A 115,343-nucleotide genomic window follows, 5' to 3' on the forward strand; every position below is an offset into this window, starting at 1 on the left:
TTGGGGGAGTTGGGGGAGTTGGGGGAGTTGGGGGAGTTGGGGGAGTTGGGGGAGTTGGGGGAGTTGGGGGAGTTGGGAAGGGAATCAATTTTCTCTCAAACCCATTTCCTCAATCATCGGCGGGGATAAGTAATGGGACAGAATTAATTACACAATTGATTTTTCTGTTCCCTGTTCCCTGTTCCCTGTTCCCTCTCTCAACGAGTGAATTTAATTTTGTCCGACTACTTATGTGCCTATCTTCTTATAAGATTAGATTTAACAAAAGTAAAAAATCTTGGTTTTAGAGAAAGATCATGACAACTTCTATCGCCTTTGACTTAGCATCACTAAATCAGCAATTTGAAACTGCAACCCCTACAGAAATCCTAGCCTGGTCTGTAAAGAACATCCCCACAGGATTAGTCCAAACTAGTGCCTTCAACGTTGATGACATCATCTTGACACACATTTTTTATAGCGAACTTCAGCATCCCGTACCCGTTATTTTCCTAGATACCCTTTATCATTTCCCCCAAACCCTAGAATTGGTAGCTAAAGCCAAAGAAATCTACAACCTAGATTTAAAAACCTATAAAACCCCAGACGTAGATAGCCGTGAAGCCTTTGCTGCTAAATTTGGGGAAGCTCTTTGGGATACAGATATTACTAAATTCCACGACATTACCAAAATTGAGCCACTTCAACGCGGTTTAGATGAGCTTAATACTGTAGGTTGGATTACTGGTCGTCGTCGGGATCAAGCCGTTACTCGTGCTACCATGCCCGTATTTGAACTAGATGGTAAGGGAAGATTAAAAATTAACCCTCTAGCTACCTGGACTCGTAAGCAAAGCTGGGCGTATGTAGCTGAACATAAAGTAATTTACAACCCCCTTCATGATCAAGGTTATCCCAGTATTGGTGACGAACCTATTACCACTAAAGTCGGCGAAGGTGAAGACGAACGGGCTGGACGTTGGCGCGGAAGTGAAAAAACTGAGTGTGGAATTCACATTTAATCACACCACTAGATCCCCGACTTCTTGAAGAAGTCGGGGATCTTAACCCTTACAACCAATAAACTATGAAAATTCTCCATCTTTCAGATATCCATATTGGTAGCGGTTTTTGCCACGGGCGCGTTAATCCAGCCACAGGTTTAAACACCCGACTAGAGGATTTTGTGAAAACATTATCTTTGTGTATTGACCGAGCGATCGCTGATCATGTAGATTTAGTCCTGTTTGGTGGTGATGCCTTCCCTAATGCCACACCTGCACCCTATGTTCAAGAAGCCTTTGCTAATCAATTTCGCCGTTTAGTTGATGCAGATATCCCCACAGTCTTATTAGTAGGAAATCATGACCAACATTCCCAAGGTTTGGGAGGTGCAAGTTTAAATATTTATCGGACTTTGGGAGTACCAGGGTTTGTAGTTGGTGATACTTTAACTACTCATCGCCTTTCTACACAAAAAGGAGATGTGCAAATCATTACTCTCCCTTGGTTAACTCGTTCCACTTTAATGACTCGTCAAGAAACTCAGGGTTCTTCTCTAGCAGAAGTTAATCAACTCCTCACAGACCGTTTAGAGGTAGTTATCGAAGGAGAAATTCGCCGTCTTGACCCGAATTTACCCACTGTGCTTTTAGCCCATTTAATGGCTGATAATGCCACTTTAGGTGCAGAACGTTTATTAGCAGTCGGAAAAGGTTTTACTTTACCCTTATCTTTATTAACTCGACCATGTTTTGATTATGTGGCTTTAGGTCATGTTCACAAACACCAGAATTTAAATAAATCTAATGACCCACCAGTAATTTATCCTGGAAGTATTGAACGGGTAGATTTTAGTGAAGAAAAGGAAGACAAAGGTTATGTAATGATAGATTTGGAAAAAGGGAAAGTAAATTGGGAATTTTGTCCCTTACCCGTGCGAACATTTCGGACTATTGAGATAGATTTATCTAAACAAGATGATCCACAAAAAGCATTATTAAAAGGAATTACTAAATATGATATTCAGGATAATGTAGTGCGACTCATTTATAAATTGCGGTCAGAACAATTAGATTTAATTGATAACTCTTCTATACATCAAGCTTTAAGCATAGCACACACTTACACTATTCAAGCCGAATTAGTGAGTCAGTTAGCAAAACCTCGTATTCCTGAATTAAGCGCGAGTAGCAGTATTGACCCAATGTCAGCTTTAAAAACTTACTTAAATAATCGGGAAGATTTGAAAGAAATAATGCCCTCTATGTTAGAAGCAGCACAGAATTTATTAACAGATGATGAGGGAATTTATTTAGTACCCCAAGGAGGTAAGTAGGGGCAAACCCCCTGTGGTTGCCCCAAATACCGGGGTAGGCACGGGGCGCTACCCCTACATTAAATGCCTATCTTCTTATAAAATTAATTTTGCCTGCGTACTTATCAGCAATTCTCTAACCAATTTTGACTATTTGCCTATTTCTGTTTAAAATGTCTTTCTTAGGTGAGTTTATCTAGGGTTTGCTGATAGCGAAGCGTGGTGTTAGCCATACTCCTGAATGGGCGCAGGCCCTGCGCCCCTACCTCCTGATAGCGCAGCGTGGCGTTAGCCATACTTCTAGCCCTCACAGACAACTTTTTCAGCAAGCCCTATCTATATTTTCTAGCATATATTTCTTAAAGTTCATCTTCTTCAATCACAGCATTCCGATCTAATATTAATAAGTTACGAAGTTGGTCTGTATCCATTTCTGTTAACCAATCTTCTCCTGCACTTACAACCTGTTCTGCTAGTTGTTTTTTACTCTCAATCATATCATTTATTTTCTCTTCTAATGTTCCAGTACAGACGAATTTATGGACTTGAACATTGCGGGTTTGACCAATTCTAAATACTCTATCTGTGGCTTGATTTTCAACTGCGGGATTCCACCATCTATCAAAGTGAAAAACATGATTTGCCCTAGTTAAATTCAATCCCACACCACCAGCTTTTAACGATAAAATCATAATTGGTGGTCCTTGGGGGTCATGTTGGAATCTATCAATCATTTCCTCTCTTTGCTTTTTACTGGTACTACCATATAAAAAGAATATCTCTCGTTCTAATTTCTTTTCTAAATACGATTTTAATAACTTACCCCATTCAGCAAATTGTGTGAAAATTAAAGCCCTGTCTCCTTCTGCTAAAACCTCATCTAACATTTCCTCTAGTCGTTGTAATTTAGCAGAATGATGTTTCTCTAAAGTTGCTAATTTCAAATATTGGGAAGGATGATTACAAATTTGTTTTAGCTTCACTAATAATCCTAAAATCATGCCGCGACGTTGTAAACCTTCCGCAGATTCAATTTCTACTAAAGATTCATCTACTAATTGTTGATATAGTGTAGCTTGTTCAGAAGTTAATCCACAAAAAACTGTCATTTCTTGCTTTTCTGGCAAGTCTTGAATTATGTCTTTATCACTTTTTAATCGGCGTAAAATAAAAGGCTGAACCAATGAACGTAATTGATTTAAAGAAGCAGTATCACCATACTTTTCAATCGGCATAGCAAACCGTCTTTGAAAAAATTGTTTATTCCCTAAATAACCGGGATTCAAGAAATCTAAAATAGACCATAATTCTTGCAATCTATTTTCTACAGGTGTACCTGTTAAAGCAATGCGAAATGTCGTTTCTAATTGTCGCACTGCCTGTGATTGTTTCGCATCTGAATTTTTGACATTTTGGGCTTCGTCTAAAACAATTATCTGCCATTCAACTGCTTTTAATAATTTAATATCGCGGTGAATCAGTGAATAGCTAGTAATTACTATATCGTGTTTATTAACGGCTTCTGTAAACGCTTTACCTTTAGGACGTTTATCACCGTGATATTCTAAAACTTTGATTGTCGGGGCAAATTTTTTAACTTCTTTTTGCCAATTGCCCATAACTGAAGTAGGACAAACTAATAAAGTTGGTTTTTCTAGGACATTTTCTTCTTTGAGGTGAAGTAAAAAAGCGATAAATTGGATGGTTTTTCCTAATCCCATATCGTCTGCAAGACAAGCACCTAAACCCCAACGTTCTAAAAATGCTAACCAACCCGCACCTCTTTCTTGATAAGGACGTAATTCTCCCCGAAAACTTTGAGGTGTAGTTAAAGGTTGAATTTCCTGATTATTAGTTAATGCCCCAATTAATTCTGCCAAGGCACCGGAAGCTTCAAAACTTACAACAGGTAATTTCTCAATTACTTGGGTGTCTCCTTTACTAATGCGTAAAGCATCTTCTAAAGAAAGAGACATTTGTTCTTTGCGAGAACTAAAAAAGGTTTGGGCAGTTTTAATATCTTGGGGACGGAGTTCTACCCATTCACCATTAATTTCGACTAAAGGACTATTTAATTTTACCAGTTTATCAAACTGAACTTTAGAAATTGTTTGTCCACCAATTGCCAAATGCCATTGGAAATTTAATAAACTTTGTAAACCCAAACGTCCGGATTTTTCTTGAGGAGTTTCGGCATTAATTTTTAAGCCTAAACGATTTGCCCACCCTTCCCGATTTGCTAAACTAGGCGGTAAAATTACTCCTAACCCGCTATCTTCAAATCTCCAAGTTACCGCTTTGATAAATTCATAAGCTTGCATGGGGGTGAGGTGACAAAATTCGGGAGATGCAGTTTCTAAACTGGGGGTAATTATGGGATACAATCGAGAAGCTAAACCCAAACCTCGCAAAAATGTTTCTTGAGGTTGTGCAATTGGGCGATTTTGATAAACTAATGTATCTACAGGTTGATGCCAAATTGTCGCTGCGGCTATTAAAAATTCTGGGTTATCTGCTGCTTGCAGAAAATACTTCAAAATCCAATCTGGTTCTTCATTTTCTGGAGGAAGCAATTGAAAACAAGTTCTAAATAAAGCTTTGCCTGTAAGTTGATATTGTAATGGTAAAGTCCAAGCTTTTAAAGTAGTTTGTAAACGGTCTCCTCCTGCTGCATCAATTGTATTATTTGCATTAATTAATCCTTGTAACCATTGCTGTAATGTAGCAGGTAAAGACATCATCATTCTCGGTTCTAGGGGAGATTGAGAACCAAGCATTAACCGCAATTGATTATCTGTAATGTGATTGAGGAATGATAATATTAATTCTTGAGGTAATAATGGTAAATTAATGGCTATATTTTCGGTAGTCTGTTGATATGTTCGACAAGCTAAAGGCATTTGTGAAGAGAATTTCTCTAACCTTGTGACATCTATGGCACTATCTAAAAGTATCTGCCATTTGGCAATTAAATTACTATCTTGTTTCTCAACAGTTGGTAAAAATTTACAACGAGAAATTAAATCTAAATGCCATCTGTAAATATGTACCCAAAAATGAATATCTGCTCCTAATAAAGCCGCTTTATTATCGGTTGTACTCAGGGGTAATGATGAGAGAAATTGAATTGCTAATGCTGGAGTGAGACAAAAACCCTCAATTTTCCAAGGATGTAAATATTGTGAAGATGGAGAATCTATATCCACGCTGACAGAATGAACGGGAGAAATTGTCGTTAATTCTGATTTATTACTTTCTGAAAAATAAGTTGGTAAAGAAACTATTTGTGAATGAATAGGTAATTTTATTTCTGTTGGTGGTTTACTTTTAATTCTTTGTTTAGTAGTGGAAGATGGCTGAATTAAATTAGTAATTGATAAATTAGATAATTCTAACCATTCGTTTAATTCCACCGAGTCCATAGCCAAGGGATGTAAAGGAATCTCAGCAGATACTTCAGTATGCACCTGTGAAGAACGCCAAGTTTCTCCCCAAATAAAGAAATAACTATTTTGATGATTTATTACCCAAGTTCCGTGTAAAATTGCCATGTTTTAATATACTAAATAGGGTTTGCTGAATAAGTTGTCTGTGAAGGTAGGGAACAGTTTTAGCTATCAATAGTAACAAACACTAGTAGTTCGTCAAATTTATTTTGACAGGTAATGATCGGAAAAAACTTCTGTTCTTCCCTCCCCTGCCCCCCCTGCCTCTCTTCTCCCCCTACCCCCCCCTACCTCTTTTCTCTCCTTATTATGATACAAGGGGTTTAGCAAAAGCTTAATGGTGTCAACTTAAGCTACAGATAGCTTATTTCTTTGGCTGACAGACCCACTCTGAAATGAATTTCAGGGCTAATACACTACCTTATGCCTTGGTCACGCTTACGCGAACAGGTGAGTCTGGGCTTCTCAACGACTCCTCTATGAGGACAGTAAAATTTGGCTTTATGCTTTTTATTATTTCCATAAATATGCAATAATTAATGTATCTCTAATTTAGTCCTTAGTGAATTGAAATATGAGAATAGAAAATATGGCTACGCCACGCCAGCTATCACAATTTCAAACTTTGCGTCTTTGCTCCTTTGTATCTTTGCGCGAAACATAATTTATACCGTCATTATACAATCCCCTAAATTGAAAGAGAATTTCCCTCAAAGCTCAAAATAATCTATTAATCATAACTGTAAAAAATGCAAGTAGAATCACAAGTATCTGATATTGATAATAATATTTTTACTGATTTCGGTGGGGTCATGATTCCCCAAGCACCGGCTGGATTTAAATCAGGTTTTATTGGCATTATCGGCAGAACTAATGTGGGTAAATCCACTTTGATGAATGAATTAGTTGGGCAAAAAATAGCTATTACTTCCCCCGTGTCCCAAACTACTCGAAATCGCCTAAAGGGGATTTTAACTACGGAAACAGCCCAGTTGATTTTTGTGGATACGCCCGGTATTCATAAACCTCATCATCAATTAGGGGAAGTGTTGGTAAAAAATGCGAAAATTGCCATTGACTCGGTAGATGTGATATTATTTGTGGTTGATGGTACAGTTGCTTGTGGTCCAGGCGATCGCTATGTGGCAGAACTACTAATTAATACTCAAACACCTGTAATTCTGGGGATTAATAAAATTGATCAACAACCAGAAGATGCCCAAAAAATAGATGATAGTTATATTCAATTAGCCGATACCTATCAATGGCAAAGTGTGAAATTTTCTGCTAAAACCGGCGCGGGATTATTGCAACTCCAAGATTTATTAATTAGTCATCTCGAACCAGGTCCATTTTATTATCCACCCGATTTAGTAACAGACCAGCCAGAACGGTTTATCATGGGTGAATTAATTCGAGAACAAATATTATTATTAACCCGTCAAGAAGTTCCCCATTCCGTAGCCATAGGCATTGATTTAGTTGAAGAAGCTCCAAAAATTACCCGTGTTCTCGCCACGATCCATGTTGAGAGAGATTCTCAAAAAGGCATTCTCATTGGTAAAGGTGGAACAATGCTCAAAGCTATTGGTAGTGAAGCTAGACAACAAATTCAAAAACTAATTGCTGGGAAAGTTTATCTAGAATTATTCGTTAAAGTCCAACCCAAATGGCGACATTCACGGGTGCGTCTAGCAGAACTAGGTTATCGCGTCGAAGAATAATATGAGGAATCAGGAAGTAGGGGCGCAGGGCCTGCGCCCAGTTTAGTGGTAGAGAATGCGCCCATTCTAGTGTTATCCATATTTTTGATTTCAACTTTTTATATCATTTACCCATAGTTTACGGTATCGTAAATTCTTACAATTACCTTCTCTGAAAAAACCAGAATATTATCAATTTATGCCGTTAATTAGTCTCATTGCTGCCATTTCTGAAAATCGAATTTTAGCAAACTCAGCCAGAAAACATATTCGTGCTGGTAATCCCTGGAATATTCCCAGTGATGAAATTTATTACCGGCAAATGATCAGAAGACATCCTGTAATTATTGGACGCAAAAGTTATTCTACCATGAGTAAACCATTTCCCGATTGTACAACTATTGTTCTCACCAGAGACACCAATTTTCAAGCCTTTGGTTGTGTCGTGTTGCATTCATTAACAGAAGCAATTGCATGGGCGGAAATGAGTGAAACAGAAGAAATATTTATCGCTGGTGGTGGACAGATTTATACTGAAGCAATCAAATTTGCCGATAAACTTTATTTAACTATTGTTGAAGGTAATTTTGTGGGAGACATATACTTTCCTGAATTTGCCGATTTTGGGAAAGTCACCAAAGAAAAGAAAATGCAGGAAAATGGCTATAAGTTTAATTTTGTGGAAATTGAAAAGTGCGTTAATTAGGTAACGCCACCTTCAATAATTGGCTAAGTAATGGGACACAATTAATACACAACTGATTTTTATGTTCCCCGTTCCCCGTTCCCCGTTCCCCGTTCCCCGTTCCCCGTTCCCCGTTCCCCGTTCAATTTATTGTAATTTCAAAAATCTATCCAAAGCTGCTACCATACTTGGTGGCCAGCGACGGATATTCGTTACCCAATTCATATCCTTATAACGGGTATCCAGTCCATAAGCAGCTACCCAATTACTTTCTGCCTCTCCCTTATTTCCCCTCACCCAATAAGCGGCTGTTAAAGCGGCACGCATATCAGCAAATCGAGGATATTTACGGACTATATTCCGCATCTCGCGGATAGCTTTATCTGATTGATTAGTTTCATATAAAGCTAGGGCATAATTAGCTCTAGCAAAGGCAAAATTTGGGTTAATTTCTGTGGCTTTTTGGAAATCTAAAATCGCTTCTTGCCATTTCCCTAAACCTGTTTTAGCATTACCACGATTATTATAAGCCATAGCATCTTGAGGATCTAATTCTAATACACGATTATAGTCAGCGATCGCCTCCTCCCATCTTCCCAAACCTTCCAACGCCGTCCCCCGATTCAAATAAGGATCTGTTACAGTAGGCGCAAGTTCTACAGCTTTGTTATAATCCATCAATGCGGATTGTAACTTATTCTGACTGACACGAGAATTACCGCGATTACTCCATGCTCCCGCATTAGTAGGAAATTTTTCAATAATTTCTGTCCAATAAGCCTCCGCCGTCACAAAATCGCCTTGATTCGTAGCAACAAAAGCCTTAGTCGCCAATTCATCCCCTACTTGCAACTCCTGAGCGGTAATAGGTTGAGATTCTGCCATAACTGGTGTATTCCAGCCAAAAACCAGCAACAGACTCAGAAAAATACCAATTAGTTTAATCATCTAACTCTGGACGTGATATGCAACAAAATTAATCATATAGCAGAATACAGAAAAACCCGTAGGGGCGCAGGGTCTGCGCCCTCCATTATATTTCACGAGAACGAAAATTGCTGTAAAAAGCAGGGCCTGCGCCCTCCATTATATTTCACGAGAACGAAAATTGCTGTAAAAAGCAGGGTCTGCGCCCTCCATTATATTTCACGAGAACGAAAATTGCTGTAAAAAGCAGGGTCTGCGCCCCCATTATATTTCACGAGAACGAAAATTGCTGTAAAACTAATTGCCACCACAAATGGTCAATTATTCAAAGATTGAGTTAAAATAAGGGGTCGCAAACTTAGTAAGTAAAACCCGGATATTCCCCGGAGGTGTAATTGACCAAGTTCATTTTGAAAATTCTCTGGTTAGACGAAAACGTCGCCCTAGCAGTAGATCAGGTTGTCGGTAAAGGTTCTAGTCCCTTAACCAAATACTTTTTTTGGCCCAGAAATGATGCCTGGGAAGAGCTAAAAAAAGAGTTAGAATCCAAACACTGGATCACAGATGTTGACCGGGTAGAGTTGCTTAACAAAGCCACAGAAGTGATTAACTACTGGCAAGAAGAAGGCAGAAAACGCCCAATGGCAGAAGCACAGTTGAAATTTCCAGAGGTTGCCTTCACAGGTAGCGCCTGATTGTTTTAAATTGGTAATTGGTAGTGGGTAATTGGTGATTGGTCATGGGTAATTAAGTAAAATTATCACCTATCACCAGTCCCCAGTCACCAGTCCCCCATCATCTTCGCCACAATTTGATTGTCTTGTCCTTACTACCACTGATAATCAATCCCCCATCATCCCTCATAACAACGCTAGATACCGAGTCTGTATGACCGACAAGACTAGCAATTTCTGATTTTGTGCTGATTTGCCAAATTTTCACCGTTTTATCCCAACTGCCACTAATCAGCGTTTCTCCATCAGCACTAAAAACTACAGCCACCACTGACCAAGAATGACCTGAAAGTGTGCTAATTAATTCACCAGTGCTAACATCCCATAATTTAATTGTATTATCACCGCTACCAGTCGCCAACAAATTAGGATGAGTGGGACTAAAAGCCACTGTCAAAACTGCCCAAGTATGACCAAAAAGAGTTGTTAATAAGTTAAATTTTCCGTCTTCTAATTTCCAGACCCGAACTGTGCGATCATAACTAGCACTAGCGAAAAGCTGTCCTTGGGGACTAAAAGCTACGGCATTTACTTGTAATTTATGCCCCGTTAAAGTATTCAGTGCTAAACCTGTATTTACATCCCAGATTTTAATAGTTTTATCCCAACTGCCACTAGCTAAAATTTGCCCACAAGGATGAAATGCTAGGGATTTAACAGCATGAGAATGTCCAGTCAAACTATGAATTTTTGCTAATGTCTTCACATCCCACAAATTGATAATTTGATCATTACTAGCCGTAGCTAAAACTGTATCATTATCATTAAAAATGACTGCTGTTATAGATTGAGTATGTCCGGGAAAGTTCCCCATTAATTGCTGATTGCTTAAATTCCATAATTTAATACTTTTATTATCTTCACCACTAGCTAATATTTTGCCATCATGACTTAATGCCACAGTATTAATAGAACTATGAATTTGATTTTCCAGAGTATCAGCAAGTTGCCATAAATGACTTTTATTTAGAGATAATAAAGGCAAATAATTATCTTTAATACCTAAATTATAGACAAGTTGATCTGCTGATTGCCAACGTTCTTGTAAATTATATTTTACGAATTTATCTAGGGTTTGTCCTAAATGTTCACTAATTTGATCAGTGAGATAATCCCGCCATACCCAGCTATTATTAGTCATATCAAATAGTTCAAAAGGAGAAATTTGAGTAAGTAAATAAATACAAGTTACACCTAAACTATAAAGATCACTTGCGAAAACTGCTTTACCTTGTGCTTGTTCTGGGGAAATATATTCTGGACTACCAACTAAATTATCTTTATCTTTATTAATATTGGCAAACTTCATATTCGCAAAATCTCCTAAAACCAAATCATCTAATAAATCTCGACTTTGATTTTTAGTCCGCAAAATAATATTTTCTGGTTGAATATTTCCATGAATAACTTGATGATCATGAATAAACCTGATCACTGGTAATAAGCTTTTTAAAATTTGCCAAATCTGAGTTTCATGAAAACCACCTTGCTTTGCTAATAAACTAGCTAAATTATCACCATCAATAAATTCTTGAATTAAATAGTAATATTCATTTTCTATAAAATGTGTGATTAAAGTAGGAATTTGTGGATGTTTACCTAATTCCATTAATGTCTGTACCTGAAATTGAAAAATTTCCAGCGATTGATATTGAGATGAAACTTGATAAACAACACAAGGAATTGGCGGAAATTGACTTTCATCTACAGCCAAAAAAGTCTGATAAAATCCCCCCTTACTAATGGGTCTAATTAAACGATAACCTTCATTAATCAACACAATTTAGCTCCTAAATTCCTCTCTGCGCCTCTGCGCCTCTGCGTGAAAATAAATTCTCTACCATTAATTACCTATTTTGTCAATTCGTAATTTCTATTATTTACAAAAATTAAGATTTTCATTACATTATTTTCCATAAGACATAAGTTCATCATAAACATTTTTAGCTGATGTCTTCATAGCGACTAATTAACACATAATCTTGGAGATTCCGATTGTGGCTTTAACTATCCAGTCCGCTCAAACTATTTTTTCTAATACTCAACTTCCTAGTCCTATTCCCGCAACAATAGCGTTATTTGATCAACTTAACGTTGATGATCAATTAGCTTATCTTTGGTATGCTTATACTGAAATGGGTAAAACTATTACTCCCGCCGCACCTGGAGTAGCCCGCTTGCAACTAGCAGAAAGTTTGCTTACCCAAATTAAGCAAATGTCTCGTGAAGATCAAACAAAAGTCATGCGGGATTTAGCCAGCCGTGCTGATACTCCTATTAGCCGTTCCTATGGTTTCTTTAGCGTCAACACCAAACTCGCTTTCTGGTTCGAGTTAGGAGAATTGATGAAACAGGGAATCATCACTCCTGTCCCCGTTGGTTATCAAATGTCTCCCGGTGTAAAATTTGTATTAGAAGCCACACAAAAACTTGATCAAGGTCAGCAAATCACCGTATTGCGGAATACCGTAGTAGATATGGGATTTGATACTTCTGATCTTGGTCCTAGCAGTTATCCTAAAGCAGCTACAGAACCTGCTTTCCAACGGACAAGTCCAGTTATTTCCTCCGTTAAAATTGACGGTATTACAGAACCTGCGGTCTTAGGCTACATTGAAGCCATGAATGCAGATAAATTTGATGATGCGATCGCACTATTCACTACCGACGGTGCGCTACAACCACCATTCCAAAAGCCAATTATTGGCCGGGAAGCGATCGCTAAATATATGCGCGAAGAAGCACAAGGACTAAACATGATGCCACAACAAGGTATCTGCGAAGTTCAACCAGACGGTTCTAAACAACTGAAAGTCACAGGAGTAGTACAAACTCCTTGGTTTGGTGTCACAGTTGGAATGAACATTTCCTGGCGGTTTTTAATCAATCCCGATGGAAAAATCTTCTTCGTAGCCATTGATATGCTTGCATCTCCTCAAGAACTCATGAACCTACGTCGAGTGTAATCAAATCATGAGGCTGTCGAAAATCAAATTCACTTGTAATTTCCACAGCCTCGCAATAATAGAGTCAAAGCTATTGACACCGACCAAAAAATTTGTTATCATGAAACCGATGAGGAAGAACTATCTCAATCGTATAAGCGCAACCAATCAAGCTTTAAGCTAAGTTAGCAAATAATGAAAACAGCTATTGAGATCAACAAACTATATGAGTCTAATTACTCACAATGGCTAGAGGAGACAATTAAAAACCTCAAATCTCGTCAATTGGGAGATATTGACTATGATCACTTAATAGAAGAGTTAGAAGAATTGGCGAAAACCGAAAAAAGACGAGTGAGAAATTTATTAGAACAGATTATTAGACACTTATTACTTTATCAAAATTGGCATATAGAAAAGCCTAGAAATGCTAACCATTGGGCAGCGGAAATTATTAGTTTTCGTAATCAAATTAACGAAGAATTAACCACTAACTTACGCAATCATTTAGCAGAAAATATCAATATCATTTATAGTAATGCCTTAGATTATGTTAAAGCCAAAACCAAACTAACCAACTTACCAGAAATCTGTCCTTACACCTTAGATCAGATTTTAGATAAAAACTGGTTGCCTTCATCTTAAAATCTTACCTTTGCGCCTCTGCGTCTTTGCGTGAGATAAACTCAATTCTGTCCCAAACTTGTAGATTGTTCATAAACCCGTTTTAAAGTATTTACATCTCTAATCGAAATAAACGGCGGTTTGCGAACTTGAGAAAAATACATCGTATCAGTATTTAGAAGACTATGACCCCAGATACCTAAAGCATGACCAAGTTCATGACGTGCTGCTGATAGTACATATTCACCAGTTTGACTAGGACTCAGCAGAATCGTAAACCGGTGAGATAAAATATTCTTTTCAGTATATAAATCAAAAGTCGTTAAAGCCGAACGCGATCGCAGTATCTTACCATTAGGTTCACGTTGTAAGGGTGGTGCTTTGCGAGAGATTGTAATATCAGCAATAGCCGATTTTTCCACTATCTGCAAAGGTAAATAAATACTCCATTCTTGAACTGCTTGAGAAACACTATTAACCCATATTTGCGATTGTTTTTCATTAATATCAGTTGGTGTTTCTATCTTCACTTTCACCGGAAACCGTGACCAAATTAAATAACCAACTTTCGTAGATTTAATTTGATCAAAATAATCTCCACTATTCGTTTTATCTTGCCATTGTGCCAGAGTCGGTGGTAAAGGATAGTTTTTTTGGATAAATTGGGAGTTTCTTTCCTGTTCCCTCACACCAGCATTTACTTGAAAGTTAGTCAAAACAACCAGCAGTCCTGTACTTAATGCTAAAGTCAGAACTGCTGCTTGTAGTGAGCGAAGCGATGCACTGAGCTTGTCGAAGTGTCGAACTATTAATCTTCGCCAAAAGTTTTGATTTTGGGTGATTTTTCCCATTTTCAGTTTCGATTATTTGGGCAACCAATTAGCACTTAGAACCACAGTTAAACCCATAAAAACTACAACTAATGCCCAAGTAACTCGATTTAAAGTATTTTCAGCACTTTTGGTACTGCTAAATAATTGTGCTTGTCCACCAATAGCCCCAATGCCATCACCTTTAGGACTATGTAACAAAACGAGAATAATCAAACTGAGAGCAGAAAATGCCCAAATGCCTTGAATAATGTTAGTAATTGCCATATTAGAAATGTTGGTTATCAAAAGTTATCAATTTTGGAGGGATTTAGCAATGCTCATTGGTGTCAACTTAGGCTACAAATAGCTTATTTGTTTAGCTTCCAAACCCGCCTGGAACTTAAGTTCCGGTCTCATAGCCAAAGTAAACTGAAGTTTACTAAAGAATTTTTGGTTTCCTTAGTCATCTTTAGATGACTTTTGCTATGAGACTGGGAATTCATTCCCAGGCGGATTAAAGGTTTTACTTAAGTTCCGGTCTCATAGCCAAAGTAAACTGAAGTTTACTAAAGAATTTAAAAATTTTCCGGTTATTCAGTCATCAAAAGATGACTTTTGCTATTAGACTGGGAATATGGCTAACGCCACGCTACGCTATCATTCCCAGTCGGGCTGTGGGTTTTACGTTAAGTTGACACCAATGAAGCTCTTGCTTTACCCCTACCATTTTACGATTTTACAACCCTATTTGCACAGGAGTACGAGTTAGTTGTAAATCATATTCTGCGGCTTTAAGTAATGATCGCCCTGTCATTTCTTGTGGTTGGGATATTTGTAAAATATCCAGAATAGTCGGGGCAATATCGGCTAATTTGCCATCATTTCTTAATTCCACATTTGTTCCATATCCGGGTATTTTGGCTTTTTCGCCTTCTACCAAAATTAAAGGAACTGGGTTAGTAGTATGGGCTGTCCAAGGATGACCGCCTTCATCTAGCATATACTCAGCATTGCCATGATCAGCAGTAATAATTGCTGTACCACCTGCTTTACCAATAGCATCAATTAGACGACCTAAACATTTATCTACTGCTTCAATAGCTGTGACTGTCGCTGGAATTTGTCCTGTATGCCCTACCATGTCTGGGTTAGCATAGTTCATTACAACTAGGGAATAGATACCCTTTCTGATGGCAGCGATCGCCACATCTGTCACAGCTTGTGCTGACATCGCCGGGGTTTGATCATAAGTATTCACCATTGGACTACTGACTAATTCCCGATCTTCCCCCTCACAGGGATCTTCTAGTCCCCCATTAAAGAAATAAGTAACATGAGCGTATTTTTCAGTTTCAGCCGTTCTAAACTGTTTTAACCCGCGATTAGCGATAACTTCACCCAGAATATTACTCAGATTTTGCGGTGCGAAAGCCACAGAAACTGGCAATTCTGGATCATACTGGGTAAAAGTTACAAAAGAAAGTGGTTGAATTGGCTGTCTTTCAAAACCGTTAAAAGTTTGACTAACAAAGGCTTGAGTTAGTTCTCTAGCGCGGTCGGGGCGGAAATTGAAAAATATTACCCCATCACCAGATTCTACCGCGCCCGGTTGCAACCGGACTGGGAGAACAAACTCATCGGTTACACCTTTCGCGTAAGCTGCTTGCAATACCTCTACAGCCGTGAGTCCATTGCCCGCATTATCTGTTGTTATTACATCGTAGGCGTGTTGAACTCGATCCCAACGGTTATCACGATCCATTGCATAAAAACGACCACTAATAGTAGTGATTTCACCGATGCCAACATGATCTATATAGTCTTCCAACTGCTGGATGACTTTGATAGCATCTGTCGGTTTGGTGTCACGACCGTCAGTAATGGCGTGAATACAAACTTGTGAAAGTTGCTGTTCCTTAGCTAAGTCAAGTAATCCAAATAGATGGGTAATATGGGAATGCACCCCCCCATCAGAACAAAGCCCCACTAGATGTAACTTGCCATTAGCAGAACGGACTTCCTGGCAAATTTTGACAAGGGCTGGGTTTGCGGCTAAAGAACCGTCTTCTACAGCATCTGAGATCCGTACCAATTCTTGGGGTACGACTCGACCAGCGCCAATGTTCAAATGACCAACTTCCGAGTTGCCCATTTGACCTTCTGGCAACCCTACGGCTTTTCCTGATGTGCGAATGAGGGTGTGGGGATAGACTGCCCATAAACTGTCCATAATCGGAGTTTTGGCAGCGGCAATCGCGTTTCCTCGCGTTTCCTCACAGTAGCCCCATCCATCTAGAATGACTAGCACCACAGGAGCAACAGGTGCTTTGGTCATAGTAAAATCGCCCTTTACTTTTTGTAATACTCGAATGATACCATTGCTAACCAATTATGGAAGTTAAATTCAGTAGGAAAAAATCTTAAATTCCAAATTTTGTTAACCTACTGATACCAAATATTTGAGACGACTGTGGCGAAATGCCATTTAATTTTTATAGTTTTAGATCAATCCGTTATAAGGTACAGTTTTTTATCCCCAAGCCAGTAGGGGCGGGGAAACCCTCACAAGGGTAGGTTTTTAATATTGTCTGTGAAGGCAAGACTGGGAAGACTTGGAGGGAACGTAGACAAGGAAGATTTTATACGCACAATAGTCTTTTAACGGTGTGTTAAGTAGTGAGACAGAATTAATTACACAATGTTATTGCGTTAGCGCAGCGTGGCGTTAGCCATATGGAATGAAGTGAAATGAAGCAATTCCAAGGGTTGTGATTGCTTCCCTTCGCTCGCAATGACTCCCTTGTCACCTTGTCCACCTTGTCGGCCAAGTCTTGCCCTCACCAGAATGTAAAAAACCTACACCTGTCAGCGGGGTTTCCCCGCCCTTCATTGCCTATTTTAGATTAAGGGCAGAGCGATCTGCTTGCAGCAGCGCTTCCCGATCGCCTTGCTCTGTAAGATTATCATGCAAATGCCTAAGATCACGAATTTGCATGAGTCATTAAGAAAATATAAAATACCCTAAATACACACAAAAAGTTTGTACTTTTATAAAGTATAATTAAGAAAAAGATAAATAAATCTAGCTAGATAGGCTTATTTCTTCACCTATTGCGCCTAGATCCGGTTAAAGTTTCTTTCTAAACTAAAAAGTACCATTTTCTTGTGCCAACAACTAAGTTAGCATTCAGGATCAAAGCGACGATGTAAAATTCCCAGTTGAAGAGGCAAATAAAGGCGTGGGTCAGTATCAATCTGATGAATTAAAGCAGTATAATCCAGAGGCACTGCCCTGGGCGAGCGGAGCGATCGCTCGTTACTTTCGTTACCGTCCTTGGTTAGCCTGGGGACGACTACTGAGAATAATCTGGTCTTTTGCCGGATTTATATTCAGTCTCAAATGGGACGAATGGCTTGACCAGGTAGAGGAAAATCAGGGGAAACGCGCTACCCAGTTGCGAACTCTACTCACCAATCTGGGTCCGACATTTATTAAAGTCGGTCAAGCCCTCTCGACTCGTCCCGACTTAATCCGCAAAGACTTCTTAGCAGAACTAATCAAGTTACAAGACCAGTTACCACCTTTTGATAATGATCTGGCATATCAGATTATTGAAACAGAATTAAATCGCTCAATTGGCGAAATCTTTCGGGAACTTTCCCCTCAACCCGTAGCAGCAGCTAGTTTGGGTCAAGTCTACCGGGGTCGGTTACTCAGTGGCGAGGAAGTGGCAGTCAAAGTACAACGCCCTAACCTCCGCCCGTTACTGATAAAAGACCTGTATCTCATGCGTTGGGTTGCCAGTTGGCTTGCCCCCTGGCTACCCCTGAATCTCGGTCACGATTTAACTTTAATTGTGGACGAGTTTGGCACAAAGCTATTTGAGGAAATTGATTACATCAATGAAGGTCGCAATGCGGAAAAATTTGCCCATAACTTCCGTGATGACCCCCAGGTAAAAATTCCCTGTATTTACTGGAATTATACCAGCACTCATGTTTTAACCCTAGAATGGATCAACGGTTTTAAACTCACAGATACTGAGAATATTCAATCTGTCGGTTTAGATCCAGAAGCCATCATTCAAATAGGTGTAACTACTGGTTTACAACAACTATTAGAGCATGGTTTTTTTCATGCCGATCCTCATCCGGGAAATTTGTTCGCTATGCCCGATGGTCGCATGGCTTACATTGACTTTGGCATGATGGATCAATTAGAGGAAACCACTAAGGAAAGTTTAGTTGATGCTTTAGTACATTTGGTAAATAAGGATTACGCTGATTTAGCGGCAGATTTTGTCAAATTGGGCTTTTTGGCAGCGAACACTAATATTGCCCCTATTGTGCCGGCATTAGAAGCGGTATTAGGAAATGCTATTGGTAAAAATGTCCAAGATTTCAACTTCAAAACCATTACCGATGAGTTCTCGGAATTGATGTATGAATATCCTTTCCGTGTGCCAGCAAAGTTTGCTTTGATTATTCGTTCTTTGGTGACACAAGAAGGGATTGCCCTCAGTCTTAACCCTAATTTCAAAATTGTGGAAGTGGGTTATCCCTATATCGCTCGGCGGTTATTAACTGGGGAATCTCCAGCATTACGGCGACGGCTATTGAATGTGTTGTTCAAAGATGGTAAATTTCAGTGGCAAAGGTTAGAAAATCTGATTACGATTGCTCGCACTGATAGCAATTTCGATGTTTTACCAACGGCGAAAATGGGGTTGGAATTCATCCTTTCCGAAGAGGGTAAATTTCTCCGTCGTCAGTTGGTTTTAGCTATCACTGAAGATGACCGTTTGCACACAGAAGAAGTCCAACGCCTGTGGGATTTGGTCAAGGATGATTTACCACCAAATCGTTTACTTAATGTCGCCATTAGCCTCTTGACCGAGTTCTCCAAAGAAGGTGTAGCAGCTATTTTAGCTAAATAATCTGTCACCAAATAAAAACGAATTTTAATAACAACCAGGAGTTTGAATGTACTATTACCCTCTGCAACCGCCTTACTTTTTACTATTAGTTGGTTTTTTCACGGCTTTAACTTCTGGGTTAGCTTTATCTGGGACATTAAAGGTAATTGTCCAGCAATGGCCACAAGATAAATCTTCTAAGGAAAAGACTAATACCCGTTCTTTTTATAAACAATTGTTAGTGCCATTTATTGGTATTACTGGTGGTTCTTGCTTATTTCTTTGTTCTGGTTTCGAGATATTTGGTTTTCCTACGGGAATGGCTTTAAGTATAGGTTTACCACTGAGTCTGTTAACTTGCTTCTTTGTTTGGCGGCAGTTGGGAGGGTTACTCGATTATGTTAAGAGGGAAGGAATGCAATCTTTAGATTTAGATTCTTGGTCTTAGATATAAGACAATAGAGGGCGCAGGCCCTGCGCCCCTACATTAATTAAACATATTGTCTGAATCAGGATGTCCAGGATTTAATGATTAACAAGATGAAAAAATACATTGTCTGAATCAGGATGTCCAGGATTTAATGATTAACAGGATGAAAAAATATATTGTCTGAATCAGGATGTCCAGGATTTAATGATTAACAGGATGAAAAAATATATTGTCTGAATCAGGATGTCCAGGATTTAATGATTAACAGGATGAAAAAATATATTGTCTGAATCAGGATGTCCAGGATTTAATGATTAACAGGATGAAAAAATACATTGTCTGAATCAGGATATCCAGGATTTAATGATTAACAGGATGAAAAAATACATTGTCTGAATCAGGATATCCAGGATTTAATGATTAACAGGATGAAAAAATATATTGTCTGAATCAGGATATCCAGGATTTAATGATTAACAGGATGAAAATAGATATCTTATTACCAATTACCAATTACCAATTACCAATTACCAATTACCAATTACCAATTACCAATGGGAAAAGCTAATGCAAATCATTCGTTTACCAGTACTGGCTGACAATTATATATTTTTACTGCATGATCCAGTACAAAATATTGCGGCTGTTGTTGATCCGGCGGAAGCACAACCAGTTTTAGATGAATTGAGAAAAATTAATGCTCAGTTAGTGGCAATTTTTAATACCCATCATCATGGTGATCATGTGGGTGGGAATACACAATTAATGAAAGCATTTCCTGATGTGAAAGTTTATGGAGGTGCGGAAGACAGGGGGAGGATTCCGGGACAACAGGTGTTTTTACAGGAAGGCGATCGCATCCAATTTAGCGATCGCACTGCTAATATATTCTTTGTACCTGGACATACTCGCGCTCATATTGCTTACTATTTCCCCCCAGCAAGTCCAGGAGAGCCTGGAGAATTGTTCTGTGGTGATACATTGTTTGCGGGAGGTTGCGGGCGTTTATTTGAAGGTACACCAGGGCAAATGGTAGATTCTTTAAGTAAACTCCGGGCTTTACCTGATCATACTCGCGTTTGGTGCGCCCACGAATACACTTTAAGCAATTTGCGGTTTGCTGTAACTGTAGATGCTGAAAATGCAGATTTACAAAAACGCTACCAAGATGTTAAAGCTCAACGGGATAAATTAGAACCGACAGTTCCATCAATTTTAGGAGTCGAAAAACTCACCAATCCTTTTTTACGTTGGGAAGAACCATCTCTACAAGTAACAGCAAAGAGTGATGATGGTATCCAAACCTTTGCCCGAATTCGGGGAATGAAGGATAATTTTTAATTATTTTGATAATTTGTCTAAGTAGTGAGAAAGAATTAATTACATAATGTCATTGCGTAAGCGTTGCGTGGCGTTAGCCATATGGAACGAAGTGAAATGAAGCAATTCCAAGGGTTGTGATTGCTTCCCTTCCCTCGCAATGACTGTAAATATTTTTGTCCAATTACTTAGGGTTGGGGAACCCCCCCCCGATTGTATTACATCCGAACGATAACTATAGGACTCCTATTTGATTTTTGAACGGAACTCGGTACACCTTTATATTCTCGAATCCTCTTGCCTTCCTACGTAAGAAAATATGGCTAACGCCACGCTTTGCTATCAGGAATCAAGCCGGATTCCTATATATTAAAAATTAGCGATAGAATGAAGATAATTCTTATCAATATGTTAAGAGAGTCAAGCCAGCAGTAAATAAACTTTATGAATAAAACATCGGTAAAAAATCTCTACGATCAAGATTTTTATCTTTGGGTTGAAGATACCGTTAGTAAGTTAAAAGCACGAGATAATGAGCATTTAGATTGGGATAATTTAATTGAAGAGGTAGAATCTTTGGGTAAAAGTCAGCGCAAAACAGTGCGGAGTTTTCTGGTGCGTTTATTAGAACATTTATTAAAGCGGTGTTATGTACCAATGTCGGACTGTTATCGGGGTTGGGAAATTGAAATCAGGAATTTTCGGCAACGGTTACAAATTGAATTAGAAGATTCACCGAGTTTGAAAGGTTTTGTTTTAGAAGTTCTGGACAAAAGCTATCAAATGGCTTTAGAAAATGTGAGAGATGGTTATCCTGATGTTTATTTTTCTGATGTTTGTCCATTTCCTAGTAATATAGATGCTTTGTTAAATGAGCGATTTTGGAAGTGACGGAGAGATTTTTTTTGAATATTTCCTTTTTCACTCAATTAGAACAGTTTTTGGGAATTACTCTGAGTAAATGGGTTAAATAATTCGATTATAGTGTAAATAGACAGTCTATGCCTGTGTCATGCTGCACGAATGGTAAGCTATATCTATGGAAAACAGACTCAGATAACAGTATAATGTAAATAGCTTTACCCATGATTTCTATGACATTAACAGAAATTTTACCCTCACTACAAAAATTATCTCACCAAGAAAAAATCAAAGCCATTCAATTTTTAGCTACAGAATTAGCTCAAGAAGCACAAAATTTAGCAACAGAATCACTTGAGTATGGTGAGATAGATACAGAATTAAATTTTCAGCCTCTTAATAAAAAAGACATGATTGAAGAAAGCAAATCTGCTTTAGAAACCTACCGTCGTACAGGTTCAGGAGTCAAACATGAACAAGTCCAAAAATGGGCAAATAGTTTAACAATTCATAATAATAATGTCTGAGATAAGTAGGTGAACATAAAAATTTAAAGGTATATAACGATATGTAAAGTTGTCTCAATGCGTTATTCTGATTTAGTTTCAGCCATTTCATAAAACGCAATACCCCTCATTTTTATTTTGTTCACCTACTTAGTTTGGACAGAAACTGCTACGAATGACTTAAATCGTTATTATGATTTTATAGCACTTAGTAATGCTGATGCAGCAGTCCGCGCAGTACAAGCAATTGTTTCTTCAGGGGGAAGTCTACAACAAAATCCTCGTCGCGGTGCGATTGTAGATGAAATAGTAGGGTTACCAAAGCTTATAGTTGCTTTTGGTAAGTATGGATTTATAATTCACTACGTTATTCTTGAGGATGATGTGATTATTTTACGTATATATCATGGACGAGAGAATAGACCTATTTAGTTAATTGCAAGATTGCAAGCGTTAGCTTACGCTTTCCTGTATCTATGAAAATATTGCTTTTTTTAAATTTCTAGCATTTAGAGTTGCGATCGCTCCCCAAATTTCGCTACAATGTCGAGGCTGTGGGTACGTTAAAAGTCGCTGAGGATCAAGCTACACTTTTATGAGCCACCCTGCGACACCCCAATAACTAAGATTTTACCAAGAAAAGCGAAAAACAATGGCGAAACGTGTGCAATTAGTTTTAACAAAAGATGTTACCAAGCTGGGAAAACTCGGCGATTTGGTAGAAGTAGCTCCCGGTTATGCTCGTAACTACCTCATCCCTCAGAGTTTAGCCGCTCGTGCTACACCCGGATTACTTAAACAAGTAGAACGCAGACGTGAGAAAGAATATCAAAGACAATTAGAACTCAAACAACAAGCAACTGAGCAAAAAACAGCTTTAGAAAATATTGCTGGTTTAAAAATTGCCAAGCAAGTTGGGGAAAATGAAGCTATTTTCGGTACTGTTACCACCCAAGACGTTGCAGATGCAATTCAAGCAGCAGCTAACCTAGAAATAGATCGTCGTGGTATCACCATTCCCGATATTAGCCAATTGGGTACTTACAAAGCTGAAATCAAACTCCATGCTGAAGTAACAGCAGTAATTAACATTGAAGTCGTCTCTAACTAATACAATTTTGGATTTTAGATTTTAGATTTTAGATTGACTTGAGCAACTCAGCCAACAGCCTGTCAGTTTTGGATTTTAGATTTTAGATTAGCAACTAAGCCAAGACCTTGTAAATTTTGGATTTTAGACGTATCCTCAAATAAACTTGGCGGATGCGAACATTTTTGGATTTTCAATCTTTAATCCAAAATCCAAAATTTAAAATCTAAAATTCGGATGCGGACATTTTTGAATCTTTAATCCAAAATCCAAAATTTAAAATCTAAAATTCGGATATTGATTTTGGATAATTAAATAAAAATCCAAAATCGCCAACATTTAAAATTTTATGGCTGAAGAACTAAGTTTTCAAGGTGATGGTAGTAATCGTTTACCACCTCAAAACATCGAGGCAGAAGAAGCGATTTTAGGGGGTATTCTCCTAGATCCAGAGGCAATTGGTCGAGTGAGCGATCGCCTAGTTCCCGAAGCATTTTATATTAGCGCCCATACAACCATCTATCAAGCCGCCCTCCGTCTCCATACCCAGCAAAAACCCACAGACCTACTTTCCATCACCAGTTGGTTAACAGACAACGATCAATTAACCCAAATTGGCGGCAGAAACAAACTAGCAACATTAGTAGACCGGACAGTTTCCGCAGTCAATATTGATGCCTTAGCAGGGTTAGTCATGGAAAAATACCTGCGTCGGCAATTAATCAAAGCTGGGAATGAAATTGTCCATCTTGGTTTTGAAACAGAAACAGAATTACCAATTGTTCTGGACAATGCCGAACAAAAAGTTTTTAACGTCACCCAACAAAAAACCCAATCAGGATTAGTTCATATTGGTGACACTTTAATTAATACTTTTCAAGATATTGAAACTCGTCATCAAGGGATTGCATTACCGGGAATACCTTGTGGTTTTTATGATTTAGATGCCATGACCAGCGGTTTTCAGCGTTCTGATTTAATTATCGTCGCTGGGAGGCCGTCAATGGGAAAATGTCTCAGTTATGATTCAGAAATCGTTTTAGCAGATGGACAAATTGCCACAATTGAAGAATTATATCAGCAACGGCAAGGTTCATTATTAACATTAAATGATGATTGGAAATTTACCTTTACCCAACCATCTGCATTTGTAGATGATGGAATTAAACCAGTTTTCCGCATCACAACTCGCTTAGGTCGGGCAATTGAAACCACAATTACTCACCCATTTTTAACTATTAAAGGTTGGCAAAGATTAGAAAATTTACAAGTGGGAAATAAGATTGCCATCCCTCGGAAAATAGATGTGTTTGGAACAGAAACTATCCGCGAGTGTGAAGTCAAATTATTAGCTGATTCTCTTGAAAAGAGTGATACTAAAACCGTCCCAAATATTGTCTTTAAATTAGAAAAATCACAATTATCATTGTTTCTAAATCGTCTCTTTGCCACTGATGGTTGGGCTACTGTACTTAATAGTGGTCAATCACAATTAGGTTATTGTACAGTCAGCGAAAAACTAGCAAGACAAATTCAACATCTGTTATTAAGATTTGGGATTATTGCTGCTTTGAAAAAGCGGTCTGTGAAATATAATGATACCCGTAGACCAGCATGGCAATTAGATATTACTGATGCTTTATCTATCAAAAACTTCATTGCAGAAATTGGCATTTTTGGCAAAGAAGCAGCATTAGCAAAAGTTACAGCAGCAATATCTCAAAAAAGATATCAAACCAATCGTGACTTAATACCTATAGAAATTTGGGAACAGATAGCAGCCGCTAAAGGTAGCGAAACTTGGAGTAGTTTAGCAAAACGGGCTGGGATTAAAAGCTATACCAATATTCATGTCGGCAAGCGGGCATTAAAACGGGAAAGATTATGGATTTTAGCCACTACTTTAGATAATTTACCACTTCAGCAATTAGCAAATAGTGATGTATATTGGGATGAAATTATTTCTATTGAATCAGTTGGTAACAAACAAGTTTATGATTTGACAATTCCTGAAACACACAACTTTATTGCTAATGATATCTGTGTTCACAATACCGCCTTTTGTCTTAACCTAGCTCATAACATTGCAGCCGGTTATCAATTAGCAGTTGCAGTTTTTAGTTTAGAAATGTCCAAAGAACAACTAGTCCAAAGACTATTAGCTAGTGAAGCCGGAATTGAAAGTAGTTATTTAAGAAGTGGCCGCATTAGTCAAACCCAATGGGAACCTTTAAGCCGTGCCATTGATAAACTCTCAGACACGCCAATTTTTATTGATGATACGGCAAATATTACAGTCACACAAATGCGAAGTCAAGCGCGACGACTGCAAGCCGAACAAACTAAAGAATTGGGATTAATAGTTATTGATTACTTGCAATTAATGGAAGGTAGTAGTGATAATCGTGTTCAAGAATTATCGAGAATTACCCGTTCTTTAAAAGGTTTAGCGAGAGAATTATCTGTACCAATCATTGCTTTATCACAGTTAAGTCGTGGTGTGGAAGCAAGAACTAATAAACGCCCCATGTTGTCTGATTTGAGAGAATCGGGATGTTTATCTGGGGATAGTCTTGTTACATTGGCAGACACCGGGTTACAAGTACCAATTAAAGAATTAGTAGGTAAATCAGATTTTGCGGTTTGGGGACTGAACGAAAACACAATGAAACTAGAAAGGGCAATTGTTAGTAACGCTTTTTCTACAGGTATCAAACCAGTATTTACATTAACAACTCGATTAGGTCGAGAAATTCGTGCTACTGGTAATCATAAATTTTTAACTATTAATGGGTGGAAAAGATTAGATGAATTAAATTTGCAACAACAATTAATTGCTCTTGCTAACAGTGATATTTATTGGGATGAACTTATCTCAATAGAATTAGATGGAGAAGAAGAAGTATTTGATTTAACAGTTGATAAATTACATAACTTTATCGCTAATAATATTATTGTTCATAACTCAATTGAACAAGATGCGGATATAGTAATGATGTTATACCGTGATGAATATTATTCACCAGATACCCCAGACAGGGGAATTGCCGAAGTAATCATAGCCAAACATCGGAATGGACCTACAGGAACAATTAAACTATTATTTGATCCACAATTTACAAAGTTTAAAAATCTAGCTAAACCAAGTTGGTAATATGTCAAAAAAGAATTATTTCAGCTTGATATTACTATTTGTTTCTATTAATATTGGTAGTATTCAAAAAATAGCTAAGGCACAAACACCAGTTCCAGAAGTTACGAATACAAAATCAATTTGTCCTGCTCAATTATCATCTGCTATTAATACTATTATCAATCATCCTCAATTTAGTCGAGTCCGTTGGGGGATTTTAATTAAACCATTATCATCAGAAAAGATTCTTTATAGTCAAGATAGCCAAAAATATTTTATTCCTGCTTCTAATATGAAGCTATTTACTACCGCAGTAGCATTACAACAATTAGGAGCAGATTTTCGGATTCATACTTCTATTTATGATGATGGTAATGGTGTTTTGCGTGTAGTGGGAAGGGGAGATCCGAGTTTTAAAAATGCTCAATTAACAATATTATCAAAACAACTATATACGCAGGGAATTCGGCAAATTAATCAATTAATTGCTGATGATAGTTATTTTCAAGGTGAAGTAGTTAATCCTAGTTGGGAATGGGAAGACATTCAAGCTGATTATGGCGCACCAATTAATAGTTTTATTCTCAATGAAAATGCTACTGTATTAACTTTTTTACCACAAACTATTGGAGAACCATTAAAATTAAAATGGACAGAACCAACAGAAGCATATCGGTGGAAAATCGAAAATAATTCCGTCACTACTGAAGCCGATAAACCCAGTTTTGTAGAAGTAAATCGTGACTTAAAAGGACAAATTCTGCGAATCAAAGGACAATTGGCTATAAATTCCCAGCCAGAGATTACAGGTTTAGCCGTATTTGATCCAGTTGCTAATTTTATCAGACAATTTCGCCAAAATTTATCTAGACAGGGAATCACTGTTAAAGAAACTGTAATTAAAAATCTTAGTCAAAATAAACAAGAAAAAGAAATAGCCGCAGTAGAATCTCCACCTTTATCGGAATTATTACTAGAGACAAATGTGAATAGTAATAATTTATATGCTGAGGCTTTACTCAGAAGTTTAGCTATTAAGAAACCAGAAGAAAAAAATCAAAATACGGCTGATGTCGGATTACAAGTTGTCAGAGAAACTTTAACTCAATTAGGAGTTGCACCAGCAGGTTATGTCATTGTAGATGGTTCTGGTTTATCTCGGAAAAATTTAACGACTCCAGCAGCGTTGGTACAACTTTTACAAGGAATTGATAAATCACCTCAAGCAGCAGTTTTTCGGGCTTCTTTACCTATTTCTGGTGTCAAAGGTAGTCTAAAAAATCGGTTTCTTAATACTGCGGCTGCGGGAATAGTGCAAGCAAAAACAGGTTCAATGACAGGAATTTCTACTCTATCTGGATATATGAACGCACCCAATTATGAACCCTTGGTTTTTAGTATTATGGTAAATCAATCTGAACAACCGGGGAAAGTCATGAGAACAGCAATAGATGAAATTGTAGTTTTATTATCTGAATTAAAGCGGTGTTAAAATAATTGAGTTGAGTAAATGACAGGACTTACGCAAAATATCTCTCAAACCCCCATTTCTCTGTGTTCTCTGTGCCTCTGTGGTTCGTTATTCCATGACTTACTTATATCTATACTTTCGCACAAAATGACCAAAAAGATAAACTCCATGTACAACCTGAGTTTAGGCAATACTACCCCGTTTTCTTGCTTCTTTGTTGGAAATCCCGACATTTTTGATCCCAGCTTTAATCATTTGTCGTTCTAAAAGGGCAAAGAACCGGGTTCTATCACCACCCCTGACTACAGCCTGATTATGCGCTTCGGCGATCGCCACAGGATAACCATACCCCTTATGTACCTGTGCCAACATTAATCCTAGTGCTTGATCAAACATGATGGAATTTTCTGCAACCCAAGCGGGAACTTCAATCCGGGCAATTTCTGTCCCGACATGGACGTAACAAAAATAAATAATTTGCTCGTCATACAATTCTAAAATTCGGGCATTACTCCGCCATAATGGTCCTCTTTGTCCAGGTTGAAGTTGGGTGGTCATGATGGTTGTATCGCGCAAAGTATCAAATTTTTTGCAAGGTACGTATTCTAGTTGATTGGGACAATGGGTAATACAATCAGGGACAGGGTGAGGACAAGCTAAAAAGCGTAAAAAGTTGGTGGCTTCCGTGCTACGAGAGGCGCTAAGATAGCCCATGAGGGGGATTTGGGCTTGTTGGAGTTTTTGCCAAGCTTCCAAAACGGGAGGTAAAATCATATCCCGCGCCTCCATCGGTAATTGATCTAAAAACCAGTATATTAACGAACCATCTGTCATCGCTAAGACTGGGGCTGCTGTTTTCGCACTACAAGCTAGTTCTGCTAAGACTGTAGCCTCGGAAGCGGTACGCCGATAACCCATCCATTCATCCGTTCTAATGCCCCACTGACGCGATATATATAAATCTTCAGGGCGATAAAATACCTCCGGTAAACTATCGAGAATCGGGTGAAGATTTTGACCATAGTGCAAAACCACTCTCCCAATATTTAGTAAGTAACAATACGCAATTTCGTGATGATTTGGGGAAATTTGCGAACCATCTGTAGAAATAACAGTATGAACTTTGGGGGGAACAGGAATAGTAATGCAGGTTTCGAGAGGTTCAATGGGTGTAGCATTCGCAAAAATAATCCGATTTCGCCATTCTTCTTGACGTTTAACTAACTGTTCTTGACACTCAAAAGCTTTTTTTAAATATTGTTGTGCTAACTCCAACCGCTGATGACTTGCAGCCACTTCTGAAGTTAAATGTTGACTGAAACCTTGCATTTGTCTCGATATTTTTGTTAAATCAAGCATATTCGTTGGGTGTATTTGTGTTGATGTAAATCAATGCTATATAATTACAGCACTTCCCGATCTTATGAGGTACAAGAACCCCACCCCCAACCCCCTCCAGTATCAAAAGCTTATCCTTTTCTTCCCCCCGCTGCGGGGGGATTTAGGGGGGTGCGATGAGGGGGCTAAGATATTACTCATATAATTGGAAACTGCTGTAACAACTGTATGCTAATAATTGGGAAAAGAGCGTCATGAAAAAATGGAAATTAACAATTACAACTCTCATATTAGGAACTATATTATATAGTCCGTCAGTGTGTGCTAAAAATTTGGCAAATATTTCCGATTTTAGAATAAAATCAGCACTGTTAGCACAATCTGATCTGAAAGAGGCTATAGTATATTTTCATCAGGGAATTAACCGTCATACATTTGGAGACATAAAAGGGGCTATTGAAGAATATAATAAGGCTTTACGGTTACATCCTAATTTTCCTGAAGTTTACTATAAACGAGGAATATCTCGCTATAAGTTGGGAGATCTAAAAGGGGCAATTGCAGATTATAACAAAGCAATCAGTCTTAATGCTAACTATCCTGGTATCTACAATCATCGCGGATTTACTCGCCATAATTTGGGAGATTTAAAAGGTGCGATCGCAGATTTTAACAAAGCATTAAGTCTTAATCCTAATTTTCCTGAAGCTTACCAAAATCGAGGGGTTTCTCGCAATAAGTTAGGTGATAAGCAGGGGGCAATTACTGATTTGAAAACAGCAGCTAATTTATTTCAACAACAAAAAAGAATTTCTAATTACCAAGAAGTAATTGATCTGATTAAGAAAATAGAAAATAGATCCCCGACTTCTCTAAGAAGTCGGGGATATAGGTACTACATAAATTATAACCAAGTGGAAAAATCGTGAGTAAAATGAGAAGGTGATATTAAATGAATACGTGGATCATTTTTCCCTGCTTCCCGTTCCGATTGAGTGTTATAACCCCAATCTGCGAGAAAAAGTTGGACATGATTTAAGTCTGATTGCTGTTGGACTAATTGTAATGTTTTTAGTCTATCTTCTACAAACCATAAACTCGCAGGTTGGGTATTTGCTTTCTTGATTAATTCGCGCAAGGTTTCATATTTTGGGCGTTTTATTTCTTTACCAAAAATATTTTCTGGTGGTAAATTAACTCCTTCTTGTTGTAATAATTCCTTGACAAATCGCCCTTCTTTGGTAGTGACAATATATAACTGTATTTCACTTTTAAGAGTTATTTTGAGTCTTTCTATCACACCTGGATAGAATCTATGCAGACTTAACCAACCATTTAAATCTGTCTGAATCCATTCATCTCGTAGATGATCCAATTTTGTCGAAACTGCCTTTGCTTCTAGATTATCTGCTGCTAAGATTTTGGGAGTGATGTTTGTCCATGATTGGAGAATTTGATCATCAGAAAAACCCTCAATTAAGGCTTTAATTAAAACGGGCATTTCCCAACCTGTTTCAATTACAGGACGTAAACGATAAAATCTCAAAGCTAAATCATCTGGTGGTGTGTCGTTAGCCGGCGACCAAATTTGACAGTAGGTACGCCACGCTACCTCAAAATATTCAATTAGTCCATCGCAAACCACTCCATCAAAGTCTAAAGCCAAAATCATGGGACTATTTGCTGTCATTGTTTTGAGGGTAAAAACTGCTTTTGTTAGCTTACCGCATCTTCATCTCTGGATATGTAGCGATTAATCTATGAAATAGGGAATAAAAAATAAAGTTTTTTTAAGGTTTTTTCGGTATTTTTATGGAAATAGGGGAAAATATTGATGTATTAATATTATCAACTGACTCAAACCGAGTCAGACCATCAGATATTAAGGTGTAAATAGGAGCATCAAAACCATGCAAATCAAGCTGATTTCCGAAAATAAACTGACACAGGAGCCGGAAGAACAGGTTTTTAACCTGCCAGTAGCTATCGGACGAAAAATGACCCAACTTCCTGCGGTTATCAATGGTGAAACCGTGTCTCCTATAGAATTATTAGACTCTAATAAACAAATTTCTCAGTTTCATGCTCAAATTACCTTAGAAAACAATCAGGTTTACTTAGAAGACAAAAGTACCAATGGTACTAGAATCAACGATCAAAAACTACTTAAAGAACGTCGGAAGTTAAACAGTGGGGATATACTGGGAATAAGTAATTACACTATTACTGTTATTCTCATTGAAGCCGGCGATGATGACGCTACCATTGTATTTGAAAATAATTCCACAATTTTTAACCCCCAATCTGAGATTATTCCCGCATCTAGGGTACGGAAGTCATTAGATTCTGAATCAACCATCATTTTTAACCCTTATACGGATGCCTTAGAACAGCAAAATCCTAACACTGTACCTAGTCAACCTGCGGGTTTTCCTTATAATCTCAACTTTTGGAATGCAGAAAAGGTTTCCCTAGAAGCTATTCGTCGCAGTGGTATTTTAGTCAGAGAAACAGAATACCTGGCCTGTGGGGGAGGAATGGGCAGTTTTGTTTGGGTGGATATGTTGAGAATTGCGGGAGTTAAACCGGAAAATATTAGAGTTTTGAGTGTTCAAGACAAACCTTATAAACGCTATGAAAGCCTACTGAAAAATTGTCAAATTCCCCGACATAAACGAATTCGTTCCGGTTCAGATTCCTGTCCTGATAATATTTGGGGCTGGCCAGGATATGCTTTAAGAGATGCTTGGAGATCCTTCTTTTCTGGACAAGTTGGTGCAGCTTTAGGATTTTTGTGGCAAGTTTTTGCTGAACCTGTTTATGCAGATACTTACACCCCCCGTGGACGAGATGTATTTGAGTCCATGGACCGGGAGAGCGATCGCATTGGTTGGGGTAAAATGTTAGAGTATGGCAGTATTCGCAGTCTACGACAAACGGAAGATGGGCGTTATTGTATTGCCTATTCCACTTCCAATCAAGAAGACGGAAATCACCAATTTTTATTAGCTAAATATGTGCATCTCTGCACAGGTTATCCCGCCATTAAACTACTACCAGACCTGGAACAATATCGTCGGCAATATCCCGAAGAAACAGGAAATAAGAGAACTGTAGTTCAAGGTTATGAACCCCATGATCATATTTACCAACAATTAGAAAAAAGAGGCGGTACTATTGTTCTTCGGGGGTCAGGAATTGTCGCCTCACAAATATTAGAAAGGCTGTATGAAGCCAGAAAAATCGAAGATATTAAGGTAATTCATTTAAACCGAGCCCCCCGCAAAGGTAATCAATTTGAGCAAGCTAAACGCTACGTAGAAAATGATTGGGAATTTCAACCTTTTAACTGGCCAAAAGGAACTTGGGGCGGTGATATGCGGACAATGTTAGAAGCCGCTGACCCGTTAAGACGACGGGAATTATTAGAGGATTGGGGGGGAACAACCACAGCTAGTCGCAAAAAATGGCGTGACATTGTTCGTCAAGGAATAGCCAACAAATGGTATGAAATTCGTCATGCTGAAGTCAGCAAACTAGAACGTAATTCCCAAAATCAAGTTGTTACTCATATAAACACTACCAGAGGTCCAAAAACCCTGACTGCTGATTTTGTTATTGACTGTACAGGATTAACTTCCGATCCTTTAGAAAGTCCATTTTTGAAAGACCTAATACTGCATTACGATTTAGAACTAAACCCACAAGGACGTTTTCATGTAGAAAACAACTTTGAAATCAAACAACTGCGAAATAATCGTTCTCGCATATATGGGGCAGGAATTATCACATTAGGCGGTCCCTACGCCCCCGTAGACACATTTTTAGGACTACAATATGCTGCCCATCGTTCTATGGAAGCATTGGCGGCTGCAAAGGCTCCAGGAGTCCGCTATATTCAGGGAATTTATTCTCTTTGGCAATGGCTAAAATGGGCATTGAATCAAAAGCCTTAATTTAGAGGATGTTTTAAAAGTATTAGATGAAACCGATAATCTCCAAAAACCTAACCCCCCTGCCCCCTTCCCTACGAGGGAAGGGGGTTTTCAAAGCCTCTCCCCGCTTCGGGGAGAGGTTTGGAGAGGGGTTTGTTTATACATTAAAAACTTCTCAAACACCCTCTTACACATATTATAGGATAATAAAATCATCATGACTCCAACTTTATTCGGACGCTGGCAAACACGAATTTTTTTGTTAGCAACGGTGGGAATGTTAGTTTCTCTGCTTTTTTATGGGGGATATTTAGGCATTGCCTCCAACTTAGTTTACTTTTGGGTTGTGTTTTATGTAGGTTTATTTGGCATTGCTTGGGATGTTTTGTATGATTTTCTGCAAAAATATCTCTGGGACCATGACTGGCCTGGAGTATTTCAACTTTATGCAGGAGTTATAGAAGGGGTATTTCTGGCTTTAATAATTGCCAATATCGGTTTACCGCATATTCCTAAAAGTGAATTTGACTTAATCAGATTTATTCAACATTATGGTTTAGTTTGGTTAGCAGTTTATTTATCTGCTTGGGTAGTCATGCGGTTATTATTTCCCCGGTGGCGTTTTCGCGGTGGAGAATGGATTGGTAAATGGCCGAGAATTTCTTAGGGATTTATTCTTGCCACTTTTCCATAATTCCATTTAACATCTGTTCAAAAAATTCCCTCTTGAGGAAACTGGAATTTACCCCCCTTAGTCCCCCCTTGCAAAGGCTACGGTGTACACACAAGTCTTCTAGAGTTGCCCCACAACGTTTAGATCCCCCCAACCCCCCTTAAAAAGGGGGGCTAAATTCTTCAAAGTCCCCCTTTTTAAGGGGGATTTAGGGGGATCGGATAACGTTTAGCATCCTGTCTAGAGATGTGTGTACACCGTAGCTTGTAAAGAAACTGGAATTTACCCCCCTTAGTCCCCCCTTGTAAAGGGGGGAAACCGGAAAAATTAGTTCCCTCCCCTTTGCAAGGGGAGGGTTAGGGTGGGGTAAGAACCTGATATTGTCCTAAAACAAATAAACATTTTTATGAATCACCAGAACTTTCTCGCTTTCGTCACTTCCTCAATATTCATGGTGGGATTAAGTTTAGGTTGTCGTTCTCATGCAACTACTACAACCGTTATTCCCAGCCTTCAACCCGCTGCCAATGGTAACTTTGATCCAAATGCTATTCAAGGGCAAAATCCCCCGGTTAATCCCCCTTTAAAGCTGGCTGGTAATGTGTTTAATGTCCAAGACTCTTTTGTTTTAAAAGGTTTTGATGCTGTAGCCTATTTTCAACAAGGAAAACCGATTCCAGGTAATGATAATTTCACCTATAAATGGCAGGATGTAAATTGGCGATTTTCTACAGCCGAAAACCGCAACTTATTTATTAAAAATCCTGAAAAATACGCTCCTCAATATGGAGGATTTTGTGCTTGGGCTGTCAGTAGAGGATATACTGCACCTATTGACCCTAATGCCTGGAAAATTGTCAACGGTAAGTTGTACTTAAATGTTAATTTGGACACTCAAAAACGCTGGGAAAAAGACATTCCTGGAAATATTCAAAAAGCTGATCAAAATTGGCCTGGTATAGCTGGGAAAATTCGCCGTTAATGAGTACAAGTAGGTCGGGTTAAGCGACAGCGCAACCCGACGTTCATGTTGGGTTTCATGCTTCAACCCAACCTACAAACTAGAGAAGAGAAAAGAGTATCCCCCGCCCTCCCTCGCTCCCTACACCTAAAAGTGCCGGCAGGTGTCCCGGTAGTGCATTTGTACTAAAGGTGTAACTATCGTAACTGAGCCAATCATTGTTTTCTCTCCAACCAACGCGATCGCTTAACTTTACATAAGTATCAATGTCGGGTTCTCCATCTAATTTGCCTCCCCAGTCAAGCCAAATTTGCTTTTGTACAGAAAAGCCAAACTTACCATTGCTATATTTTACCCATAATTGATCCATTTTTCGCAATTCCTGTCTGGGAAAATTTTTCACATCTTCAAATCTTAACCATCCTTCCCATTCTCGTTTAGTTAACTTTTTCATCAATTCCCAAGTTTCTAAATCTGCATCTCGCCATTTTTTTGCTTTTAACAATGCTTCTAATTTCTGAAATATGACAGGTGTAGATTCCGTTGTAGGACTAATATTATTACCAGTGGTATTAGCTTGGGTATTAGCTTGGGTATTATCTGGAATATTACTAATTAAATTGGTGAATTTTTCCGTCGGTATTCCCTGAACTCCTACAATTTCAGTTCTTTGAACACCTTGAATTATAATAGATTGGGTTTCTGCCTTACCGTGAATAGCAATTAGAAGACCTTCTTCATTTAATACTGGACCTCCACTCATCCCCGGTAAAGCTGATCCATTGTAGGATAATTCATACCCTTCTTGATTTTGACTCCTGCCTGTTATATCGGCTCGTATAAAACGATAATTACGCGGTTGATTTGTGGTTTCAGCCGGAAACCCTGCATAATATACGGTAGATCCTTCTTTAACTGTCCGAGAATCAGCAATTTTAGCAAGGGGATAATTTTTAGAACTGGTAAATCTAACTAAAGCTAAATCCAATTTTCCCACAATTTGAGCTTTGTTTTCCATCTGGTATTTTTGCCCATCATGGGTGATAAGCTCATAAATACCATATCCCGCTTTTTTAACCACATGATGGGCTGTTAGCACAGTATAAGTATTACCATCTTTGGCAATAATTACTCCTGAACCCTTACCATCTAATCCTCCAATCATGACGGTAATTGGTTTAGCGATATCATTAACTTGTACAGGAGTTAAGGCAAATACGGATTGGTATTGTACTATAGCTAGGGTTGTTGTCCCTAGAATTACTCCTAATCCCTGGGAAAATTTCATAGTTCTTTGTCTGTTATAATACTATTTTTTATATACTATTTTTTATAGTACCCTTTCTTGCTACCTCATGCAAAGATGTAAGGTTTTAAAAGCTTGATTTAGATTTAGATTTAGACAGACAGCCAGACAGCCAGGGAATAAATTCCCTGTCTGAAAGCTCAAGTCGGTTAAAACCGACTGGGGATTTGATTAGACATCTCCGGTAATTAAATGTGCGTGGTTTGAAACCCTTGTAGAGACGTTCTATAGAACGTCTCTACATTCATTTTCACCAGAGGTCTATGTCTATTGGGTTCGCTCAATAGTAATGCACCATGATCAAGGATTATGGGTAAAATGAGATTCATTTAGGTAGAGTGTGTTAGCGACAGCGTAACGCATCATTATCAATGATTCTTATCATCTGAATATATCTAATAAGTTATTCAAATCATTTTTCAGCAAAAAAGCACAAGTACCCTATATTCTCAATAATCTTGAGAATTTTCTCAATAAGCTGATGAAAAAAGTTAATTTCAGGGCTTGAAATTCTCAACTATTTTTTGTACAATTTTTTTAGATAAAATCTGCTTGTGCTTTTTTTAGGAAAAAGACTTACAGCAGATTTAAACTTGTTTATATATTTTATTTTTTGTCTCAGGCAAAATTACAAGCATCAGGAATTGCCTTTAGCAAATAATAATTGCTTGACTGTTTCTAAGGGAATACCCCAACTATATTGACTTATTTGTTCTCGCTGTGCGTCCGTTGGGTAAGAACCATCTTCAAAAACATAAGGATCACCCCAAATTGGGTTAGCATGAAGTCCATTAATTCCCACTAATTCCCCCGCACCATTTAATAGGGGTCCTCCACTCATCCCTTTTTCTACGTCATTGGTAAAGCCAATTTGGTATCCTCCCTCTAGGGCTTTATCTAACACCAGTTGAATTTTACCGGGTTTAATCACAAACCTCCCGGATTTGCTTTGGCTATTTTTGAGGGGAAAACCTGCGGACATTACCCAAGCTCCAATGGCAGCTTGTTGATTTGATTTGGTAGCAATCCTGTATTCTGAGTCAGCTACAAATTCTAATAAGGCTAAATCTAAACCATTTCCCCTCAGTTGTTTTTTCCGTGCCACAGAGTTAGCACGGTAAATTTTTCCGTCGGGAGTTTGAATAGAATAGGGAGCTTCACCGGCTTGTAAAACGTGATTATTGGTAATTACTCCATAGGTTGAGGTTAATTTATCTTGATAAAATAGTACACCAGAACCTAATGAGCGATCGCGCTTTTCTCTAGGGCTACTCAGAATCTTAACTGTAATTAAACGGGCTTCTTGTTCAAGTTGAATTTGTTCCTGTCCAGACCACAAATTAACCATTGAAAAAGGGGGTTTTTGAACTGACGACACTGGAGTTGCCAAAGGCAAAACAGAACCAGTTAGTGCAAAAACAGCGACCATTCCTCTGCGCCAACTCATGATTTTCCCCCCATAATTTCCAATTTACCAGATCGGCTCACTTTTACCGTTGATCACCTGATCAATGTCAACGCTGGCAGTTCCATCACGGTTGATTGTTGGTTTAATGTGTCCTTCTTGGTCGCCACTGAGGTAAACAGCCTCCCCACCTGCGGCAACACGGGTATTCAATAGTTGTTCGAGGACTTGCTTAGGGTCACGATCCTTTGTCATGGTCAGTAAAACATTTTTCTTATCGCAAGCTCCCTGATTAGTTCCTAAACCACAGATAACATATTGACCGTTAACTGTTCCCGTTTTCAGGATTTTCAGTTCACCTTTATTTTGCAGTTTCTGGAAACGATCTGATACCTCTTGACAACGTTTTTGAGGTGTCCATGTACCACTAATCTGACTTGTGTTTGTCCACACAATTAAGGCTACACTACCTCTGGTTGGGTGACGAACCACGGTTACTGGATAGTTATCACTCAAACCACAGGTAAATTGGCGGCTTTGAGCTTGGCTGGGCTGATTACTAGCTAAAGTGACACTCAAGGCTAAAGCCAGACCAGTTAAGGGTGCTGATAGGTTATTTTTCATAACTAAAGCCATAAGAAATCAGGTTATTAAGAGGGTTACAAAAAGCTGATGAGTTGAATCAATCCTACGTTAATATAACTAGTGTGCAAATGTCAAATGGCAAGGTATAAGTAGTGAGACAAAATTAATTACACAATGTCATTGCGTAAGCGAAGCGTGGCGTTAGCCATATGGAACGAAGTGAAATGAAGCAATCGCAAGGGTTGTGATTGCTTCCCTTCCCTCGCAATAACTGTAAATATTTTTGTCCAATTACTTATTACCCCGCTGGGACTTATAAAAATAAAGTAGACTGCAAACGAAAAGACTTAATCATGGTTTGTTCTACATCTTTAAGAAAGGGATCATAGAGTTTTTCTTCGGCTCGATAGGTCAGAATATAAACTTTTGAATTACTGATAGTCCAAATTTCCATGACTTTAAACCTGAAGTTACCGATTTGCTCTTGACCTCTATAAACTATTTGATATCCCTCTCGATTATCTATTTTTATTGGTTGTTGTTGGAGAATTTGTACGTCTTTAACAGATTTTTGAATTTGTTCGATAGCAGCCAGATTATACTCTGATAGAGACTGGGATTTTTCTATCAATACCACACGGATAAATAACCCTACATCTAGATTCAAACTGGAACTATTAGGAGATATTTTGGCAATAGTTCCCCCGGTTAACGGACTATATTGTTGTTTTTCAGCCTTCCAATCTTGAGGATATTTGATCTCAATTCCAAATTGTTTATCCTCAAATAGTTGACCAGGAATAGTTTGAATTTCCCCTGGGGGGACTTGATTTTGATGGCGGTAAATAGCTATTAAAACCCCAGCAGTCGTCAAAATAATTGCTGTTATCAATAAAACTTGAATAAATCGAGGTTGGGAAGGAGAGATAATTATTGTCTTTTCACCACCACCATTATTTTCATCCCTAGTAGGCGGCTTCAAGTTCTTTGGGTCATCATCACGTTTATTCAGAGCTTCCATTACTTCCCGTGCTGACTGGAATCTATAATAAGGATCTACTTGGAGCATACGCTTTAATATCTTACCTAAATGTTCACTAATATGGGGATATCTTTGCCAATTCCAAAGATTCTTAACGTCACGGGAATCATCTGGAAATTCACCTGTTAATAATTGCACACAAGAAGCAGCTAAAGCATATAAATCACTGGAATAATCAACTTTTTCCTTTTTGATTTGTTCTGGGGGAGCATAGGAAATAGTTCCAAATACTATAGATTTTTCTGTGGTGGAAATATCACCTTTAATTACTTGTTTAACTGCTCCAAAGTCAATTAAATAGAATTTGTTATCTTCTGCTTTGGATCGCACAATATTACTAGGTTTAATATCCCGGTGAATAACATTGTGATTATGGATAAAGTCCAAACCAGGTAAAATATTATTTAATAGAGTCAAAACTTTTGCTTCTGAAAAACGTCCTTGTTGTTCCAGTTCTTTACTTAGATCTTCACCTTCGATATATTGTTGAACCAAATAATTAAACTCTTGTTGAGTATTTAATTGCGGGTCAGTTACAGTTAAGGAAAAATAATCATATAAGGAGGGAATATTACCACTTTTATCCCCTAAATCTTCTAGAACCTTAGCCTCTCTTTCAAAGGCTTTTTTGATCCCTGCAACAATTTCAGGAGAATGATGACTCTCAATTCGTAATCGCTTAACAACACAACGACGTTGATTAAGTGTATTTAGGTCAATAGCGAGAAAAGTATCCCCAAAACTCCCTCCTCCTAAAGGTCTTAGAAGTTGGTATCTTCCTTTGTTTCCAGCTAAAATCGGGAGTTGTCCTTGAATCTCTCTCATTTTCTTTCCCCTGGGTGGCTGCACTCTTGATCTAACACCTCAAGAATTATAATAGCGGTAATTGTGAACACTTTTCTAGTTTAGTCAAATAACAGCAATTAGCGATCGCTACTACACCAACAAAGTCCATTTATGTGGAATAACGTAAATATAAAGAAGCATTAAATGTAATGAAATTACCAATTTGATAATTTTATCTCCTATTCCCACTAGGAATCAAAATCCCATGTCGAGGACTAAACAATAAAGCCAAGGTAAATAAACCCGAAACCACTAATACAATAGCCAGACCAGAAGGTAAATTTATAAAAGTGGCTAAGATACATTCCGCTAATACTAGAAATTACCCCAATTACCGCCCCTAAAATCATGACTTCATGTAAACGTTTGACTAATAAATAAGCAGTTGCACCAGGAGTAATTAAAAGCGTAACGCACCATTATCAAGGATTCTGTGCGTTACGGATTTCATCCTAACGCACCCTACAATACTGAATATATCCAATAAGTTATTTAAATCATTCTTCGGCAAAAAAGGAGAAGTACCCTATATTAGCCTATATTCTCAATAATCTTGAGAATTTTCTCAATAAGCTAACGAAAAAAATTAATTTCAGGGCTTGAAATTCTCAACTATTTTTTGTAGGTCGGGTTAAGCGACAGCGCAACCCGACGCTCATGTTGGATTTTGTGCTATTGCTCCGCAACGCTCACGCGAACAACCCAACCTACAGAAAATGTACAAGGTATTGATCTAAATTCCCGCTTTTACGCTGCTAATTTTCAAAACATCAGTCATTGTTGCACAGTAATTTGGTAAATTAAAGCTGCTAGGATTAATGGCATTAGCATAGCTAAAATGACGATAATTCATACAGAATCTATCCCAGGCTGCCATTTGAATGCGGAATACAGCAATAATTACATTAGCTAAACCTAAAGATAAAGGAATGCGGAAATAAATCTTTTTACGGAAATAAGCACAAACTTCTTCAATGGCTTGATTTGCTGTTAGGGAAGATTGTCCTAACACAAATCGGCGGGGATCTCCCTGTTGTGGTGGATAATCAATTAAATATTGGATAACTGTGGCAATATCTTTACCATGAATGAAGTGAAAACTGCCATCTGCTTGTAAAAAACGAATAAAATTAATATAGTTAGTAACTTCAGGAATACCAGATGTGAGATGAGAATAGGGTTTTTTGTCATCACCACCTAATACTAAGGTAGGAAAAACCGTGGTAATTTTGGGAAAAATAGCTAACTTTTCGATTTGATGTAAACAATCATATTTAGAACGGATATAATCTGTACCAATTTCTCCAGCTTCTTTGAGTGGTTTGTTTTCGTTATTTAAAACACTCGCAGTGGAAAAATAAATTACCTGTTCACATCTTTCGGGATTTAGCAGATTCATTAATTCTAGAGTTTTGAAGACATTAATATCAAAAATGCCCTCACCACCCCAGGAAGTGGCTGTTAATACGGCGATATCAATGGTTTTGAGTAAATTAGAGAATTTACCAATCTCTTGCATATCACCCTGAAGAATGGTGATTCCAGGACGGACTGTAGTATCTACTTGGAGTTTATTAGGGTTTCTAACCAGGAGATATAATTCGTGATTGGTGTTTTGAATTAAGGCTTCGCTGATATAGTGACCGATACAGCCACTTGCACCTGTAACTAAAATACGTTTTTTGGTCATGAAATTGGATGTTGGGGTTTTTGGGTATGGTTGAGGTCAGTGCGTAATTGTAGCATGATTTGAGAAGATAGATCCCCGATTTCTTAAAGAAATCGGGGATCTGGGTGTTAGTTAAGTTATATATTTTTTTAAATGAACCCCTCCAGACGCAGAGAAATGAGGTTTTGAGAGATTTTGCGTAAATCTTGATTAATTAGGGTAAAATTACAACGGAGCCTTGGTTGTGAGTCTATGCGTCAATGTCTTAATCCTGACTGTCTTTTTCCTAACCCTGATAATTTTCAATATTGTCAAAAGTGCGGTAATAAGTTACTTTTGAAAGGTATATACCTAAATCAATTTTAGGTCAGGGTGGTTTTGGTAGAACATTTTTAGCTATTGATGAGGATAAACCATCAAAACCCTATTGTGTAATTAAACAATTTTTACCCCAAGCACAGGGAACAGATAGTATTGAAAAAGCAATCGTTATCAATCTGTTAAAGAAGTTATTCAGGAGTTAAATATTTTAAATCAACCTGAGAGGCGATTGACAATTTCTGTATTCTAAAATTTAGACATTATAGCCACAACATCATACACCTTGATAATAGCACAAAAAGTCAAGAGGTCAAGAACCTAGTAAAATCGTTACCTTATTGCAATCATTCTCAACAATCTTGAGAATGAAGCAGATTTATTCTCAATAAACATAGTCTTGTGCTTTTTTTGTAAAAGTCAGATTTAAAAAACTTATAAGAAGATTGGCTTTTAACGAACAACCAACCCACCTCCCCAAAATGTGTCAAAATGAAGAATTGTAATAAAAAATATTGTTAAGGTAATTTAGTGACTTCAACTGCTCAAGCTAGTGCGAGTGCGCGTCGTGCGGTCTTTCCATTTACAGCCATCGTTGGTCAAGAAGAAATGAAACTGGCACTGCTGTTAAATGTCATTGACCCCAAAATTGGTGGTGTAATGATTATGGGCGATCGCGGCACCGGAAAATCTACAACTATCCGCGCCTTGGCGGACCTTTTACCAGAAATCCCTGTTGTCGCCAATGACCCTTTCAACAGTGACCCCAGCGACACGGACTTGATGAGTGATGAAGTCCGTCAACAGGTAGCCCAAGGGTTGGAAATTCCCGTCACTCACAAAAAGGTACAAATGGTAGATTTACCATTGGGTGCGACAGAAGACCGAGTTTGTGGGACAATTGACATTGAAAAAGCCTTATCTGAGGGTGTCAAAGCCTTTGAACCCGGACTCCTAGCCAAAGCTAACCGGGGTATTCTTTACGTTGATGAGGTCAACTTATTAGATGACCACTTGGTAGACGTACTCCTCGATTCCGCTGCTAGTGGTTGGAACACTGTGGAACGGGAGGGGATTTCTATCCGTCACCCAGCCAAGTTTGTTCTCGTTGGTTCGGGAAACCCAGAAGAAGGGGAACTGCGTCCCCAACTCCTTGACCGTTTTGGAATGCACGCAGAAATCCGCACTGTGAAAGAACCAGCTTTGCGGGTGCAAATTGTGGAAGAACGGGGTGAATTTGACCAAAATCCGCCTGTGTATTTAGAAAAACACCAAGCTCCCCAAGTAGCATTACAAGAGAAAATTGTCAATGCCCAAAACTTATTACCACAAGTTAATTTAGACTATGACTTCCGGGTAAAAATTTCCGAAGTTTGTTCAGAATTAGATGTGGACGGGTTGCGGGGTGACATTGTGACAAACCGTGCGGCTAAAGCCTTAACCGCCTTTGAAGGTCGGACAGAAGTAACAGTTGACGATATCCGGCGGGTAATTACATTATGTCTGCGTCACCGTCTGCGGAAAGATCCTTTAGAATCCATTGATACAGGATATAAGGTAGAAAAGGTCTTTTGTCGAGTTTTTGGTGTGGAACTTCCAGAAGACTCAACTCAGAAAACTGGTGCAGGGGTAAAAGCTGGCGCTCGTTAGTTTTAATATAGAGACGTTCCATGGAACGTCTCTACAACAGTTAATTAACAACTGACAAATTATGAGAACCTGGAATTTTTGGTTAAATAGCCTAATTTTATTTATTCAAGATCATCCACCCCGATTTGTGGAGTTATTAATGTTAACATTAGCGATCGCTCTGCTGACAGTCTCCACCATTGTCCCAGATAAACCCTACATCATACTAGGTTTAAGTTTTGTCGTGGGAGCATCAACTTCTATATTAGTCCGGGAAGCAATGTCTCCCACCGGAAACAACCACACAGTTTTAACTCAACAACGCCTTACCCAATTCACCGCATTACTCTTATTAGGAATTAGTATTTACGGGTTTGCAGATTTAATTCACACGCTATAAATTTTCAGGATCAACTCCTAATTTTTTTAACATCTCTGCTAATTTATTAGCCTTTTCCTCAGATTCTAACCATTTTCTTTCAGATTCTAAATGTTTTTCCTCACTTTGTTGCATCCTTTCTTCTGGTGTTAAAAATCGTTTTCCATTTTCATCAAACCAATATAACCATTCCCTAGTTATTCCTTGATATGTTGCTTTTTCCATTCCTATTCCTAACCCTATCTCTGGTAGAAAAACAGGGTTTCCTGACAGTAATTTATATTCTCCATTGACTAATTTGTAAACCTCTAAACGTTGTTTTCTTTTACGCTGAGAATTATAAACTACATAATATAATATCCCCAATTCTTGAGCATAAAAATCTTTCTTAGTGCTATATTCTCCCCTATAGGTATGAGACACTATTTCTAACACTAAAATCGGTAATTTTTGTTCTTCCCATAATACATAACTGCGGCGTAAATCTTCATCAATTAATCTGGGAATACCAATACTTAAAAATCCATCTGGGACAATTGCAGGTTTATCTGGATCATAATATATTCCCATGTCTACGCCAAAAAACCAATCCCATCTTTGGCACCAGATTAAGGCTAACATGGCTTTTAATAAACCGGGAATTAAATCTTGTAGTTCGTTATCCACTGGTGTGTCTTCAGAGTCGGGTAATTCCTTAGATGAGGGTAAATAATTTAATTGGCTGTATTTTAGCATGATTGATATTACCAATTCTATTTTTATTATAATCCAGATCCCCGACTTCTAAGAAAAATCTATCATTTATTTACAAAATGAAAACAGAAGTCGGGGATATTTTTATCCTTGAATTATGGCTTTTTCTTCTTCAGTTAAACCATACAACCGATAAACAATTTCATCAATTAACCAATCACATTGTTTCAGTTGTTTTTTGATAGGTAAGAGTGTATTTAAACTTGATTGATATTCTTTTTCTAATGTCTCCTGTTCTTTTCTCGCGGTGCATAATACCCTACCATATAATCATAAATTATCTAAATCAATTCCCTTTTCTTGCAACTTAGCTAATAATTCTTGATACTGCTGAATAACTACTTGCTTCTCCTGACGTTCTTGTTCAGCACGTTGATATTCTTGTTTAGCAAGTTGATCAAATTCCACAGATGTGAGAAACTTGTTACCATCAGGATAATAAATCTCTAAATTATCAAGTACAAGTTGAAACCGGATACCCAATCTCGGACTTATCCAACCATTAATATCTTCAATGGCTATAAAAGCATCTTGATAACGCACAAAACCGGATAATTCTAAAGTATCAGGATCATAAATATAATATTCTTCCACACCATAACGTTGATAAAAAAGCGATTTATTAATCATTTTGGGAGTACGATTTCCCGGTGATAAAATTTCAAAAACCACTTGAGGAGGAATATTATTTTCTTTCCATTGTTGATAAGAACCTCTATCTACTTTTGGTCTACCAAACACCACCATAACATCAGGTGCTTGACAAGTTTTGACACTTCCCTCGATAGGATACCAAAGTAAATCACCTGCAATAAATACATCATCTCGTGATGCAAATAATATTTCTAAATTTTCTTTAATTTTAACAATCCATTGATATTGTTTAGTATTATCTGCCATTGGTTGACCGTCGCTGTCAGGATAAATGATTTCTGGTGTGGTTTCTGCTGATAATTGCTGTACCATAGTGGACATATCTCCCATAGGAATAGATTCTGATATCTACTAAATTAATCATAATAGACATCCAGTGAAAAAAATGTAGATAGTTTGCATATCACATCTGTACTATAAAAAGGAAAAATTAGATTTCTTTAACTCATATTCTTTGCGTCTTTGCGCCTTTGCGTGAGGCTAATTCCTACATTAAATCAGCAACGCCAAAAAATCTGATAATTTTCACTTAATATATAAAATTAGAGCGAAAGACAAATCTAAACAAACAGACTCCATGCGTATTTCTCTAAACTGGTTAAAAGAACTCGTAGAAATCAAACTCACCCCAGAAGAACTGGCGGAAACCTTGACAATGGCAGGGTTTGAAGTAGAAGATATAGAAGACCGCCGCACTTGGGCAAATGGTGTAGTTGTGGGGAAAGTGCTGGAACGTCAACCCCACCCCAACGCCGATAAATTGAGCGTTTGTACCGTAGATATTGGGGCTGCTGAGACTGTAAATATCGTTTGCGGTGCTGCGAACGTCCGCGCAGATATCTATGTCCCTGTCGCCACCACAGGAACTTATTTACCCAACATTGATTTAAAAATCAAACCCGCAAAACTGCGGGGTGTTCCCTCCAATGGGATGATATGCTCTTTAAAAGAACTGGGTTTACCCACTGATATTGACGGTATTCATATCTTCCCTGAAGAAAACATGGTGGTGGGTAGTGATGTTCGTCCCCTATTGGGTTTGGAAGATGTGATTTTAGATGTCACCGCTACTGCTAACCGGGCTGACGCTTTATCTATGGTGGGTATTGCACGGGAAGTAGCAGCTTTAACTGACGGAAAACTATCAATTCCCCCAGTTGCAGAAGTAGAAAATACCAAGACTGCGAAAAGCATCACTTTAAAAATTTCTGAAATCCAAGCTTGTCCTGCTTATATTGGTACTGTTGTTGAAAACATCAAAATTGCTGCTTCTCCTGAATGGTTACAACAACGTTTACGGGCTGCGGGAGTCAGACCAATTAATAATGTAGTTGATATCACAAACTATGTTTTATTAGAAAGAGGACAACCGCTTCACGCTTTCGACAAAGAGCGTTTACAATCTGTAGGTGAGGGGGAAAATTTAATTATTGGTGTCCGGTTTGCGGAAAGTGGCGAAACTTTAAAAACTTTAGATGGAAATAATCGGACTTTATCAACCCAAAATTTATTAATTACTGCTAATAACAAAGCCGTGGCTTTAGCAGGTGTTATGGGTGGTGCAGAAACAGAAGTTCATGAAGGTACACAAAGTTTAGTTTTAGAAGCTGCGTTATTTGATTCTGTGGCTATTCGGCGTTCTTCTCGCAGTGCTGGTTTAAGAAGTGAAGCTTCTGGTAGATATGAAAGGGGCGTAAATCGAGCAGAATTAGAAATAGCTTGTCACCGGGCTTTATCCTTAATTAGTGAATTAGCTGCGGGTGTGATTGTTCAACAAGAAATTTCCGATTATCGTCCAGATGCTTCTACCTGGTCACATTCTATTAACCTGCGTTTAGATAAAGTTAATGAAGTGTTAGGTCCGATTGAATTAGGACAAGAAACAGGAGAATTACAACCAGAAGATGTAGAAAAAATTCTCACAGCTTTAGGGTGTGAATTAGTCAAAATTGATGACCGGAATTGGACAGTTACCGTACCTCCCTATCGTTACCGCGACTTAGAACGGGAAATTGATTTAATTGAAGAAATTGCCCGGTTATATGGTTATGATAAATTCTGTGATACCTTACCAGAAAAATCCGAAGCTGGTTATCTATCTTTAGAACAAGAGTTAATTCGCAGGTTACGCGCTTATCTCCGCGCTGAAGGTTTGACTGAATTAATTCATTATTCTTTGGTGAAACCAGGTGAAGATAAACAGATCATTTTAAGTAACCCTTTGTTTGCTGAATATTCGGCTTTACGCACTGATTTGATTTCCGGTTTAATTACCGCTTTTCAATATAATATAGAGCAAGGAAATGGAGCATTAAACGGTTTTGAAATCGGGCGGATTTTCTGGCGCGAAGAAGATGGTTTACAAGAAGCAGAAATGCTGGCTGGAATTATCGGTGGTGATACAACTTCCGGTAAATGGTCAAGAGGTGGTAAGGAAGAAGCGATTACTTGGTTTGAAGCCAAAGGTATTTTAGAAAGTGTCTTTAAACAACTAAAATTAACTGTAGAATTTCAACCTGAAAATCGAGATTCTCGTTTACATCCTGGACGCACAGCTTCATTGTGGGTAAAGGGTAATAGACTGGGAACATTCGGACAAATTCACCCCCAATTACGTCGAGAGAAAGATTTACCAGAAGCCGTTTATGTGTTTCAATTGGATTTAGATGCTCTGTTGGATGCCTGGGATCATGATGATTTACTAGTTCCCAAATTCAGTTCCTATTCTACCTATCCAGCTAGTGACAGAGATTTGGCATTTTTTGCTTCTGTGAAAGTGACAGTTTCCGAAATTGAAAAGGTCATTAATAAAGCTGGGAAAGGGTTATTAAACTCGGTGGAATTGTTTGATGAATATCGTGGTGAACACGTTCCCACAGGACAACGTAGTTTAGCTTTTCGGTTAGTATATCGTGCCAGCGATCGCACTCTCACTGAAAATGAAATTGAACCAGTTCATAATCAAGTGCGGACAGCCTTAGTTGAAAAATTTGGTGTGAATTTGAGAAGTTAATCGAAACAGTCGGTTTTAACCGACTTTTGCTATGAGACAGGGAATTTATTCCCTGGCTTTATCAATTAGGGACTTCCAAGAAATAAATTATCCTGATTAACGAACCACGGAGGCGCAGAGGACACAGAGGAATAAGGGTTTGAGAGATTTTTGCGTTAGGTGGTTTATCGGTTGTCAAGAGATTGCTTCCTTTCACTCGCAATGACAACTCATGCAGCACAGGTTTATTAGAGACTTCCAATCAAAAAAATATCCCAAAATTTCTTGTGGTGCGGGACGAATTGCCCGCTAATCATCAAGGACGGGCAAGGATGCCCATCCCACAAAATTGGATCATTTTTTTTGTGGAGTTCTCTTATCACTAAACCGTCAAAAACTTTTGAATCACATCTTGACTAAGTTCCTGAGTTAGACCGGAAGCAACAATCCCCCCTTTTTGCATAGCATAATAGTAATCTGCCTGACGGACAAAATGCAAGTGCTGTTCTACCAATAAGACGGAAACTCCTGTAGTTTCAATAATCTGACGGACTGCGGCTTCAATTTCCAAAATGATTGAGGGTTGAATACCTTCCGTTGGTTCGTCTAATACGAGTAGTTGTGGTTTTCCCATTAAAGCACGAGCGATCGCTAATTGTTGCTGTTGTCCACCACTTAAATCTCCACCCATACGAGAAAGCATAGTTTTTAACACTGGAAATAGGCTAAAAATTTCTGGAGGAATTTCTGGTTTTTTGACTGGTTTTTGTCTAGCTTCTAATCCCAAAAGCAGATTTTCTTTAACTGTTAATCGTGGGATAATTTCCCTTCCCTGACTCACATAACCAATACCCATTTTCGCTCTTTCATAAGTTGGTTTACCGTTAATTATCTCCCCTGCAAAATTAATAATTCCGCTGCTGGGTTTGAGTAAGCCAATAATTGTTTTTAGCATGGTTGTTTTTCCCACCCCATTGCGGCCAATTAAACATACCATTTGTCCTGGTAATACAGTCAAATCCACATTTCTGATAATATGACTTTCACCATAATGAACGTTAAGATTAGAAATTTTTAGCATTATAAAATTAACCTGATGAACTATTTTAATTTTCCCCAATTTTACCCTATACAAACAAGTCATTTTTACCCCACCCTCACCCTCACCTTGTCAAGAAACTTGTGTGTACACCGTAGCTTGAAAAGGGGGGCTAAACTTCTGAAAATCCCCCTTTCAGGGATTTAGGGGGATCAAATAGCGTTTAGCATCTTTATCTAGGGTTTGCGGAATAAACCGAAAACCTAGATATATGAAGAATTTATGATTAGAAACTGAAAGTAGTTCTCAAAGCACCAATTACTAAATTGCTACTGCTATCATCGTGATTTGGGGCTGTTAGCCAAATTACAGCGGGGGTAATGGTGATATTATCGCTGACCTTGTATTGATAAAATCCCTCAACGTGATAGGAGGTATTTGGATCTTTCGTAACTCCAGTAACAGTAGAATTCGTGACCTTTGGTTCCATACCAAATACAATGCCAGCTAAGTTACCTTTTTTACCCAAATCTGGTAAACCTAAAGTAACAGCATAGTTCCAAATTTCTGCTTTTCCTTTGGTACCAGTCAAAACTTGACTATTGGTATATCCAGCCCAACCACCTAAAATAAGTTTCTTCGTAATACCTAAAGATGCTTCCACACCGTAGGAATTACTGGAAAAGTTTGTACCCGGGGCAAGATTGGGATTGCGAAATGTGGCGTTATTACTACCTGTAGCCAGTGACTTGTTATAGGAATTGATGTAAGTTAAACCAAGGGAAATGCGATCGCTTGGTTTGACTGTTAATTGTGCTAAACCGCCGTAGGGACCATCAAACAACCCATTTCCAGGAGTAGGGGTATTGTGTTGACTAGCTAAGTAACCTAAACTGAGAGTTAAATTTTTACCGATGTTTTGTTTTACACCTAGTCCCGCCCCACCCAATTGGGCATAGATGGGGTTTCTGGTTGCAAATGCGGACACAGCACCGGACCCACCATTCCCATCAAACAGATTCAATGTGCTGTCAAGGTCGAGAATTATACCATCATTGGCTATGATGTTGGCATAAGTGTTTTTACCAAGGGGGAATCCATAGGAAAGCGCACCTATGGAAACATTGTTATTAGGTGTGCCACTGGCAAAGGATAATTTACCTTCTGTAGTATTAAGACCGAAACTGTTAATATTGTTGCTTTCTAGCCTGGTAAACAGTGTGTCTTTTCCAGTAAAACTGGTAACAAGCTCCAATCTAGTTCTAGCGCCTAATGTCGTATTCTTGCTAGTAATGTTACTAGTACCAACTTTATCACCAGAAACAACACCACTAACAACCGCAACAACCTGTCCTTGCAGTTTTGTGGTAGTTGAAAATTGATTGGCTTCTAAATCAGCAGTTTTGGCTTCTACAGTGTCTACACGCCCTTTTAAGGTTGCTAGTTCTGCGGAAAAGTCATTTTGCAACTTTTGGATTGTTGCTAAATCTTGTTTTGTCGTTAAATCAGCGGTAGCAGTAGCAATTAATTCATTGACTCGATCTAAACAAGCATTCAAACCAGCCGCAAATTCGTATCGTGACAACGCCCGATTACCCCGAAAAGTCCCGTTAGGATAACCTGCAACACATCCATAGCGTTCTACCAATGATTGTAATGCCTGAAATGCCCAATCATTAGGTTGGATATCAGATAACTGAGACACGGAGGTAACTTGAGATATTACCTTTTGTTGATTATTTATATTTAATTGTTGAGAATTAGTGTCAGTCTGGAGTTGATTATTTGCTGGTATTTCTTCAGCCAAGACTCCAGAACTTGTCCATAGTATAGCACTGATAACAGTCGAACTAGCAAGTAAATATGTTAAGAGCTTTTGCATTTTTCTTCACACCTGATTTTTTACGAATAATTGGAGCCATTAAGAATAATTATTAGCAACTCTAATTTGGAAGCTAGAAACTAAAAGTAGTTCTCAAAGCACCAATCACTAAATGCTATTATACCACTTAAATGGACTAAAGTTAGGGTTATTTTATCGCTAAAATGTAACTATTTTTGAAGTCAGTGATGCGTTTACAAAAGGGGATTAAGGGAGGTATGATTCTCTTCCTGTTTTCCCAAATATACTTCAATAACGCGGGGGTCATTTCTCACTTCCTCAAAATCACCTTCACACAATACTGAACCCTCATGTAATACTGTCACCTTCTTAGCAATTTGTCGCACAAATTCCATATCATGTTCAATGACTAAAATTGAATGACTTTCCGCTAATGTTGCTAATAAATTACCGATATTATAGGTTTCTTCATCTGTTAAACCAGCCACTGGTTCATCAACAAGTAATAAATCAGGAGATTGCGCTACTAACATTCCAATCTCCAAACGTTGCTTTTCTCCGTGGGATAATAAAGCCGCTGGAATATTTGCTTTTGCAGTTAAACCAATCGTTTCTAATAAGCCTTTAAGACTATTTTTTTCCGCAGAATTTATAGAACTAAACAAGGTAGAAAAGACATTTTTCTGACGATTACTAGTGATTTCTAAATTCTCAAAAGGTGTTAAATTAAGATATATGCGTGGAGTTTGAAATTTGCGCCCAATTCCCAACCGTGCAATTTGATGTTCAGCTAAAGAACGTAAATTTTTACCCTTAAATAGGACTCTTCCTATGGTTGGTTGCACCTTACCTGTAATTACATCCAGAAAAGTAGTTTTTCCAGCCCCATTTGGACCAATTACTACGCGCAATTCACCAACATTCATACTAAAATTTAATTGGTTTAATGCTTTAAAACCGTCAAAACTAACGGTGACATTTTCAGTTTCCAAGATTTTGGCGTTCATGTTTCACCTCCATATCTTCTTCTAAACTAGGATAGGTATCAGAAGGTTTTAATTGCTGACGTTTCCCAAAAGGGATATTTTGTTTATTTAACCATCCCATGATGCCGTCAGGAAGCAAAATGACGATAATTAATAATAGTATACCCTGAAAAAATAGCCATATTTCCGCGAATTGTTCACTTAAAAAAGTCCGGGCATAATTAACTAATAAAGTGCCAATAACTGCCCCGATTAACGTCCCTCTTCCCCCCACAGCCACCCAAATCACCATTTCAATAGAAAAGCCAATATCCATGGATCTGGGGGATACAGAACCACTTTGAACGGTGTAAAATGCCCCAGCTATACCAGCAATTGCTCCCGAAACTGCAAATACTAATACTTTAAAATCTGTGGGGTCATAGCCAGAAAATCTCACCCGACTTTCATCATCACGAATAGCTATTAATAATCGGCCAAAACGTCCACTAGTTAACCAGCGACAAAGCCCATAAGTAGCCGCCAAAAATACCACCGTCAAGACATAAAAAACAAATTGAGTTTTGCTATCACTAACTATAGCACCACTGCCATTAACTCCCCAAGATAAAGGCGGAAAAGTGGTAAAATCTATCAACCCATTTGTGCCATTAAAAAATTGTTGTTGTCCATTAAAAAAATTGAAAAATACAATAATTGCAGCTTGAGTCAAAATCGAAAAATAAACCCCCTTAATGCGATTACGAAATACTAAATATCCTAGTAGTCCTGCTAACAAACCCGGAATCATCACCACAGCAGCCACAGACAGGGGAAAAGAAGAAAAAGGCTGCCAAAATCCAGGAAGTTTCATAACACCATAAAGCGCCATAAAATCCGGTAATTCCCCCGTGGGAACTTGCAATTTTAGGTACATAGCGATCGCATATCCACCCAAACCGAAGAAAATCCCATGTCCCAAACTCAATAAACCAGCATAACCCCAAATTAAATCAATTCCCAAAGCCACAATAGCCAGAGACAAAAATCGTCCCAATAAATTCAGACGAAAATCTGAAAGTAACACCGGCATCATCAAAATCAAAATCAAAGCGATCGCACAAACGACCCCAACTTCAACTAATATTAAATTTCGCCCCTTTTTAATTTTCATCATTCCTGCTTTATCCATTTTCTCAAATCCGCGTTTATCTGCGTTTATCTGCGTTAAATTTCCGATAATTTAAACATCAACATGACGACCCTTTTGGGGAAAAATCCCTCCTGGCTTCCATTGTAAAAACACAATAATTAAAGCAAAAACCATCACCTTAGCCATACTTGTTGTCGCAAAAAAACTAAATAAATCAGCCAAAGGCTTGACCGCACCCAACAACAAAGCCAAAGTTCCCGAACCAATCAAATAATTAATTGTCCCAATTCCCAAAGCTGCCAAAATCGTACCAGCTAAATTACCCACACCACCGACAACCACCACCATAAAGGTGTCAATAATGTAATTTTGTCCAGTATTTGGTCCGACAGAACCGAGTAAACTAATTGCACATCCAGCCACACCAGCTAACCCTGAACCCAACGCGAAAGTAATTGCATCAACTTTTTGAGTGGGAATACCCAAACAAGCGCTCATACTGCGATTTTGAGTAACAGCCCTAATTCTTAATCCCCAATGAGAACGTTGCAAAAATAGATAAATTCCTCCCACACAAATAATCGTCAAAACAATAATAAATAACCGGGCATAAGGTAATTGTACACCAGCTAAAGATATACCAGATTGTAACCAACTAGGGGCTGTAACATCCACATTTTGAGCGCCAAACCAAGGTAAAGTTACCGCTTGCTGATAGGTTTGACTTAATAAATTACAAATTGTAATTGTCAATCCTAGCGACAAAAATAGTAAAACTCCCACAACCCAGTTGCGAATTTTCTGGAAATTATTCCGAGAATTTAAAATCCATAAACCCCCAAAAAACAGAACAGAAAACAAAACCATCCCCATGACTAATAATAAATTGACACTGCGAACAAACTGTTGAAAAATTAAACTTACTCCCCAGGTTGCTAACAGAGTTTCTAAAGGTCGTCCATAGAGATAACGAATTACACTTTTTTCCAGAATTAATCCCACACCAGCAGTGAAAATAAAAGCAATAATCAAAGCCAAAAATATATAAACTTCAAACCAAACCCCACCCAGTTGCTTACAAACATTTTGCACGACAAAAGTTGTATAAGCACCAAACATAATTAGCTCACCATGAGCCATATTAATGACACCCATTAAGCCAAATATGATAGCTAATCCTAACGCAGCAATTAATAAAACAGCGCCAATACTAACACCATTAAATACAGCTTCCAAGAAACCTGTTAACATTTTATCCCTGCAATTATCAATTTATTCCTAATAGTCAGTTGTCAGTTATTAGTTATTTTAATCTCACAGCAAATTGCCACTAAACAAAGTACAAATATGAATAGTAAAACTCCTGTGGGGTGGGCATCCTGCCCGCCCATACATACCTTATTGAGATGCAATTTGTTGTATTACTAACCCCTGACAACTTACCACCAAATTAACCCTTCTTGTATTTACCACCTTTTGCAGGATCTGACCAATCACAGGCAAATCCCTTAGTCTCTTTCACAAATTGATTCCAAGGAACTGGTTCAACTGGTGCGGGGGTAGCATAAACAATGTCAAATAGTCCATCCTGTCTGACTTGACCAATCCGCACAATTTTTGATATGTGATGATTAGCATTAACAGTCACCTTTCCTTCAGGTGCATCTATAGTTTGACCATAGGCCGCAGCCCGTACTTTCGCCAAGTCAGTTGTAGTTGCTTTTTCTACCGCTTGTTTCCATAAATACACGGCGATATAGGCCGCTTCCATTGGGTCATTTGTTACCCTGTCTTCCCCGTATTCTTTCTTAAAAGCCGCCACAAATTTCTTGTTCGCAGGTGTGTCTACTGTTTGAAAATAGTTCCAAGCAGCATAATGTCCTTTTAGATACTCCACCCCAATGGCTTTAACTTCCTCTTCCGCAATACTCACAGACATGGAAGGATACTTATCTGGTGTCAATCCCGCTCCTTTCAACTGTTTGAAGAAAGCAACATTACTATCACCATTAAGAGTATTATAAATTACACCGCCATTGGGTAAAACCTGCTTAATTTTCGTGATAATAGCTGTTACTTCCGTATTACCCAAAGGTAAGTAATCTTCCCCAACAGTTTTCCCGCCTAAAGCCTCCAATTGAGCCTTAATAATGTTATTAGCAGTGCGGGGGAAAACATAGTCAGAACCGACTAAAAAGAACTCTTTACCTTTATTCTTCAACAACCAATCAACAGAAGGTTCAATTTGTTGATTTGGGGCTGCACCAGTGTAAAAAATGTTTTTAGAACATTCTTGACCCTCATACTGCACAGGATACCAGAGCATATGATCCTTGCTCTCGAAAACTGGCTTGACATTTTTACGACTAGCAGAAGTCCAACAACCGAAAACTACAGCTACTTGATCCTGGTCAATCAATTTGGTAGCTTTTTCTCTAAAGGTGTCCCAATTAGAAGCGCCATCTTCAACAACTGCTTCAATTTGTTTACCTAAAACACCCCCAGCAGCGTTAATTTCCTTAATTGCTAGTTTTTCCGCATCTACCACACTTTTCTCACTGATAGCCATTGTGCCACTGAGAGAATGTAAAATACCTACCTTGATAGTTTTACCAGTAGTACCAGCTACGGGAGATGTACTAGTGGATGCTGCTGGACTATTCGCAGTATTTGGAGAGTTATTAGCACAAGCTTTTAAAAAAATGCTACTACCAACACCTACAGCACTGTAAAGCAGAAACTTACGTCGGTTAAATTGCCTACCCATATTTTTGATTAGTTATCTTTTAAAGTGAGATATTAGTTCTATATTTAACTATTAAACTGTGATTTGTTATACAAAATCGTAATTTATTTTAATAAAAATATACCTCAAGATTGGTGTAAGTAGTGAGACAGAATTAATTACACAATGTCATTGCGTTAGCAAAGCGTGGCGTTAGCCATATGGAACGAAGTGAAATGAAGCAATCGCAAAGGTTGTGATTGCTTCCCTTCGCTCGCAATGACTGTAAATATTTTTGTCCAATTACTTAATAGCCACATACATAGCCACCTCCCCGCCAGCGACTAGCAGGTTAGGATCTACCTCATATAATTATAAATATCTGTATAGATTCTCAGATTCCTGTTAAGTATTATTAAGTATACAGGGATATCGGTGAAATTAAAAACTTGATCATCAATCTCTATCTTAAAAAACCTCATGTTGCTATATTTTTTAAGAAGTATCAATAATCAAATCAGAAATTATGACAAAATACATCATGTGGGGAAGCTATTGTGAAGACGTTCTCAGCAAACGTGAACCCTATCGTCAAGCCCATTTAACAGGATTAGCACAACAGAAAGAATCTGGAATTTTAATTACCATTGGTCCAACAAAAGATGTAACTCAAGTCTTTGCTATTTACGAAGCTGAAGACGAAAACACCGTTCGTCAATTAGTGGAATCAGATCCCTATTGGCAAAACGGCATTTGGACAGAGTATTTTGTTAAAGAATGGATTCAGGCTTTTTAGCCCCTTGACACAATTTTTAACCAAAATAATTAATTCGTAATGGGTAATTACGAATTAATTATCCCTTCAGTGCCTTTTGAAAATTGCGACGATAGGATGAATTAACTAAAAACAAAGCAGGCCATAGCACAGCCAAACCGATCCGATTAGGTAAAGTTTGATTAAAATTAGTCCTACCAAATCCAGTCCAAAATTTCCACACACCACCGAGATAAACCACGATTATTCCGAAAACAAGTAAATTCATAATTACCATCAACTTCCTTAATAACTGACATCATCTTATAAGAAGATAGGCTAAAAACCCCGGAATTAATCCCTAAAAATCCCCAAAATTTTTAGAGATCAGTGTCTCGTAAGCCGGGGATGAAAGCTGCAAGAGGGGATTTATCCCCCAGTGATAAGTTAATTATATTTGATGTTATAATCTCAATTGACAGGAAAGGTAATCAACCTGTATAAAAACCTAACTGCCTAACGGTAATCTGTACCTTGACAATTAAATCTATGGGGTTCTACTCCATTGTTCTAGTTTTCTCCTATCAGTAGGTAAAAGATTTATAGGTGCTAGACGAATCAGAATTTTGAAACGATAAGGAACAGGGAACAGGGGAGAAACCATTGGTGTCAACTTAAGCTACAGATGGCTTATTTGTTTGGCTCACAGACCCGCCCAGAAATGAATTAGAGTAAGCCACAAAATAAATGGGCGTTGCTGAATCGAGGTATGAAATTCCCAAATTGAATCTTTAAAACTCTTACCTTTGCGTCTTTGCGCCTTTGCGTGAGACTAAAATTCATACCCTTAATCAGCAACGCCAATAAATGATCCTGTTTTGTCATGCTGAGTGTAGCGAAACGAAGCGAAACGAAGCATCTCAAGAGATTCTTCACTACACTTCGTTTTGTAATCCCTCTGACACGCTGCGCGAACAGAATGACATTGGGCATTTCTTTTTGTGGAGTTCTCTAAGGCCATACTCCTGACTCCTGACTCAGTGACTCCTTTCAGAGATGTTTCTTATGGAAGGTTCTGAAATTTCAATAACTATAAGAGACTAGAAGAAGAAAAATATCATGTTTTTAGTCAAGTTTAGGAGTATTTATGCGTGCAGTCTTAATGGCAGGTGGTTCAGGAACACGGTTGCGTCCTTTGACTTGCGATTTACCCAAACCAATGGTTCCGATCTTAAATCGTCCCATTGCTGAACATATCATTAATCTCCTCAAACGGCACCAGATTTATGAAGTAATTGCCACATTGCATTATTTACCAGATGTTCTCCGTGATTACTTTCAAGATGGCAGTGATTTTGGCGTACAAATGACCTATGCTATCGAAGAAGATCAACCATTAGGTACGGCAGGTTGTGTAAAAAATATTACTGAACTTTTAGATGAAACTTTTTTAGTCATTAGCGGTGATAGTATCACAGATTTTGATTTGAATGCTGCCATTGAATTTCATCAACAAAAACAATCAAAAGCCACTTTAATTTTAACCCGTGTGCCTAATCCCATTGAATTTGGTGTGGTAATTACGGATACAGAAGGGCGTATTAACCGGTTTTTGGAAAAGCCTTCCACCAGCGAAATCTTTTCTGATACTGTCAACACTGGCACTTATATTTTAGAACCAGAAGTTTTAGACTATTTACCAGAACATACTGAATGCGATTTTTCCAAAGATTTATTTCCCTTATTACTAGCCAAAGACGAGCCAATTTACGGTTATGTTGCTGATGGTTACTGGTGTGATGTGGGTCATTTAGATGCCTATAGAGAAGCCCAGTATGATGCTTTACAAAGGAAAGTTAACTTAAAAGTGGCTTATCCAGAAATTGCTCCCGGTTTGTGGGTAGGACAAAATACTTATATTGATCCTACAGCCAAAATTGAAACCCCAGCCGTAATTGGTAATAATTGCCGCATTGGCGCAAGGGTAAAAATTGAGGATGGGACAGTAATTGGTGATAATGTGACAATTGGGGCTGATGCTCATTTAAAAAGACCAATTATTTGGAATGGGGCAATTGTTGGCGACGAAGCCCAGTTATCGGCTTGCGTAATTGGTCGCGGTACTCGTGTAGATAGACGCGCTCATGTCTTAGAGGCGGCTGTGGTAGGTTCGCTGTCTACGGTGGGAGAAGAGGCGCAAATTAGCCCTGGGGTGAGGGTATGGCCAAGTAAAAAGATTGAGTCTGGTGCAGTTTTAAATATTAATCTGATTTGGGGAAATACTGCCCAACGCAATTTATTTGGACAGCGCGGGGTACAGGGATTAGCCAATATTGATATTACTCCAGAGTTTGCGGTGAAGTTGGGGGCTGCCTATGGTTCGACTTTAAAACCTGGTTCAATGGTGACAGTCTCCCGTGACCAACGCAATGTTTCCCGGATGGTAACACGGTCTTTAATTGCGGGTTTAATGTCTGTCGGTGTAGATGTCCAGAACCTAGATACTACAGCTATTCCCATCGCTCGAACTGTGATCCCCACAATGTCAGTAGCAGGGGGTATTCATGTCCGAGTTCACCCAGAACGCCGTGATTATATCTTGATTGAATTTATGGATGTTAAGGGCATTAACATCTCTAAAGCCCAAGAAAAGAAAATTGAGGGGGCGTATTTTAAGGAAGATATGCGCCGTTCCCAAAGTCATGAAATTGGTGATGTGGTATATTCCAGTCAATTAATGGACTGCTATGGCAAGGCTTTTGAAAAGTTATTAAATTTGGATACTCTGCGTAATAGTCGGGCAAAAGTGGTAATTGACTATGTTTACGCTGTGTCCGGGGCAGTTTTGCCGCAAATGTTGGATAAATTTGGGGCTGATGCGGTGGTGTTAAATGCTAGTTTGAATAAAACGGCAATTTCCAATGCTGATAGAGAATTACTATTGACTCAATTAGGTCACGTTGTGGAGGCGGTGAACGCTAATTTTGGCGTGCAGGTATCAGCTAATGGGGAACAACTGATTTTAGTTGATGAATCGGGTTTTCCCATTCGCGGAGAAATGCTGACGGCTTTGATGGTGGATATGATGTTAACTGCTAACCCTAGAAGTTCGGTAGTTGTACCGGTTCATGCTTCTAGTGCGGTGGAATTGGTTGCCCATCGTCATGATGGTAATGTAATTAGAACTAAAGCGAATCCGACGGCTTTAATGGAAGCCTGTCAAAAAAATCCCAATGTGGTTTTGGGTGGGAGTGGGGAAACTGGGTTTATTTTTCCGCAATTACACCCAGGGTTTGATTCGATGTTCTGTATTGCCAAGCTGATTGAAATGTTAACCATTCAAGAGCGATCGCTGGCAACCGTGCGTTCCGAATTACCTCGTGTCATTAATAGAACCTACACAGTCCGCTGTCCTTGGACTGCTAAGGGGGCGTTAATGCGTTATTTGGTGGAAACTCACCCCGCCCAGAATCTGGAGTTAATTGACGGCGTGAAAATTCGCCAGCCCTATGATGACAATTGGCTATTGGTTTTACCTGATGCTAGTGAACCCCTAGTCCATCTCTATGTTAACAGTAGCGATCGGGATTGGGTTGATGAAACTCTCAGAGATTACCGCGCCCGTGTCCAGTATTTTGTGGAACGCGAACAGGAAAATTACCGTTTGGATATGTAGGGCTTGCTGATAGCGTAGCGTGGCGTTAGCCATATAAAACTGAAACCTTTCATTAATAAGGGTTTCGCTGATTTTTATCACAAGAAAGTGCAAGGTTTTGGCTGATGGTGTCTCAAAATTGGTGCATTTTCCTGGGTCGGATTTAGAAAATTGAGGATATCCAGATGGCTGAAACTGTTCCCAGTTAAGAGTTAAGATTTCCCTGCCGTCACGGACAACTTTTTCAGCAAGCCCTATATATCTTCCATCTTGCCTCTTGAAGCTGGGAGTTATACTCAAAACGGCTTGATTGTTTGATTCTAAACGTAGGGGTAAAGCATGAGCTAAACCCCTACACGTCTGGGTTCTTTGTCATTTGGCAAAAGTTTAAATCTCACCTGTGTTTAGTATATTAGCATTACACCCCCAAAAGATTATTCCTATCCCCACAACCGAAATCATAGCGCACAGTGCCTTGTTTATTTGTACCGCACCCCAAGGCTGTTTTATCATTCAGTTTTAACTAATATATTGGTGAATCGTTTCTTAATCGCTTTGATGTTTCCTGAAGCCGCGCAAAACTTTCTTGGCGCGATCGCTCGATTATCAGTGTTTGTAAAATTGGTTCAAGACAGCGTTTTGCATCTTGATAACCGCGTTTTTGTAGGAGTTGAATCCGTTCGGGACTAAAATCTAATAATGTGTTAAGACCACCCATATCTTCCGTTGGACGAATTTCAATTATTGTTTGATTAGGGAAATCATGACGATTCCAAAGTTCCCCATTCCCTAAATGAATGACGATCGCATGAGTACAACCGCGATTTGCTAAGGCTTTGAGAGGGACATTATCACCTAGCCAACCATCAACATAATGCTTGTCATCAACCTGGCGTGACTTAAAGGCTAAAGGAATAGCAGCACTGGCGAGTAATGTTTGATAAATTTCTTCATCGGTTTTGGCTGATTGAACATGAATATATTCAGCGGATTGTCCAAGATTGGAGGCGATCGCATTGCCTATTGTGGGGACAATCTGACCTGCTTTGTGTGAAGATGGTAGAAAATTGTGTACTGAGGGAAACGCGGCTACCCAGAGTTCAATTCCTGCTCGCAATTGTTGAGGATTGATGGCATAGCGTAAAAATTTATCCAGTGGGTTAGGATCACACAGAGATGCGTCTTCCTGTGAAAAATGTAAATATTGTGCCAAAGAATGCAGTGGATATTTAACTAACTGCCAGTTGATAATGTTGGCTTCACCTAGTTCTTTCCATAGTTGCCATAGGCGATCGCTTGATTGTTTAAAGGATGTACCAGAGGCGAGGATTGCTCCATTGAGCGCACCGATACTTGTACCTGCAATCATCAGAGGGGCAAAATCAATTTCTGCTAGATATTTGACCACACCTGATTGGTACGCGCCTTTAGCACCGCCACCTGCTAGTACCAATCCGAGTTTGATTTTGGCTTCTTTCATGTAATAATTAAAATTATTAATCTATTAATTTTATGACGCAAATTGTAACATATTCCAAGAATAAGATCCCCGACTTCTCTGAGAAGTCGGGGATCTGAAACATTGCTGTGAATGCTTAAATCCTAATTCAGACCAAAAACATTAGGTAATAATCATGAATAGAGAATATCTAATCAACTTCCTGAAAAAAAACTTAACCACGATTAAAAGTTATGGTGTGATATCCTTAGCTTTATTTGGTTCTTATGCAAGAGATGAAGCAAAAAATACTAGCGATCTTGATTTATTGGTAGAATTTCAAGGAAAAGTTACCTTTGATCAATATATGGACTTAAAATTCTTCTTGGAAGATAACTTATCTTTATCCGTTGATTTAGTCACTAAAAAAATGTTGAAACCTCAAATTATTAGTTCTGTAGAAAAAGACGCTATTTATGTCGCGTAGTTTAAAACTTTATTGTGATGATATTTTAATTAGTTGTGATAAAATTCTCCGTTATACTCAAGGATTAGATGATAATAGGTTTTTTGCTGATGAATTAAGATTTGATGCGGTAATTAGAAATTTATCAGTGATTGGGGAAGCAGTTAAACAAATTCCTCCAGAAATAAGAAATAAATATCCGCATATTGAATGGCGCAAAATTGCTGGATTGAGAGATATTTTAGTTCATGCTTATTTTTCTTTGGAGGACGAGATTATTTGGGACATTATTCAAACTAAAATTAGTCCTTTAAAATCAGCAATTTTAATTATTATTTCTCAAGAATTTTAAGTTAATGGAAAATGGCGATCGCACTGCTTTTATATTAAGCATTTGTGTCTGGGAAATAATCGGAGTCTATGATTTGCTCTGGGGTGAAGGGACATTCTAGGGGAAAGGTGGTTAAGGGTAGTTTTGTTTCCCTTGCGGCGTTTTTTCGTGCTTTCTGATAGCACTCGGATATATTCTCTTTGAGGAATGGGTTTAAGCTAGGACTGTTTTCTAAGACTAATTCGAGTTCATTTCTTTGGGTTATTATAGTTGAAGTCCAACTTTTTGTTTTCTTTTTTGGTTGATATTTATACTTTAATAGGTGCATGATTAAAACAATTAATCGGCTTTTAATTTCCCGTTTGTCATTGCTCCCCATTGATTGAACTTCCTCGATTAGGTTTTCTATATCTAGGTCTTGAATTTGTCCATTTTTGAGTTGGTTAACAGTTTGTTCTATCCAAAGATTAAAGTCGGTTTCATACAGTGTGGTGGTCATAGGTTATTCTCTTAATAATTTGAGAGGGGATATTGTTTGTCTAGAAATGTTGGGTTTCCTTTTGTCAACCCAACCTACGAAGGGCGATTAGACTAATGTTATCAAATTTAATCTATCGCTTGCAGTTTCATTCACAATGCGTTCCACAAATTCTCTTTTGCTGGTAGTCGGATAAATCATCACGTTGGGGTAGTTACGGCATAATTCAAAGGCGGTTTGGGCTAGATTTTGGGGCTGTTGTTGTTTGGGTAGTTGGGCTAATTCTAGGGTTTTACCAAGGGTAAATAAATAGAGAGTTTTCCCTAGTCTTTCTTCCGAAATAGATTCTACTTCCAACAAATAACCTGCAAGTTCTTGGTTTTCTTGGGATGTTTCGCTATATGACAGGTTGAGGAGGTTGGTTAATGGAAAATGGTTATCGGGGATTGTGTTGTCCGTTGCAAGTATTCTATCGCTTATACTCTGACGCAGTTGCTTGTCTTGATCTTTGGTAATTAATCGTTCGTAATCACCGAGAGCATAATCTACTATTTCACGGGTGACAAAAGCAACTTGAATCGCCCAATGAAAGCCTTGATATGTCCGTTTTGACTGCCATGCGGCGATCGCATCTTCAATTCTATGCTGAACTTCTGTTCTATAAACTCGTTGTTCTAATTTCAAAATCCGATGTTCGTGATCTTCAACTTTGTCTTTCAATTGATCGACAATATCTTGAAGTAAATTAATATCCTGTCGCTGGTTGCGGATTGCTTGACGAGTTTCTATTAATTTTTCTTCAATGGTGATAATTGCATTATTACTAACATTCAAATTATTAGAAAAATCTAACACCAAATCATGGAAAGATTGCATTGCTATATTGACATTTTTATCTATAGCAAGTTGACGTTTTCGATCTGCACCCGTAAGGCTATCAAAAAACTGTCCAAATAATCCTCGCTTTTGGCGAAAACTAATTAAATCGTCATTGACTTGGATTGAGTTTACCAAATCCACGAGTATTTTATCGGTAATAATAGGAATTTCAGATTCCTTTTTTTGAAGATAGTTAAAGTTAATAAGTGACATTTTTGTTTTTTATTTAATGTTATCGAAATACTTTTGCAGATATTTTAAGTCTTTTTCTAGATTAGCAGTTTTACCTAAAAATTGATTGTACTGACTTACAAAAATTGCATAGCTATTTTGTATTTTTTTGCTAGTTTCAATTGATTGACGCAAGTATTCCTCATATTCTTGAAATAAATGGTGACGATTCCAAAGAATTATCGTAATATCTTCTCCTGGTGTTGAGACAACAATATTTTTTGACTCATCCTCAGATAACAAATTAGAATAAAGATTTAGCACGGAGACAAAGGATGATTCTTTGTCTATATATGAACTACGAATGCCACTTACTACTTCTTGAGAGAATAAATATACATACACGGTCTTTGTTCCTAATCTTCTGCTACTAATTTCGATTAATGTTGAATTTTTATAGGGATGATGACGATATGGATTAAGTGTATTTATTGGATCATATGATACATAACCTGTGTTTATAAAATCGGGCAAGTCTTCACCCCAATATATTTTTGTATTTCCTACTATAGTTGAGCTAGATTCATATTTTTTAAGCCGTTCCTCATATTTACTAATATTTGCTTCATAAGCATTGCATTTTTTCTTGACTACTTCTGTGGAATATTGATAGTAATTTGTGTATTTATCTTTATTCAATAAAAATTCTTGATTCAATTCTTTCTGCATTTTTTTGTGAATTTCATGAATAAATATATTGTCGGAATTTAAATAGTAATTGACATCTTCAATATATTGAGATTGAAGGTTTTTAATTTGATCACACAATTCATCAAAAATTTTATTAATTTTAATACAGCAAACTCTATTAAAGTTTACGATCTCTTGTAGCATAGATACGTTCATGTATGTAGGGTTTATGATTACTAAATAATGACGGCTATCTTCTGATACATTCAATTTAATTAAGCGATTCCATAAAATGTCGAGCTGATGCTCAAAAAACTCCCGAAATTCACTCTGAACGTCATGCATGGCTTTGTTTATTTTTTCTTTATTTTCGCTAAATATGCTGTTATTATAAGAAAGAAATTCTTCCTGCCATTTAAGACTAGTATAAATTGATATTACTTCTTTCAACTCTGCTTCCAAAACGTTAATTTGCTCTTCTAGCTGTTGAACATCTCGCTCAAGTATTCCCTTCTGCTTGCTGAGACAAGATAGAAAAGAAGCAAATTTTTGACTAATATCATTTAACGCGCCCTTAATAGTAATCATGCTAGGTGCTGCATCCGTGACTAGAGGAGCGATCGCCTTTTCCATAAAATCAGCAAATCCAGACTTTTGCCAATACTTATTAGCTGCTTTATCCATTTCTGATAAAGAAATGTCCTCTTTTCGATCTTCCCAATAATCGCTATAATACTTTTGTCCAAGAGCTTCAAAACTCTTCCTTTTTCGTAATTCTGTTGGCTGATAAATCTCCTGCTCACGCTGAAAATTAGTAGCTAAAAATCCTTTAATAGACGACATTTCAAAAACTCGATTTTGAGGATCATCAACTTCATATTTAGTTTTAACCAAATTTAAAATTTGTTCAGCAGTTAAATCTTCAGGATTATTAGGATCACGAGCATCAATTTTGTTAACGATGATATAAATGCGATCGCGTCCCTTAATAGCAGCAATTTCATCCACCAACTTTTTGACCTTTGCTTGGTTCTCTGGTTGTGTAATTGTCCTATAGTCCACCACCACCAAAACCAGAGAACTCACCTTTAGTCTATCCTCGACAACATTCACTAAATTTAAAGACTTATCCTCATTAGGTCCAGGGGTATCCACCAGCGCCAAAGTCCCTAAACCCGAATCTTTTAGAGGTGATAATAGTGGAGGAAAAGGAACTTCAATCCGAGGAATTTCAGACAAAGAAGACAAAAATCCTGTAGCTACACCAAAAATACCGCACAACCGCAGAAGATCATTTATTCTGATTAATTCAGCTTGAATACTATTTGATTCGTCCACCTCAGATTGAGAAGAAACAGAACTACTGTTCAAAATTTCCCTAATTACATTCTCGCGGGGAAAATCATTTTTAGTAGCCTGTTTAACAGCTTCCTCTAAACCAATTCGTTGCAATTTCTGATGTAATTGTCCCCGAACCTCTCGCAAAAGCGTCATCAAAGCCTTATCGAGAATCAACTTAGGACGAGTTACCTCACGAGAAAAAACAATCTCAGTGGGTAAAACCGTCATCGCATCATTACGACTAGGTAATAAATCCTGACCAGCGATCGCATTAATAATAGTAGACTTACCCGCACTGGTTGGCGCAACAATCGTCATCGTCAATTCTTTACGCTTTACCCTTTCCAACTTCTCATTAACGTGCCTTATATCTTCTTCAATAGCCTTAATCTCAGCCCCCAACCGATTCCCACCCTGATTTTCAGCCAGCAATCGATCATGTTCTCTCAATATTGCACAACCTTCTGACATCACATTACCGACATGGGTAATCACATCAATAGCAGACTGGTGTAGTGCATCCGAATCAGGCTGTAAAAGGTTGTTAGACATAAATTAAGGATGTTAAAAAGCATCACCATCAACAATAATCTTAAAACGGCACAGGACGAAGCTAAACGACGGCAGATAATATTTTCACCAGATTATCACACAGCGGTATGTACTCTTTGTGAAATATATTTTAGACAAAATCATCAAAATCCAAACACAAATCCTGAAAATCCTTAAATTCTGGACATCCTGATTCAGACAAAATCCTGAAAATCCTAAAATCCTGAACATCCTGATTCAGACAAAATCCTGAAAATCCTGAAATCCTGGACATCCTGATTCAGACAAAATCCTAGCTATATTACGAAATGTAACAAAATTGCGGTTAAAACGCTTTACCATCTTGACAACTGAGAAAAGAGCCGATAAGGTGGTATACATACCCGGGTAAGACCACTAGAAAGTTGTATGCAAACTAAGCAAAAGGTTACGTTATATTTATCACCGGAACTGCACAGAAAACTTAAAATTCGTTCTGCTGTTGACTCAGAACCCATGTCAGACCTCGCAGAACGGGCGCTCAGTTTCTACCTGACCAACTCAGAATTAGTAGAAGAAATAGAAGCGTCTGCTCATGGGCGAACTCACCGGATTTATTCCTGTCCCACTTGTGAAACTTCACTCGTATTGCGTGATGGTGAACTCGTGAACTTGGGCAATCAACCAGGAATCATCGGTCAAGACCATCTATCTATTGATGGTAGAGAAAAAGAAGAAACCCATCCCAAGGGTGAGGAAGAATTAGTTCCTTGTTAGATAGGAATTAATAATGATTAATAGTCTGGCTTAACGCCATGCGATCGCTGGTCGGTACTGTCTCTATAAGGTCTCAAGTAGGTCGATAGTATGAAAGAAGAGCTCAATATTTTAATTCAAGCTCAATACCCTTTAATCTACCTTGTGACCTCCGAGGAAGAGCGGGCAGAGCAGTCAATTTTTAAAGTTTCCCAAGACTTAAAACCCCAAAGACGAGTATATATTTGGACAGTAACTCACGGTATCGTCGAGTACGGTCAACCCCGGAATACCACTCAACACAATACTGTCTCTCCCGAAGCAGCCATTGATTGGATTATTCGGCAAAAAGAACCCAGTATATTTATTCTTAAAGATTTACATCCCTTTATTGATGCGCCGGCAACAACCAGATCGCTCCGGGACGCGATCGCTAGTTTCAAAGGAACACAAAAGAACATTATCTTAATGTCCCCTGTGCAACAAGTTCCGATTGAACTGGAAAAAGAAGTTGTTGTTTTAGATTTTCAATTGCCTGACATGGCTGAGTTAAATAAGGTTTTAACCGCCCATCAAGAGCAAAATCGTGGACGACGGCTGACAACCGAGGCGCGAGAAAAGCTACTCAGAGCCGCTTTAGGTCTAACTAAAGATGAAGCTGAGAAAGTCTACCGCAAAGCACAGGTAACAACTGGGCGTTTAACGGAAGATGAAGTTGATATTGTTTTATCCGAGAAAAAACAACTCATCCGCCGCAACGGTATCTTGGAGTACATCGAAGAAGATGAAACCATTGATGCTGTGGGTGGCTTGGAAGAATTAAAAACTTGGCTTACCCAACGCTCCAACGCCTTTACCGAAAGAGCGAGAGAGTACGGGTTGCCCCAACCAAAAGGAATGTTAATTCTCGGTGTTCCCGGTTGTGGTAAGTCACTTATTGCTAAAACTACCTCCCGTTTATGGGGTTTACCAATTCTGAGATTAGATATGGGGCGGGTCTACGACGGCTCAATGGTGGGTCGAAGTGAAGCCAACCTGCGGAACGCCCTGAAAACAGCAGAATCAATTTCCCCCACGATTCTGTTTATTGACGAATTGGATAAATCCTTTGCGGGTAGCGGTGGTTCTGGCGATTCTGATGGGGGGACATCAAACAGAATTTTCGGCTCTTTCCTCACCTGGATGCAGGAAAAGAAATCTCCAGTTTTCGTAATGGCGACGGCTAACCGTGTCGAACGCTTACCTGGAGAGTTTTTGAGGAAAGGTCGCTTTGATGAAATATTCTTTGTGGATCTGCCCACACCGGAAGAACGTCAGGATATCTTCGGTATTCACCTGACTAAACGCCGGGAAGAAATTGCTAGATTTGATCTAGAACAACTAGCAAAAATGTCCGACGGCTTTTCCGGGGCAGAAATTGAACAAGCGATCGTGGCGGCTATGTATGAAGCCTTCGCCCAAGATCGGGAGTTCACCCAATTAGATATTATTGCTGCATTAAAGTCTACTTTGCCGCTGTCACGAACGATGCAAGAACAGGTCACAGCTTTAAGAGACTGGGCCAGACAGCGTGCTAGACCCGCAGCCTCCTCTGTTGCTGAATATCAGCGCATGGAGTTTTAAAAGCTTTCCTCTGAAATGTCAGGGGGGAAAGGTTAGTCACAAGGCTAACAGATAGAAAAAAGCCGTTCCCAATTAATGCGGCTTCGCTGAAAAAGAACCGTTGTCGTTTTTCTCATCAATCTTCTTATTGGAGGAAACCCAAATGTCTCACTTTAGCACTCTGCGTACCAAGATCACCGATGCCGAAATTCTCAAGTCTTCTTTGCGCGACTTAGGTATCAGTGTAAAAACTGAAGCTGATGTCCGTGGTTATAATGGTCAGCGTCTCCGTTCCGACATCGTTGCTGTATTGGAAGGCGAGTACGATCTAGGTTGGTCTCGTAACAGTGACGGTTCTTTTGACCTCATTGCTGACTTATGGGGTGTTGCTAAGAAGCACAACCAGACCGAGTTGATCAACTCTATCAATCAAAAATATGCCGTTAACAAGACTTTGGCTGAAGTAAAACAGCGCGGTCTGCAAAATGCCAATGTTAAGTTGGTATTGCAGTAACAATTTCTCTAGCGCGTTCCCAAAGTGAAACGGGTTAACCTTCTAATAAGCGGTTAGCCCGCTTTTTTTTGTGGGTAAATTTTCCATCAGAGTAAACACAACAAAAAAATTGTGTTATCATTAAACTAGTAAAGAAAACCAAGGAAACAGGAACGCTTATGTACAATTTAATTAATAAGGAACGCTTATGTACACTGTACCAAAGTTCGAGCAAAATGGAAACTTACCTGCTGGTATTCATCTTTCCACCTGGGAGGAAATCAAAGATGTTCTAGCTTTTAATGAACGTCGTCAACAGCTTTTGGAAGGTATGAAAAGAGTTAGTGAAATATTAAAACAAGCAGGATGTAGTCGAATTTATATTGGTGGTAGTTTTGTGACTAGAAAAATCTATCCAAACGATTTTGACCTTCTATGGGATGATAAGGGTGTAGATTTTAAAATCTTACAATCTTTAGATATAAATTTATTTGATGCTGGCAGAAATAAAAGATCAGCACAAAAAAAGACTTATGGAGGTGAAATTTTTCAAGCTTATCTTTATGCCAATGATTATGAAACTTTTATTGAATATTTTCAAAAAGACAATAATCTTAATCATAGAGGGATAATTGCAATAGATTTGTAGAAAATTAACCAAAGAATATTACTCTAACTTGGGTAATATTCTCACCAAAATTAAGAGTAAAAAAGGAAGTTGACTATGATTTTAAATGAACGCCAATATATGATTACTAAAGCTCAGATTAAAAAATTTCAATTAGCAGTAGAAAATCTGGAAAAAAAAGTACCCCCACAAGATAATAAAAATGAACAGTTACGGCATCAATCATATCTAGGTTCACTTAATGGTGAAATAGAAGAACTATTAGAACAAGTGGAGGAATATGAAAACCTCAAATCAAGGAAAATAGATAGGTTGGAATGTAAGTCTTTAGAAGAATTACCAGAAGCACTTATTAAAGCACGGATTTTTCGTGGTTTAACTCAGGGACAATTAGCAGAACTTTTAAATGTGAAGGAACAACAGGTGCAACGTGATGAGGCTAATGAATATGCTAATTCTAGTTTCACAAAAATTTTGAAAGTTCAACGTGCGTTGGATATTGAGATTAGAGAGGAAGTAATTTTTAAATAACTTTCTCAACGTCTGATTACAATTTTGTATAAATAAATTTTGTAAATAAAAATTATTTATCTATAGTCTGATGTACTTGTAAAATATTCCAATATCAAAAATTATATTAATTGTAATTAGGATGTCAAAATTATGAACTCTCTTGAATTAAGACAAAAAATTGAACAAAATTTATTAACTATTTTACCAGAAAATTTAAAATTTATTGATGAATTTGTAGAATTTATTAAATATAAACAAGAAACAAGTTTATCAGAAAAAACTAACTATAAGCCAGCTTCAGGACGTTCAATTTTACGTCATGCTGGTACGTGGGTAGGAGACGACTTGGAAGAATGTCTGAAGTTAGTCTCTGAAACTAGAGGTAAAGTGAAAATTAATAATCGTATTAATCCTTTTGAGTGATGTATCTTTTAGACACTAATCATTGTAGTTTAATTTTTCTGAAAAATCAGACGGTTCTGGATTATATACAGGAAGTTGGAGAAACCGATATAGCTACTACTATCATAACAGTAGGTGAGCTAACTTATATGGCAGAAAATTCTAGTTATAAGGAAGAAAATTTAACTCGTATTGAGCAATTTATCGCAGATATTAGAATTTATTATGTAGATGATGTAACTGCTAAAATTTATGGACAAATAAAAGCAGGATTAATTAACAAATTTGGACCAAAGCAAAAAACTAAACGGCAAACGACTAAAATTACTCAATTAGGTTTTGATGAAAATGATCTTTGGATAACAGCAATAGCAATTCGTAATCAATTAACGTTAGTTTCGGCTGATACTGATTTTATCAGAATCCAAACTGTAATTGGTTTTTCTTTGGAGAATTGGAGAGATAATCAATAAATAATTATGAATGCACTTAACCATGATCTTAAATGAACGCCAATATATGATTACTAAAGCTCAGATTAAAAAATTTCAATTAGCAGTAGAAAATCTGGAAAAAAAAGTACCCCCACAAGATAATAAAAATGAACAGTTACGGCATCAATCATATCTAGGTTCACTTAATGGTGAAATAGAAGAACTATTAGAACAAGTGGAGGAATATGAAAACCTCAAATCAAGGAAAATAGATAGGTTGGAATGTAAGTCTTTAGAAGAATTACCAGAAGCACTTATTAAAGCACGGATTTTTCGTGGTTTAACTCAGGGACAATTAGCAGAACTTTTAAATGTGAAGGAACAACAGGTGCAACGTGATGAGGCTAATGAATATGCTAATTCTAGTTTCACAAAAATTTTGAAAGTTCAACGTGCGTTGGATATTGAGATTAGAGAGGAAGTAATTTTTAAATAACTTTCTCAACGTCTGATTACAATTTTGTATAAATAAATTTTGTAAATAAAAATTATTTATCTATAGTCTGATGTACTTGTAAAATATTCCAATATCAAAAATTATATTAATTGTAATTAGGATGTCAAAATTATGAACTCTCTTGAATTAAGACAAAAAATTGAACAAAATTTATTAACTATTTTACCAGAAAATTTAAAATTTATTGATGAATTTGTAGAATTTATTAAATATAAACAAGAAACAAGTTTATCAGAAAAAACTAACTATAAGCCAGCTTCAGGACGTTCAATTTTACGTCATGCTGGTACGTGGGTAGGAGACGACTTGGAAGAATGTCTGAAGTTAGTCTCTGAAACTAGAGGTAAAGTGAAAATTAATAATCGTATTAATCCTTTTGAGTGATGTATCTTTTAGACACTAATCATTGTAGTTTAATTTTTCTGAAAAATCAGACGGTTCTGGATTATATACAGGAAGTTGAGATTAGAGAGGAAGTAATTTTTAAATAATTTTCTCAACGTCTGATTACAATTTTGTATAAATAAATTTTGTAAATAAAAATTATTTATCTATAGTCTGATGTACTTGTAAAATATTCCAATAATATTTACTTAATGTGCGTAATAGGATAAAAAATCATGTGGAAAGTTTTTGAAGTATCTGTATTTGGGAAAGTAATGAATTATATTACTGATGATGTACTTTATGAAGCTGAAAAAGCTGTTACTATTTCAAAATTTGCACAGAAAGCTATAGAAATTTTAGATGCTGTACCTAGCATATCTCATTGTCATGACAGAGATTTTAAATGGTCTAGACCTATATTTGTACTGAAAGATGGTACTGTAGTTAAAATTTGCAAAAACGTTATTGGACTTAACCATATTTTTCTAGCTGATAATGATGGGTATCTAATTTTTGGTGGGTTTGTAAATTGGAGTAATTCAGGTAATCTGAAAAATGCAATAAATCAAATTAAAAATGAATTAACATAATCAGTTAGATAAATACAAGTAATCTGACAAAATAATTTGGATTATAATCTATCATATTCATCTTATCATCATCCTGTAAATCCTTAAATCCTGGATATCCTGATTCAGACAATAATTATGTTGTACAGAGATAGCATACAATATAAAGTAGGAGTATGGTAATGAGAAATGCCGAAGAAAATAAGAGAACTGAAGGCAATAGTGGCAAAAGTTGGGTATCTCCTTCAAGCAGGTAGAGGTAAAGGAAGTCATACTTATTGGAAACATCCTTTATTACCGGAAGAACCATTAACCATACCGGGAAAAGATGGAGATGATGCTCCGCTATATTTAGAAAAAAACATTCAGCGGGTGCTGAAAAAGCTGGAAGAACTAGAAAATAAGGAAGGTGAAGAATGACTTATCACTACAGCATGGTAATTCAATGGTCTCAAGAGGATCAACTTTTTTTAGTTCACTTACCTGAATTTCCCTGGCAACAGTTTCATACACATGGTAAAACTTACGAAGAAGCTGCTAGAAATGGTCAGGAAGTAATTGAGGCTTTTGTTGAGATGCTTACTCAAGAAAATCAAGTATTACCAGAACCCAGAATGCTTCCTACAAAACCGTTGCAAGTTGCCTAGTTCAGTGTAAAAAGTATAGTTGCATTTTGACGTTATAACCGTTAAAATGCCTGTAAATAATTGTAATTCAGTGTTATTCCCCATAATAACAAATTATGAAAACATTCACTATTGGTCATTCCAATCATACAATTGAAACATTTATCGAACTGTTACACCAACATCAAGTAACAGCCTTAGCTGACGTGCGTTCTAGTCCCTATAGTCGCCGATTTCCTCAGTTTAAGTTGGTATTGCAGTAACAATTTCTGTAGCGCGTTCCCAAAGTGAAACGGGTTAACCTTCTAATAAGCGGTTAGCCCGCTTTTTTTTCTGGGTAAATTTTCCATCAATGCCTAAAACTGGGATAACTGAGGGATATAGACTGAAACTCTCTATAGAATCTCCGCGTCTTTAGACCGGAGACTGTTAATAGGAATCAAAATCCCATGTCGAGGACTAAACAACAAAGCCAACGTAAATAAACCCGAAACCACTAACACAATCGCTGGACCAGAGGGTAAATTATAAAAGTAGCTGAGATACATTCCACTAATACTAGAAATTACCCCAATTACCGCCCCCAAAATCATTACCTCATGTAAACGGTTCACCAATAAATAAGCAGTTGCCCCTGGAGTAATTAAAAGTGATAATACTAAAATTACTCCCACAGCTTTCATACTGGCAACAATTGTTAAAGCAATTAACAACATTAAACCAAAATTTAAGCGATTAACTGGTAAACCGGCAGCTTGTGCGCCTAAAGGATCAAAAGTGTAAAATAACAGTTCTTTGTATAATAAGAAAACTATTATTAAAACAATAGCTGCAATAATAGCAGTGTCTCGGACTTCGTCTCTAGTTACGCCCAAAATATTACCAAAAAGAAAGTGATTCAAATCAATTTTATTATCCTTTTGAATGACTGTAATTAAAGTAACTCCAAGGGCAAAAAAGGCAGAAAAAACTATGCCCATAGCGGCATCTTCTTTAATGGGAGATCGGGTTTTAATTACGGCTATAGCCATTGTACTCAAAACACCGGCAATAAACGCCCCGACAAAGATATTAGCACCAATCATGAAGGCGATCGCTAGTCCTGGTAATACTGAATGACTAATAGCATCACCCAGCAATGCAAGGCGTTGTACCATTAAATAACTACCAACAATGGCACACAATAAGCCTACTAATATGGCGATGATTAAGGAACGCTGCATGAAGCCATATTGCAACGGTTCTATTAGTGCTTGAAACATATTGCTGATTGGGAAACAAATTAATTATCCTAAAATAGTCGGTTTTAACCGACTTTAGCTATAAGACAGGGAATTTATTCCCTGGCTGATTCTGGCTGATTCAAACACATAATAAATTAAGCCGCAAAGTACATAACTTTACCACTATAAGCACGATATAAGTTTTCTTCTGTCAAGACTTGTTGGCGTGAACCTGTGGCAATTACTTCGCAGTTTAGTAAGATTAAATCATCAAAATGGGTGATTGATTCGCCTAAATCATGATTAACTACTAAGACAATTTTATTGTTTTTTGCTAATTCTTCAAAGACTTCAAAAATGATAGCTTGGGTTTTTTGATCTATCCCGACAAAGGGTTCATCAAAACAGAAAATTTCCGCTTCTTGAGTTAACGCCCTGGCTAGAAATACCCGTTGTTGTTGTCCTCCAGAAAGTTCACCAATGGGACGATTTTTTAATTCTTCTATTCCCACTCGTTCTAATGCTTGTTTAGCGATTTGACGGCTAACTGTGGAGAAGCTCCGTAACCATCCTGTTTTTTTGACACGCCCCATCATCACTACATCCCACACAGTAGCGGGGTAATTCCAGTCAATTTGGCTACGTTGTGGTACATAAGCAACTTTTTCTAGTTGCTGCATTAAAGGCTTGCTTTTATATAAAACTTGACCACTACTCATGGGAACTAATCCCAAAATAGCTTTCATTAATGTACTTTTACCCGCGCCATTGGGTCCAAAAATTCCCGTTAGCTTTCCTGGTTTAATTATGCAGTTAACATCCCGAAGTGCTTCTTGTGCGCGGTAATGTACACCTACATGAGTGATGTTAATTGCTGTTGATGAATTCATGTCAATAGATTTGATAATTTGTGCAGGTATATCTACTTGATTTACAGGAGATAGGCTAAATTTTTGGTAAAAAGAGAAGTTTTGCATAACCCTATTTAAAATACTTATTTTTTGAGCTTACCATAAAAATGAGAGAAATATGAGAATATCTATAACTAGAAGTAATCAGTGAGATAAATGAAACTAATACTTAATCCAATGTATGACTTATTACTGAAACCTCTCTCCAAACCTCTACCCTGTGAGGAGAGAGGCTTTTATTCTTACTCCCCTTCCCTGCTAGGGAAGGGGTTGGGGGTTAGGTTCTCTTTACTTAATCCCCTTTGGCTAGGAATGTTCTTATCTTTGGCTTTAATGGGTTGTACTCCCAACTCCCAACCCCAGGGAAATACTAAGCCGCAGGTTGTAGCAACAAGTACCATTATTGCTGACTTGGCTGAAGAAATTGGTGGAGAAGAAGTACAGATTACGGGTATTCTTAAACCAGGTGCAGACCCTCACGTTTACGAACCTGTACCCGCAGATAGTCGGGTTTTGGAAAAAGCTAACTTGATTTTGTATAACGGTTACAATTTGGAACCGGGACTGATTAAGTTAATGAATGCAACTGGAGGGAAAGTAAAAAAAATCCCTGTGGGGGAAGTTGTTATATCTTTAAAGTTAGATAAAGGTAAAGGACAAATTGTTCCAGATCCTCACGTTTGGGGCAGTGCAGAAAATGTTATATCTATGGTGAAAGCCATTCGAGATAGTTTAATTGAATTGTCACCGGAGGACAAAGAAAAATTTACTCAAAATGCCCAAAAGCTAACTGATGAATTACAGCAATTACATATTTGGATTCTTCAAGAAATTCAAACAATTCCCGCAGATAAACGGAAACTCATCACTACCCATGATGCTTTTCAATATTATGGAAGTGCTTATAAAATAGCGATCGCTGGGACTTTAATTGGCATTAGTACGGAAGAACAACCCAGCGCCCAAACCGTGAAAAAGTTAGTAGAGTCAATTAAAAAAATCGGTGTTCCTGCCATATTTGCTGAAACAACAATTAATCCAGCTTTAATTAAAACAGTAGCCGAAGAAGCCGGAGTAAAATTAGCACCAACTTCACTTTATTCTGATTCTATTGGGGCAAAAGGTAGTAATGGCGATACTTATATAAAGATGATGGCAGCAAATACCCGCGCTATTGTTGAAGCATTGGGAGGAAAATATACGCCATTGCAATTAAAGTAAGGATTAGATCCCCGACTTCTTAGAGAAGTCGGGGATCTGATTGATTGATTAATTAACAAACTTGTTCACGAGTTGCTTCTGTGTTGATGGGTTTAATCAGAAAAATCTTGAACATATACCAAAAAATCATTAAAGTTAAGGGAATTTTTTGGATAAATTTCACAATTCCCCAATCATTAATTTGATTGAGATCAATTATTTTCTGATTATACAATGCACATTGTTCCAAATACCAGAAAAAGTATGGGTGATTGGTATTTAAAATAATTGGAAATGCCTTAGCTGCGGTTTTGTTGGTTTCCTCAATTACTTGAGTATTATATTTACGAGGGTGCATACCTAAGATTTCATAGAAATTCCCTCTTTCAAATACTGTCATGGTGTGGGTAGCGAATACAGTTAATAGGAAGAATCGCACCCATAGCCGAGATTTCCAATTATTCCATAACTGGGGTTGAGAACGTAACAAAGCCTTGAAAAAATCACCGTGTCTATTCTCATCTTGACACCAACTTTCAAACTTTCTAAATAGAGGATAAAACTGGTACTCTGGATTTTTTTCCATATGGCGAAATACTAAAATGTAACGCCAATAACCGATTTTTTCCGATAGGTAAACTGTGTAAATAACCCACTCGATTGGGAAAAATGTATAGGTACGATTTTTAGTGAGATAACTCAAGTCAAGGGAAAGGTTAAAATCTGCCATTGACTTATTCAAAAAGCCAGCATGACGGGCTTCATCTCGCGCTAAATAAGCAAATGCTTCTGATAGTAAAGGGTTACTATCCTTGAGACGACGAGATAATTCTTTAAATAGTAAAAACCCAGAGAATTCCGAAGTACAAGAACGTTCTAAAAAGTCAATAAAAGCAAGTCGTTTTTCACCAACAATGTGATCCCAACCTTGCTTAAATTCATCATCTCGCACAAAGTGATGACGGTTATAATCAGCCTTGAGTTCGTCAATTACAGCCCTTAATTCCGTTTCATACCCAGAAATATCCATTTTTGCCACTGTATCAAAGTCAGTGGTATAAAATCTGGGTGTTAATAATGTTTCTTGAACTGGTGTTTTTACACCCGATTTCGATAAATCAAGTGGCGGTTTATCCAACGATTTAACCATAAGTAGTCCCTTTACCATTATCTGCCTTAAAATTATATAAGCATAAATATTTGTTATTAGTCATCAGTTAAACTATTGAAACTAATTCTTACAAAAATACTGAATTATTCTTAACTTTCGTATAGTTTAAATACCTATTTACGGGACAAATGTATTTATGAAACCATAAATAAATATGAATACTCTTATAGTTATACAAAGAATAATAGTTAAATAATTTCAGGAGCAGTAAAAATAGCCGAAATCCACATCGGTAGTAATTTGTGCTAGAGAAATTATTCTCAAAACCCTATTCCCACAGAATAGCAATTTTCCTGTGATGATAACGACGGTGAACTGATAAACAAGTCGTTGAAATTTGCAAACCCTGACAAGTAAACAAGAAGGAACTAAGAATGAGTAATGATTTGGCAATGAAACTGCGTATAGGAACTCAACAAGCGCATACAGATTCAGAAAATCTCGGCTTCATGAAATGTTTTGTGCAAGGAGTTGTAGATAGAGATTGTTTCATTCAATTGTTGAGAAATTTCTATTTTGTTTATAGTGAACTAGAAGCAGCAATTGAGAAACATAAACAGCATCCTGTGATTAGTTTGATTTATTTTCCCGAACTAAATCGCCAATCTTGCCTAGAGCAAGATATGTTATTTTATTATGGGAGTCAATGGTACAAGCGCATCACCCCTTCACCTGCCGCCCAAGCTTATACTGCGCGTATCCAACAAATTTCCACTCATGAACCCGCACTATTGTTAGCTCATTCCTATACTCGTTATTTGGGTGATCTTTCTGGTGGGCAAATGCTCCAAAAAATTGCTCAGTCAGCCTTAAAACTTTCTGGACATGAAGGAACTTCCTTTTACAATTTTCAGCAAATTCCAGACAAGCAGACTTTCAAAGGAAAGTATCGTCAAGCATTAGATAAAGTTAATATTGATGATACAACCGCTGACAAAATTGTAGCAGAAGCTAACCATGCTTTTAAGTTAAATATGCAGATACTTCAAGAATTGGAAAGTATCTTAATCGAAGCTCTTGGTAGAGCCACTTACAATGATTTAGTTTAAGTCCCTGCATAATTTACAAAAATATAATTCATCACCCAATTAACTTTAGCAACGATGAATTATATAAAAATCCATCCTCTTCCTCTGTGTTCTCTGTGCCTCTGTGGTTCGTCAAAAAATAATGCTAACTACAAACAAATAGAATAAATATATTCTATTTGCTAAATCCTAAATTACAACATTAAATTGGGAAAATTGATTACTTCCCAACTACACAGAAATATACTCACATTTATTGGAGACTGTAATGGTTTTTCTACTACCTGGCATTAAGTTTGATTTTGATCTAATTCAAAAGTATGATACTCGCGCTCCTAGATACACGAGTTATCCCCCAGCAACAGAATTAAGTGAAAATTTCACCGCAAGAGAGTTTCAATCTGCAATTACCGCTTCCAATCAACGAAAAACGCCCCTATCTTTGTATTTCCATATTCCTTTTTGCCAAAGTGCTTGCTATTTCTGTGGTTGCAATACGGTAATTACCAATAACAAGAATATGGCTATTCCATATCTAGAACATTTGGAACAGGAAATCAAAAATACTTCAGCTTTAATTGATAAAGATAGAAAGGTACTTCAGATTCATTGGGGTGGAGGTACACCAAATTATTTAGAACTTAATCAAGTAGAATTCCTGTGGAAAAGCATTACCCATAATTTTCAAATTGCTTCAGATGCAGAAGTATCTATTGAAATTAACCCCCGCTATGTGACTAGAGATTACATCTTGTTTCTGAGGGATATTGGCTTTAATCGCATTAGTTTTGGTATTCAAGATTTTAACCCGGAAGTACAAAAAGCAGTGAATCGTATTCAACCAGAATCATTGCTGTTTGATGTAATGAGTTGGATTAAGGAGGCTAAATTTGATAGTGTGAATGTAGACTTAATTTATGGTTTACCCTATCAAACTCTTGATACTTTTCGGGAAACATTACACAAGACAATGACTTTAGATGCTGATAGAATTGTCGTGTTTAATTTTGCTTATGTGCCTTGGATTAAACCTGTGCAAAAAATGATTCCTCAAGACGCATTACCGGGAGCAGAAGAAAAGTTAGATATTCTCAAAATGACAATTGAGGAATTAACTAATAACGAGTACCTGTTTATTGGCATGGATCATTTTGCTAAAAATAATAACGAATTAGCGATCGCTCAACGTCATGGTACACTAAAACGTAATTTCCAAGGTTATACTACCCATGCAGAAACCGAATTATTTGGGTTTGGGGCTACATCTATTAGTATGTTAGAAGATGCCTATGCTCAAAACCACAAGGAATTAAAGGATTATTACAAAGCAGTTGCGAGTGGTGTAATTCCTACTAGTAAAGGTATTAAACTCACTCAAGATGACATTATTAGACGGGATGTAATTATGTCCATAATGTCTCACTTTCAACTAAATAAGTTAGAAATTGAACAGAAGTATCATATCAATTTTGATAGATATTTCTCCTATGAACTCAAAGAATTAGCACCTCTACAAGCTGATGGATTAGTAAATGTCTTAGCTGATGAAATCCATATTACTGATATTGGCAGATTGCTAGTTAGAAATATTGCGGTTGTTTTCGATACTCATACAAGAACTAGAGAGACAAAATTCTCTCGTTCTATTTAATTAGAATTGCTATGCAATACTACTCGGTTAAGACTAAAAAACGTTATATGGTAGGTTGGGTTAACGCAAAGAAACTCAACATTATTAAGGATTTTGTTGGGTCTTGCTGTGGCTGAAACCAACCTACATTTTATTAACCGAGCAGTATTGAATTGGTATGTAGTGATAATTTATGAAGAGAACAAAACTACATACCTTTTGATTTATATAGTTTACGTCATTAGATAGAAATAAATAATATGAAGCTTTGATAAATTTGACATAACTTGAGTCAAATTTTTGAGGACATCCATGAATATTATTACTTGGATAATTTTAGGACTATTAGCTGGTGTAATTGCCAAATCAGTCTATCCTGGTTATCAAGGTGGGGGGATGATATCCACCATGATATTAGGTATTGTTGGTGCTTTTATCGGTGGAACTTTATTTACTCTCATTCGTACAGGGACCTTACAACTTACATCCGCATCTTTAAGTATTCCTGGAGTAGTAGTGGCAGTTATAGGGGCAATTATTGCGATTTATTTATGGGGGTTATGGCAAAGAAGCAGCAGAGTATAACTTAAGTAGTCGGACAAAATTAAATTCACTCGTTGAGAGAGGGAACAGGGAACAGGGAACAGAAAAATCAATTGTGTAATTAATTCTGTCCCATTACTTAACAATAGTTAGGATGATAAATTTTGTTTTTTTAGGTGAAAGTTTGCAGGAGCTAAAATTATGTTTTTTCACAAAAAAGAATCAATTCACCCTGTCAAAGTTGAGTGAACGTCTTTTTGGTAATATCCAACCAGATGAAACTGTCTGCTAAGGGACTTCCAAATAAAAAAATACTCAACCACCTAACGCAAAAATCTCTCAAACCCTTATTCCTCTGTGTCCTCTGCGCCTCTGTGGTTCGTTAATCAGGATAATTTATTTCTTGGAAGTCCCTAAATAAAAATTTTATTGTCAGAATCAGGATTTAAGGATTTACAGGATTTATTAATCATCAAGCATCCTTAATCCTGATTATCCTGATATGGCTACGGTATCAGACATTTTTATGGTTCTACAGACTTTGCTATTACCCCTAATTGTAAACCTGGGGGAAAGCTCCCTTCTTCCTTAATTCGTTTAATTTCCGCAGCAGTAATTGGCAAATTTAACTTTTGTGCTAATGCTTGGACAATATCCCCTCTATCAATGACACCAGCAACAGCATCCGCAGGAGAAAGAACAGTAATTTGAGATAGTTGTTCGGTTTCTAATTTCCTAATTACCTCAGCCAAAGAAGTGGATTCAATCACAGTGGGAATTGTCGTCAAAGGATGAACAATAGTTTGTAAAGTTTGAGTTTCCCATTCACTTCTTTGCGTTGTCCGCAAATCATTAATATTAACTAAACCCCGATAACGACCATCAGCAGCCGCAAAATAAACTTGCGGTGCAGTAGTTTCTAAAAGATATAAATCAGCAAATTCTCGCAATGTTTGATTGGCATCAACTACCCGAAAATTACGAGTCATGCCATCGGCTGCTACTAACTTGAGTAAGGTTTCTTGTAATGTGGTGACACGGTCATAACTGTTAGCATTACGCACTGCAAACCAGCCGATCAAAACCATCCATAAACCCGTGATAAATTCTCTGGTAAAGAAGTCAATAGCAAAACCCAAAGCGATCGCACCATAACCTAAAATTTGTCCAGCTTTTGCTGCCCAGTGTACCGCTTGAAAGCGATCGCCTGTAACTTTCCACAAAGCCGCTTTTAATACCTGTCCCCCATCCAAAGGCAAACCAGGAATTAAATTAAATAAAGCCACCACCAAGTTAATCCTCGATAAATCTCCCGTCATTTCATTTAAGGGGTTACTATCAGGAATCAAACTTGAACCTAGACGCAGTAAGAAAAATAGAATCACACTTACCGCAGGACCAGCGATCGCCACCTGAAAAGCCTGACCAGGAGTTTTTGACTCCTCCTCAATTGCCGCCACCCCCCCAAACAAAAACAAAGTAATTGAATTCACCTTAATACCTTGGGATTGTGCCACCAAGCTATGTCCCAACTCATGTAGCAGCACCGAAGCAAATAACAGCAGTGCCATCATCAAACCAGCACTCCAACCCGCAATAGCCCCCCATTGCTGATAAGCTAACCCAAAATTCAGAGTTGTTAGCCCCAAAATCACAAACCATAAGGGGTCTAAAAATAAAGGAATGCCAAATAAAGAACCTATTTGCCAATTTGTTTGCATTATTAGATATTTCCAGAAATTCTTTTATAGAGAGAAATGTATGTATAACTCTAGGATAGACAATTTTAAATAGCATAGATCCCCGACTTCTCCAAGAAGTCGGGGATCTGGAATTTGTTAATCCAACTTACAAACGACCAATATTAGTCAGTCCTAACACAATACCAATACCAATTACATGACCAAAAGCCATTGCTCCAATGAATCCTGGTACACTTACAGGCAATACAGGCATCGCAGGTCCAACTTTAGCAGATTTCAGTGCAAAAGTAAATAATAATACAACTGCGCTGCTGGCACTGATAATGATACCGACTGTAGGACTCCACACTGGTGTAACAGGAACGGATGCTGCGGCTAATAAAATTGATGACATGAAATTGTTTTCTCCTAAATGAAAAAATGAATATAGTCCTACAGAATTATAAAATTACCCAGGACAAAGCAAAAGTTTTTAACTTGAATTAAGATACTTTTGTGATTATTTGTAACTTTTCTGATAGAAATGCGGGTTAAAATTTGCGGTATTACTCAACCAGAGCAGTCTCTAGCTATAGCTGCCTTGGGTGCAACAGCACTAGGATTTATCTGTGTTCCCACTTCTCCTCGTTACGTTACCATAGCCCAAATTCAGGCAGCCATAGCTGCACTGGCTGAAGGCAACGCCCCGATTTCCAAAAATATTGATAAAATCGGCGTTTTTGCTAACACTACTATTTCTGAAATTAGTCAAATAGTTAAAAAGTCTGGTTTAACCGGTGTCCAGCTACATGGAGACGAAACACCAGAATTTTGCCAGCAATTACGTCAATCCCTACCCCAAGTGGAAATTATCAAAGCCTTGCGAGTCCGCAGTTTAGAGCATCTACAAACCACCATACATTACACCGATTATGTAGATACTCTACTACTTGATGCTTACCATCCCCAACAGCTAGGAGGAACAGGACAAACCTTAGATTGGCATCAACTAAATCAGCAATTTAGCCCTGGTCTTCCTTGGTTCTTAGCCGGAGGACTCACACCAGATAATATTTTGACTGCTTTAAGTCAAATTAAACCCAATGGTATTGATCTATCTAGTGGTGTCGAACACTCACCAGGTAACAAAGATTTAGATAAAGTAGCCCTATTGTTTCAAAAGTTAGAGAATTGGTAATTGGTAATTGGTAATTGGCAATAGGCAATAGGCAATAGGCAATAGGCAATAGGTAATAGGTAATAGGTAATAGGTAATAGGCAATAGGCAATAGGCAATAGGCAATAGGCAATAGGCAATAGAAAGATAAATAATCTCCCTGCCCCCTACTCCCCCTACTCCCCCTACTCCCCCTACTCCCCCTACTCCCCTACTCCCCTACTCCCCTACTCCCCTACTCCCCCTACTCCCCTACTCCCCTACTCCCCCTACTCCCCTACTCCCCTACTCCCCCTACTCCCCCTACTCCCCCTACTCCCTACCCCCTACCCCTATCCCGCATTAAAACAATGACGCTTGATGACGAATCAAGTTGAAAAATTCTTCACGGGTTTTGTGTTGTTCTTGGAAAATACCTACCATCGAACTGGTAACTGTCCAAGAACCAGGTTTTTGAACCCCCCGCATCACCATACACATATGAGTAGCTTCCATGACTACAGCCACACCTTTGGGTTCGAGGACTGCTTGTAGTGCCTCAGCAATTTGTCGAGTTAGTCTTTCTTGAACTTGCAATCGGCGAGAATACATTTCCACAATTCTTGCCAGTTTGCTTAATCCTACAACTTTTTGATTGGGAATATAAGCAACGTGCGCTCTACCCATGAATGGCAGCATATGATGTTCACACAGGCTAAAGAAGTTAATGTCTCTTACCAAAACCATTTCATCATGTCCTTCATCAAATATCGCACCATTGATGAGGTCTTCTAGAGATTGATTGTAGCCGCTGGTGAGAAATTTCATCGCCTTAGCTACGCGCTTAGGTGTTTTTAGCAGCCCTTCCCGTTCAGGGTCTTCTCCTAATCCCACTAACATTGTCCGCACGGCTTGCATCATCTCATCCATTGTTTCTTCCGATGGTGGATGTATTTCTGGTTCTCTGCCATTATGGGTATTACGGTCTGGTCGGACATTGATAGCTTCTGCTAAATCAGGAATCAGAGGCGATTGCGAGGTATTAGAACCGTTTGAACCAGCGATAGTCATGATTAAATTTTAGTAATTTTTCAGTTGTCAGTTGTCAGTCGTCAGTGGTAATTAATCATTTAAAGAGATAAATGAGGAAATTACCAATTAGAGAACACCAGCATTGGACATAATCGTCAATTCTTCAATTACTGCTTCTTGTGGTAATAAGACAGTGTGTAAAATTGTTGTTGCCACAATTTCTGGAGTTAACATTTGGGAACGGTCAAAGTTAGCCTGGACGGTTGGAGTATCCCAAATTGCCGTATTGACAGAACCAGGACAAATGGCAATGACGCGAATACCATTAGCCCGTTCTTCTTGTGCGAGGGTTTGGGAGAGGAAAAGAAGTCCTGCTTTGCTGACGCAGTAAGCACCCCAACCTGGAAAGGTTTGTTTGGCTGCTATAGAAGCAATGTTAATAATTGTGCCTTGCCCTTGTTGGCGCATTCCTGGCAAAATTCCCATCATGCACTGAAAGACACTGGTCAGGTTCAAGTCAATGACTTGTTGCCAGTCTTCCAAGGGTGTTTCACTCAGGTTGCCTGTATATCCAATTCCAGCGTTATTAATGAGAATATTTATGTTGCCAAATTTGTCAGCTATTCCTTGAATTTTGGATTTAACTTGGGTAACTTCAGCTAAGTCTAGACAAAAGGCTTGGGCTTCTACTCCTAACTCCTGTGCGGCTCTAGCTACAGACTCTAGTTTATCCTGAGAACGGCTGACTAATGCTACATCTATTCCAGCCTTTGCAAATGCTAAAGCTGTTGCTCTGCCAATTCCGCTACTAGCACCAGTAATTAAGGCGCGTCTTTTTTGCTCAGAATTCATAAAATCAAGTAAATACAAATGCCTATGGCTCTTGAAGATTGTTAAAAATCTTTAAGCAGCCATAGGCAATTATAGCATTGCTATTATTCTATACCATTTTCTTGAGTATTTTTAGTGGGCAAGTTCTGTGAAAACGCCGATATTACGGAATTTATCATAACGGAGTTGGCGGCGCTCGGCTGGGGTGAGACGGTTGAGTTCGTCTAAGTTTTCCACTAAGGCTTGTTTTAAGTTGGTAGCCGCTGTTAAGGGGTCTGAGTGTGCGCCACCCAAGGGTTCAGGGAGGATTTGGTCAATAATACCCAAGTTTTTGAGGTCGTGGGAGATGATTTTCAGGGCTACGGCGGCTAGGTGAGATTTACTGGCATCTTTCCACAAAATTGCGGCACAGGCTTCGGGGGTAGCTACGGTGTAAACTGAGTGTTCAAACATCAGTAGACGATCGCCTACACCAATACCTAAAGCCCCGCCAGATCCACCTTCACCGATAACTGTACAAATGATGGGTACGTCAAAACTGAACATTTCTCGCAGGTTATAGGCGATCGCCTCTCCTTGTCCTTGATGTTCGGCTTCGATGCCCGCCCAAGCCCCAGGAGTATCAATAAAGGTCAAAATTGGCATACTAAATTTATTGGCGTGTTCCATGAGGCGCAGAGCCTTACGGTAGCCACCAGGAGCAGCCATACCAAAGTTGCGGGCAACGTTGTCTTTAGTATCTCGACCTTTTTGATGTCCTAACATCATCACTGGTTGTCCAGCTATACGACCAACGCCACCAACTAAAGCCGGATCATCGCCGCCACAGCGATCGCCATGTAACTCCATCCATTCATCGCTGATAGACTGGATATAATCTAAAGTGCTAGGGCGGCGGGGATGACGAGCTACCTGTAATCGTTGAGATGGTGTCAGACTGCTAAAAATCTCCTCCCGCAATTGCGTCGCCCGCGTTTCTAGTTGGCGAATTTGTCCAGAAACATCAACACCATTTTCTTCAGCCAATTGGCGAATTTGGTCAATCCGAGTAGCCAGTTCTGCTAAAGGCTTTTCAAAATCTAACAGTAGCGGTTTGCGCTCAGTGGTTGCCATAATTATGTTCGTTGTCAGTTGTCAGTTGTCAGTTGTTGGTTGTCAGTTGTCAGTTGTCAGTTGTCTTTTCTTTGCCACTGACCACTGACCAATGACCAATGACTAAACTAGTAATGGTCTAAAACCGTGTTTAATGGACACACGACCAATTTGCTCCATTTTGTCTACGGTAATCTGATTACGCCCCCAAGAAAAGTTTGTATATAACTTCTCAAATTCCAGCAGCATTGATTCGGCAAAACAAGCAAATAATTGCCGCCCTGGCACATCCATATTGACAATTTTCATGATTTTCCAGTCAATATCTAGAGAATGCTCCACAATGCCACCATTTAATACATATACCCCCGGATGCTGAACTTTTGTGCCTAAGTTTTTAGGATAGCCCCCATCAATCAATAGACAGGGTTGTTTTAATGTTGTTGGGTCAATTTCTACGCCTTTGGGCATACTCGCCACCCAGACGACAATATCCGCTTGGGGTAATGCTTCCTGTAATCCCATAATTTTACCCCGTCCTAGTTCTGCTTGCAGTTCTTGGAGACGTTCTTGATTTCTCGCAATTAATAATAATTCTTGAACATCTGTTTTTTTATCTAGCCAGCGGGTGACTGCGCTGCCAATATCCCCCGTTGCACCGCACACAGCTACAGTTGCTTTGGACAATTCAATCCCTAGTTGTTTGGAAGCTTCTTCTACTTGCCGACAAATAATGTAAGCTGTATGAGTGTTGCCTGTGGTGAAGCGTTCAAAATCTAGGTTAATATTGCGGACTTGTTTGAACTGCTCTAAATTAAAGTTCTCAAAAATAATTGAGGAAAATCCACCCAAGGCTGTAATATCAATGCCATGCTTTTGAGCATGAGCCATAGCATTAAGAATTTTGCGCGTTGCGGCTTTAATGCGGCGATTAGCCAGCATTTCCGGTAAAAAGCATGATTCTACATACTTTCCTTCTATTTTCTGCCCGGTGATACTGGTGACAGTGATATGATCAACTATTTGCGGCGGGGCGCTACACCAAAAGTCTAGCCCTTGATCGGCATATTCTGGATATCCCAATTCTTGAGCTACTGATTGAGCGTGTTCTAAACTAGTCAGATGTCCAATTAAACCAAACATGGAGTGATATATTAGGCGTGTGCTGTCGTGCAAAACTGTGGAATTAGTGAGCAATACCAACTTTGGATTTGAGTCTTGAATTTGAGAGAAATCGCAAACTATAGTATCTAACTATTAAAAATACTACATAAGGGGTCAATGTTCACAGTTGACAGTTGACTACTTCCCCTACCTCCCCTACTTCCCCTACCTCCCCTACTTCCCCTACCTCCCCTACTTCCCTTGGGGTAACATGGTTGTCACCCCAAGGATATTCTTAAGCGGCTACAAGTCCGTAGGCAGAAAGACGCATGATATCACGGGTAGTGAAGCCAATGTTACTTAGGGCATCACCATATTGAATCATAAAATCTTCTACTAAAGCGTCTTTTTCCATAGCTAAAACTTTGGCATCATCTGCTACTTGATTGAGCATTCTCCATACTAGAGGCAGGTTTTGGCGGTTAGCTTGCTCTAATTCGGCTTTGGATTCTGTAAAGTTTTTTTGCAACCACACTTCACCAAAGTTGAGATGGCTGTATTCTTCTTTTACTACCCCTTCTGTGATTTTACGAGCAAAATCATCAGCCACAGGAATATAGATATTGTAGGCGGCGATCGCAAAACATTCGATAATTAATGATTGAATCAACAGGCAAGTCACGACTTTACCTTCTTTAGCTGCGGTTTGGAAATTGTCATGTAGTCCCAAGAAAAACTTTTTCGCAAATTCTAAATCTGGAGTCACTTTTAAGTTCCGTCCACAGGCTTCAAATCCTTTTTTGTGGCGACTTTCCATTTTCGAGAGGGCAATTAGTTCCTTTTCCTGTGCCGGCAGTAGTTGAGCTAATGTAATGTAATTTTCGTGGGCTTCTTGTTCCCCTTCAATTACAATGGCATTGATGCGGCTATAAGCATCTTTATATATTTCACTTTGAAAATCAATTGTTTTAATTTGGTCTACAAGTTGCTGCATTGTCTGTATTACTCCGTTAACCCTGCTCATTTGATACAAAAACTCAACTTACCCGATAAATTTGGGGTAATTATCACTGTGATTTAATTTAACTTAACAAGAAACTATAGTTATTAGATTAATTTTTACTGATAATTGTACTACCAGAAAAACAAATGTATGAAGTCATAGCCAATGTCCAAGCTAAACTGGAATCTCAAAAATGCCAATTTTGGAACCTGTTAGCCGTAGGAACAGGTACATTTAGAGTTTTGCTGCCGCTAATTGTGGTTTTCCTGACTTCCTTTGGGTTTGAAGCTACCACAAACAACAAAGACTTCCCAGTATCATAAAAATACCCGGTAAGTGGGAAACTCAGACACTTCAGTGCTGAGAGGGAAACGACTCGTGCGGTTTTAACCGCCTTGAATATTTTTTCATTACCGCCTTGGAGTTGGTAAATTCGGTGTACTTTTGTAATGTACTTTCAACGGGACAATTACCGATTCAAAATTCCCAACTCTGTACGCATAATGTGTTGCTCCGAAGAGCCTCCCATTTCTGGGGTAATGTTAGCTTCGTCAATGTTTTAAGAGCTTTTTAGACTTGCAACACTGTTTCAGTGACTTTAAAACTGTTTAATTGCAAATGACAGAGCAGGGAACTAGCTACGCATTCCGGGGTGTCGTGACTCAAAAAACGTAGTCAGTGAAGACTTAGACTGGTCAGTACAGCTTGCAATTTCTTACAAGCTCAGTCCCTTTAGGGCTGAGTTACTGACCTTGTGGTAGGGAAGTTTTTACTGGACTTTGAATATTCTACCTTAGTAGCGATCGCACTTACAACTTTTCCAATTTTCACTTAGGGATACACAACTAATGTAGTTAACCAAGGTCAAATAGCGTCAATTGCTTATAATTCGCTCTCTGATTGACCTTACTCGTAAGTTTGCTTTGAGGTTCTAGAGCCTGGGTCACTATCCTTGCCCGTTATCGCCTCGGTTTCCACTAGGGAATCGGTGAAACTTCTGAGTCCGTTCTAACAAGATTACCTTCACAAATGATAGTAGCAAGGATAATTGCTACGATAGCCGTAATAATGTTATTTTTAATTAGTCAAAGCGAATACTTTTCAAATTCAGGAATGATTGATCTAATTTTGTTGTCTGGGAAGAAAAGCGATTAATTGTCATTCCCCGTCTTGTTGAAATTCGCTAAAAGTTCTATGTGTCTTTTTTAAGTCGAAATCAGTCGCAATTAAATCAATACCATCAATAATTTTACTGGGTTCGGCAATTCGCAAAGCCGTAAAACATTTGTCTCGATAATTGGGGTGATTTTGGAAAAAAAGTATCGCTTTTTTTAAAGGTTCAATTACAGGATAAGCTGATTCTGCCTTCTCAATAGCTACTTGAGGAATGGGAGAATTGAGCCTTTGCATAGCCAAATCAATCAAATCTCTCGACTCTACTGAGGAATCATTCCATCTGTCAGAATTAGCTAAAAGTTTTTCGGCAAAACTGTCAATTTGATTTAAGCATGGGACAGGCGACCAAATGGGATAATTTGCTTCTCCCAATTCAATCCGTCCTTCCATAATTATCTCAAATTTAATCAGGGTTTCATCAACTATAATGGCAAATCTTATTCCGTACTGGTCAGCTTTAATTTGTCCGGGTAGATTGAGATTATTTTGAGTGTTGAAAAGGGCATTATATTGATTTTCAGCTATTTTTTGTCGTAGTAATCGGTAGCCTGTACCAGTAGAACAGAGAAAATCTATATCTTTGCTTAATCTATATTCTCCATGATTTAAACTAACCAGAGTCCCACCGCCAAAATATGCGCCACACTCTAATAAAAAATTAGCCTTTAATTGATTAAGAACATTTAAAATTTTTTGATGAAACTCCCTCTCAAACATTTTCGCTCCTAACCATGAATGATAATATTGAGCTAATTGTTGCACAAATAAGGTTTCTATTTGGCTTAAGTCGCCTAAAACTCCCCGGTAGTGCCACCCGCGTTCATATATTCTCAGTATTTCTAAAGGAGTAAGATCTTCGGTATTTTCTCTTTGCCAACATAATTTTTGCAAAAAGGGTAATTTTTCAAATTGGGTTAACATTTTCATCAATGAGATTGCAAACGCAGATGGACGCTGATTAACGCAGATGGGTTGGTGTTAGGTTTTTAACTCTTTTCTTAAATACTATCATTTTCTACTGCCCCTTCTAATAATTTGGCTGCATCAGCATCGGTTTTTCAATGGGATGTTCTTTGTCCCATTGCTGATTAAAATTTTAGGATTTCGATAATATTTTTACATTTCTACCAATTTCTCCGCCAACCGACTTAATGCAGGTCAGACAAACAACAAAACGTCTGACCTGCGGATTTAACTTTTAAGCACAAAGAGCTAAAATCTGTTCCACAACTTGGGGGTTAACGTCTTTATTTTCCCCCAAAGCGGTCATCCCATGTTTTTCTAAATTTTTGATAACTGCGGGAATAGTTTCTACTCCCACACCATAATCAGATAAATGAGTGCGAACACCAACTGATTCAAAGAAATCACGAGTTTTAGTAATTGCGGCATTTACCCGTTCTTCTTCCGAACCACCGACAACTTGCCAAACTCTATCTGCATATTGTAGAAGTTTTTGCCACTTGCGATCGCGTCTAATCGTCAAAGTTCCAGGTAACACAACCGCCAAAGTTTGAGCATGATCCATACCATGCAACGCTGTCAACTCATGGCCTATCATGTGAGTCGTCCAATCTTGAGGCACACCAGCCGCAATTAACCCATTTAATGCCATTGTCGCCGACCAAACCAAATTTGCTCGCGCATCATAATCTGTAGGATTAGCTAAAGTTTTTGGTCCTTCTGAAATCAAAGTTTGTAAAATTGATTCAGCCATGCGGTCTTGTAATGGTGCATTCACCGGATAGGTCAAATACTGCTCCATCACATGAGTAAAAGCATCAACAATACCATTGCTAATTTGCCGAGGAGGCAGGGAGAAAGTTGTTTCTGGGTCAAGAACGGAAAATTTCGGAAACACCAAGGGACTAGCGAAAAATAACTTTTCTTTAGTTTCCCACTTAGTCACAACTGAATTTGTATTCATTTCTGAACCAGTTGCAGGTAAAGTCAAAACCACCCCCATTGGTAAAGCCGTCGTTACCGGTGCGCCATGAGCTAAAATATCCCAAGGGTCGCCCACAAAAGGAACAGCAGCCGCTATAAACTTAGTCCCGTCTGCAACAGAACCACCACCCACAGCCAACAGAAAATCAATACCTTCTTTGCGGATTAACTCAACCGCCTGCATCAAAGTTTCAAAATGAGGATTGGGTTCAATACCGCCGAACTCAAATACATTTCTACCAGCCAATGCCAATTTTACTTGATCATAAACCCCATTAGCTTTAATACTACCACCACCGTAAGTAATCAGAATTTTCGCGTTCGCCGGGATTTCTGAACCAATATTAGCGATTTGACCCCTACCAAACAGGATTTTAACTGGGTTGTAAAAAACAAAATTTTCCATAACTTTAGTCACTCAAGAGAATTAGATTTCACCTTGAGTATTGTAATCACTTTCTTGATTTTTGTGCCTGTACCTACAGAATACTATTTTCCCCCAATCTAATTAAAAGTTGGGGAATTGTGTCCCAGACATTTTTATCAATTTAAACAAATAAACTGCCAACAAGACAAACAAAATCAGGAAATAAAGGTGTTGTCATTTACTCACTATCAACAGCAGTTTTATTAAATTTACCATTACGCCAAGTATCAGCGATATCTTTAATAAAACTAGCAAGAGGAATAGCAACCAATAACCCCAATACACCGCCTAACTTTGCGCCTATTAATAAAGAAATTACCACCCATACAGGATTTAAACCAGTTAAATTTCCTAAAATACGTGGGGCAATAATATTAGAATTAATTTGATCAATAGCCACACCTATAGCCGCAACCTCTAACCCTAAACCAAAGTCTTTTAAAGTTATTAATAAACTAACAATACCAATACCAATACCAGTACCAAAAGGAAATAGGGAAAACAAACCAATTCCTATGCCAAAAAGTAGTGATAAAGGCACTCGTAAAACGACAAAAGCCAATGTTATGGATACGGCTAAAATAGCCCCTAAAGTAGCTTGACCAATGAAATAATTATTAAAATCTTCTCGCAGTAATTCTCGCACCTTTTTCGCTGTTTCTGGGGGAAACCAAAGATAAATGCCATTCCATAAACTTTCCCCATTCAATACTAAATAAATAGTCAAAACTATGGTGATTAATAAATTCAATAAATTGCCAATAGTATCGAAAGCAAAACCTAAAATTTTCCCAGTAAAAGATTGCAATTGACTTGATATTTTTCCTAAAATTTCACCAGCTAATCCACTTAAATTTACTGGTAGTTGCTGAGTAGCTGCCCAATTTTGCAAAGCTTCTATTTGTTGAGTTGCCGATTCTATCCAATAGGGAAGAAGATTAGCTAACTCATTCAATTGTTCCAGAATAAGTGGTAGCAGAATTACACCTACAGCACCCAAAATAATAATAGATAACAGCAATACCACTACAACTGCTAAAATTCGAGGTACTCCCCGTTTTTGGAGAAGTTGAATGGGATAATCTAGCACAAAAGCCAGAAGAATAGCAACGGAAATAACACTAACCAAAGGCTGAAAATAGTTAATGAATTGAATTAATAACCATCCATTTAAAAGAATCACAGGAAAGGCTAATCCTATGTTTAACCATTTGGGTAAATTTGGTAGACTTTTTACTGGCTGCATGGCATTTATTAATAAGTAGGTTAGCATTGAAAATCGTCGTTATGGCAAGGCAAAAGGCAAAAGGCAAGAGTGAAGAGGGTTTGGGGGATTTTACTTTTCTTTACATAGATTGGTTTTATTGTGTTCACCTACTTAATATAATTTTGGCAAAATGTCTGGAAAACTCAAAAAGTTTGTGAATCGGATTATCAGACTATAGAGTTTTGATAAAATCCAGCATAATTTTCTGAGGTAAAGTTGCTAAAGGTCTAATATCTCCGGCTTTTTGAGAATAATATTCACCCTTGTCAATATCTGCTGCTGTTAATAAATCTAAATCCCACCCTTCAGAAAGTATAAGTTGACTCACTGGGACTAACAATGGTGCTTGAAATACATAACGCACAGCTTTTTCATCGCTATAAATTCCAAATTTTGTAAAATCAGTCAACTCATAACCAATTTCTTCGACAACCTCGCGCTGAACAGCTATTTCTGGAGTTTCTCCTGGTTCTATATGTCCACCGAATAAAGCCCAACAACCAGGAGCTATAATATTAGGAATATTATCCCGTAATTGCATTAAAAACTTATTCTCTCGATAGAGAATGGCAACGGCTACATAAGCTAGTTGACTGTTCATAAATTACTTTTCCTCTAAATAAACTTCACCGTATTCTCTACCAGCCAAAGGGACACTTTGATACTGAACATTACCCTTCAATACTACCTGTTCTCCGACTTGGAAATTGCCCTGATTAGTGATTACCCAAATTTTCCCAGTTGAGTCGTTAATTTGATATGATTTTTTCTTGATTAATGGAGCATACTTTTCTACTTTACCTTGAATGTAAACTGTCGTGTCCTGATTTTTTTTGGTAATTTCTTGAATCTGTGTTACATTAGCACCAATATTGAAATTTTTAAGATTGATACCAGAATTTTCTCCCTTACCACAAGCATAAAGTCCCGTTACCAGAGAGAAAGATAGTCCCACAGTAAAAATTTTTGCTGGTGGCATCAAAGCTACAGATTGAGCGAATTTTTGCATTACCGCCAATTTTATCTCCAGGTTACACAAATTAATCGCTATTGATCATAATGCTATTTGGTCGCAAAAAGATAAGTAGGTGAATACAATAAAACTAAACTGTGTAAAGAAACGTAAAATCGCTGAAAACTTCTTTACTCTTGCCTCTTGCCTTGCTATGACGACAATTTTCAACGCCAACCTACTTAAGTAGGTGAACAGAAAAATTTAAAGGTATGTGAAGAAAAGTAAAATCACTCAAAACTCTCTTCCTGTTCCCTGTTCCCTGTTCCCTTGCCCCAACGACAATTTTCAACGCCAACCTACTTAGTGATTCTGTCAAAATCATGAAGAGATGAATAAATTCTCAGCGATACCTTCAGTTAGTAACCTTCTTATCTTTCTTGTTTGAGAACGAGTCAATATTGCAAATAATGGCTTTTTTATGTTATTAATTAATTTATACCAAAATAAGATGAATCTGCATAGAATCAGAGATCAGAAATAATTGACCGCAGATAAACGCAGATGAATTAACAGATTTGATGATTTTGTGCGGACTCATATAAAATTGGTATTAGCAATTTAGTACAATTTATCCTAAATTTATGTCTAACTTTAACCAACCTCTGACCTATCCTACTGTTAGCAAAAGTGAGCAGGTGGATAATTATCACGGAATGGCGATCGCCGACCCTTACAGAGCCTTAGAAGACCCGGATACAGAAGCAACAAAAGCTTGGGTAGAAGCCCAAAATCAAGTTACCTTTAGCTATTTAAACGAAATTCCTGCCAGAGAAAAAATCAAACAGCGGCTAACAAAACTTTGGGATTATGAAAAATATGGAACTCCCTTTAAAGAAGGTGAAAGTTACTTTTATTTCAAAAATGATGGACTGCAAAATCAAAGTGTCCTCTATACTCTGCCAACTTTAGATGCAGAACCAAGAATTGTACTTGATCCTAATCAACTTTCAGAAGATGGTACAATTGCCCTTTCAGGAATTTCCATCAGTGAAAATGGTCAACTTTTAGCCTATGGTTTATCTAGTTCTGGTTCAGATTGGCAAGAATGGAAAGTTAGAAATATTGCCACAGGTGAAGATTTACAAGATCATCTCCAATGGATTAAATTTTCCGGTGCTTCTTGGACTCATGATCATCAAGGGTTTTTCTACAGTCGTTATGATGAACCAAATGAAAAAACCAAATTAGAAGATGTTAATTATTACCAAAAACTTTATTATCATCAACTTGGTACACCCCAATCAACAGACATCTTAATTTACCATCGTCCTGATGAAAAAGAATGGGGTTTTACTGGGAATGTCACGGAAGACGGCAAATATTTGATAATTTCAATCTGGCTAGGAACTGACTCCAAAAACTTAGTTTTTTACAAGGATCTAACAAATCAAAATTCTGAAGTCATCGAACTAATTAACCAATTTTTAGCAAATTATAGCTTCATTGATAATGACGATTATGTTTTCTACTTTCGCACAGATTTCAATTCTCCAAAAGGTAGAGTTATTGCCATTGACACGAGAAAACCAACTCCCGAAAATTGGCAAGAAATTATTCCTCAAGCAGTAGAAACATTAGAAAGTGTCAGTGTCTTAAATAATCAATTTGTGGCTGATTATTTACAAGATGCCCATAGCCAAATTAAGATATTTGATCTCAAAGGTAATTTTATTCGAGAAGTAGAATTACCCGGAATTGGTGCAGCCAGCGGATTTAGTGGTAAACGGTATGATACAGAAACATTTTATAGTTTTACCAGCTTTACTACCCCTGGAACTATTTATCGTTATGACATGAAAACAGGTAAGAGTGAACTTTTCCGTCAGCCGGAAGTAGATTTCAATGCTGATGAATACGAGACAAAACAGGTTTTCTATGCAAGTAAAGATGGTACAAAAGTGCCAATGTTTATTACTCACAAAAAAGGAATTAAATTAGATGGTAACAATCCTACTTACCTCTATGGATATGGTGGGTTTAATATCTCCTTAACACCAAGTTTTTCTGTTAGCCTTTTAATATGGCTAGAAATGGGAGGAGTCTATGCTGTTCCTAATTTACGTGGTGGTGGTGAATATGGAGAAGAATGGCATCAAGCAGGAATGAAATTGCAAAAGCAAAACGTTTTTGATGATTTCATTGCTGCGGCTGAATGGTTAATTGCCCATAATTACACCCAACCTGGAAAATTAGCTATTGGTGGAGGTAGTAATGGTGGTTTATTGGTGGGTACTTGCATGACACAACGCCCTAATTTGTTTGGTGCAGCCCTTCCCGCAGTAGGTGTTATGGATATGTTGCGCTTCCATAAATTTACCATTGGCTGGGCTTGGGTGGCTGAATATGGTTCTTCAGAAAACCCAGAAGAATTCGCAGCTTTATATGCTTATTCACCTTTGCATAATTTGAAGCCGGGAACAGCTTATCCAGCTACGTTAATTACTACAGCAGATCATGATGATCGTGTAGTACCTGCTCACAGTTTTAAATTTGCTGCGGCTTTACAAGCAGCGCATGGTGGTGATGCACCTGTATTAATTAGAATTGACATGAAGGCAGGACATGGTGCTGGTAAACCAACAGCAAAAATTATTGAGGAAGCAGCAGATAAATGGGGTTTCTTAGTCAAAGTTTTGAAAGTTGAAATTTAATTTCCCCTACCCATGTACCAGCATGACGTAAAATCGAGCGTCCTGAAACTAACCTTTGCTAAAGAATCATCAATATTGACAAAAACGCCAAAGGGTGTATGAAATTCTACTTTTCCCAGAACAAACTGACCTAGCTTATATTTAGATTTAATATTTTCCGAACTTGTACTATCCATAAAAAATTATCTTCACCCAAGTTGCTAGTTACTCTTATCCTACTATTAAATTACCTAAATTTTTAATAACGAACCACAGAGGCACAGAGAACACAGAGAAAAAACATGAGTAATTTTGGAATGGGAAGGAAGTATCAAGTCGAGGTTTACACAAGTGATGATACGTAATTAGTGAGAAAATTACTGTCTTCATCCTGTAAATCCTTAAATCCTGGACATCTTGATTCTGACATTCTCACATACAACAGGCTTGAGAAAAAAGTCAATTAGTCTGAATTTTAGTTACAGTTAGATCACAAATAAATCGTGAGGGGTGATACTATGCGTGTTTTGCTAGTTTATCCAATATTTCCAAGTACATTTTGGTCTTATGAGAAAATTCTGGCGCTAGTTGACAGAAAGGTTTTGTTGCCACCATTGGGTTTGGTGACGGTAGCGGCAATTTTGCCCCAAGAGTGGGAGTTTAAGCTTGTAGATCGTAACATCCGCGCTGCTACTGAGGAAGAATGGGCATGGGCAGATATGGTGATTTTCTCCGCCATGATTGTCCAAAAACAAGACTTACTTGAGCAAATTCGGGAAGCGAAACGACGGGGTAAGCTGGTGGCTTTGGGTGGTCCTTATCCTACCTCTACACCCCATGAAGTCGAAGCAGCAGGGGCAGATTACCTGATTCTTGATGAAGGGGAACTGACTTTACCCATGTTTGTGGAAGCTGTGCAACGGGGAGAAAAATCGGGAGTTTTCCGGGCTGCTGAAAAACCTGATGTTACTAGTACACCTATTCCCCGCTTTGATTTATTAGAGTTTAATGCCTATGATATGATGTCGGTGCAGTTTTCCCGGGGTTGTCCTTTCCAGTGCGAATTTTGCGACATCATTGTTTTATATGGACGCAAACCCCGAACTAAAACACCTGCACAACTGTTAGCCGAATTAGATTATCTCTATGATTTGGGTTGGCGGCGGGGTGTGTTTATGGTGGATGATAACTTTATTGGCAACAAGCGAAATGTGAAGTTGTTGCTGAAAGAGTTAAAAGTTTGGATGGAAGATCATCAATATCCGTTCAATTTTGATACGGAAGCTTCCATTGATTTGGCGCAAGACCAAGAAATGATGGAGTTGATGGTTGATTGTGGCTTTAAAGCGGTATTTTTGGGGATTGAAACCCCAGATGAAGATAGTTTACAACTAACTAAGAAGTTTCAAAATACTCGCAGTTCCTTAACTGAGTCGGTGGAAACCATTATTAAGGCTGGACTGCGGCCAATGGCTGGGTTTATTATTGGTTTTGATGGTGAAAAAGCGGGTGCAGGCGATCGCATTGTCCGTTTTGCTGAACTCGCAGCTATTCCTTCTACTACCTTTGCCATGTTACAGGCGTTACCCAATACTGCGTTGTGGCATCGTTTAACCAAAGAAGGCAGATTGCGAGAAAACCAAGACGGGAACATCAATCAAACCACATTGATGAATTTTATTCCTACCCGTCCCCTAGAAGAATTGGCTAGGGAATATGTGGAAGCCTTCTGTGCTTTATATGACCCGGCTGCTTACTTGGATCGCACCTATCGCTGTTTTATGATGTTGGGTTCTCCCAAGTGGACAGCACCGGCAAAAACACCAGAATGGGTAGTTGTCAGGGCCTTACTCATTGTGATTTGGCGACAAGGATTTAAACGACAAACTCGCTGGAAATTCTGGCATCATTTGTTTAGCATTCTCAAGCATAATCCCAAGGTAATCGAACAATACGTTTCTACCTGCGCCCACATTGAGCATTTTATGGAATATCGGCAAATTGTCCGCGATGAAATCGAAAGTCAATTAGCTGCGTATTTAGCCCAAGGTGCGGAAAAACCTTATGTACCTGTGAAGGAAAAAGTCGAAGCTGTAGTTTAATAATAACCAGATCCCCTAGATCCCCGACTTCTCTAAGAAGTCGGGGATCTATTTTGTTATCGGCAAAGTCACTGTAAAAACTGAGGGATGGAAGATAATCCTTGATTGTCAGGAAGGGTCAAATCTAATAAAATTACGTCGTATTTTTGGCTATTTAATTGTTTGATTCCGTCTTGAAGTCTTTGGACGTGAACTAAACCAAAATTTTGAGATTTTGTGAGTTTAATAAACTCTTGCAATAACCTGGCTTCTGCTAAGTTATCTTCAATTAAGAGGATTTTTAGTGTGGAAGTTGCGGTAATCATTTCCTGGTTTTACCTTTTGCGAGTTCTTGGTTAAATAGACTTTGATTAGATTAGTTTTCAAGGATATATTGAATGTAGTAGTATCCACTTGTAGGAGATATAAAATTTACAGTAAGAGCCAGAAAGTAAAAAACTATTATTCCTGATTCTTTCTTCTTCCTGACTCCTGAGTGGGTGCAAGCCCTGCGCCCCTACCTCCTGATTCGGTAGTTTTATTCTAATGGTAAGGTAACGGTAGAAAACCAAAATTTCTCAATACTCTGGATGATTTGGAATAATTGACTCAGGTTACGAGATTTGGTAATATAGCAATTAGCGTGTAAGTCGTAACTATGGAAAATGTCATCTTGATTTTTTGAGGTTGTTAAAATGACGACGGGAATGCGTTTGAGTTGAGGATCGGATTTAATTTCTGCTAATACCTCTCTACCATCTTTTCTGGGTAAATTTAAGTCTAATAAAATCAAGTCAGGACGTGGTGCGTTAGCATATTCTCCTTCTTGATGGAGGTAATTCATAGCTTCTACACCGTCCCTAACTGTGATTACTTGATGAGGTAATAAACTGGTTTTTAATGCTTCTTGAATGAGACGAATATCAGCCTTATTGTCCTCCACTAAAAAGATAATTTTGTGTGTTTCTGCCATTTTGACGCTCATGATCACAACCTCTGACGGGAATTGTAAAGTAAAAGGTCGCACCCCGACCGAGTTGTGACTCTACCCAGATTCGTCCACGATGACATTCAATTATTTTCTTACAAATAGCCAAACCTATTCCTGTACCCGGATATTTATCTCTGGTGTGTAGACGTTGAAAGATGGTAAAAATGCGATCGCTAAATTGCGGATCTAAGCCAATCCCGTTATCTTGAACTGAAAATAACCATTCATCTTCCAATCTTTTCGCACTAATATGAATCCTTGGTGATTGACTACCGTGGAATTTGATCGCGTTACCAATGAGGTTCAAAAATAGCTGGATTAACTGTGTTTCATCAGCCATAACTGCGGGTAAGGGATCATGGGTAATAATTGCGCCGGTTTCCACAATGCGTTGACGTAAATTCTTCAAGGTCCGATTTAAAGCTGTTTCGACTTCGGTAACTTGAAAAGTAATTCCTAATGTATCTACGTTGCAGTATGCGAGTACGTCATCAATTAAGGTCTGCATTAAAATTACACCTTCGACAACATAACCAATAAACTCTTTTGCATCTGCGTCTAGTTCTGCTTCATAGCGCATTTCCAAAAGTTGCACATAATTGGCTACTTGATTTAATGGTTCTTGCAAATCATGGGAAGCGACATAGGCAAATTTTCTCAATTCTACATTAGAACGTTGCAAATCTTCAGCTAATTGGGCTAATTCATCAGCTTGACGAAGGATAATATTGATGATGGATTTTTGTAATTCTAATGCAGCTTTAACTTCTACATTTTGCCAGGGTAAAGATGTTAATTGAACTATTTCTTTCCATAAATCAAATGATTTGCGGGGAGACAAATGGACATTTCCTGCGGATTCATCAACTGAAAAAGCCTGATGGGGATTTCCACCCCAATTCACAGTTTGAATCATTTCTGGTCGAAACCATAATACATAATTTTTCCCAGAAATGGGGATAGCTAATAAACCACTCGCCACATTTTTAAAGCTAATCGCGTCTGGATAGATTTGCGGTAAAGAATCGGTGAAAAATACCTCGTCTTCTCCATTGTTTCTCAGCCATTCTCCTAAAAAATTCAATTCTTCTTCTTGAGGAGTATTACCAATCAGAGTATATTTTCCACCAAAATAGATGGCTGCACCTTCAGCATTAGTTAAATTGAGCAGATTTATTTGATTTTTGACTAAACCATCAATAAAGTTCGGTTCTTGAGACATATATTCAACCAATAGTGATTGAATATGGCTTAAATTTAGCTGATAGTCGTAATCTTCAGTTTCTTCTTTGCCAGAAATTTCTGAAAATATGATTCTTCCTAAAAATTCACAAGCTTTTCGTAATTCATAGGAAACATATTTGGGTGATTGATGATGACAAGCAATTAAACCCCAAAGTTTGTGATCCTTAATTAAGGAAATTGTCAAAGATGCAGCCACGCCCATATTATGTAAATATTCTAGATGACATGGTGCAGCACTTCTGAGAATTGAATTAGTTAAATCAATGGGTTGTCCGCTAACTGGGTTAATTCTAGGGAAAAGTTCGGCTGATGATTGAATATTTGTATCGGGAATAACTCTAATAGAATTTTCTAGAAATAATTGTCGTGCTGGCTGAGGAATATCTGATTCTGGATAATGTAATCCTAAATAAGACTCTAAAGTAGCTATTTTTTCTTCAGCAATCACAGAACCATGTCCATCATCACAGAATTTATATAACATCACTCTGTCAAATCCGGTTATTTTGCGGATTTCTTGCACAATTATTTGACTGAAATCACGGAGACTTTTACTTTTTTCTAAGCGATTAATTGAGGATTTAGCTAAATGATAAAAACTCAAGAAAGGAATATTTTCTTGAGATGCTGTAGGTTCTAATTCTAAGATTAAAAATCCTTCAGAGTTACGATAGAAAGTGGCATCAAATATTGTATATTCATCCCCCTGTTTCCTAATCCAAATTTTTGTAGGATTAATAAAATCCAGATTTTCTTCTGACAACCAAAATTTAATTTTCTGGATTTGGTAAGGATCTAGTAAATCTTCTAATTCCTGTTGCAGCATATCTTCTGGCGATATGCCAAAAGTGCTGAAAGTATTTTGACTAACTTGTAATATTTGTAAATCTGGCTCTTGTAAGACTAACAAAACCCCATGAGGCTGAATTTCACTAACCAAATGTATTGGTGCTTCTTTTAAGCTGGTGATATTAATATGCTGCTGCTTGACATTGATATCCATAAAATCCTTTCCCTATAATTTTGGAGCATAAAACCTGTAGGTTTAATCTAAACTCCTCACACCTATAAAAATTCTTTTCGATTCAGTACCTCTGATAGTGGCAAAGCCCACAGTTATAGTTGCCCTTACCTAATATTCTTACACAGAAGAACTAGCTGTCACCAAATATATAGATAAGAAATGTAAAAATTTACATGATTGAAGCTACAGGATTTGTGTATATATATTAAGAAATTTCTATCAAATCCAAGAACTAAACCACATCCGCATTCTATAACCATCAGGAGAGATAGGTAAACCTAGATAAATAGGCATCCAAAAAATGAAAGCAGCGACAATGATAAAAGTTATAGTCACACCTACTGCCCGAATTTGCCGATGATAACTCAGCAGACATTGATCAACAACCCAAGCGATCGCTATAAATGTAAATACAACCGCAGACATATAATGATAGATAAAAACACACCTTGTTACCTCCACCCAAGGGAGGAGATTAGCCCCATAATTTATGACTAAAAATAAGCCAATCCAAGTATCAACGCCGAGATTTTTCGGGATAAATAACCGCTTTTTTTCAATTATCGGCATCGTAATTGTGATGATTACCATACCAATTAGAAAGATCATTGCAGCTAAACCAAACCACCATAGAAAAGGATTCCCCATAGCATGAACATCATAAATTACTTTACCAGCACCATCAGGTAAGGGCGGTCCAAATACAGGTAAGGAATCCTTGGTACTTTGAGCAGTTTGATAATAATAAGCCATTGGTCGAGTTAACAATGGCCATTTATACCATGCAGCACAATAAGGATGAACGCTAGGACTATTACCACCTAATTGCAGATGAAAGTGTAAAATTTGTTTATGAACTTCAATAAATCCATATCTTTTATCTAGTTGGAGGTGAGGAATCCAAATCAGACTATAAATAACTGCGGGAATAATTCCTAAATAAGAACCCATTTGCCAAATATTTATTTTTGTCAGATTTTGCAAGGGTGATTTTATAGTATCCGTTGGGGAATCATTGGCAGAATTAAAAAACCGTAAACAAGAAAATAATGGACTACGAGATGGATGATCTTCATATTGCAACCAGCGAATTATCCAGGCTGCTATCCATACACCATAAGCACCCGCTAAAAACCATAAACCATTCCATTTTGTACCAATAGAAGCACCAAAACTAATACCAGAGAGAATTAACCACAACCAACGGTTTTGTTTTTGCTGATCTAATGCCAACAATAATAACCATTGTCCGAGTAAACCAAAGATAACTATATAAACATTACTTAAAGCATAACGAGATTCTACTAAAAATAATCCATCACAGGCTGTAAAAAATCCTGCTAACAAAGCAAACCGATGACGATAACTAAATTGATAAGTTAATAAAGTCACGATTACGGGAATTAATGAACCAGTGAGCGCATTTACCCACCGATAATTCCAAGGAGATAATAAAGAATCTGTGAGACTATTGACAGTATCTCGACCAATAGGAATGTATTGACTCATCCAAATCCCTAACCCAATCAGATATTGACTTAATGGTGGATGAGCATTAAAAAATGGTGTATGGGTCAGATAGTTGTTACCAAATTTAGCAAAATAAACTTCATCAAATACTAAAGTATTAAATCGGCTTAGTCCCCAAAAACGTAAGCTCAAGGAAAGTAGAAATATGCTTATTATGCCTAATCGAAACCAAGTTTTTTTCATGATGTTCTTCAGGGGTTTTTCGAGTTAGATCCCCGACTTCTCTAAGAAGTCGGGGATCTTGTTGTCCACAAATATAGAATAATAGCTCTAATACAGTCAAAAAACTTAATCTACTATGTCACAATTAGAACGACTGCTAAAAATGGCAGAAGATGAACTTACGGAGTATAGCACTGATGCCCGCAAAATGGAAAAACTCCGCCGCAAGATTAGTCTATCAGTACCATTAGCAGAACAGAGGCAACTAAAAGCGACATTATTAGCTACAATACCATCTGGTAAAATTGCAGAAATTGTGGAAGAGCAAAGACAAACCGTAGCTTTGCCATTTTGGGGAATTGCTGGTTTGGGTTTGTTATTGGGTATTTCCCTGAATCAACCCATTGGCTTATTAGCAGCTATTGGGGGGACTGTAGCAGCCTTTAGGATTCAGAAATGGGGTTGGCAATTACAGGCAAATCGCCTATTATTGCGGACCTTGGAAGATATTGAAACCCGGATTTCTCAACCTAGTAATTGAGTACAAACAACAAATTAATTGAGGAGATAGAAGTTATGACAAAGTATGATTATATTTTCAAATCGAAAGAGACGATCAAAGAATCATTAAATGCACAAGAAGCGGTAGCGGCAATCGCTGTAATTGCAACAATAGTTGATTCTGGCAGTGAAGACATAGATGCCGAAAGTTTAGCTGATATTCTTTGGGAGTTTGAGATATTTGATGAATACTCAGAAGAAGAAATGCTAGAAACGGTGGATAGACTCATAGAAATTGCCGGAGAGGTGGGATTAGGTTCTTTGTTTAATGCTGCTAATGCGGCAATTTCTGGTGAAGCAGTTTTAGATGGTTTTGCGGCTGGAGTGATTATGCTTTTAGATGCGGAAAATTTAATTATCCCGGCAAATAAAAAGGTTTTCCTGAAACAACTACAAATAGCTTTAGAACTGGATGATGAAGAAGCAGAAGAAATTATCAAAGAGATAATTGCCTCAATAGAAGCTGGGGATGAGGAGGAATATGTCGAGGAAGAATATGAAGCAGTTATTTTCAATGAAGCTGGTGAACAATTTTATCAATCACCTTTGGGTAACTTTATAGTTCCTATTCCTGTAAATTCTGAACAGGGAGGAACACTGCAAACTGAGGAAGGAATGGTGAGTTTTTCGGACGATACTGGGACTTTACTGAGAATTGATTATTATCCTCTCTCCCTAGAAGAAATTGATGATCTAGAATCCCAAGAAGATGAGGTATATCTGCATAGAGTTTTGGTGGATAAATATGTCCCTCAAGCCATTATTTCTCATGTTCCTACGGCGGAAGTGAAATATAAAGAATATTGGCAAGATACTTTAGAAACTTATTACTATGTATTAGTAAATATGCCTCAAGGTTCAACTATATCCAAGCAGGAAACTAATGGCAATAATGGCATAAGATTAGATGCCTATAGAGGATTGCTGTCTTTTGTCAATAATGAATGTTTGTATATAGTTAGTAGTCAACGCAGCTTTTTAAATGGTGAAATATCTGGTTCTGTGAAGGAAGAGGCGAAGAAAATGAGAAAAGCTATTTTAGATTTTGTCAACACGATTGAGTTTGCCTAAATCTAAATTTCTCAATTTTAGGTACTCTTCTGGGGGCAGTCAGACTTTTGGGCGCAGGCCCTGCGCCCCTACCCCCGTATTTGGGGCAACCACAGGGGTTGGCCCCCTACAAAATTGATGGGTTTAGTGATTTTGAAAATGTTCAATAAATTTTGCACAGGTACTTATTAGCGATCGCATAAGACACAATTGCGAGAAACTAAGAACAGGTCTATTGAAAATAAGGAGAATCTCATGGCTTGGACTCAAGTTTTAGCTGCTAACGCACTGGCTGCTGGTGCGCGGGAAGTAGTCAAAGTGGGCGATCGCAAGATCTTACTCTTAAACCACGAAAATCAGCTTTATGCTGTAGATGATACCTGCCCTCACTTAAAAATGTCTTTGAAGAAAGGAAAAATTGAAGATGGGGCGATAGTTTGTCCCTTCCACCGCAGTGCATTTGACTTGGGTAATGGAGAAGTAAAAACTTGGTGTCCCTTCCCACCCGTAGTTGGTAAATTGCTGTCAATGGTTTCCTCGGAAAAAACCTTACCAACCTATCCTATTAAAGTGGAAGCAGGCAACATTTTAATTGATGTCTAAGCAGCATCATAGCAAAAGTAGGGGCGCAGGGCCTGCGCCCAAAAATCTGAATTTCACGATCAATTAATATTGTGATTACCTTGTCCGGTTCTCAATTTCTCATTTCTCTCGTTCCCATACTCTGTATGGGAATGAATTCTCAAAGACTCTGCCTTAAATCATTTTTAGGTACAAAATCTCAATTGAAACCTATACACAAAGCCAGGTTTACTCCTGAATTCTGCTGTAACTGATTTCTGAATATTTAGTAATCATTGTTTTCACATTTAATAAATGTTCTTCAACAATTTCAGGAACTTCAGTATTGGTTTCAATAATTAATTCACCAATCGTATTACTAGCTATTTCATTAATAGCATCAATCAAAAGATTGGGCATAGTAATATTAGCTTCAGCAATTTCTTTAATAGTAGCTTTGGGGTTGTCTTGTTCCAGTATGGCTTTCAAAACCTGAATTTCATAACCGGGGAGATGGTTGAAAAAATTATTCCATTTTGCTGGTAAATTTTCGGTGTGATCATGTTTCCCCTTTATTGGATCTAATGGTTCTAATAATTCATCAAAAGGAAACAAATCTAAATTATTTTCTTCATTATCGGGCAATGTTGAGGGATTGATTGTTTCCACTTGTTGAAGTAATTCCCAAACTTGATTTTGTAATAAATCCCGTTCATCTTGTAAGACAGAAATTTGATTTTGTAGTTGATTAACTTCCGTTTTTTGTTCTAATGTCTTATTCTGTAATGATTTGAGCGTATTTTCCAGATTATTTCTAGTTATACCTGTTTCTACTAGTAGATTATTTTGTTTAGTAATTTCCAGTTCTTGATTTTGAATTTCTATTCGTAGTTCATAAAGCTTTTCTTCTAGTTGTGGTTTAAGTCTTTCTAACAAAATTACATCATTTTCTAATTCTTTTTTCTGCTGTTTGATTGTATCAATTTGAGGTTGAATTTGGTTGATTTCAGCACGGGAGGCGTGACAATTTAGTTCTAATCGTCGCTTTTCTGCAATCAAATTATTGCAACTATTATTTAGTTCTATATTACTATTTTCTAAATGTGCAAATTCATTTTTAAGATTATAAATTTCGGCTTCAATTTGCTTTTTTTGAGCCGCAAATGTCCCGATATCTCGATGTAAACTATCTCTTTGACTACGACAATCTCCAATTTGGTTTTCTAACTGCTGAGTTTCTGCATACAATAAATTTCTATATTCTTCTAATTGGTGTATTTCTTTGAGAATACGCGATTTTAACCCTTCTATATCTCGAATCCGTCTTTGGAGAGAACCAATCATTTTCCACTCATCATTTCTTCGCCGTTTATCAACGAGAAATGCGGCTGCATAAGTAGCTAATACCGTAATTATTCCCGTAAAAAAGGCTCTAGAAATATCCCAATTAGGAACAAGACTTAAACCAAAACTGACACTAAAAGCGGTTATTCCTAGTACGACTCGATGACTAACTATAGTTGGTTGTATCTTACTAGGTTTTATGGTAGCCAAGTTGTTAGAATTATTAGTAATTAACGTCATTATTCCTCACATTTTCACCAAATACAGCTAAATCTGCCTTTAAAAAGTCAATAAACTGCCTTGCGGTTCTGCCAGAACGGCCATTATGACGGGTTGCCCATTGTAAAGCTTTGTATTCTAAATCTTCGGGAGAAATATTAATATTTGCTGCTAGGTGCTGGACTATTTGTAAATAGGTTTTTTGATCTGCGGCTTCAAAAGTTAATGTTAGACCAAAGCGATCGCTAAAAGACAACTTTTCTTGCATTGTATCCCAACCATGAACTTCATTGTTATCCTTGGGGGCTGGTCTATCAGTAAAATATTCCCGGATTAAATGGCGACGGTTAGACGTAGCATATACAACTACATTTTCCGGTCTGGCAGTTACATTTCCCTCTAAAACAACTTTCATTGCTTTAAAACTATTATCATCTTCTTCAAAGGAAAGATCATCTACAAAAATAATAAATTTTTGGGGAACACCTCGCAACAATTCGACAATTTTTGGTAAATCTGGCAATTCTGACTTAGAAACTTCTATTAAGCGCAAGTTTCGATGACTATATTCATTTAATAAAGATTTAACTAAAGAAGACTTACCTGAACCACGACTACCATACAGTAAAACGTGCAATGCAGTTTCGCCTGACAATAAGAACTCTGTGTTTTTGACTAAAGCATCTTTTTGCCACTCGTAACCCACCAATGTAGACAGTTTTACCGCATCAGGACAAGTAATACCAACTAACTGCCCACTTTGCCAACGGAAAGCCCTATATTTGGCAAATAAACCAGTTCCATATTGCTGATAATAAGCGGCTAAATCTGCTACTGCATCACCCCAATTTGCCAACAGGGGAAGAGATATCATTAAACCCGTTTCTCCTGCTAGGGTTTCCGGTTCTCGATACCAAACCACAGGAGAAATCGGTAAATGCGTCGCCATTTGTACCCACTCACTTAAAACTGCACTATTACATTCATATAAACTTTGTAATATTTGCAAATCATGTTGCACAGCCACTACTAAAGCCGAGGGTAATTGCCTAAACTCCTCTCGTTGTGCCAATTTGCTAAAAGGATTATCCGCAGTCAGAATTTGCTGAATCAGATATTCTTCCCAGGTTTGATGACTGTTGGCTAAAGCTTGGAAATAACTACCGTAAGCCTGGAGGCAATCTCGCCCATCTCCATCAGTATAACGGATGGTTTGTAATAAATTCAGAAACGCTCTGCCTACGTCGCTGTCTAGGACAGATTGGTACAGTAAAAGAGAGGCAGCTTGGCGTTGTAAAAGTTGCACCGCTGTATAAGATATAGTATTTGCCATCAGCATTGGTAGATGATCCATCAATCAACTGGTTAAAAGGGAACAGGGAACAGGGAACAGGGAACAGGGAACAGAAAAATCAATTGTGTAATTAATTCTGTCCTATTACTTGTGTCTAATTTATATTATTCTTGCCTCCCTCCAATTCTTTCTCCTGAACTCCTGAATGGGCGCAGGCCCTGCGCCCCTACCTCCTGATAGCGTAGCGTGGCGTTAGCCATACTCCTGATAGCGAAGCGTGCGCTCCTACCTCCTGGACTCCTGACTCTTATACCTACAGGAATACAAGTGTAGCCATTTATATATTATACTAGAGGGGATTGGGGACAAAAGTAAACTAATACTGATTGTCAGGATAAATTGCTAACATACATACAGGAAACATGGATCACTGACAAATGTAAGTAACCGTTGTTTTCACTGGATATGTACCAGCAATTATTTTGGCAACAGTAATGTTTGATTCAAGGTGCAAAGCTCTACTACAGATATTGTAAAGATTTTATAGTTTCTTCCGTAGACTTGAAAGTAGAAAAATAGCTAATATTGCCATTTTGGCAGGTCTTTCTGACACAAATGGGATATTAGTAGATAGTAGCAATGGTTCGTAAATTTTTTACCATTAACTTAAGAACTGCTACAGCCACCTCAATATTGACTGCGGTAATTCTTTAGCCATTTAAATAACTAGGAAATAATTCATGTTGTTATCACTGTCTTCTCAAAATGTTATCCAGTATCTGCACAAGGCAGGACTGTGTAGCGCGGAAGATGGCGCTGCATATAAATCTGTATTGCCAGAAAATAGCAAGAAAAATGGGAATTTACTGGTAATCCTGGCAGATAATCGCCAACTGCTAATTAAACAAGAACGTCACATTAATAATGAGCAAAATTGCCATGAACTCTTTAATGAATGGCTGTTTCATCAACTATTACAGCAATTTCCAGTGATTGGTAATATTGGAGCGATCGCATTATCATTGTTACATTTTGATGAAGAGAATTCTATTCTGGTGCGGAGCTACTTCAGCGAATATGTGGAGTTAGGAAAATTTTATCAACAGAGTAGTATGTTCCCCACAGCGATCGCCAGCGCGATTGGTAATACGTTAGCAGGATTACACCGAGCCACGTTTAATAAACGTGAGTATCGTGATTTTATGTCCACTGCCCCCGCAGGACAGTTTCGCTATAATTTTTACAATCCTGCTCAAGGTATACCCTCAATAAATCCAGACACATTTGGGACAATTCCCACCGAAGCACTACAATTTCATCTCCTGTATCAGCGTTACGAAAGTTTAGAATCAGCGATCGCTGACCTAGCTTATGATTGGAAACCATCTTGTTTAACTCACAATGATCTACAATTAAGCAACATTCTAGTTCATTCTCGATGGGAACAGCTAGATAACTGCTTGACAAAATTAATTGACTGGGAAGCTTGCGGTTGGGGAGATCCAGCTTTTGATTTAGGAAACTTATTAGCCAGTTATTTAGGCGTGTGGCTGTCTAGCCTAGTAGTAGATCCAACATTAGACCTAGAAGAATCTTTAAATTTAGCCATGATTCCTCTAGAAGCAATACAGCCTTCAATCTTAGCTTTAATTCGGGCTTATCTTGATGCTTTTCCCATGATTTTAGAATATCATCAAGACTTCATTCTGCGAGTAATTAAGTTTGCCGGTTTAGCATTAATTCAACAAATTCAACACAGAATCGAATCCCAAAAATCCTTTGATAATAGTAATCTGTGTATGCTCGAAGTTGCTAAAAGCCTCTTAACAGTGCCAGAACAGGCAGTATTGACGATTTTTGGCATCTCCGCCGCAGAAATCCTCCAATCTGTCCCCACACTCCAGAAACTTCCTCAACCCCATAAAGAACAACAATTAGTGCGTCTTTATTACGAAAAAACTCGTCTACGCGGTTGTTAGTAATAATGATTCCATCATATTGTGAGGCTAAACAGAATCATAAAATCCATGAACTCATCCCTTCTTATCCGCGTTTATCTGCGTTTATCTGCGGTCGATTTTCTTGGAAATATTATGCCATACAGCCTCATCTAAACCTGATATTTCCCATATATTTTCCGAAAATTTGAGGTGCAAAACAAATTAATGCTTGATGACTCTACCAATCAAATTCTCAATTCATTATTCGATATTGCCAATAATATCCAGATTGAACCTAATTTTTGTATTTACCATCCCAATTATCAACCTTTTGCCTTACCCACAAATATAGCAAACAGGTTTCAACAAAACTCACCTTCTTTAAAACAGAAATATTTGAATATACTGTTGAGAAATTTCCTCTATGGTATTTATTACAATGGTTCACTACAAACAGTCTTAGCCACAAACAGTAATTGTCAATCTCAGATAAATTTCCTAGAAAATAATAGTTTAGGTGTAGATGAAGAATTCTATGAACAACTACATCATAGCAATCATGGTACAGGTCATTATGAACCAGATTGGCAGATTTTGAGAATTGAACCTGATGGTAGTATGGCTGTAAATAAGGATGGATTAACCTTATATATTGAGCCAGAATGTCATCTGCAACCCCGGAAAAAGTCCCCTAAAGTGGGGGAATTAATAGCAATATGGATGCCTAAAAATCGCTTGCAAAATGGCTGTTATGTGGCAGTAAGTAATACAGCAATAGAAAATCAATCTCCCCAAAATACTGATTTAGGAGGAGGACGAATTTATTTTCATGTGACATCATCCGGGGCAATTGTCCTCATGGATAGCTTAACCAAAGCCTTGAATAATGTGGCAATTGCCTTTAGTTTTCAAGTTCTTTATAATCCCACAGCATATCAGCGTTATGATGCAGGTGTGCTGCATTTTGACCGCCAAGATTACCCCACAATTCGGAATATTCTTCAAGATATTTATCAAAAACATCAAGCTTACTTTCAGCCGGAAATTCCCTTATTTACAAAATTTTTAGCACCGGGATTAGGGTTAGCAGAAGAACCAAATCAAAAATTTGCTCCTCAAGAAAGTTTTGGGATGAACCGTTGTCAAATTGTTGCCAATGCGCTGTTAGAATCTTGGCAAAAGGGTAAAAATGCTTTAGAAGAAAGAATAGAATTAATTAACCAACACTTTGCCAAAAATTTGATTGATGTGCAGCATCCCTATCTTAATCCGGCTTCTGAGGATATTTATCAGCCGTTAATTTGAGGAGAAAATAACCTGATATGTGTCAACTTAAGCTCGTTCCTAGTCTCTGACTGGGAATGAGACGAAAGTTTCACCCAAGGCTAAAAATGCTGGATGCCAAGTTGTCAAACCATCATCACCTAATCTTTCGTACACACTATAAGTTTTTGATTTCAAGTTATTATGGGAGGCAGAGTCTCTAGAGGGCATTCCCAGTCGGAGACTGGGAACGAGTGAACAAACTACCAACTACACATTTAACGGCTTTTTTGTGATAACTGGCGTGTGATTATCACTATTTACAATTGGTACAGGGGCAATGGTTTCCTTACCTGTAATTAATCTTGCGCCACGATTGCGGGTAAAATAACTCCACAACCATTGAATCATCACAACTAACTTATTATCAAATTCAATCAAGAAGTAAATATGAATAAATAACCAAACAAACCACGCCAAGAAACCTCTGAGTTTGATAAATCCTAAATCAACAACTGCGGCGTGTTGCCCAATCATTGCTAAACTACCTCTATCCACATATTTGAATTTGGGTAGTGTTTCACCTTTCAAACGTTTTTGAATGAGTTTAGCTACATATTCGCCTTCCTGCATGGCGACTGGTGCAACTCCCGGCAAAGGTTTATCATTTTGATGGGCGAAATTTGCTAAGTCACCAACTACGAAGATGTTGGGAAATCCTTTAATACTTAAGTCTGGTTCAACCATAACACGACCAGCGCGATCGCTCTCAACTCCCGTCTTCTCTGTCAAAACTTTCCCCATTGCTGAGGCTTTCACACCCGCAGCCCACAACACAGTTTTTGCTGCAATTTCTTTGACATCATCACCTTGCTTAATCGTCACAATATCATTTTCAATATGTGTTACCAAAGTTTTGGTTTGCACATCTACGCCCAAAGCCTTTAATGATGTTTCCGCTGTGTGGGATAATTCGGGGGCAAAAGGGGGAAGAATCCGATCTAAACCTTCTAACAATAAAACTCTGGTTTCTGAGGTGTCAATGTTGCGGAAATCTTCTGTTAGGGTTTTAGTTGCCAATTCAGCGATCGCTCCCGCTAATTCTACCCCAGTTGGACCACCACCAACAATCACAAAAGTTAACAAAGCTTGGCGTTTTACCGGATCACTTTCGCTTTCAGCCGATTCAAAGGCAGAGAATATCCGCCGACGCATCTCAATTGCATCTTCTACAGTCTTTAAACCCGGTGCAAATTCTTCCCAGTTATCCTTACCAAAATAGGAATGCTTCGCCCCTGTAGCCACAATTAAGGTATCGTAGGGGACAGTCTCCTCACCCACCATCACCTTTTGGGCGTTAGCGTCAATATCATTCACCTCACCCAACAGCACCTTAGTATTCTTACTCTTGCTGAGGACAGCCCGCAAGGGAGAGGAAATATCCGCTGGGGACAAAGCACCTGTAGCGACTTGGTACAGCAGTGGTTGAAACAGGTGAAAATTGCGTTTATCAATCAGCGTGATTTGCACATTAGCCTTAGCCATAGACTTAGCGGCATACAATCCACCAAAACCACCACCAATAATCACGACTTGATGAACTGGTTTCTTGTCAGCTAGATCAACCATAAAAAATATTTCCTTCCATTACAGGGCTGTAACTATTCTTAACAAATTTGTATCAAAATTATCACAATTATTTCTGTTTATCTTGAACTTCTTAAAAAAAAAGAAAAGTAGTGGATTAGTCAGGAGGTAGGGGCGCAGGGCCTGCGCCCACCCAGGAGTCAGGAGTCAGAAAGAAATTCCCCCCTGTTCCCTGTTCCCTGTTCCCTGTTCCCTGTTCCCTGTTCCCTATTCCCCAATTTGCGATACAATCATAAGTCTGCCAATTTCATGACAGCCTTTATAAACAGGAGATGCTTCTATGGCGCGTATGTATTATGATGAAGATGCTAATTTAGACCTTTTAAAAGGTAAAACCGTTGCTATTATTGGTTATGGTTCACAAGGTCATGCTCACGCGCTGAATCTCAAAGATAGCGGTGTAAACGTCATTGTCGGATTATATCCCGGCAGTAAGTCCACAGCCAAAGCCGAAGCTGCTGGTTTGACAGTTAAAAATGTGGCTGATGCTGCCAAAGCTGCTGATTTCATCATGATTTTATTACCAGATGAAGTCCAAAAAACAATTTACAAAAACGAAATTGAACCCAATTTAGAAGCCGGAAACGTTTTAG

General features: G+C 38.0%; 101 protein-coding genes and 2 pseudogenes (1 of these 103 running past the window's edge). 55 read left to right on the forward strand and 48 right to left on the reverse strand.

The features are described 5' to 3' along the window. The first annotated feature begins 296 nt into the window (after positions 1 to 296). Positions 297 to 1,001 carry a phosphoadenosine phosphosulfate reductase gene (gene cysH / locus HEQ36_RS08900; RefSeq protein ID WP_053537602.1) on the forward strand — a complete coding sequence of 235 codons (705 nt, stop codon included), beginning with the start codon at positions 297 to 299 and terminating at the stop codon, positions 999 to 1,001. A 65-nt stretch (positions 1,002 to 1,066) separates the two neighbouring features. Further along, a complete protein-coding gene (gene sbcD, locus HEQ36_RS08905) occupies positions 1,067 to 2,317 on the forward strand; it encodes an exonuclease subunit SbcD (RefSeq protein WP_168635189.1) in 1,251 nt (416 codons plus the stop codon). 338 nt (positions 2,318 to 2,655) lie between these two features. Here sbcD and HEQ36_RS08910 read toward each other — a convergent pair whose 3' ends face one another. Beyond that, positions 2,656 to 5,847 (reverse strand): DEAD/DEAH box helicase, encoded by a 3,192-nt coding sequence (locus HEQ36_RS08910; RefSeq protein ID WP_168635190.1) that lies wholly within the window; start codon positions 5,845 to 5,847, stop codon positions 2,656 to 2,658. Positions 5,848 to 6,491: 644 nt separating this feature from the next. On the opposite strand from HEQ36_RS08910, the gene era reads away from it, so the two are divergent. Together era and HEQ36_RS08920 are read left to right on the forward strand one after the other, a co-directional pair. After that, positions 6,492 to 7,466 (forward strand): GTPase Era, encoded by a 975-nt coding sequence (gene era, locus HEQ36_RS08915; RefSeq protein ID WP_039202571.1) that lies wholly within the window; start codon positions 6,492 to 6,494, stop codon positions 7,464 to 7,466. Between the two features lie 178 nt (positions 7,467 to 7,644). Next, on the forward strand, positions 7,645 to 8,151 hold the full coding sequence (locus tag HEQ36_RS08920; RefSeq protein ID WP_168635191.1) for a dihydrofolate reductase: 507 nt from the start codon (positions 7,645 to 7,647) through the stop codon (positions 8,149 to 8,151). Positions 8,152 to 8,277: 126 nt separating this feature from the next. Here HEQ36_RS08920 and HEQ36_RS08925 read toward each other — a convergent pair whose 3' ends face one another. Then, positions 8,278 to 9,078, reverse strand: a complete 801-nt coding sequence (locus HEQ36_RS08925) for a tetratricopeptide repeat protein (RefSeq protein ID WP_168635192.1) — start codon at positions 9,076 to 9,078, stop codon at positions 8,278 to 8,280. A gap of 374 nt (positions 9,079 to 9,452) precedes the next feature. On the opposite strand from HEQ36_RS08925, the gene HEQ36_RS08930 reads away from it, so the two are divergent. Further along, entirely contained in the window at positions 9,453 to 9,752 is a 300-nt protein-coding gene (locus tag HEQ36_RS08930; protein ID WP_015079494.1) for a 30S ribosomal protein PSRP-3, read from the forward strand. A 100-nt stretch (positions 9,753 to 9,852) separates the two neighbouring features. On the opposite strand, the gene HEQ36_RS08935 is transcribed toward HEQ36_RS08930, so the two are convergent. After that, positions 9,853 to 11,571, reverse strand: coding sequence for a WD40 repeat domain-containing serine/threonine-protein kinase (locus HEQ36_RS08935; protein WP_168635193.1), 1,719 nt, complete (start codon positions 11,569 to 11,571; stop codon positions 9,853 to 9,855). Between the two features lie 217 nt (positions 11,572 to 11,788). Here HEQ36_RS08935 and HEQ36_RS08940 point away from each other — a divergent pair, with 217 nt between their 5' ends. Further along, positions 11,789 to 12,757, forward strand: a complete 969-nt coding sequence (locus tag HEQ36_RS08940; protein WP_039205045.1) for an orange carotenoid protein N-terminal domain-containing protein — start codon at positions 11,789 to 11,791, stop codon at positions 12,755 to 12,757. A gap of 174 nt (positions 12,758 to 12,931) precedes the next feature. Continuing rightward, positions 12,932 to 13,381 (forward strand): DUF29 domain-containing protein, encoded by a 450-nt coding sequence (locus HEQ36_RS08945; protein WP_053537597.1) that lies wholly within the window; start codon positions 12,932 to 12,934, stop codon positions 13,379 to 13,381. Positions 13,382 to 13,422: 41 nt separating this feature from the next. Here the strand turns inward: HEQ36_RS08945 and HEQ36_RS08950 are convergent, their stop codons facing one another. The 3 genes from HEQ36_RS08950 to gpmI all read right to left on the reverse strand — a co-directional run bounded on the left by HEQ36_RS08950 (position 13,423) and on the right by gpmI (position 16,507). Then, positions 13,423 to 14,211 (reverse strand): peptidase, encoded by a 789-nt coding sequence (locus HEQ36_RS08950; RefSeq protein ID WP_168635194.1) that lies wholly within the window; start codon positions 14,209 to 14,211, stop codon positions 13,423 to 13,425. A gap of 12 nt (positions 14,212 to 14,223) precedes the next feature. After that, positions 14,224 to 14,457 carry a preprotein translocase subunit SecG gene (gene secG / locus HEQ36_RS08955; RefSeq protein WP_027403518.1) on the reverse strand — a complete coding sequence of 78 codons (234 nt, stop codon included), beginning with the start codon at positions 14,455 to 14,457 and terminating at the stop codon, positions 14,224 to 14,226. Between the two features lie 451 nt (positions 14,458 to 14,908). Beyond that, positions 14,909 to 16,507, reverse strand: a complete 1,599-nt coding sequence (gene gpmI / locus HEQ36_RS08960) for a 2,3-bisphosphoglycerate-independent phosphoglycerate mutase (protein WP_039205041.1) — start codon at positions 16,505 to 16,507, stop codon at positions 14,909 to 14,911. Between the two features lie 904 nt (positions 16,508 to 17,411). Here gpmI and HEQ36_RS08965 point away from each other — a divergent pair. The 9 genes from HEQ36_RS08965 (at position 17,412) to dacB (ending at position 27,920) form a co-directional block, all read left to right on the forward strand. Next, positions 17,412 to 19,109, forward strand: coding sequence for an AarF/ABC1/UbiB kinase family protein (locus HEQ36_RS08965; protein WP_168635195.1), 1,698 nt, complete (start codon positions 17,412 to 17,414; stop codon positions 19,107 to 19,109). Between the two features lie 46 nt (positions 19,110 to 19,155). Next, a complete protein-coding gene (locus HEQ36_RS08970; protein ID WP_053537594.1) occupies positions 19,156 to 19,536 on the forward strand; it encodes a hypothetical protein in 381 nt (126 codons plus the stop codon). Positions 19,537 to 20,085: 549 nt separating this feature from the next. Beyond that, positions 20,086 to 20,859 (forward strand): hydroxyacylglutathione hydrolase, encoded by a 774-nt coding sequence (gene gloB, locus HEQ36_RS08975; protein ID WP_039201075.1) that lies wholly within the window; start codon positions 20,086 to 20,088, stop codon positions 20,857 to 20,859. Positions 20,860 to 21,282: 423 nt separating this feature from the next. Continuing rightward, on the forward strand, positions 21,283 to 21,729 hold the full coding sequence (locus HEQ36_RS08980; RefSeq protein ID WP_053537592.1) for a DUF29 domain-containing protein: 447 nt from the start codon (positions 21,283 to 21,285) through the stop codon (positions 21,727 to 21,729). A gap of 203 nt (positions 21,730 to 21,932) precedes the next feature. After that, positions 21,933 to 22,226 (forward strand): hypothetical protein, encoded by a 294-nt coding sequence (locus HEQ36_RS08985; RefSeq protein ID WP_233455383.1) that lies wholly within the window; start codon positions 21,933 to 21,935, stop codon positions 22,224 to 22,226. Positions 22,227 to 22,343: 117 nt separating this feature from the next. Then, positions 22,344 to 22,637, forward strand: coding sequence for a type II toxin-antitoxin system RelE/ParE family toxin (locus HEQ36_RS08990; RefSeq protein ID WP_168635196.1), 294 nt, complete (start codon positions 22,344 to 22,346; stop codon positions 22,635 to 22,637). A gap of 220 nt (positions 22,638 to 22,857) precedes the next feature. After that, positions 22,858 to 23,316 (forward strand): 50S ribosomal protein L9, encoded by a 459-nt coding sequence (rplI, locus tag HEQ36_RS08995; protein ID WP_039201068.1) that lies wholly within the window; start codon positions 22,858 to 22,860, stop codon positions 23,314 to 23,316. Between the two features lie 328 nt (positions 23,317 to 23,644). Further along, on the forward strand, positions 23,645 to 26,449 hold the full coding sequence (gene dnaB, locus HEQ36_RS09000; RefSeq protein ID WP_168635197.1) for a replicative DNA helicase: 2,805 nt from the start codon (positions 23,645 to 23,647) through the stop codon (positions 26,447 to 26,449). A 1-nt stretch (position 26,450) separates the two neighbouring features. After that, the gene (gene dacB, locus HEQ36_RS09005) at positions 26,451 to 27,920 is read left to right on the forward strand and encodes a D-alanyl-D-alanine carboxypeptidase/D-alanyl-D-alanine-endopeptidase (RefSeq protein WP_168635198.1); all 1,470 of its coding nucleotides are present in this window, start codon (positions 26,451 to 26,453) and stop codon (positions 27,918 to 27,920) included. 162 nt (positions 27,921 to 28,082) lie between these two features. On the opposite strand, the gene HEQ36_RS09010 is transcribed toward dacB, so the two are convergent. Further along, on the reverse strand, positions 28,083 to 29,258 hold the full coding sequence (locus HEQ36_RS09010) for a DNA double-strand break repair nuclease NurA (RefSeq protein WP_168635199.1): 1,176 nt from the start codon (positions 29,256 to 29,258) through the stop codon (positions 28,083 to 28,085). A 233-nt stretch (positions 29,259 to 29,491) separates the two neighbouring features. Between HEQ36_RS09010 and HEQ36_RS09015 the strand changes: the two genes are divergently transcribed. Continuing rightward, positions 29,492 to 30,166, forward strand: a complete 675-nt coding sequence (locus HEQ36_RS09015; RefSeq protein WP_168635200.1) for a tetratricopeptide repeat protein — start codon at positions 29,492 to 29,494, stop codon at positions 30,164 to 30,166. Here the strand turns inward: HEQ36_RS09015 and HEQ36_RS09020 are convergent. Next, positions 30,142 to 30,927, reverse strand: a complete 786-nt coding sequence (locus HEQ36_RS09020) for an HAD family hydrolase (RefSeq protein WP_168635201.1) — start codon at positions 30,925 to 30,927, stop codon at positions 30,142 to 30,144. The genes HEQ36_RS09015 and HEQ36_RS09020 overlap by 25 nt on opposite strands. A gap of 220 nt (positions 30,928 to 31,147) precedes the next feature. Here HEQ36_RS09020 and HEQ36_RS09025 point away from each other — a divergent pair, with 220 nt between their 5' ends. The 3 genes from HEQ36_RS09025 to HEQ36_RS09035 all read left to right on the forward strand — a co-directional run bounded on the left by HEQ36_RS09025 (position 31,148) and on the right by HEQ36_RS09035 (position 34,827). After that, complete coding sequence (locus HEQ36_RS09025) at positions 31,148 to 33,193, forward strand: FHA domain-containing protein (RefSeq protein WP_168635202.1); 2,046 nt, start codon at positions 31,148 to 31,150, stop codon at positions 33,191 to 33,193. A gap of 196 nt (positions 33,194 to 33,389) precedes the next feature. After that, entirely contained in the window at positions 33,390 to 33,839 is a 450-nt protein-coding gene (locus tag HEQ36_RS09030) for a hypothetical protein (protein ID WP_168635203.1), read from the forward strand. Between the two features lie 412 nt (positions 33,840 to 34,251). Beyond that, positions 34,252 to 34,827 carry a YHS domain-containing (seleno)protein gene (locus HEQ36_RS09035; protein ID WP_168635204.1) on the forward strand — a complete coding sequence of 192 codons (576 nt, stop codon included), beginning with the start codon at positions 34,252 to 34,254 and terminating at the stop codon, positions 34,825 to 34,827. Between the two features lie 79 nt (positions 34,828 to 34,906). On the opposite strand, the gene HEQ36_RS09040 is transcribed toward HEQ36_RS09035, so the two are convergent. From HEQ36_RS09040 to HEQ36_RS09065, 6 genes and pseudogenes are all read right to left on the reverse strand, one after another. Continuing rightward, positions 34,907 to 36,094 carry a GUN4 domain-containing protein gene (locus HEQ36_RS09040; RefSeq protein ID WP_290707427.1) on the reverse strand — a complete coding sequence of 396 codons (1,188 nt, stop codon included), beginning with the start codon at positions 36,092 to 36,094 and terminating at the stop codon, positions 34,907 to 34,909. Positions 36,095 to 36,749: 655 nt separating this feature from the next. Next, the gene (locus HEQ36_RS09045; protein WP_168635207.1) at positions 36,750 to 37,559 is read right to left on the reverse strand and encodes a serine protease; all 810 of its coding nucleotides are present in this window, start codon (positions 37,557 to 37,559) and stop codon (positions 36,750 to 36,752) included. A 24-nt stretch (positions 37,560 to 37,583) separates the two neighbouring features. After that, positions 37,584 to 38,153, reverse strand: coding sequence for a COP23 domain-containing protein (locus tag HEQ36_RS09050; protein ID WP_233455384.1), 570 nt, complete (start codon positions 38,151 to 38,153; stop codon positions 37,584 to 37,586). Positions 38,154 to 38,415: 262 nt separating this feature from the next. Then, entirely contained in the window at positions 38,416 to 39,969 is a 1,554-nt protein-coding gene (locus HEQ36_RS09055) for a serine/threonine-protein kinase (protein ID WP_168635208.1), read from the reverse strand. Positions 39,970 to 40,162: 193 nt separating this feature from the next. Continuing rightward, positions 40,163 to 40,501 (reverse strand): annotated as a pseudogene (locus tag HEQ36_RS09060) (metal ABC transporter permease); the annotation flags it as partial. Between the two features lie 222 nt (positions 40,502 to 40,723). After that, positions 40,724 to 41,680 carry an NAD(P)-dependent oxidoreductase gene (locus HEQ36_RS09065; protein WP_053537578.1) on the reverse strand — a complete coding sequence of 319 codons (957 nt, stop codon included), beginning with the start codon at positions 41,678 to 41,680 and terminating at the stop codon, positions 40,724 to 40,726. Between the two features lie 231 nt (positions 41,681 to 41,911). On the opposite strand from HEQ36_RS09065, the pseudogene HEQ36_RS09070 reads away from it, so the two are divergent. The 3 genes and pseudogenes from HEQ36_RS09070 to HEQ36_RS09080 all read left to right on the forward strand — a co-directional run. Beyond that, positions 41,912 to 42,147, forward strand: a pseudogene (locus HEQ36_RS09070) (4-Cys prefix domain-containing protein); the annotation flags it as partial. A 361-nt stretch (positions 42,148 to 42,508) separates the two neighbouring features. Then, positions 42,509 to 43,627, forward strand: coding sequence for a magnesium chelatase ATPase subunit I (gene bchI / locus HEQ36_RS09075; protein ID WP_053537576.1), 1,119 nt, complete (start codon positions 42,509 to 42,511; stop codon positions 43,625 to 43,627). A gap of 61 nt (positions 43,628 to 43,688) precedes the next feature. After that, positions 43,689 to 44,006, forward strand: a complete 318-nt coding sequence (locus tag HEQ36_RS09080; protein ID WP_027403494.1) for a hypothetical protein — start codon at positions 43,689 to 43,691, stop codon at positions 44,004 to 44,006. On the opposite strand, the gene HEQ36_RS09085 is transcribed toward HEQ36_RS09080, so the two are convergent. Continuing rightward, positions 44,001 to 44,720, reverse strand: a complete 720-nt coding sequence (locus HEQ36_RS09085) for a Uma2 family endonuclease (protein WP_205748408.1) — start codon at positions 44,718 to 44,720, stop codon at positions 44,001 to 44,003. The two genes, HEQ36_RS09080 and HEQ36_RS09085, sit on opposite strands and share 6 nt — an antisense overlap. A gap of 288 nt (positions 44,721 to 45,008) precedes the next feature. Beyond that, a complete protein-coding gene (locus tag HEQ36_RS09090) occupies positions 45,009 to 45,704 on the reverse strand; it encodes a Uma2 family endonuclease (RefSeq protein ID WP_053537575.1) in 696 nt (231 codons plus the stop codon). A 265-nt stretch (positions 45,705 to 45,969) separates the two neighbouring features. Between HEQ36_RS09090 and pheT the strand changes: the two genes are divergently transcribed. Then, complete coding sequence (gene pheT / locus HEQ36_RS09095) at positions 45,970 to 48,405, forward strand: phenylalanine--tRNA ligase subunit beta (protein WP_168635209.1); 2,436 nt, start codon at positions 45,970 to 45,972, stop codon at positions 48,403 to 48,405. 361 nt (positions 48,406 to 48,766) lie between these two features. Here pheT and urtE read toward each other — a convergent pair whose 3' ends face one another. From urtE to urtA, 6 genes are all read right to left on the reverse strand, one after another. Then, on the reverse strand, positions 48,767 to 49,465 hold the full coding sequence (gene urtE, locus HEQ36_RS09100) for an urea ABC transporter ATP-binding subunit UrtE (RefSeq protein ID WP_027403489.1): 699 nt from the start codon (positions 49,463 to 49,465) through the stop codon (positions 48,767 to 48,769). A gap of 244 nt (positions 49,466 to 49,709) precedes the next feature. After that, complete coding sequence (locus HEQ36_RS09105; protein WP_168635210.1) at positions 49,710 to 51,305, reverse strand: iron uptake porin; 1,596 nt, start codon at positions 51,303 to 51,305, stop codon at positions 49,710 to 49,712. 194 nt (positions 51,306 to 51,499) lie between these two features. Continuing rightward, a complete protein-coding gene (urtD, locus tag HEQ36_RS09110) occupies positions 51,500 to 52,273 on the reverse strand; it encodes an urea ABC transporter ATP-binding protein UrtD (RefSeq protein WP_168635211.1) in 774 nt (257 codons plus the stop codon). Next, entirely contained in the window at positions 52,248 to 53,405 is a 1,158-nt protein-coding gene (urtC, locus tag HEQ36_RS09115; protein WP_168635525.1) for an urea ABC transporter permease subunit UrtC, read from the reverse strand. The genes urtD and urtC overlap by 26 nt, the downstream gene beginning before the upstream one ends. A 69-nt stretch (positions 53,406 to 53,474) precedes the next feature. Then, on the reverse strand, positions 53,475 to 54,635 hold the full coding sequence (locus HEQ36_RS09120) for a branched-chain amino acid ABC transporter permease (RefSeq protein WP_168635212.1): 1,161 nt from the start codon (positions 54,633 to 54,635) through the stop codon (positions 53,475 to 53,477). Positions 54,636 to 54,834: 199 nt separating this feature from the next. Continuing rightward, on the reverse strand, positions 54,835 to 56,151 hold the full coding sequence (gene urtA, locus HEQ36_RS09125) for an urea ABC transporter substrate-binding protein (protein ID WP_168635213.1): 1,317 nt from the start codon (positions 56,149 to 56,151) through the stop codon (positions 54,835 to 54,837). A 484-nt stretch (positions 56,152 to 56,635) separates the two neighbouring features. On the opposite strand from urtA, the gene HEQ36_RS09130 reads away from it, so the two are divergent. Next, a complete protein-coding gene (locus HEQ36_RS09130; protein ID WP_081424100.1) occupies positions 56,636 to 56,905 on the forward strand; it encodes a YciI family protein in 270 nt (89 codons plus the stop codon). Positions 56,906 to 58,010: 1,105 nt separating this feature from the next. Beyond that, on the forward strand, positions 58,011 to 60,539 hold the full coding sequence (locus HEQ36_RS09135; protein ID WP_039200186.1) for a mannose-1-phosphate guanyltransferase: 2,529 nt from the start codon (positions 58,011 to 58,013) through the stop codon (positions 60,537 to 60,539). A 502-nt stretch (positions 60,540 to 61,041) separates the two neighbouring features. On the opposite strand, the gene HEQ36_RS09140 is transcribed toward HEQ36_RS09135, so the two are convergent. After that, complete coding sequence (locus HEQ36_RS09140) at positions 61,042 to 61,998, reverse strand: patatin-like phospholipase family protein (RefSeq protein ID WP_168635214.1); 957 nt, start codon at positions 61,996 to 61,998, stop codon at positions 61,042 to 61,044. A gap of 154 nt (positions 61,999 to 62,152) precedes the next feature. Here HEQ36_RS09140 and HEQ36_RS09145 point away from each other — a divergent pair, with 154 nt between their 5' ends. Together HEQ36_RS09145 and HEQ36_RS09150 are read left to right on the forward strand one after the other, a co-directional pair. Then, complete coding sequence (locus HEQ36_RS09145) at positions 62,153 to 62,443, forward strand: nucleotidyltransferase family protein (protein ID WP_148762421.1); 291 nt, start codon at positions 62,153 to 62,155, stop codon at positions 62,441 to 62,443. Next, positions 62,433 to 62,774 (forward strand): DUF86 domain-containing protein, encoded by a 342-nt coding sequence (locus HEQ36_RS09150; protein ID WP_168635215.1) that lies wholly within the window; start codon positions 62,433 to 62,435, stop codon positions 62,772 to 62,774. Before HEQ36_RS09145 ends, HEQ36_RS09150 begins: the two co-directional genes overlap by 11 nt. Before the next feature lie 34 nt (positions 62,775 to 62,808). On the opposite strand, the gene HEQ36_RS09155 is transcribed toward HEQ36_RS09150, so the two are convergent. From HEQ36_RS09155 to HEQ36_RS09165, 3 genes are all read right to left on the reverse strand, one after another. Continuing rightward, complete coding sequence (locus tag HEQ36_RS09155) at positions 62,809 to 63,252, reverse strand: DUF29 domain-containing protein (RefSeq protein WP_168465692.1); 444 nt, start codon at positions 63,250 to 63,252, stop codon at positions 62,809 to 62,811. Between the two features lie 87 nt (positions 63,253 to 63,339). Continuing rightward, entirely contained in the window at positions 63,340 to 64,323 is a 984-nt protein-coding gene (locus HEQ36_RS09160; protein ID WP_168635216.1) for a diguanylate cyclase regulator RdcB family protein, read from the reverse strand. Positions 64,324 to 64,332: 9 nt separating this feature from the next. Continuing rightward, on the reverse strand, positions 64,333 to 66,864 hold the full coding sequence (locus HEQ36_RS09165) for a dynamin family protein (RefSeq protein ID WP_168635217.1): 2,532 nt from the start codon (positions 66,862 to 66,864) through the stop codon (positions 64,333 to 64,335). 408 nt (positions 66,865 to 67,272) lie between these two features. Here HEQ36_RS09165 and HEQ36_RS09170 point away from each other — a divergent pair, with 408 nt between their 5' ends. The 13 genes from HEQ36_RS09170 to HEQ36_RS09230 all read left to right on the forward strand — a co-directional run bounded on the left by HEQ36_RS09170 (position 67,273) and on the right by HEQ36_RS09230 (position 74,033). After that, positions 67,273 to 67,620, forward strand: coding sequence for a hypothetical protein (locus HEQ36_RS09170; protein ID WP_168635218.1), 348 nt, complete (start codon positions 67,273 to 67,275; stop codon positions 67,618 to 67,620). A gap of 90 nt (positions 67,621 to 67,710) precedes the next feature. Further along, positions 67,711 to 69,222, forward strand: a complete 1,512-nt coding sequence (locus HEQ36_RS09175; protein WP_168504908.1) for an AAA family ATPase — start codon at positions 67,711 to 67,713, stop codon at positions 69,220 to 69,222. Positions 69,223 to 69,364: 142 nt separating this feature from the next. Next, on the forward strand, positions 69,365 to 69,715 hold the full coding sequence (locus tag HEQ36_RS09180; RefSeq protein ID WP_015081375.1) for a DUF1257 domain-containing protein: 351 nt from the start codon (positions 69,365 to 69,367) through the stop codon (positions 69,713 to 69,715). Positions 69,716 to 69,902: 187 nt separating this feature from the next. Beyond that, positions 69,903 to 70,343 carry a hypothetical protein gene (locus HEQ36_RS09185; protein ID WP_168635219.1) on the forward strand — a complete coding sequence of 147 codons (441 nt, stop codon included), beginning with the start codon at positions 69,903 to 69,905 and terminating at the stop codon, positions 70,341 to 70,343. A gap of 75 nt (positions 70,344 to 70,418) precedes the next feature. Beyond that, positions 70,419 to 70,853, forward strand: coding sequence for a helix-turn-helix domain-containing protein (locus HEQ36_RS09190; protein WP_168635220.1), 435 nt, complete (start codon positions 70,419 to 70,421; stop codon positions 70,851 to 70,853). Positions 70,854 to 70,985: 132 nt separating this feature from the next. Continuing rightward, positions 70,986 to 71,258, forward strand: coding sequence for a hypothetical protein (locus HEQ36_RS09195; RefSeq protein ID WP_039202113.1), 273 nt, complete (start codon positions 70,986 to 70,988; stop codon positions 71,256 to 71,258). Next, entirely contained in the window at positions 71,258 to 71,710 is a 453-nt protein-coding gene (locus HEQ36_RS09200) for a type II toxin-antitoxin system VapC family toxin (RefSeq protein ID WP_015081370.1), read from the forward strand. The genes HEQ36_RS09195 and HEQ36_RS09200 overlap by 1 nt, the downstream gene beginning before the upstream one ends. A 10-nt stretch (positions 71,711 to 71,720) precedes the next feature. Beyond that, positions 71,721 to 72,167, forward strand: a complete 447-nt coding sequence (locus HEQ36_RS09205) for a helix-turn-helix domain-containing protein (protein WP_290707446.1) — start codon at positions 71,721 to 71,723, stop codon at positions 72,165 to 72,167. Between the two features lie 132 nt (positions 72,168 to 72,299). Beyond that, complete coding sequence (locus tag HEQ36_RS09210; RefSeq protein ID WP_039202113.1) at positions 72,300 to 72,572, forward strand: hypothetical protein; 273 nt, start codon at positions 72,300 to 72,302, stop codon at positions 72,570 to 72,572. 236 nt (positions 72,573 to 72,808) lie between these two features. Next, complete coding sequence (locus tag HEQ36_RS09215) at positions 72,809 to 73,165, forward strand: hypothetical protein (protein ID WP_168635221.1); 357 nt, start codon at positions 72,809 to 72,811, stop codon at positions 73,163 to 73,165. A 168-nt stretch (positions 73,166 to 73,333) separates the two neighbouring features. Further along, positions 73,334 to 73,564 carry a type II toxin-antitoxin system HicA family toxin gene (locus HEQ36_RS09220; RefSeq protein WP_168504900.1) on the forward strand — a complete coding sequence of 77 codons (231 nt, stop codon included), beginning with the start codon at positions 73,334 to 73,336 and terminating at the stop codon, positions 73,562 to 73,564. Then, positions 73,561 to 73,791: a type II toxin-antitoxin system HicB family antitoxin gene (locus HEQ36_RS09225; RefSeq protein ID WP_168635222.1), complete on the forward strand. Its 231-nt coding sequence runs from the start codon at positions 73,561 to 73,563 to the stop codon at positions 73,789 to 73,791. The genes HEQ36_RS09220 and HEQ36_RS09225 overlap by 4 nt, the downstream gene beginning before the upstream one ends. Positions 73,792 to 73,886: 95 nt before the next feature. Beyond that, positions 73,887 to 74,033 (forward strand): DUF488 family protein, encoded by a 147-nt coding sequence (locus HEQ36_RS09230; RefSeq protein ID WP_193964113.1) that lies wholly within the window; start codon positions 73,887 to 73,889, stop codon positions 74,031 to 74,033. Between the two features lie 132 nt (positions 74,034 to 74,165). On the opposite strand, the gene HEQ36_RS09235 is transcribed toward HEQ36_RS09230, so the two are convergent. Together HEQ36_RS09235 and HEQ36_RS09240 are read right to left on the reverse strand one after the other, a co-directional pair. Then, the gene (locus tag HEQ36_RS09235; RefSeq protein WP_168635223.1) at positions 74,166 to 75,032 is read right to left on the reverse strand and encodes a metal ABC transporter permease; all 867 of its coding nucleotides are present in this window, start codon (positions 75,030 to 75,032) and stop codon (positions 74,166 to 74,168) included. Positions 75,033 to 75,148: 116 nt separating this feature from the next. After that, the gene (locus tag HEQ36_RS09240) at positions 75,149 to 75,970 is read right to left on the reverse strand and encodes a metal ABC transporter ATP-binding protein (RefSeq protein WP_053537552.1); all 822 of its coding nucleotides are present in this window, start codon (positions 75,968 to 75,970) and stop codon (positions 75,149 to 75,151) included. Positions 75,971 to 76,216: 246 nt separating this feature from the next. Between HEQ36_RS09240 and HEQ36_RS09245 the strand changes: the two genes are divergently transcribed. Further along, positions 76,217 to 77,125, forward strand: coding sequence for a metal ABC transporter substrate-binding protein (locus HEQ36_RS09245; protein ID WP_233455386.1), 909 nt, complete (start codon positions 76,217 to 76,219; stop codon positions 77,123 to 77,125). A gap of 52 nt (positions 77,126 to 77,177) precedes the next feature. On the opposite strand, the gene acsF is transcribed toward HEQ36_RS09245, so the two are convergent. Continuing rightward, a complete protein-coding gene (gene acsF, locus HEQ36_RS09250; protein WP_027403469.1) occupies positions 77,178 to 78,254 on the reverse strand; it encodes a magnesium-protoporphyrin IX monomethyl ester (oxidative) cyclase in 1,077 nt (358 codons plus the stop codon). Between the two features lie 395 nt (positions 78,255 to 78,649). Between acsF and HEQ36_RS09255 the strand changes: the two genes are divergently transcribed. From HEQ36_RS09255 to HEQ36_RS09265, 3 genes are all read left to right on the forward strand, one after another. Next, positions 78,650 to 79,324, forward strand: coding sequence for a heme oxygenase (biliverdin-producing) (locus HEQ36_RS09255; RefSeq protein ID WP_039202111.1), 675 nt, complete (start codon positions 78,650 to 78,652; stop codon positions 79,322 to 79,324). A 247-nt stretch (positions 79,325 to 79,571) separates the two neighbouring features. Then, positions 79,572 to 80,954 carry an oxygen-independent coproporphyrinogen III oxidase gene (gene hemN, locus HEQ36_RS09260; RefSeq protein WP_168635224.1) on the forward strand — a complete coding sequence of 461 codons (1,383 nt, stop codon included), beginning with the start codon at positions 79,572 to 79,574 and terminating at the stop codon, positions 80,952 to 80,954. Between the two features lie 291 nt (positions 80,955 to 81,245). After that, on the forward strand, positions 81,246 to 81,518 hold the full coding sequence (locus HEQ36_RS09265; RefSeq protein ID WP_039202108.1) for a GlsB/YeaQ/YmgE family stress response membrane protein: 273 nt from the start codon (positions 81,246 to 81,248) through the stop codon (positions 81,516 to 81,518). 482 nt (positions 81,519 to 82,000) lie between these two features. Here HEQ36_RS09265 and HEQ36_RS09270 read toward each other — a convergent pair whose 3' ends face one another. Then, complete coding sequence (locus HEQ36_RS09270; protein WP_168635225.1) at positions 82,001 to 83,197, reverse strand: site-2 protease family protein; 1,197 nt, start codon at positions 83,195 to 83,197, stop codon at positions 82,001 to 82,003. Positions 83,198 to 83,324: 127 nt separating this feature from the next. After that, on the reverse strand, positions 83,325 to 83,573 hold the full coding sequence (gene psaK, locus HEQ36_RS09275; protein WP_027403464.1) for a photosystem I reaction center subunit PsaK: 249 nt from the start codon (positions 83,571 to 83,573) through the stop codon (positions 83,325 to 83,327). A 129-nt stretch (positions 83,574 to 83,702) separates the two neighbouring features. On the opposite strand from psaK, the gene HEQ36_RS09280 reads away from it, so the two are divergent. Continuing rightward, positions 83,703 to 84,356 carry a phosphoribosylanthranilate isomerase gene (locus HEQ36_RS09280; protein WP_053537547.1) on the forward strand — a complete coding sequence of 218 codons (654 nt, stop codon included), beginning with the start codon at positions 83,703 to 83,705 and terminating at the stop codon, positions 84,354 to 84,356. Between the two features lie 321 nt (positions 84,357 to 84,677). Here HEQ36_RS09280 and folE read toward each other — a convergent pair whose 3' ends face one another. The 5 genes from folE to HEQ36_RS09305 all read right to left on the reverse strand — a co-directional run bounded on the left by folE (position 84,678) and on the right by HEQ36_RS09305 (position 89,367). After that, a complete protein-coding gene (folE, locus tag HEQ36_RS09285; protein WP_039202863.1) occupies positions 84,678 to 85,385 on the reverse strand; it encodes a GTP cyclohydrolase I FolE in 708 nt (235 codons plus the stop codon). 87 nt (positions 85,386 to 85,472) lie between these two features. Beyond that, the gene (locus HEQ36_RS09290) at positions 85,473 to 86,198 is read right to left on the reverse strand and encodes an SDR family oxidoreductase (protein ID WP_039202862.1); all 726 of its coding nucleotides are present in this window, start codon (positions 86,196 to 86,198) and stop codon (positions 85,473 to 85,475) included. Between the two features lie 111 nt (positions 86,199 to 86,309). Then, positions 86,310 to 87,290 (reverse strand): acetyl-CoA carboxylase carboxyltransferase subunit alpha, encoded by a 981-nt coding sequence (locus HEQ36_RS09295; protein ID WP_039202861.1) that lies wholly within the window; start codon positions 87,288 to 87,290, stop codon positions 86,310 to 86,312. Between the two features lie 102 nt (positions 87,291 to 87,392). After that, positions 87,393 to 88,412, reverse strand: coding sequence for a long-chain acyl-[acyl-carrier-protein] reductase (locus tag HEQ36_RS09300; RefSeq protein WP_039202860.1), 1,020 nt, complete (start codon positions 88,410 to 88,412; stop codon positions 87,393 to 87,395). 256 nt (positions 88,413 to 88,668) lie between these two features. Beyond that, a complete protein-coding gene (locus HEQ36_RS09305; protein ID WP_027403458.1) occupies positions 88,669 to 89,367 on the reverse strand; it encodes an aldehyde oxygenase (deformylating) in 699 nt (232 codons plus the stop codon). Between the two features lie 155 nt (positions 89,368 to 89,522). Between HEQ36_RS09305 and HEQ36_RS09310 the strand changes: the two genes are divergently transcribed. Then, on the forward strand, positions 89,523 to 89,699 hold the full coding sequence (locus HEQ36_RS09310; RefSeq protein ID WP_168635226.1) for a hypothetical protein: 177 nt from the start codon (positions 89,523 to 89,525) through the stop codon (positions 89,697 to 89,699). 835 nt (positions 89,700 to 90,534) lie between these two features. On the opposite strand, the gene HEQ36_RS09315 is transcribed toward HEQ36_RS09310, so the two are convergent. From HEQ36_RS09315 to HEQ36_RS09335, 5 genes are all read right to left on the reverse strand, one after another. Next, entirely contained in the window at positions 90,535 to 91,473 is a 939-nt protein-coding gene (locus HEQ36_RS09315; protein ID WP_233455387.1) for a nucleotidyl transferase AbiEii/AbiGii toxin family protein, read from the reverse strand. Positions 91,474 to 91,750: 277 nt separating this feature from the next. Continuing rightward, positions 91,751 to 92,905, reverse strand: a complete 1,155-nt coding sequence (locus tag HEQ36_RS09320; RefSeq protein ID WP_168635227.1) for an iron-containing alcohol dehydrogenase — start codon at positions 92,903 to 92,905, stop codon at positions 91,751 to 91,753. Between the two features lie 199 nt (positions 92,906 to 93,104). Next, the gene (locus tag HEQ36_RS09325; RefSeq protein WP_233455388.1) at positions 93,105 to 94,199 is read right to left on the reverse strand and encodes an AI-2E family transporter; all 1,095 of its coding nucleotides are present in this window, start codon (positions 94,197 to 94,199) and stop codon (positions 93,105 to 93,107) included. Positions 94,200 to 94,365: 166 nt separating this feature from the next. Next, positions 94,366 to 94,794 carry an NUDIX hydrolase gene (locus tag HEQ36_RS09330; RefSeq protein WP_168635228.1) on the reverse strand — a complete coding sequence of 143 codons (429 nt, stop codon included), beginning with the start codon at positions 94,792 to 94,794 and terminating at the stop codon, positions 94,366 to 94,368. 3 nt (positions 94,795 to 94,797) lie between these two features. Further along, a complete protein-coding gene (locus HEQ36_RS09335) occupies positions 94,798 to 95,202 on the reverse strand; it encodes a hypothetical protein (protein ID WP_053537541.1) in 405 nt (134 codons plus the stop codon). 587 nt (positions 95,203 to 95,789) lie between these two features. On the opposite strand from HEQ36_RS09335, the gene HEQ36_RS09340 reads away from it, so the two are divergent. Together HEQ36_RS09340 and HEQ36_RS09345 are read left to right on the forward strand one after the other, a co-directional pair. Beyond that, positions 95,790 to 97,859, forward strand: coding sequence for a prolyl oligopeptidase family protein (locus tag HEQ36_RS09340; RefSeq protein ID WP_168635229.1), 2,070 nt, complete (start codon positions 95,790 to 95,792; stop codon positions 97,857 to 97,859). A gap of 497 nt (positions 97,860 to 98,356) precedes the next feature. Further along, positions 98,357 to 99,940, forward strand: a complete 1,584-nt coding sequence (locus HEQ36_RS09345; protein ID WP_053537539.1) for a B12-binding domain-containing radical SAM protein — start codon at positions 98,357 to 98,359, stop codon at positions 99,938 to 99,940. Between the two features lie 68 nt (positions 99,941 to 100,008). Here the strand turns inward: HEQ36_RS09345 and HEQ36_RS09350 are convergent, their stop codons facing one another. The 4 genes from HEQ36_RS09350 to HEQ36_RS09365 all read right to left on the reverse strand — a co-directional run bounded on the left by HEQ36_RS09350 (position 100,009) and on the right by HEQ36_RS09365 (position 104,892). Next, positions 100,009 to 100,245 carry a response regulator gene (locus HEQ36_RS09350; protein WP_053537538.1) on the reverse strand — a complete coding sequence of 79 codons (237 nt, stop codon included), beginning with the start codon at positions 100,243 to 100,245 and terminating at the stop codon, positions 100,009 to 100,011. Between the two features lie 212 nt (positions 100,246 to 100,457). Further along, positions 100,458 to 100,904, reverse strand: coding sequence for a response regulator (locus tag HEQ36_RS09355; protein ID WP_027403448.1), 447 nt, complete (start codon positions 100,902 to 100,904; stop codon positions 100,458 to 100,460). Further along, entirely contained in the window at positions 100,849 to 103,158 is a 2,310-nt protein-coding gene (locus HEQ36_RS09360; RefSeq protein WP_168635230.1) for an ATP-binding protein, read from the reverse strand. The genes HEQ36_RS09355 and HEQ36_RS09360 overlap by 56 nt, the downstream gene beginning before the upstream one ends. A 240-nt stretch (positions 103,159 to 103,398) precedes the next feature. Continuing rightward, complete coding sequence (locus HEQ36_RS09365) at positions 103,399 to 104,892, reverse strand: phospholipid carrier-dependent glycosyltransferase (protein ID WP_168635231.1); 1,494 nt, start codon at positions 104,890 to 104,892, stop codon at positions 103,399 to 103,401. A 115-nt stretch (positions 104,893 to 105,007) separates the two neighbouring features. On the opposite strand from HEQ36_RS09365, the gene HEQ36_RS09370 reads away from it, so the two are divergent. From HEQ36_RS09370 to HEQ36_RS09380, 3 genes are all read left to right on the forward strand, one after another. Continuing rightward, on the forward strand, positions 105,008 to 105,412 hold the full coding sequence (locus HEQ36_RS09370; RefSeq protein ID WP_027403445.1) for a hypothetical protein: 405 nt from the start codon (positions 105,008 to 105,010) through the stop codon (positions 105,410 to 105,412). Between the two features lie 35 nt (positions 105,413 to 105,447). Then, positions 105,448 to 106,503 (forward strand): hypothetical protein, encoded by a 1,056-nt coding sequence (locus HEQ36_RS09375; RefSeq protein WP_168635232.1) that lies wholly within the window; start codon positions 105,448 to 105,450, stop codon positions 106,501 to 106,503. A gap of 234 nt (positions 106,504 to 106,737) precedes the next feature. Further along, positions 106,738 to 107,085 (forward strand): Rieske (2Fe-2S) protein, encoded by a 348-nt coding sequence (locus HEQ36_RS09380; protein WP_027403443.1) that lies wholly within the window; start codon positions 106,738 to 106,740, stop codon positions 107,083 to 107,085. Positions 107,086 to 107,292: 207 nt separating this feature from the next. On the opposite strand, the gene HEQ36_RS09385 is transcribed toward HEQ36_RS09380, so the two are convergent. Continuing rightward, complete coding sequence (locus HEQ36_RS09385; protein WP_053537534.1) at positions 107,293 to 108,627, reverse strand: tellurite resistance TerB C-terminal domain-containing protein; 1,335 nt, start codon at positions 108,625 to 108,627, stop codon at positions 107,293 to 107,295. Then, entirely contained in the window at positions 108,611 to 109,960 is a 1,350-nt protein-coding gene (locus tag HEQ36_RS09390) for an ATP-binding protein (RefSeq protein WP_168635233.1), read from the reverse strand. Before HEQ36_RS09390 ends, HEQ36_RS09385 begins: the two co-directional genes overlap by 17 nt. Before the next feature lie 680 nt (positions 109,961 to 110,640). On the opposite strand from HEQ36_RS09390, the gene HEQ36_RS09395 reads away from it, so the two are divergent. Next, positions 110,641 to 111,879 (forward strand): aminoglycoside phosphotransferase family protein, encoded by a 1,239-nt coding sequence (locus HEQ36_RS09395; protein WP_168635234.1) that lies wholly within the window; start codon positions 110,641 to 110,643, stop codon positions 111,877 to 111,879. Positions 111,880 to 112,065: 186 nt separating this feature from the next. Continuing rightward, on the forward strand, positions 112,066 to 113,145 hold the full coding sequence (locus HEQ36_RS09400; RefSeq protein ID WP_168635529.1) for a T3SS effector HopA1 family protein: 1,080 nt from the start codon (positions 112,066 to 112,068) through the stop codon (positions 113,143 to 113,145). 228 nt (positions 113,146 to 113,373) lie between these two features. Here the strand turns inward: HEQ36_RS09400 and HEQ36_RS09405 are convergent, their stop codons facing one another. Continuing rightward, positions 113,374 to 114,732 (reverse strand): NAD(P)/FAD-dependent oxidoreductase, encoded by a 1,359-nt coding sequence (locus HEQ36_RS09405; protein ID WP_168635235.1) that lies wholly within the window; start codon positions 114,730 to 114,732, stop codon positions 113,374 to 113,376. 298 nt (positions 114,733 to 115,030) lie between these two features. Between HEQ36_RS09405 and ilvC the strand changes: the two genes are divergently transcribed. Continuing rightward, positions 115,031 to 115,343, forward strand: the 5' end (the start) of a protein-coding gene (ilvC, locus tag HEQ36_RS09410) for a ketol-acid reductoisomerase (RefSeq protein ID WP_053537531.1). The gene runs 683 nt beyond the window's last position; 313 of the gene's 996 nt are visible here — the first part of the coding sequence; the start codon lies at positions 115,031 to 115,033; its stop codon lies beyond the right edge, outside the window.

Origin of the sequence: Anabaena sp. 54 (assembly GCF_017355725.1) — a bacterium.
In the GTDB taxonomy this organism is placed as follows: domain Bacteria; phylum Cyanobacteriota; class Cyanobacteriia; order Cyanobacteriales; family Nostocaceae; genus Dolichospermum; species Dolichospermum heterosporum.

What these genes read in the sequence shown, in the direction of transcription:
- era (WP_039202571.1), top strand. Translation starts at nt 6,492, where the DNA reads ATGCAAGTAGAATCACAAGTATCTGATATTGATAATAATATTTTTACT.
- gpmI (WP_039205041.1), bottom strand. Translation starts at nt 16,507, where the DNA reads ATGACCAAAGCACCTGTTGCTCCTGTGGTGCTAGTCATTCTAGATGGA.
- gloB (WP_039201075.1), top strand. Translation starts at nt 20,086, where the DNA reads ATGCAAATCATTCGTTTACCAGTACTGGCTGACAATTATATATTTTTA.
- HEQ36_RS09400 (WP_168635529.1), top strand. Translation starts at nt 112,066, where the DNA reads ATGCTTGATGACTCTACCAATCAAATTCTCAATTCATTATTCGATATT.
- HEQ36_RS08980 (WP_053537592.1), top strand. Translation starts at nt 21,283, where the DNA reads ATGAATAAAACATCGGTAAAAAATCTCTACGATCAAGATTTTTATCTT.
- hemN (WP_168635224.1), top strand. Translation starts at nt 79,572, where the DNA reads ATGGTTTTTCTACTACCTGGCATTAAGTTTGATTTTGATCTAATTCAA.
- HEQ36_RS09270 (WP_168635225.1), bottom strand. Translation starts at nt 83,197, where the DNA reads ATGCAAACAAATTGGCAAATAGGTTCTTTATTTGGCATTCCTTTATTT.
- HEQ36_RS09395 (WP_168635234.1), top strand. Translation starts at nt 110,641, where the DNA reads ATGTTGTTATCACTGTCTTCTCAAAATGTTATCCAGTATCTGCACAAG.
- HEQ36_RS09340 (WP_168635229.1), top strand. Translation starts at nt 95,790, where the DNA reads ATGTCTAACTTTAACCAACCTCTGACCTATCCTACTGTTAGCAAAAGT.
- HEQ36_RS09390 (WP_168635233.1), bottom strand. Translation starts at nt 109,960, where the DNA reads ATGGATCATCTACCAATGCTGATGGCAAATACTATATCTTATACAGCG.
- rplI (WP_039201068.1), top strand. Translation starts at nt 22,858, where the DNA reads ATGGCGAAACGTGTGCAATTAGTTTTAACAAAAGATGTTACCAAGCTG.
- HEQ36_RS08945 (WP_053537597.1), top strand. Translation starts at nt 12,932, where the DNA reads ATGAAAACAGCTATTGAGATCAACAAACTATATGAGTCTAATTACTCA.
- HEQ36_RS09305 (WP_027403458.1), bottom strand. Translation starts at nt 89,367, where the DNA reads ATGCAGCAACTTGTAGACCAAATTAAAACAATTGATTTTCAAAGTGAA.
- HEQ36_RS09105 (WP_168635210.1), bottom strand. Translation starts at nt 51,305, where the DNA reads ATGCAAAAGCTCTTAACATATTTACTTGCTAGTTCGACTGTTATCAGT.
- HEQ36_RS09370 (WP_027403445.1), top strand. Translation starts at nt 105,008, where the DNA reads ATGTCACAATTAGAACGACTGCTAAAAATGGCAGAAGATGAACTTACG.
- HEQ36_RS09360 (WP_168635230.1), bottom strand. Translation starts at nt 103,158, where the DNA reads ATGGATATCAATGTCAAGCAGCAGCATATTAATATCACCAGCTTAAAA.
- HEQ36_RS09130 (WP_081424100.1), top strand. Translation starts at nt 56,636, where the DNA reads ATGACAAAATACATCATGTGGGGAAGCTATTGTGAAGACGTTCTCAGC.
- dacB (WP_168635198.1), top strand. Translation starts at nt 26,451, where the DNA reads ATGTCAAAAAAGAATTATTTCAGCTTGATATTACTATTTGTTTCTATT.
- urtE (WP_027403489.1), bottom strand. Translation starts at nt 49,465, where the DNA reads ATGCTAAAAATTTCTAATCTTAACGTTCATTATGGTGAAAGTCATATT.
- HEQ36_RS09265 (WP_039202108.1), top strand. Translation starts at nt 81,246, where the DNA reads ATGAATATTATTACTTGGATAATTTTAGGACTATTAGCTGGTGTAATT.
- HEQ36_RS09010 (WP_168635199.1), bottom strand. Translation starts at nt 29,258, where the DNA reads ATGCTTGATTTAACAAAAATATCGAGACAAATGCAAGGTTTCAGTCAA.
- HEQ36_RS09405 (WP_168635235.1), bottom strand. Translation starts at nt 114,732, where the DNA reads ATGGTTGATCTAGCTGACAAGAAACCAGTTCATCAAGTCGTGATTATT.
- HEQ36_RS09035 (WP_168635204.1), top strand. Translation starts at nt 34,252, where the DNA reads ATGAATCACCAGAACTTTCTCGCTTTCGTCACTTCCTCAATATTCATG.
- secG (WP_027403518.1), bottom strand. Translation starts at nt 14,457, where the DNA reads ATGGCAATTACTAACATTATTCAAGGCATTTGGGCATTTTCTGCTCTC.
- HEQ36_RS09240 (WP_053537552.1), bottom strand. Translation starts at nt 75,970, where the DNA reads ATGCAAAACTTCTCTTTTTACCAAAAATTTAGCCTATCTCCTGTAAAT.
- HEQ36_RS09210 (WP_039202113.1), top strand. Translation starts at nt 72,300, where the DNA reads ATGAACTCTCTTGAATTAAGACAAAAAATTGAACAAAATTTATTAACT.
- HEQ36_RS09190 (WP_168635220.1), top strand. Translation starts at nt 70,419, where the DNA reads ATGATTTTAAATGAACGCCAATATATGATTACTAAAGCTCAGATTAAA.
- urtC (WP_168635525.1), bottom strand. Translation starts at nt 53,405, where the DNA reads ATGAAAATTAAAAAGGGGCGAAATTTAATATTAGTTGAAGTTGGGGTC.
- HEQ36_RS09120 (WP_168635212.1), bottom strand. Translation starts at nt 54,635, where the DNA reads ATGTTAACAGGTTTCTTGGAAGCTGTATTTAATGGTGTTAGTATTGGC.
- HEQ36_RS09165 (WP_168635217.1), bottom strand. Translation starts at nt 66,864, where the DNA reads ATGTCTAACAACCTTTTACAGCCTGATTCGGATGCACTACACCAGTCT.
- HEQ36_RS08970 (WP_053537594.1), top strand. Translation starts at nt 19,156, where the DNA reads ATGTACTATTACCCTCTGCAACCGCCTTACTTTTTACTATTAGTTGGT.
- HEQ36_RS09160 (WP_168635216.1), bottom strand. Translation starts at nt 64,323, where the DNA reads ATGTCACTTATTAACTTTAACTATCTTCAAAAAAAGGAATCTGAAATT.
- HEQ36_RS09030 (WP_168635203.1), top strand. Translation starts at nt 33,390, where the DNA reads ATGACTCCAACTTTATTCGGACGCTGGCAAACACGAATTTTTTTGTTA.
- sbcD (WP_168635189.1), top strand. Translation starts at nt 1,067, where the DNA reads ATGAAAATTCTCCATCTTTCAGATATCCATATTGGTAGCGGTTTTTGC.
- HEQ36_RS09375 (WP_168635232.1), top strand. Translation starts at nt 105,448, where the DNA reads ATGACAAAGTATGATTATATTTTCAAATCGAAAGAGACGATCAAAGAA.
- urtD (WP_168635211.1), bottom strand. Translation starts at nt 52,273, where the DNA reads ATGAACGCCAAAATCTTGGAAACTGAAAATGTCACCGTTAGTTTTGAC.
- HEQ36_RS09290 (WP_039202862.1), bottom strand. Translation starts at nt 86,198, where the DNA reads ATGAATTCTGAGCAAAAAAGACGCGCCTTAATTACTGGTGCTAGTAGC.
- HEQ36_RS09310 (WP_168635226.1), top strand. Translation starts at nt 89,523, where the DNA reads ATGTATGAAGTCATAGCCAATGTCCAAGCTAAACTGGAATCTCAAAAA.
- HEQ36_RS09180 (WP_015081375.1), top strand. Translation starts at nt 69,365, where the DNA reads ATGTCTCACTTTAGCACTCTGCGTACCAAGATCACCGATGCCGAAATT.
- HEQ36_RS09045 (WP_168635207.1), bottom strand. Translation starts at nt 37,559, where the DNA reads ATGAGTTGGCGCAGAGGAATGGTCGCTGTTTTTGCACTAACTGGTTCT.
- psaK (WP_027403464.1), bottom strand. Translation starts at nt 83,573, where the DNA reads ATGTCATCAATTTTATTAGCCGCAGCATCCGTTCCTGTTACACCAGTG.
- HEQ36_RS09145 (WP_148762421.1), top strand. Translation starts at nt 62,153, where the DNA reads ATGAATAGAGAATATCTAATCAACTTCCTGAAAAAAAACTTAACCACG.
- cysH (WP_053537602.1), top strand. Translation starts at nt 297, where the DNA reads ATGACAACTTCTATCGCCTTTGACTTAGCATCACTAAATCAGCAATTT.
- HEQ36_RS09015 (WP_168635200.1), top strand. Translation starts at nt 29,492, where the DNA reads ATGAAAAAATGGAAATTAACAATTACAACTCTCATATTAGGAACTATA.
- HEQ36_RS09220 (WP_168504900.1), top strand. Translation starts at nt 73,334, where the DNA reads ATGCCGAAGAAAATAAGAGAACTGAAGGCAATAGTGGCAAAAGTTGGG.
- HEQ36_RS09345 (WP_053537539.1), top strand. Translation starts at nt 98,357, where the DNA reads ATGCGTGTTTTGCTAGTTTATCCAATATTTCCAAGTACATTTTGGTCT.
- HEQ36_RS09325 (WP_233455388.1), bottom strand. Translation starts at nt 94,199, where the DNA reads ATGCTAACCTACTTATTAATAAATGCCATGCAGCCAGTAAAAAGTCTA.
- HEQ36_RS09090 (WP_053537575.1), bottom strand. Translation starts at nt 45,704, where the DNA reads ATGGTACAGCAATTATCAGCAGAAACCACACCAGAAATCATTTATCCT.
- pheT (WP_168635209.1), top strand. Translation starts at nt 45,970, where the DNA reads ATGCGTATTTCTCTAAACTGGTTAAAAGAACTCGTAGAAATCAAACTC.
- HEQ36_RS09350 (WP_053537538.1), bottom strand. Translation starts at nt 100,245, where the DNA reads ATGATTACCGCAACTTCCACACTAAAAATCCTCTTAATTGAAGATAAC.
- HEQ36_RS09135 (WP_039200186.1), top strand. Translation starts at nt 58,011, where the DNA reads ATGCGTGCAGTCTTAATGGCAGGTGGTTCAGGAACACGGTTGCGTCCT.
- HEQ36_RS09025 (WP_168635202.1), top strand. Translation starts at nt 31,148, where the DNA reads ATGCAAATCAAGCTGATTTCCGAAAATAAACTGACACAGGAGCCGGAA.
- dnaB (WP_168635197.1), top strand. Translation starts at nt 23,645, where the DNA reads ATGGCTGAAGAACTAAGTTTTCAAGGTGATGGTAGTAATCGTTTACCA.
- HEQ36_RS09185 (WP_168635219.1), top strand. Translation starts at nt 69,903, where the DNA reads ATGTACACTGTACCAAAGTTCGAGCAAAATGGAAACTTACCTGCTGGT.
- HEQ36_RS09385 (WP_053537534.1), bottom strand. Translation starts at nt 108,627, where the DNA reads ATGACGTTAATTACTAATAATTCTAACAACTTGGCTACCATAAAACCT.
- HEQ36_RS09170 (WP_168635218.1), top strand. Translation starts at nt 67,273, where the DNA reads ATGCAAACTAAGCAAAAGGTTACGTTATATTTATCACCGGAACTGCAC.
- HEQ36_RS09280 (WP_053537547.1), top strand. Translation starts at nt 83,703, where the DNA reads ATGCGGGTTAAAATTTGCGGTATTACTCAACCAGAGCAGTCTCTAGCT.
- HEQ36_RS09080 (WP_027403494.1), top strand. Translation starts at nt 43,689, where the DNA reads ATGAGAACCTGGAATTTTTGGTTAAATAGCCTAATTTTATTTATTCAA.
- HEQ36_RS09085 (WP_205748408.1), bottom strand. Translation starts at nt 44,720, where the DNA reads ATGCTAAAATACAGCCAATTAAATTATTTACCCTCATCTAAGGAATTA.
- acsF (WP_027403469.1), bottom strand. Translation starts at nt 78,254, where the DNA reads ATGGTTAAATCGTTGGATAAACCGCCACTTGATTTATCGAAATCGGGT.
- HEQ36_RS08925 (WP_168635192.1), bottom strand. Translation starts at nt 9,078, where the DNA reads ATGATTAAACTAATTGGTATTTTTCTGAGTCTGTTGCTGGTTTTTGGC.
- HEQ36_RS09245 (WP_233455386.1), top strand. Translation starts at nt 76,217, where the DNA reads ATGTTCTTATCTTTGGCTTTAATGGGTTGTACTCCCAACTCCCAACCC.
- HEQ36_RS09150 (WP_168635215.1), top strand. Translation starts at nt 62,433, where the DNA reads ATGTCGCGTAGTTTAAAACTTTATTGTGATGATATTTTAATTAGTTGT.
- HEQ36_RS09050 (WP_233455384.1), bottom strand. Translation starts at nt 38,153, where the DNA reads ATGGCTTTAGTTATGAAAAATAACCTATCAGCACCCTTAACTGGTCTG.
- HEQ36_RS08950 (WP_168635194.1), bottom strand. Translation starts at nt 14,211, where the DNA reads ATGGGAAAAATCACCCAAAATCAAAACTTTTGGCGAAGATTAATAGTT.
- HEQ36_RS09225 (WP_168635222.1), top strand. Translation starts at nt 73,561, where the DNA reads ATGACTTATCACTACAGCATGGTAATTCAATGGTCTCAAGAGGATCAA.
- HEQ36_RS09295 (WP_039202861.1), bottom strand. Translation starts at nt 87,290, where the DNA reads ATGGCAACCACTGAGCGCAAACCGCTACTGTTAGATTTTGAAAAGCCT.
- HEQ36_RS09195 (WP_039202113.1), top strand. Translation starts at nt 70,986, where the DNA reads ATGAACTCTCTTGAATTAAGACAAAAAATTGAACAAAATTTATTAACT.
- HEQ36_RS09335 (WP_053537541.1), bottom strand. Translation starts at nt 95,202, where the DNA reads ATGCAAAAATTCGCTCAATCTGTAGCTTTGATGCCACCAGCAAAAATT.
- HEQ36_RS09020 (WP_168635201.1), bottom strand. Translation starts at nt 30,927, where the DNA reads ATGACAGCAAATAGTCCCATGATTTTGGCTTTAGACTTTGATGGAGTG.
- HEQ36_RS09140 (WP_168635214.1), bottom strand. Translation starts at nt 61,998, where the DNA reads ATGAAAGAAGCCAAAATCAAACTCGGATTGGTACTAGCAGGTGGCGGT.
- HEQ36_RS09330 (WP_168635228.1), bottom strand. Translation starts at nt 94,794, where the DNA reads ATGAACAGTCAACTAGCTTATGTAGCCGTTGCCATTCTCTATCGAGAG.
- folE (WP_039202863.1), bottom strand. Translation starts at nt 85,385, where the DNA reads ATGACTATCGCTGGTTCAAACGGTTCTAATACCTCGCAATCGCCTCTG.
- HEQ36_RS08920 (WP_168635191.1), top strand. Translation starts at nt 7,645, where the DNA reads ATGCCGTTAATTAGTCTCATTGCTGCCATTTCTGAAAATCGAATTTTA.
- HEQ36_RS09300 (WP_039202860.1), bottom strand. Translation starts at nt 88,412, where the DNA reads ATGTTTGGTTTAATTGGACATCTGACTAGTTTAGAACACGCTCAATCA.
- HEQ36_RS09355 (WP_027403448.1), bottom strand. Translation starts at nt 100,904, where the DNA reads ATGAGCGTCAAAATGGCAGAAACACACAAAATTATCTTTTTAGTGGAG.
- HEQ36_RS09365 (WP_168635231.1), bottom strand. Translation starts at nt 104,892, where the DNA reads ATGAAAAAAACTTGGTTTCGATTAGGCATAATAAGCATATTTCTACTT.
- HEQ36_RS09065 (WP_053537578.1), bottom strand. Translation starts at nt 41,680, where the DNA reads ATGACCAAAAAACGTATTTTAGTTACAGGTGCAAGTGGCTGTATCGGT.
- HEQ36_RS09230 (WP_193964113.1), top strand. Translation starts at nt 73,887, where the DNA reads ATGAAAACATTCACTATTGGTCATTCCAATCATACAATTGAAACATTT.
- HEQ36_RS09235 (WP_168635223.1), bottom strand. Translation starts at nt 75,032, where the DNA reads ATGTTTCAAGCACTAATAGAACCGTTGCAATATGGCTTCATGCAGCGT.
- HEQ36_RS09255 (WP_039202111.1), top strand. Translation starts at nt 78,650, where the DNA reads ATGAGTAATGATTTGGCAATGAAACTGCGTATAGGAACTCAACAAGCG.
- HEQ36_RS09205 (WP_290707446.1), top strand. Translation starts at nt 71,721, where the DNA reads ATGCACTTAACCATGATCTTAAATGAACGCCAATATATGATTACTAAA.
- urtA (WP_168635213.1), bottom strand. Translation starts at nt 56,151, where the DNA reads ATGGGTAGGCAATTTAACCGACGTAAGTTTCTGCTTTACAGTGCTGTA.
- HEQ36_RS09320 (WP_168635227.1), bottom strand. Translation starts at nt 92,905, where the DNA reads ATGGAAAATTTTGTTTTTTACAACCCAGTTAAAATCCTGTTTGGTAGG.
- HEQ36_RS09055 (WP_168635208.1), bottom strand. Translation starts at nt 39,969, where the DNA reads ATGAGAGAGATTCAAGGACAACTCCCGATTTTAGCTGGAAACAAAGGA.
- HEQ36_RS09215 (WP_168635221.1), top strand. Translation starts at nt 72,809, where the DNA reads ATGTGGAAAGTTTTTGAAGTATCTGTATTTGGGAAAGTAATGAATTAT.
- HEQ36_RS09040 (WP_290707427.1), bottom strand. Translation starts at nt 36,094, where the DNA reads ATGAAATTTTCCCAGGGATTAGGAGTAATTCTAGGGACAACAACCCTA.
- HEQ36_RS09380 (WP_027403443.1), top strand. Translation starts at nt 106,738, where the DNA reads ATGGCTTGGACTCAAGTTTTAGCTGCTAACGCACTGGCTGCTGGTGCG.
- HEQ36_RS09155 (WP_168465692.1), bottom strand. Translation starts at nt 63,252, where the DNA reads ATGACCACCACACTGTATGAAACCGACTTTAATCTTTGGATAGAACAA.
- HEQ36_RS08985 (WP_233455383.1), top strand. Translation starts at nt 21,933, where the DNA reads ATGACATTAACAGAAATTTTACCCTCACTACAAAAATTATCTCACCAA.
- HEQ36_RS09200 (WP_015081370.1), top strand. Translation starts at nt 71,258, where the DNA reads ATGTATCTTTTAGACACTAATCATTGTAGTTTAATTTTTCTGAAAAAT.
- HEQ36_RS09315 (WP_233455387.1), bottom strand. Translation starts at nt 91,473, where the DNA reads ATGTTAACCCAATTTGAAAAATTACCCTTTTTGCAAAAATTATGTTGG.
- HEQ36_RS09175 (WP_168504908.1), top strand. Translation starts at nt 67,711, where the DNA reads ATGAAAGAAGAGCTCAATATTTTAATTCAAGCTCAATACCCTTTAATC.
- HEQ36_RS08910 (WP_168635190.1), bottom strand. Translation starts at nt 5,847, where the DNA reads ATGGCAATTTTACACGGAACTTGGGTAATAAATCATCAAAATAGTTAT.